The organism is Elusimicrobiota bacterium, from assembly GCA_016706425.1.
GTDB lineage: Bacteria > Elusimicrobiota > Elusimicrobia > FEN-1173 > FEN-1173 > JADJJR01.
The window spans coordinates 115,343-230,685 of the sequence record JADJJR010000001.1 but is presented as its reverse complement, the minus strand read 5'-3'; the positions used below and the strand labels follow the sequence as shown (position 1 = coordinate 230,685).

Sequence of the window (115,343 nt, the reverse complement as noted above, 5' to 3'; positions counted from 1 at the left end):
ACCCGTTCCCCCAAACGGGCCAGAGCGCCTTCCAAAGCCGCCGCGGCCAGGGAAGATTCGCCCTTGGACAAATAGACGCGCCCGATCTTGCTTTGCAGTCGAACGACGTCGTCCTCGTCGACCGCCGCGGCCAACGCCGCCGCGTAGGAGGACAACGCCCGTTCGTACAGGCCGATCATGCGCGAACTGTCGGCGACGGATTCCCACAGGCGCTTTTCCCAGGTCTTTTTCGCTTCGCTGGCGGGAACGTCCTCGAGGCGGGCGCGCGCCTGGTCAAAGAGGTCCAGGGCTTCCCGATGGGCGTGGCGGTCGGCCGCCAAGACCCCGGCCTGGATCCCGTAGGCCACGGCCGGCACGGTCAAGCCCGCGCGGCCGAAGTGATGGGCGAGGGCGATGACCTTTTCCGGGCCCGCGGCCTCGTTTTTCTCGATCGCGAGGGCCACCCAACGGTGAAGATCGGTCCGGGCCGCGGTCGGGATGGGCTCGAGAACGGTTTCTTGGATTTTGTCGTGGGTGAAGACGCAGGGTCCGCCGCCCGCCGGGCGGAGGATGATCCGCGCCGCGGCCAACGCCCCCAGAGCTTCATCGACCCGCCGGGCGGCGTCCGTTCCCGAAAGGGAGTCCCGGAGCGCCAACGCCGTGGCCAAATTGGCGAACCGAAACGTCCGCCCCTCGATGGCCGCCAAACGCAACACCTCCCGATCCCCGGGCGCGAGGCGGTCGACGCGCGCGCGCACCGATTGGCGCGCCCCGTCCGCAAACCGCCCCTCGGCCAGGGCCGCGGCGTCGGCCACGCGCCACCCCGCGTCGGTTTTCGCCAGGGCGCCCGTTTCCACGAGGGCGTGCATCAATTCGATGGCGTACAGGGGGCAACCCTCCGCCCGCGCGGCCACGGCCTCCGCGGCTTCGACCAAGGGGTGCCCCACCATCGACTCGACCAATCGTCCCGTGTCCTCCGCGCGCAGGGGTTCGATCGCCACCCGCGCCGGGGGAACAAAACGGGCGATCGATTCGACCAACTGGTCCAATCGGTTGCCGGGCGACCATTCCTCCCGGCGGAACGCCAACAGGAGAAGCACCGGAAGACGGCCGGCGGTTTGCGCCAAACGGGCAATGAACTCCAAACTGCCTTCGTCCGCCCATTGCAAATCGTCCAGAACCAAGACCAAGGGAGCTTCGGCGGTCGCCAGGGCGCGCGCCACGTCGACGCCCGCGCTCAAAAAACGCTCTTGCCGCTGTTCGGGGGACAGGGCCGACACGTCCATCGGCTCGCCCAACCAAGCGCGGAGTTCCGGCACCAACCGACCCAAATCCGCTCCGCGCGTGCCCCCAAGCGCCCGCAGACGGTCCGCGGTTTCGTTGGACAGCGGCTGTCCGGCCAATTCGCGGAACGCCTCGGCGATCACGCCGTACCCCGCCACATGGCCGTAGGAGCGGCCGCGGCCCCATAACACGACGCTCCGGGTCCATTGGCGCGCCGCTTCCCGCAGAAGCCGCGTTTTTCCGAATCCGGAGAACCCCGCGACGACCCCCACCCGCATTCCCCCCTCCCCCGCCTGGCGATGGAGGTCCAACAGAGCCTTCAATTCCGTTTCCCGGCCGATGAATCGCGGGGGGCGCAATCGGGGCGCGGACTCTTTGAGCCGGAGCTCAAAGGGTCCGCGGTCGCCCGCCCGCCACCGCTCCCGGAAGAGAGCAAGATCGGCCGCCAATTGGGCCGCGTTTTGGTAGCGCGCCACCGGGTCTTTTTGGACCAAGGCCGTCACGATCCGGGCGAGGCCCGGCGGCGTCTCCGGGGCAAGAACCGGCGCCACCGCCGCGTGGCTGTGGATAAGTTCCCGCAGGGCTTGGCCGGCGAAGGGATGCCGCCCATTAAGCAACTCCACCGCCAGAATGCCCAGGGAATACAGGTCGCTGCGTTCGTCCGCGGGTTGCGGAAGAATCCCCAGCTGTTCGGGAGACATGTAGAGGTAGGTGCCGAGGGTCTCCGACGCGGGGCGGGCGTCGCGCAGGCGGCTCAAGCCGAAATCCAAAATTTTGACCGCGCTCTCGAGCCCCTCCAGGCACACCATCACGTTGGAGGGTTTGATGTCGCGGTGCAGAATCCCCTGTTGGTGGGCGTGGTCCAATCCGCGGGCGATGTGCCAGAACAACTGCGCCGCCGTGCCCGCGTCGAGGATCTGGTGGCTCGCCAGGATCTGCGCGAGGGTCATCCCGCGCGCCAGCTCCATCACCAAGTAGAGTCGATCGCGGTGCACGCCAAACCGCTCGAGGCGCACGATGTTGTCGTGAGAAAGCCGGGAGAGGTTTTCCGCTTCCCGCTCGAACCGCACGCGGGTTTCAATATCGGCTTCGGTCCAAACAGCCTTGGTGACCTTCACGGCGTATTGGCGGCCGGGATCGTCGGTCAGGCAGGCCCGGTAAACCACAGCGCTCGCGCCCTCCCCCAGGCGCTCCAAGAGCCGGTAGGGCCCGATTTGTTCGTTCAATTCCATCATCGCGGGCCCTCCCCAACGCGGGTCGCCGCGTAGCGGCGCAGCACCGGTCGGATCCATTCCTCCACGGCGGGAAGGGCAATCCCCGCCGAGGACAACGCGGCGGAGGTTTGGGCGGTTTCGACGCCGAACCCCGCGGCCGCGGAGGAATCCATGTCCGACAGAAAGTCACGGAGCGCGCGCAGCAGGGGCCGGGACCGGAGCGGACCCCAACGGGCCATCCACGGGACCGCGCGGCGAAACACCGACCAGGGAATGCGGTGGGGCGGCGGCACCGCTTCCCCCGCCTCGGCGAAAAGCAGCGGCAGGCGTTCGGCGTATTGCGCGGCGGTCCACGCCCCGCCGACGCGCGAGCTCAGGTTCAGCGCCCGTCCCGCCCAGTCGGGTTGCCGGGCGGACGTTGCGACGACCCGGGCGACAAAATCCGCCGGCACCGCGTCCAGGGGCAGGGGGGGAAACCGCGGGATCCACCCTCGGGTGGAGCGACCCCCCAGGAGGTCCATCAGCTCGTAAAAGACCTGGAACCGACGGACGCGCCCCGTGCGCGAATCCCCGACAACGAACGTGGGCCGGTGCACGGTGACCGGCAACGAGGTGGACGCGGCCCAGACCAAATCTTCGGCTTCCGCCTTGGCCGCCTCGTAGGCGGTGTGAAAACACCGCGCCGCCCGCAGCGGGCCCTCCGGGAGGCGTCCCTTCCAATTACCGGCGATCCCCCAGGAACTGATGTACTCCAGTTTTTGGACCCGGGGGGCGTTTCGGGAAAATTCCAGAACCCCGCGCGTCGCGTCGACCAAATCGCGCCGGGCCTCCGCCGGGGTCAGGTTCACGCGCACGGGGCCCGCGGCGTGAACCACATGGGTCACGCCGCGCCGCAGCGCGTCGTGGTCGTTGGGCGCCAACCCCCAGCCCGCTTCGGCGGCGTCGCCCACGACGCCCCGAAGCCGCGCGATCGCCTCGGCGGGAATTCCCGAATCCCGCAAAAACGTTTTAAGTTCCTCGAGTCGTTGGGCGGTCGATCGCCCCGGGGCGGGGCGGATCAGGACCGACACCGGCCATGGCCCATCCAACAAGAATTCAGCGGCGATGGCGGCGCCCAACACCCCGGCGCCCAGGATCAAGACTTCGGCGGGGTTGGTGTCGCTCACGCGGGGGGAACGCATCGGGAACCGAGCGGCGGGCGACGGGATTCGAACACCGGGAGAGGGATCATCGACGTAAGTCTAGGGGCCCGATCGTCGGAGCGCAAGGGGCGTTTGGGCCCGGACCGGTCATCGGCTTCCCCGGCGAATGAACAATTCGGCGAACCCGGGAACCCCCGCGTCCTCCAGAAGCTCCCGCGGGGGACCGTTCGCGATCCAGCGTCCCGCGTCCAGCACCCCGACACGATCGCACCGCTCCGCCTCGTCCATATAGGCGGTGGCGATCAAGACGAGCAAGCCGCCGTCGCGTAATTCGTAGAGAAGGTTCCAAAAATCCCGGCGCGAGACGGGGTCGACCCCGTTGGTGGGCTCATCGAGGAGCAACACCTCGGGCGAAGCGATCAGGGCGCACATGAGCCCCAGTTTTTTGTACATCCCGCCGGACAACTGACCCGCGGGCCGATCCACAAAAGGGGCCAGGCGCGTCAAAGCCAGCAGACGGTCGCGCCGCGGACGGTAAGACCCCTCCGGCACGGCGTGGAGGTCCCGGAAAAATTCCAAATGCTCCCCCACGGACAGGTCGGCGTAAAGGCTTTGGGTCTGGGGCATGTAAGCCAAACGGGGGCGGACGTCGTCGAAAGGGACGGGTCGGCCGTCGCGGAGGTAATCGATCCGGCCGGCCGAAGGCCGGAGCAGTCCCGCCAAGAGGCGGAGAAAAGTGGTTTTCCCGGCGCCGTCGGGGCCGATCAGGCCGTGCAGGGTGCCCGGCGCGAAGGCCGCCGACAGGCCGTCCAGCGCGGGCCGGCCGGCGATCGTTTTGCGCAGGTCATCGACCCGGATCGACAGCACGGGGTTTCCATTCCACTTCGACCGACATGCCGGCCTTGAGCCGGCCGTCGGGGTTGGCGATGGCCACTTTGATCCCAAAAACGAGGCGCTCGCGTTCGGTGCGTGTTTGGACGTTCTTGGGGGTGAATTCCGCGTCGCTCCGAATGAAGACGATCCGCCCATCGAAGGATTGCCCCAGGTCGGGACAACGGACCGTGACCGGTTCCCCCAACGCCCGCCGCGCCATGACCGGGGCGGGCACGTAGACCACGACGAAGGGGGATGACACGTCGGCAACCGTGAGGATTTTTTGGCCGGGGACCACCCATTCGCCCGGTTCCCGATAACGTCGAATCACCGTGCCCGTCAGCGGGGCGACGATCGTCGCCCAGGAGAGGCGCACCGCGGTGTCGTCCCGCCGAAATTGCAGCCGGTCCAGGGCCTCTTCGGAGAGGGACCCCTTGACGTTGAGGGCGCGGCCGCGCCGGTAGTCTTTTTCGGCGTTGTCCGCCGCGAGTTTCAAGTCGGCCGCGTCCAAGCGGGCCACCACGTCCCCGGCTTTGACCGCGGCGCCCTCCGGAACGGGCAGGGTCGTGAGCGGAGCCGCCAAGCGGGCGGACAGGTGGACCTCGGCGACTTCGACCGTGCCCGCGTAGGCGAAGGCGTTGTGACGCCGGACCCGCCAGACGGCCAAGACAACCAGCGCCGCGATGGGAAAGACGAGAAGATATTTTCGTTTCATGGCACCTCCGGGGCGCTCCAGCGGTCGATCCAGGCCAACTGGGTCAGAATCTCGACGGTCAAGCGCGCGCTCTGCACCCGCGCGTTGAGAAAGGTGGTGTTGGCGCTTTCCACCTCCAAGTAGGACGCCCGTCCGGCTTTGTAGGAATCGTAAACCACTTCGGCGATTTCCCGGCGGCGATCCACCAGGCGGCGCTGGACGTCCTCCTCCTCGGTCAAGCTCGCCAGCCGCTCCCGCGCTTGGGCCCAGGCAAAGCGGCGGTCTTCCCCGGTTTGGTCGAGCCGGGCCGCGGCCGCCGTCGCGAGGGCGTCCTGTTCGGCCGCGTCCCGAAGGCTTCGCCCTCCCTCAAATATCGACCACCGGGCGGTGGCGCCCAGGGTGTTTTGCTGGACGACCTCCTTCACCGGGCCATTGGGGTAGTCACGGCTGGCGCGGGCCAGGAGTTGCACGCTGGGGCCGCGCCCCGCGCGGACCGACGCCGCGGCGTCCCGGGCCGCCCGCGCGGCGAAATCGGCGGCGCGGAGGTCGGGCGCCTCGGCGTTGAACGGGCGGCGGGCCGCGTCCACCAAACGGACGCGGAGGGCGGCGGGGTCGTCGCTTTCAAAAACGAACGTGGCGGCGGGAACGTCGGGCGGCCGACGTTCCGCCACATCCCGGGGCAGAGGTCGCCGCAGGTCCGGTGGGGGCGACCGGGTCAAAAGGAACAGCGCGCGGAGGGCCGCGCCCAGATCGGCCTGCGCTTCGCTGAATTCGCGACGTCGTCCCAGGGCCTCGGCGTCGGATTGCAGCCAATCCTGTCGGCTGGCGGCCCCGGCGTCGCGGCGCAGGCGGATGTCCTCCCGCTGGGCTTCGGCCAAACGAAGCACCTCGGCCACCGAGCGGACCCGTTCGGCGGCCCCCATGGCTTGAAAATAGGCGCGGCGGACACCCCATCGCAACTCGTTTTCGGCGGCGTCACGCTCGGCCGCGCGGGCGGCCGCTTGATGGGAAAGGCCGGCCGCGGCGCGACGGCGTTGGCCGGAATCCCACACCGACCATTGGGCCTGGGGACCGAAGGAATAATTGGTGTTGTCCCCCATTTCAACAGCGGGCGCGAAAGGGCTGGGTTTAAACGCCGGCACCACCGCGAGGTGACGCCATTGGGCGTCGACGGACAATTTGGGAACCCCCTGGGCGCGCATGCTGTCCGCCCGGGCTTCGGCGGCGGTCCGGACCGCGTCGGCGGCGACGAGGGCCGGGGAACGGGCCAGGGCCGCGGCGACGCACTCTTCCAAAGTCAGCGCCCGGGACGACCCGGCGATCGTCCCCGCGGCGCCGAGGAGGAAAAGCGCGCTCCATCGCCGCGCGTCACGCCCCACGGGACAGCCCCCGGATCAACAGTTGAATGCGTTCGGCCAGTCCGGCGTCGCCCGCGACCGCCTCCTCGAAAACGTTCCATGAAAACCCGAAGGGTTCCCGGGTCCCCGCCCGGCGCAGGGCTTCCAAAAGGATGAACGGCAGGCCCACGGTCCCCAGGACCGAAACAATCACGTTGGGCAGCGGCGTCGGGCGCAACCGCCCGGCCGCCTGCCCTTCGGCCAAGGCCTCGAGAATCAGCCGTCCGTGCCGAAGAAAGTGGGTGCGGATGAGGGCCAAGGTGTCGGCGTCCCCCGCGAGGGCGTCTTGAACCAACGCAAGGCCGAGGCCCCGGTGGTCGCGGATGAAGGTTCCCAAAAACGTCAGCGCGCGCCGCAAACGCAACACGGGGTCCCTTTCGTCCCCCAGGGCCCCGAGGAAATCCCGGAAGAAATCTTCGTAGAAGAGGGCGAACATGCGCTGTTTGAAAACGCGGCGGTTTTTGAAGTGGTAATGGAACATCCCGGGGTTGACCCGGGCGCGGGCGGAGACGGCCCGCACGGTGAGCGCGGAAAAGCCTTTGGCCTCCACCAATTGGCGGGCGGCGGTTAAAAGGCGTTGATCAAGAGCGCGGGACGGGCGCGGCATAATTGGTCACGTGTATAATTATACACGTGACCAATAAAAAATCAACACCGCCGCGCCCGCCCGCGATCCCGGTTAGGACTTGGGAGCGCACTCCTCTTTGCAGCAGGCGGTGTTGAGCTTGAAAAGGAAATACGCCGGGCAAAATTTAAAAAGACCGGTCAAGAGCGGCACCGCGCCGATCCAGCCCCAGGGGGTCTTGGGCCCCACGAACACCAGAGAAATCAACACCAAACCCGCCACGATCCGAATCGCTCGGTCCGCCCCGCCGACATTGCATTTCATAGAACACCTCCGTGAGTTTGACTGCTTTGTTTACAACGAAATTGATCCCAATAGGTTCCTGCGTTTATGGCCTATGCAATTTGAGTTGTTTTTTCAACATGTTCCTTCCTCGATGCAATCGGCTCTTCACCGCCGAAAGGCTCAAGGAGAGCGCCCCCGCGATGGTTTCGTTCTTCAATCCGCGCAGGTCGCTCAAAGCCACCACCATTCGATAGTCCACGGACAAGCGGGCCAGGGCCTCGCCCACGGCTCTTTGAATTTCCCGCTGACGCGCGGTTTCGGCGGGGTCATCCGGGGGCGACAACAGCCCCCGGGCCAAGTCCGGGGGCAACCCCTCCTCGCCCCCCAAAGAAACCGCCCGTCGGCGCCGGCGCAGGCGCGTCCAGCAAAGGTTCGAGGCGATGCGATAAAGCCAGGTGCCCAACCGCGAGGCGCCCCGGAATTTTTGGATTTCCTTGAACGCCGTGAGGAAGGTTTCCTGGAAAACGTCGTCGGCCTCCGCCGGGGCCTGGGCACAGACCCGTTGGGTGAGGGAAAAGATCTTGTGCCGGTAGAGGTCCATGAGGGCGGCGAAAGCCCGGCCGTCTCCCGACTGACAGCGCGAAATCAACGCCCGCTCGTCCGCGGGCAGGGGCCCGGCGTCGGGGGTCAGCGGACGTCCTCGGTCGAGAGGACGGGCCCCGCCGTCGTCGCGGGGGCCGTCGACGCCAGCGCCCAGGCCCGGAGCGTTTCCTTATCGGCGGCGCTCAAGCGGGCCTCCGGGTGAAGGGGGACATAAAACCAAAGGGGCATTTCCTCCTCCTCCACCTCGTGCCAGACGCGATGGCGAACACGGGACTCCACGGCGGCGTCGGCGAAATTCCAACGGGAAAAATTCAATTCTTCGCGCCCCTCCCCCACATCGTGCGCAACCAGGAGCGACACCGGGGCCACACGGCTGTACCAGGGCCAAACGGTTTCGTGGGAATGACAGTCGTAGCAGGCCCGGCGGAGGACGTCCCGAACCGCCGGCGGCGCGTCCACTTCTTTTTCCACCGGCGGGTTGGAACGATCCGCCGGCACGAATTGAAGGACGCCCAAAAGGAGGACGGTGGCCCCGATCCCGCGCTTTAGGATTTTTTTCTTGGTGGTGTTTTCCATGACTTCACTCCCCCGTATTTATAAACCCGCCGCCACACCTGCGTCCGGTAAAAGGGGCCCAGGTACCCCCGGACCCGAAGGTGTTTCCCATTGTCCAAAAGTCGCAAGCGCACCCGGTAGGTTTTTCCGTTTTCCGGGTCCAAGATCGTGCCGCCCGCCCAATCGTCGGTTTTCGCCGAACGGGTGACGTGGCGCAGAATCGGAAGACCCAGAACCGGCCGGCCCTTCCATTCCCCGGGGCAATCTTCGCACACAGCGTCGCGGTCCCGGGGGTCCGTGATCGCGACCACCCGCCCCGTGAGCACGCCCCGACGCGCTCCGATGCGCACCCGGCCGGTTTCCTTACCCGTTTTGTCATCCACGGTCGCCCATTCGCCGATCGGGGCGGGCCCGCCGGCCACCGCTTCTCCGCAAATTAAAAAACAGGCTGTGACGGCGGCAACCGCTCGCCTCAACGGGCCTCCGTCAGGAGCTTCTCCTCGACCAACCTCCGGACCACCGCCCGAGCGGCCGCTTTCATCGTCCGCCGGGGACCCGCGTCGGCGGGCACGCCCAGGGTGCCGTGGCCCGACCAGACGGCGCGGCCGGTTTTGAGATCAATCAACCACACGTGGCCGCCCACGTAGCGTCGGCCCCCGGGCACCGCGGCGGTCTCCACGGTGTTAAAGGTCAATCCATCGGCCCCCGCGCGGAAGACCGACCGCCAGTCGGCGTCCTCCTCACGGTGGACAAAGGGGTGGAGACCCAGGACGAGCAGGGAATCGTACCCCTGGCCCGCCAACTGGGCGGCCAGGTCCTCGGGGCCTTTAACCGACGGGACGGCGACGCGGGATTCCCCCGGCGCGGTTTGGTGCGCGGCGAGGGCGGCGCGGAAGGCCTCTTCCGCCCGGCGGCGTCCGTCCGACGTGGGCGCGGCGTAACAGACAGCCGTGCGCCGGTAGACCCCGGCGGGCCCCAGGGCCTGACCCTCCAACCGCACGGTGGCGCAACCCGTCAAGAAGAAACAGCCCAGAGCGGCCCAAAAGGCGACACGGGAAGAAGCGGGGGAAGATGGTTTCATGAATGACTCCTTTGGGTTATCTGAAATCATTCTACTACCTTTCAGGTTCCCCAAAAGAGGGCTGCATATAACTGGAAAAATCAATCCGGGGGGGGTAGGCTTAAAAGGGGAACAGGGGGGCGCGTCATGCGCAAACCGCGTCGATGGAGCGGCTTCACCCTCATCGAGTTGATGCTCGTGGTGGCGATCATCAGCTTGCTGGCCGCCATCGCCATCCCCAAATTCTCCAACCTCATCATCAAAGCCAAGGAAGCCTCGGTGAAAGCGAAATTGGGGGCCCTGCGGAGTGGATTGTCGATCTACTACGCCGACACCGAAGGAATCATTCCTGGCGGTTGGGAAAACCCCCTGGCCTCCAGCCTGGTTCCGAAATACATGGAGAAAATTCCTTACGCCCAAATACCCCAGACCAACGACCCCCCCACGCGCGCGGAGTGGGTGAGTGATAGCGCGAACCATTCCGTGCTTCATAACGGTGTTGGTGAGTTCGGCGAACCGGCGGTCTGGTGGTACGTCACCCACCCAACGTCGTTCCGTCCTTTGGGGTTAATCCATGTCAATTGCACCCACACCGACATCACCGGCCGCACCTGGAGCACGTGGTGAGGTTGTGGTCGAATGGTTTTCATTGACTGGAAAAACCGCCTGGGGGGGGTATACTTAAAAGAGGAACAGGGGGGCGCGTCATGCGCAAACCGCGTCGATGGAGCGGCTTCACCCTCATCGAGTTGATGCTCGTGGTGGCGATCATCAGCTTGCTGGCCGCCATCGCCATCCCCAAATTCTCCAACCTCATCATCAAAGCCAAAGAAGCCTCGGTGAAAGCAAAATTGGGGGCCCTGCGGAGTGGATTGTCGATCTACTACGCCGACACCGAGGGGATCCTTCCTAACAATGGGGCCAACCCCTTGGCCTCCAGCCTGGTTCCGAAATATTTGGACCAAATCCCTTACGGACAACTGCCCCGGACCGGGGATCGCCCCAGCGACGGAGTGCTTATGGCCCCCTTGGGCACAGATATGATGGCGCACCATTTTAATAATCCCCAGTGGACCCCGCCTTTTTGGTGGTACGTCACCGACCCTGGCACCGCGATGCCTCTGGGGCCAATTTATGTCAATTGCACCCACACCGACATCACCGGCCGCACTTGGAGCACGTGGTAGGAGTAATAAAAACGGAGGGAGAGGGATTCGAACCCCCGGTGCCCGTAAAGACACAGCGGTTTTCAAGACCGCCGCCTTAAACCACTCGGCCATCCCTCCAAAATTTAATGCCAAACATCCCCAAGAGGATGGCCTCCTTACACGACGGCCCCGCCGTTGTCGCAAGGGACTCCCCCATTCCATGCGACGGTCTTCGCCCGTCGCCGCGACCCGGTCAATGCTCTAAAAATCAAATCGCTAAAATGATGATACCATCCGCGCGACCCATCTCCCAAGAGGGGGACGTTCCCCTTCGAGCTATTGACCCCTGTATAAATAAAACCCTATTTGGCCGGTGCGCTTTCGGAGCGGCGAACGGCGAGACCAATAAATAAGAGTGAAGTGGAGGGGAGGCGGGTCTTGATCCAGCGGGTGGACACCTCGGGCAACGCGGGGCCACCCGCTCGTTCCCCCGTCCACCCGCTCCCGCCAAATTCGTCCACCGGGACAACCACGTCGGCCGTTGGAGTCCCGCAGGCCATCGTTAAACGACATGCCTTTTCGACGTTCTATTTTCGCGCTCCACCGATACCCATTAAAGCGCTCATCGGCATTTTTGTTACCATTCTCCAATGAAACAATGGGCGGTTGCAATTATTGCTGTTCTCTTTTTAAGCGGGTGCACCGCCCACCGTCTTTTCTACTTCCCCGATTCCAAATTGTATGTGGACCCCGATAAATTGGGCCTTTCCTATGAGGTGGTGACCTACCCCAGCTTGAACGGGAAAAAACTGGTGGGCGTCTATTTTAAGGCGCAGGGACCGACCGTGGGCACGGTGGTCCATTGCCACGGCAACGCCCACAACGTGTCGGATCATTTCCCCTTGGCCCTCTTTTTACGCAAAGGCGGATTCGACATTTTGTCTTTCGATTACCAGGGGTTCGGCGCCTCCGAAGGGTTGCCATCGCCGGAAGGGACGATCGAAGACGCCGTGGCCAGTGTGCGCTACGCCGTCTCGCGCCTGGCGCCGGGGGCCCGGGGGGTCGTGTTTTTCGGCCAATCGCTCGGGGTCGCCGTGGCCGTGGGCGCGGCGGCCCGGGAACCGGCGGTCAAGGCCCTCGCGCTGGAAGGGGGGTTCAACTCCTACCGGGTGATCACCCGGACCGTGTTGCGGCGCAGTTGGATTTTGTGGCCCATCTCAGCGCTCCTTCCCCCGATCCTCATCCGAAAAACCTGGGACCCGGAAAAAGTCGTGGCGGACCTGGCACCCCGGCCGTTGTTGGTCATTCACGGCACCGCCGACCGAGTGGTCCCCGCGGTGCTTTCGGAGCGCCTTTTCGCCCTGGCCCGGGAACCGAAGGAACTCTGGCTCATCGCCGGCGCGGGCCATTTGCAATGCCATCGCGTGGCGGGCGCGGCCTACGAAGAAAAAATCATCGGTTTTTTCCACCGCGCCCTGGGACTCACAGAAAAAAATTGAGAGTGGCCAATCCCTCCCTGTAAACGCCCGCGCGGGAAAATTCCGTGCGGAGGAGCCAACGGTCAAATAAGGACCAGCCCGCGACGACAGTCCAACGCGTGACCGTGTCGACCTGCCCCCAGGCGTAATGAATCGCCCCGCCCTCCGCCGATATTTTTAATCTCGGGGATGACGCCCACAAAATGCCCCCCGTTCCTCCGAGCCCCACCCGGGCGTTTTCCCGAAAAACCCCTCCCACCCCCAAATCAGCGTCCGCCCGGGCGTAAAAAATCGCGGGCCAACGGCCCGAGGTTTCCACCGAGAGCCCCGACCCGCCGTTTAAGGTGAAGTGGCTTCCCCCCGCGGGCCGTTTCAATCGGTCCCGGGCCCGGTCCCACCCCATGAAGAAACGCCAGGAGGGCAGGCGCGACCAGGAATCCCAAGGGGAGATCGAAACGATATCCACGAGGGTTCCCCGTTCCAGGGATGCCCGGTGGGTTTCGTTGAGGAAGCGCCCCTTAACCGTGAACATGCTGAGGCGGCTCCCCCGGGGAAACCCCGGCGACGGGTCCGTTAAGTCATGCAGGGAGGTTCGAAGTTCGATTTCTTCGAACCCTTGGCCGCCGCCGCGGCCACACCCCAATCCCACACGGCCAGTGGGGTGGCCAATCTCGGGCGGCTCCAGGGTCGCGAGGGCCGCGGCGGAAACGTCGGGCCCGGGCCCGGGCGCGCGACTGCGTTCCAACAGCAATTGCCGCTCCCTGGCCTCTTGGGCGGGCGGACCGTAGCGACGGAATTTGTGATGGAGACGGTTGTAATCGTACGCGGCCTCCCAAAGGAGCGCTCGGCGCTCCGGGGGAAAACCCGCGTCGCTGGGAAGGGGTCCGGAGCGGGACGTCCGCTTCACCCAACGTCGCTCGGCGGGTGTCAACAGGGCCCGTCGGGCTTGAATGAATTTCAGTTGAGCGGGCCGCCCCCGACGCGCCACCACGAAATCCGGCTCCGCCAGAACCCGCCGCAAGGTGTCCACAGGGATGGCTTTCCAGGAAAACCCGTCGCTCAACGCCCTGGTTGGGTCGGCGACTTCCAACAGGGGCAACAGTTGATAGGAACAATTCTCCGTCAAAAAGAAATATCGAAAGTAAGTGGGGCCCATTTCCCACAGATGGTCCAACAAACGACGCACTTGGGATGACGACAGGGCCAAGTCGTATTCCCAGAGATCCCGGTTTTCCATGTTGTTGTACTGTTGGATCTTCATGTAGTAGGGGTGGGTTGAGAATTTCCCCGGGTAGCCTCCGAGGAGACCCTTGACGGCGAAGGCGACGCCGCTGGTCTCCGCGGTTACGGCGGCGAAGTTGGCCGTGTAGTCCAGCAGGGGGTCGGCCCGGGACGTGCCCCGCTGATGAAGCCGCAGGAACGTATGGCCAAACATGGAGGCCGGGTTGTTTAAATAGGCAGTGGCGAACACCAGGGACACCCCGTCCACGTCAAGATTATTTCGCCATTTTTCCAGGCGGGGGCTTTGGATTTCCGGGAGGCGACGGCCGTCGAACCCGAGGGTTTCCTTCAAGTAAGCGTAGCGGGCAGGGAAGAGCGATTGGGGATGGAGGGTTTCCGTGCTGGCGGGCGGCGGCTCAAAGAACGCCGTCAGTGTGGCGTCCAACTCCGCCCCGGCGTCGGTTTTCCCAATAGGCGAGAGGAAAAAAGACCGGCCGTCCACCTGGCTCTCCCAGCGTCCACCCCATTTTTTTTTCATATGGAGCAAGACCCGCCAACGGGGATCATCGGCCAAGGCCTGGGACTGGGCCCGCTCCCGCAGCGACCGCAAATACCCGGTGTCCGCCGCCCGGGAGACCAGGGGCGCCAGGAACAAGAAGATCAACAGGAATCGTCGCACGGAAAAAAAGCGGCCCCCGCGGATCGCGCGGAGGCCGCTATAAAACCTAACCGAATCGCCTTAGCCGAGGAGGTCTGTCCGCCCGGCGAGCTTGTCCGCCAAAGCGTTCAACATGTCCACCGAGGTCGTGGCCTCCGAGGGAACCAGCGCGCCGTAGTTCGCTCGCACAAAGGCGCCGAATTCGGCCTGTTTTTCCTCTTTGACGCCCAAGAGGCGCGCGAAGGCGGAAAGGTATTCGCCTTGTCCATTCACCATATCACGGGAAAGATCCTTCATGTTGATCTCCGCGTAGATCTCAACCACTTTCACGAACTTCACCGCGCCGTCTTCGGTGCAACCGGAGGTCCCGGACGACATTCCAAATGTCTGGTTGGCCGAGGTGCCGTTAGTGGTCGCCGCAAAAATCTGCATCAACGGCTTGTTGTCGTTGTTACCGAACAGAACGTAACCCAGCCCGCAACCGGCCATGGGGTGGTTGCCACCTTTGGCGAGTGAAAGCGAAGGAATCATTGCCGCGACGAAACCGATTGCCAACAGTTTTTTCATATTGCCTCCTGGGAAAAAGACCGAGCCGAAGATCCTGAAAGTTTATATCAAACAAACCCGGGGAAATCAATGAACCCGGACTTTTCAATAGGCGCGAACACCGAGACGTAGGGGCCGCGGCTTTTTCGACGAAAAAAGTGGGGTCGATGGCCGTTCCCCTACGGCACTTCCGCTAGCGCGGTCACAGGGACATCGGACGAACTTTTTGAGGAAGAAAAAGTCCGGCCCCCTTCGTCGAATGCCGCGTCCTATTGCAAAATCCAGGTTGAAAGCGCGGAACAGGCCCGGGACGGCCTTGGCCCCGATGTTGTTTCGACAAGCCGGGATCCCGGCGGCCCGCAACCGACGAGCAAGGAAGCCCAACACCGGGGGAATAAGGGGCCTTCCCGAAGAGGGGTTGGGAGACAGGCTCCGAGACGGGTTTGACCGCTATGATTTCGGAAGGGTGGGGAGACGAAAAACATTAATGCGCCGGCGTTTTCCACCGAGCAGGCCCGCGTGAACGAGGGCAAGTTTTGCGACGCGCGGTCCGCGTTTGATTTGTGCCTCGCGCATCAAGGCGCTCGAGCGCGTGTGTCCTTTTTCGGCATAGACCAGGCGAACGGGTCGATGGGACCGGGTGTAGGCCGCGCCGTGGCCCGCGTTGTGCTGGCGGACCCGCCGATCCACGTCGGTGGTGACGCCGGTGTAAAGCGTCCCCCCCGCGCAGCGCAGGATGTAGACGCTCCAGCGGGCCTCGCCGCCGGGACGGAGGCCCCGGAGCATGCGCAGGTATTTTTCCTTCACGAGCGGGCCCACCCGGCGAGCGTCAGCTCGGTCGAACTTCGGATTTGCGCCTCTCCATGCCGGCGGCCAAATCGGTCAACCCCTGGACGCCAATGACCTTTTCGGCCAGGGGAAACAAGGCCGCCTCTTCCTTGGTGAAATGGGTCTCCAGAATGGTGCGCAGGGAAAGGACGCGGACCTCCCACTCTTCCCGGGGATCGGGGGGAGTGCCCCGCAGGAGCTCGAGGAGGCGGGCGATGTCGTTGTGTTCCTGGGTGATTTCTTGCCAGAAAAGTTCGGGAATGAGCGGCGACCCCTTCAACAACGGCATCAAGAATTCGTCCTCGAACCAAGCGTGCGCCAGGGTGACGCGCTGGAGGGTGGCCGCGATCTCCGCGACGCGGGGGTTATCGACCCGCAAATCGCCCAACAATTTGCGGATCATTTTGTGATCTTTCAGCAACTCCCCGGTGGCCGTGGCCACGGCGCCCTCACATCCTCTTCAGGCGTTCGGCCAGGGCGTCCCGCTCGGCGCGGAGCGCCGCGGGCAGCCGGTCGCCGAAGGGAGCGAAGAACTTGTCGATGTCCCCCAACTCTTTTTCCCACTCCGCGCGGTCGATGGACAAAAGGGCGTCCAGCGCGCCCGGCGCCAGGTGGTGCAGGCCCTGCAGATTGAGACCGTCCTTGGCCGGCAAATAACCGATGGGGCTTTCCACGGCCGCGCCGCGCCCCTGGGTGCGGTCCAAAATCCACAACAAGACGCGCAAGTTTTCCCCGTAGCCCGGCCAGAGGAATTTTCCCTCGTGGCCCTGGCGAAACCAGTTGGTGATGAAGATGGGGGGCGGCTTGGGGATCCGTTGGCCCATCGACAACCAATGGGCGAAATAGTCGGCCATGTTGTAACCGCAGAAGGGCAGCATGGCCATGGGGTCCCGCCGCACCACGCCGACGGCGCCGCCCTGTTGGGCCGCCGTGGTCTCGGAGGCGATGGTCGCCCCCATGAAAACCCCGTGCTGCCAGCTGAGGCTTTGGGTGACGAGGGGGGCCAAATGGGCCCGTCGGCCGCCGAAGATGACGGCATCGATGGGCACCCCCTGGGGCGACTCCCAATTGGGCGCGATGGACGGGCATTGGGCCGCGGGCGCCGTGAAACGGCTGTTGGGGTGGGCGGCCTTTTCCGTGGAATCGGGCGTCCAGGGCCGGCCCTTCCAATCCAGGGCCGCCTCCGGTGCCGGCTCGTCGTGGCCTTCCCACCAGGGCGTGCCGTCGGACCGCAGCGCCACGTTGGTGTAGATCGTGTTGGTGAGAATGGTGTCGACGGCGTTGGGATTGGACCGGGAATTGGTGCCCGGCACGACCCCGAAAAAACCGGCTTCGGGGTTGGAAGCCCACAGTCGGCCGTCCGGCCCGACCCGCAACCAGGCGATGTCGTCGCCCAGGGTCCACACCTTGTACCCCTGGTCTTCGAGGAAGTCGGGGGGCACCAACATGGCGAGGTTCGTTTTCCCGCAGGCGGAGGGGAACGCGGCCGTGACGTAACGGATTTCCCCCTGGGGGTTTTGAACCCCGAGGATCAGCATGTGTTCCGCGAGCCACCCCTCTTTTTGTCCGAGGGCGCTGGCGATGCGCAACGCCAGGCATTTCTTCCCCAGCAAAGCGTTCCCGCCGTAGCCCGACCCGACGGACCAGATGGTGTTGTCCTGGGGGAAGTGACAGATGAACCGACGCTGCTCGTTGACGTCCGCCTTCGAATGCAGACAACGGGTGAAGTTCGCCGATTCGCCCAGGGCCTTCCAGGCGATGGTCCCCATGCGGGTCATGATCCGCATGTTGAGGACGACGTAGCGGCTGTCGGTGATTTCCACCCCAATTTTGGAAAAGGGCGACCCGGCCGGGCCCATGATAAACGGGACGACGTAGAGCGTGCGGCCTTTCATGGCGCCGTCGTAGATCGCGCCGAGCTGGCGGTAGGCGTCCGCGGGGTCCATCCAGTTGTTGGTGGGGCCCGCTTCGGCCGGGGTCGGCGAGCAGATGAACGTCAACTGTTCGGTCCGGGCGACGTCGTTGGTCGCCGACCGGTGGAGGTAACAACCGGGATGCACCTCGGGGTTCAGGGCGATCAGCTCTCCGTCGACCAAACAGTCCTTGATCAACCGGTCCCGCTCCGCCTCCGAACCGTCGCACCATTGGATCCGGTCCGGCCGCAGCAGACGGGCGCAGTCGTCCACCCACTTCAAAACGGCTTGATTCTTTGTGGCTTGGTTTACCATGACGTCCGTGCTCATGAAGCCGTCTCCTTGATTTTCCCCTCGACCGGCGGTGTGTCGCACAACAAAATACAGTTTTTGCCGAGGCCCTTCGACCGCCGCAGGGCTTGATCGGCCAAATCCAGGTACCGAAGCACGTCCCCGTGTGATGGCACGGAGGCCACCACCCCCACGCTCACGGTCATGGGCACGCGGGTCCCGGCGTGGTCGGTCACTTCCAGCTTTTCCACGGACTGCCGGACGCGCTCGGCCGTGCGGAGGGCTTCGTGGGCCCCGGCGCGCGGCAACAGGACCAGGAATTCGTCCCCCCCGTAGCGTCCCACGACATCGCGCTCCCGCACCCCGGCGCGGATGGCCTGGGCGACGCGGCGGAGCACTTCATCGCCGATGACGTGCCCTTGGGATTCGTTGAAAATTTTAAAGTTGTCCACATCAATGAACAGGCTGGCGACGGACTCGCCCCGCGCGTCCGCCACGCGCAACTCTTCATCCAACTTTTCCAGGAGGTGGCGGCGGACGTACACCCCCGTCAGGCCGTCGGTGTTGGCCATGTCGCGCAGGCGGAGGGCCGCCCGTTCGAGCGCCGCCGCCCGGGTCCGCTGGGCGTCCGCCCCCCGGCCGCTCCACAACCCCCACAACGCCATGGCCAGGACAGTCCCGACGCCGGCGTAAATGTAGTACTCCCCGGACCCCCGCAATTCGCCGGCCAGCCAATGGTTCACCGAGGCGCGGTGTTCAACGTAATACCGGACCAACAAAAGCCCAAGGGGGGAACCCAGGCCCAGGAGGGCCCCCAGGTAAGCGTGTCGTCGGGAAAATGTTTTCCACCGGGCCCCGGGCGCGGGGGGGAGAGGGATCGTCTCGATGGGGGGCGTCGTGACCATGGGCGCGTTTTTTCGGACGGAGCCCGCGTTGCGGGGCGGCGTCCGGGTTTCATCTTACCCGAAATCGCGGGGCGCGTCTACGTCGGGCGGTTTGATTATTTTGTACAATCCCACTTCGGGCCCCTCCGGGCGCCCCAAGGAGAATCCCATGACGTCTTTTGAGAAAAAAATGGCCGGGCTTCTGGGTCTTCTGGTTTTTTCCGCCCTCTTTTACTTCATTTACGCGTCCATGAACCTCGCGCCGGACGCCCCGGAACCCGACGACGCGGCCTTCGGGGATTACGATTACACGATCGAAGGCGAGCCCGTCGCGGACGAGGCGGAGGCCGCTGTTAAAACACCAACGCCCCCCGCGCCCGTCGCCCCCCCTCCGTCTAAAAAATAGGTTTTCGCCGTGTCCGCCCCACGCCGCGGTTACAACCGATTGTGGGACGCCCTGCGTTCGAGCAAGGTGGTGCGTTTCCCCCGCCATCGCCTGGCGACTTTCGGGCGAAGCGAAATCCAATACCGGCTCGTCACCAGCGTGTCCGAGGCGCCGCCCCGGGCCACCCTGCGGTCCGGCCTCGTCATCGCCGAACGGCCGCAGATTCTCACCCCGGCGTCGTTCTCCCAAAGGTTCCAAGGGTTCGGGGAGGAATCCCCCGCTTTTGAGCGGTTCCTCAAAGACAACTTTTCCGACAGCTTCCGCGGCCTGGAATACAGTTTTCGCAACGTTCTCGAATCGACCGAACCCCACCACACCGACGCCCGGGAGTTGGCGCGGAACATCCGTCGCGACCTCGACGCCCGCGACGTGGCCCGCGCCGCCGTCATCGTGGGCCCGGAGAGCGGCTGGGGGTTCGCGCTGATGAAATTCATTCTCGAAGAAACGTCCCAGAGTTTCGCGGTCAACCTGCGGGAGTTGGACGAACGCGGTTTGTTCCATCCCGGCGACGCCGGGGACCGGCGCCGCCGGGAGGCCGAAGGGCTGTTTCGGCGGGCCGAGACCGATCCGACCCAGGTCCGGACCCTGGCGGACTTTCTCAACCGCCACGGCCTGTTCGACGATTTCCAGGACCGCTTTTTCACCCTGGTCAAGCGGACCGGCGCGTGAAAATCCTTCTCGCGCGGCCCCGGGGTTTTTGCGCCGGTGTGGTGCGCGCCATCGACATCGTTGACATCGCCCTTCAAAAATATTCCGCCCCGGTGTACGTCCGCAAAGAAATCGTCCACAACCAGGCGGTGGTGTCGGACTTCCAATCCCGGGGCGTCGTCTTTATCGACGACCTCGAAGAGGCCCCGGAGAAAAGCCTTGTGATTTTTTCCGCCCACGGGGTGTCCCCCGCGGTGCGGGATCGCGCGCGCGCGCGCGGACTGCGCGTCATCGACGCCACCTGCCCTTTGGTCACCAAGGTGCACCACGAGGTGCACCGGTTTTTGCGCGAAGGGCACACCCTGCTGTTGATCGGCCACCGATCGCACGACGAAGTCGAAGGCACGCTGGGGGAGGCCCCGGGCCAAATTCAATTGGTGGAATCGGAGAAAGACGTCGATCGTCTGGCCGTGCCCCCCGGGGCGCGGATCATGATCCTGACCCAAACCACGTTGAGCCTCGATGAGACGCGGGGCCTCGTGGCGGCCATTCGGCGTCGTTTCCCCGACGCTCAAACCCCGCCCAAGGACGACATTTGTTACGCCACCCAGAATCGGCAGGACGCGGTCAAAGAGCTCCTGCGCCGCGGGATCGATCTCCTTCTGGTGGTCGGGTCAAAAAACAGTTCGAACAGCCAGCGCCTCGTGGACGTCGCGCGGCAGGCGGGGTGCAAGGCGTATTTGATCGACCGCGCCGACGAAATCGACCCGGCGTGGCTTCCCGGTGTGCGCGCGGTCGGCCTCACCGCGGGGGCGTCCGCCCCCGAACATCTCGTCCGCGGCGTCGTGGATTCACTGCGCGGCCCCGGCGTGACCGTTGAGGAAGTGTTGGTCCGCGACGAGGACGTGCACTTTTCCCTCCCCAAAGAACTCACGGACGCGGTTTGAGATGCGCCGAACGGTGTTGGTGTTCCGGCACGTCCCCCACGAAGGGCTGGGCTCCATTGCGACAGCCCTCCGGCGCGCGCGTCTGGCGGTTCGCCTGGTCGACACTCCCCGAACCAAGCGCCTCCCCGACCCCCGCCGCTTCGCCGGTTTGATCGTGATGGGCGGCCCCCAGGCCGTTTACCAAAAAAACCAATTCCCCTTTTTAAAGAAGGAACTGTCGGCCCTGCGGGCGGCGATCCGCGGCGGGCAACCGGTTCTCGGCGTCTGCCTCGGCGCCCAATTGATCGCCCACGCCCTGGGCGCACGGGTTTTCCCCAACCATCACAAGGAAATCGGTTGGTTCCGCGCGCGCCGCACAAAGGCCGGTGGAGGGGACCCTTTGTACGGTCGCACGCCCGCCGCCCCGACGGTTTTCCAGTGGCACGGCGACACATTTGAATTGCCGCGGGGCGCGCGGCGTTTGGCCACAGCCCCCCTGTGCCGAAACCAGGCTTTCGCTTATGGGACCAACACCTACGCAATTCAATTCCATTTGGAAATCAACGCGGCCATGGTGGCCGAATGGCTTCGTCAGCCCGGCGCGGAGGCCGAGTTGGCCTTCCTTTCTCCCCGGGCGCGGCGGGACATCGGACGGGACCGGGGGGGGCGCTGCCGCCGCCTGGCCCGAACGGCGACCCCGTTTTTTGACGGTTTCGCCCGGTTGTGCGCGGGGCGGGTTCCCCCCCAAGTGAAAAAAGGATAAACTGCCCTACCACACCATGAACCCACCGGCGTCCCGCCCACCCCGTCCCCATCCGCACAACGATTTGGCCCGCGCGCTCACGTTGATGGGCGTCTGTCTCGTCTTGGCGGCCCTGGCCGCGGCTCGTTACGGCGCCGGGTTCGGGGGCGCCCTGCTCACGCCCCTCGGCGCTCTGGGCGGCACCGTCGCCATTGATGGCTGGGTGTATCGCAAGCGCGGAGAGTCTTTCCTCATCTCCCATCCGGGTCGCTTTGCTCTCACAGCCCTTTGGTCCGTGGGTTTTTGGGGTTTTTTTGAAGCGGTCAACTTCCGGCTCGACAACTGGCACTACGTCGGCGCCCCCGCCCAACCGATATTCCGTTGGGCGATCACGCTGTTCTCCTTTGCGACCGTCGTCCCTTTGCTTTTGGAAATCACCGACCTGCTGGACACCGCGGGCCTTCTAAAGTCCGTGAGCGTGTCGCCGTACCCGCGGACCGGTCGGGTGCTCCTGCCCGCGGCGGGAGCCGCTTGCCTGGGGCTTCCCCTGATGTGGCCCGATCCCTTCTTTCCTTTGGTTTGGGCGGTGCCGTTCCTGGCGCTGGAACCCGTCGCGGAAATTCTGGGCGCGCCCTCCCTCCTGTCCGATTGGAAAAGCGGGGTCGCGCGACGGTTCGCCTTGCTCGCCCTCGCCGGTTTGATCGCCGGCTTTATTTGGCAATTGTTGAACGTCCAGGCCGAGGCGCGCTGGGTGTTCTCGTTGCCCCACCTCGACCATTGGAAAATCTTGGAAATGCCGGTGTTGGGCTACCTGGGGTTTGTGCCCTTCGCCTTCAGCGTGCACACGGCGGGGGCCGTGGCCGCCCGCCTTTGGGACCGCGCCGGCGCCGGGACCCGGGCCCTTCTCGCCGTCGCCCTGATCCTCTGGGTCGGGGCCGTGGCCCTCGGCGTGGACCGATTCTCCCGCGTCCCATGACCCGGGGGGCCTACCTGGTCACGGGGGGCGCCGGGTTTCTGGGGTCCCACCTTTGCGACGCGCTCTTGGCGCGCGGCCACCGGGTGATCTGCGTCGATAATTTCCTGACCGGGTCCCCCGACAACATCGCCCACCTCGCCGGCCACGACCGGTTCAAGTTCATCAAACACGACGTCACCCAGGACCTCTACCTTCCGGGCCGGATCGACGGCGTCCTCCATTTCGCGAGCCCGGCTTCGCCCCGGGATTACCTGGAGTTCCCCATTCAAACCCTCAAAGTCGGGTCCCTGGGGACCCACAAGGCCCTGGGTCTGGCCAAGGCCAAGGGCGCGCGGTTCCTTTTGGCGTCCACTTCGGAAGTCTACGGCGATCCCCAGGTGCATCCGCAACGGGAGGACTACTGGGGCCACGTCAACCCGGTGGGGCCCCGGGGCGTTTACGACGAGGCCAAACGCTTCGCCGAGGCCATGGCCATGGCCTACCACCGCACCCACGGGGTCAAGGTCCGCATCGCCCGCATTTTCAACACCTACGGACCCCGCATGCGAAAAAACGACGGCCGTGCCGTGCCGGAGTTCATCGACGCGGCCCTGCGGCGCAAGCCCCTGCCCGTCTTCGGAACGGGGCGCCAAACCCGGAGCCTTTGCTACGTCGACGACGAAGTCCGGGGTTTGCTGGCGCTGCTTTTTTCCAACCACACGGGGCCCATGAACATCGGCAACCCCGCCGAAGTGACCGTTCTCGACATCGCCCGGATCATCAAAAAGCTCACCCACAGCCCCAGTCGCGTCGTCCACAAACCGCTCCCGGTGGACGACCCCAAAGTGCGCCAACCCGACATCGCTTTCGCGCGGCGCGCCTTGAAATGGCGGCCCTCGGTTCCTCTCGAGGATGGGTTGCGGCGGACCATCGACTGGTTCCGAAACCGATAGCGGCGGTCTCCGCGTGAGAAAAGACCACTTCAAACTGTTGGCCTGGAACCTGATCGCGGTGGCGATCGTGGCGTTGGTGCACGCCATGGGCCTTTTCGACCGGTTCGAGGAAGCGTCCGTGAAAGCGCGGTATTGGGCCCGGGGGCCGGTGGCTCCGGACCCGCGGATCGCCGTTGTCACCATCGACCAAAAGTCCGTCAACGAAATGGGCCCCTACCCCTGGACCCGGGACCGGCACGCGCAATTGATCAGCCTGCTGTCCCAACACGGCGCCAAAACCATCGCCTTCGACGTGTTGTTCCTGGAGCCGGACATCGACAACCCGGAAGACGATGAATTTCTCGCCGCGTCCGCCGCCAAGAGCGACCGGACGGTGTTCGGCATGCTGTTCAACAAAACGCGCAAGGGGGCGCCGGCGGAGCCGTTGTTCCCCATCCCGGCCCTGGAGCGCGTGACCGCCGATTTCGGATTCGTGAACGTTTACCCGGAACTGAGCGGCCTGGTGAGCAAGGCGCCGCTCTGGGTGGATTTCGAAGGCACCTTCGTGCCCTCCCTGGCGCTCGCGACGGTCGCCGCCTTCGAGGGGAAAACCCCCGAGACCCTGTCCAAGGAATTGCGCGCGGTCACCGAGAATCGCTGGCACGAAGCGCACCTCAATTACACGGGGTGGAACGCGCAATTGGATTGGCCCGAGTCCTCGCCGTTCCCGTTCCATTCGTTCGTCGACGTTCTGCGCGGGCGGACCGAAGAAGGCGCTTTTAAGGACAAAATCGTGATCGTGGGCGGCACGCTCCACGCCCTCTTTGATTACAAACCCACTGTCGTGTCCTCGGTGTTCCCCGGGTTGGAAATCCAGGCCAACGCGGTCAACAACTTGCTCAAGAACAACTTCCTCCGCCGGGTGGACACCCGTTGGTTGTTGCTGATCATGCTTCTCATCGGCGTCCTCTGGGGGTTCGGCATGGCCCGTGCGCCCGTTTGGGCCGGGGCCATCGCGGTGATATTTTCCATCCTGGGGTACACGTTTTTGACTTACTGGTTTTTCTCCCGGCACCTCCTTTTGATCAACTTCGCGACACCGCTCTTCGCTTTTTTCGCGGCGTTCCTGGCCACCCTCATTTTTCAATTGGACACATCGCACCGGGAACAAGAGGCCATCCGCAACCTTTTCGCCGAATACACGCCGCCCAAACTCATCGATCTCATGCTTAACGACCCGTCCAAGTTGAAATTGGGCGGTGAAGAACGGGACATCACGGTGTTTTTCTCGGACATCGCGGGCTTTACGGCCATTTCCGAATCCATGGACCCGGCCCGGGTGGTCGAACTGCTGAACGACTATCAGAAATCCATGACCGATGTGGTGTTCAAGTACGATGGGTATTTGGACAAGTACATCGGGGACGCGATCATGGCCTTTTGGAACGCGCCGCTTAATCAGCCCGACCACCCCCTGTTGGCCTGCCGCGCGGCCCTCGAACAAATCCACGCCCTGGCTGAATTCAATCGCCGCGTGTCGCTGCAAGGGATCGCCCCCGTCCGGGCGCGCATGGGGTTGCACACCGGCCGGGCCCTGGTCGGCCGCATGGGGCCCGACAGCCGCCGCACCTACACCGCCATCGGGGATTCCATCAACCTGGGATCGCGTTTGGAAGGGGCCAACAAATATTACGGCACCGGCGTCATCATCTCCGAGCCGACGCACAAAGCGGCGGCCGCCGAAATTGAGGCCCGGGAACTGGATCTGATCCGCGTGCAGGGGAAAACCCAGCCCATTCGCATTTTCGAATTGACGGCCATGAAAAACGGCCTCCCCCCCGAGACCAAGGCCGCCCACGGTCTCTTTTCCGACGGAATCCGGCTGTACCGGGCGCGGCGATTTGCGGACGCCATGGACCTTTTCGTTGCTGTCGATCGGGCCCTCCCCGGGGACCCCCCCACGGGAATTTACATCCAACGGTGTCGGCGGTTTTTGGAAGTTCCCCCTCCCCCCGATTGGGACGGCGTGCACGCCATGACGTCGAAATAGTGGCCCTCAAACCGCTCCGCTCCCTCGACCCGCTCCCCCGTTTCTCCCGCGCGCTCCTTGATGGGGGGCTGCGCCCTTCCGACAAAATCCTGGTGGCCTGCTCCGGCGGGCCGGATTCCATGGCGCTTTTGGATTTGGCCTCCCGATCCGGGCTGGACGTCGTTGTCGGACACGTGGACCACGGACTGCGCCCGTCTTCGGGGGCGGACGCCCGCTTCGTCCGCGCCCAGGCCGCGGCACGCGGCCGGCCGTGCTTTGTCGCCCACGCGCCCGTCCGGGCGCGGGCCGCGCGCCGGGGCCGGGGCCTGGAAGACGCCGCCCGGGAATTGCGCTACGCCGCCCTGGGCCGGATGGCCCGCCGCACCGGGTGCGTCGCCGTCCTCGCCGCGCACACGCTCGACGATCAGGCGGAAACGGTGGTGATGAATTTGTTGCGCGGCGCGGGGCCCGGGGGCCTGGCCGGCATGTCGCCCCGTTCGCCCCTGCCGGGGCGTCCCGATCTCGTCTTGGTCCGCCCTTTGCTGGATTTTCCCAAGCGGTCGCTGCGGACCCATCTACGGACCCGGGGCGTCCCCTTCCGGGTGGACGAAACCAACGCGCAACCTTTGTTTTTGCGCAACCGTCTACGACCGGTCCTCGCCCGCTGGGAGAAGGAGCGGCCGGGGTTTTTCGAGCGGGTCGCGCGGACGGCGCGCGTTCTTCGCGACGAAGAGGACTTTTGGCGCCGCCGCCTGGGGATGGATCGACGGAAACAACCGCCCCGTCGCCTTGATCGACGGGATTTTATGCGGTATCATATAGCGGAACAGCGTCGGCGGCTCCGGCTTTTGTTCGGTTTGACCCACTTTGAATCCCTGGAACGTGTCCGCCAATTCGCCGCCGACCGCGCCGCCGGCCCGCTGGACCTGCCGGAGGGGCGCGTGGCCAAGACCGCACGTTTTCTGATTTTCAAGCGAAAGATCGCAAGGGAGAACCCATGAAAGGCAACGGACGCAACGCGATTCTTTGGCTCCTGGTTTTTTCCGGGATCCTGTTTTTCATTCAGAGTCTGCGCGGGCCCCATTTCAGCGAGAAGGAAATCGATTACTCGACATTTAAGCGCCAGCTGAAGGCCGGCCGTGTGACCGAGGTTCGCGTGCGGGAAGGGTTGTTGCGGGGCAAATACAAAGAGGAAGGGAAAACCGTCGCTTTCCGCGCCATCCCCCTGCCCGACCCGAAACTCGTCGAAGAGTTGGAAGCCGTGGGCGTCGAAAAATTCCTCGGGGAGCCGGAGCGGGGTTGGATCAACGCGCTTCTCGGAAACCTCGTGTGGATCGGGGTGTTCATTTTCTTCTGGTGGTTCGTGATCATCCGCCAAATGCAGGGCGGCGGCAAACAGGCCATGGCCTTCGGCCGCTCCAAGGCGAAGCTCCAAACCAACCGGAAGAACCGCGTGACCTTCGCCGACGTGGCGGGGTGCGACGAGGCGAAAGAAGAATTGCAGGAGATCATCGAATTCCTTAAAGACCCGGCCAAATTCCAAAAATTGGGCGGCAAGATCCCCAAAGGCGTTTTATTGTTCGGTTCGCCGGGGACCGGCAAAACCCTGTTGGCCAAAGCGGTCGCGGGGGAGGCGGGCGTGCCGTTCTTCTCAAGCTCCGGATCGGATTTCGTTGAGATGTTCGTGGGCGTGGGCGCCAGCCGTGTCCGCGACCTCTTCGAGCAGGGCCGCAAAAGCGCTCCCTGCCTCCTCTTTGTCGATGAAATCGACGCCGTGGGTCGCCAGCGTTTCGCCGGCATCGGCGGCGGTCACGACGAGCGGGAACAAACTTTGAACCAATTGCTGGTCGAGATGGACGGGTTCGACACCAAGGAAGGTGTGATCCTCATCGCCGCCACCAACCGGCCCGACGTGCTGGACCCGGCGCTCCTGCGCCCCGGGCGGTTCGACCGCCAGGTGGCGGTCCCATCGCCGGACCTCAAGGGCCGCGAGCAGATCCTCAAAGTGCACGCCAAGGGCGTCAAGCTGGGGACCGACGTCGATCTCTCCGTTATCGCCCGACGGACCCCGGGTTTTGTCGGCGCCGATTTGGCCAACCTGGTGAACGAGGGCGCCCTGCTGGCGGCGCGACGAAGCAAAAAAGCCGTGGAGATGAAGGAGCTGGAGGAGGCCATCGACCGCGTCATCGCCGGGCCCGAACGCAAAAGCCGCATGATGAGCGAAAAGGAAAAACTCGTCATCGCCTACCACGAGTCGGGCCACACCCTGGTCGCCCACACCTTGGCGCCCCACGATCCCGTGCACAAGGTGTCGATCATCCCGCGGGGGCCCGCCCTGGGCTACACCCTGCAATTGCCCACCGAGGACCGCTATCTGACCAGCCGGTCGGACATGTTGAACCGCCTTTGCATCCTGCTGGGCGGCCGCACCGCCGAGGAAATCGTGTTCAAGGAAGTCACCACCGGCGCCCAGGACGACCTTTCGAAGGCGACCCAAATCGCCCATAAGATGGTCTGCGAGTTCGGCATGAGCGAAAAGTTGGGCCTGGTGACCTACAAAAAGAAATCCGAGGAATTGTTCCTGGGCCGGGAGCTCGGCGAAGGCCGGACCTATTCCGACCAGACCGCCCAGGACATCGACGAAGAGGTCAAACGGCTGATCGCCGAATCCCAACAGCGGGTGCGAATCATTCTCAACGAGGGCCGAACCGCTCTGGAGGCCCTGGCCAAGTCGCTCATGGAAAAAGAGGTGTTGAACGGCGACGAAATCGCCGCCCTCATCGCGGGGGGAACCCTCCCCGCGGCGCCCCCGACCTCCGCCGGCGACACGCCCGACGCGGCCGGGTCCGCCGCCGGCGGCCTGGCGCCGTCCCCCAGCCCGGCGTAATTCCCGGGCCGGACATCCCGGCGTGCCCACCCTCTTCACGCATCCCGCGGTTCCCCTCGCCGCGCGTCTCGCCCTGGGCGCCCGCCGCCTGCCGGGGCGATTGCTGGTCGCGGCCGTCGTTTTTTCCCTCCTGCCGGACCTGGATGTCCTCGCCTTTTCCTTCGGCCTGCCCTACGGGCATGTGTTCGGGCACCGGGGGTTTTTCCATTCTTTGACGTTCGCGGCGATGGCCGCGTTGGTGGTCGCGTGGGTCGGACGGGGTTTCGGCGCGGGTCGAAGGACCGCCTTCGCCGTTTTGTTCGCCACCATGGCTTCCCACGGCCTTTTGGACGCCATGACCGACGGCGGCAAGGGCATCGCGCTCCTCAGCCCGTTCACCAACACCCGCTATTTCCTGCCTTGGCGTTTCATCCCGGTGTCGCCCCTTGGCGTCGCGCGCTTTTTCAACGAGCGGGGCCTTCGGGTGTTGACCGGGGAGTTCGGGCGGCTGTGGGTCCCGCTGATGGCGGTGGCCGCCGCCCTGGCGATCGGGCGATGGATCGGCGAACGGGGAGGCCGTCGTGGCGGTCGTTGATGTTCTGAGCCCGCTGTCTTCGGGCCCGGGACCCCTGTTGATGGGGATTGTGAACGTCACCCCGGACTCTTTTTCCGACGGCGGTCGTTTCGCCGACCCCGACGCCGCCTTGGCCCGCGCCGAGGCCCTGGCCGAAGCGGGCGCGGTCTTGATCGATATCGGCGGTGAATCCACCCGGCCGGGCGCCGCCCCCGTGGACGCCGCGGAGGAAACGCGCCGTGTCGTGCCCGTGGTGGTCGCGGTCGCCCGGCGTCTGCCGGGGGTCTGGGTGTCGGTGGACACGTCCAAGGCCATCGTGGCGCGCCGCGCTTTGGAGGCGGGGGCCCGCCTCGTCAACGATGTCACCGCTCTGGGGGACCCGTCCATGGCGGAGGTCCTACGCGATCACAACGCCCCCGCCGTCCTGATGCACAAAAAAGGCGACCCCCGGACCATGCAGGCCAACCCCGTGTACGGCGACGTGGCGGCCGAGATCGCCGCCTTTTTCGAAGAACGGTTGGCTTACGCCGCCGCCCGGGGCTTGCCGCGGTCCCGTTTTCTGTTGGACCCCGGCCTGGGGTTCGGCAAAACGACGGACCACAACGTGGCGATTCTTCGCCGCATGGATGAATTTCATCGCTTCGGGCTCCCTCTGCTCATCGGCGCATCGCGCAAATCCTTCATCGGGCGCCTTCTGGGCGGGGAAGCGACCCCCTTGCCGCCGTCGGAGCGGGAGGAAGGGTCCCTGGCCGTGCACCTGTGGGCCGCGGCGCGGGGCGCGCGGGTGCTGCGCGTGCACGACGTTCGCGCCACGGCCCGCGCGTTGACGCTCTGGCGGGCCCTGGCCGGGTAGGGTAGAATCGATCCCGATGCCCAATACCCTCGCCAGCGATTTTTTGATCATCGGCTCCGGCATCGCCGGCCTTTCCCTGGCCCTCAAGGCGAGCGAGTTCGGCACCGTGCGGCTGGTGACAAAGCGCGCCCTGTCCGATTCCGCCACGGATTACGCCCAGGGCGGCCTGGCGGCGGTGTTCGCGGAAGGCGATTCCTTTGACGCCCACGTCCAGGACACGCTGGACGCCGGCGGCGGTCTTTGCGACGAGGCCGTGGTGCGCCGCGTGGTGGCGGAGGCGCCCGCGCGCATCGATGATTTGGTGCGGTGGGGCGTCCGTTTTTCGGCGGACGCGCCCCGCGCGACTGCCGGTCAGCGCTTCGAGTTGGGCCTGGAAGGCGGCCACTCCCGCCGGCGCATTCTGCACGTGGGCGACTACACCGGCCACGCCGTCGAACAGGCGCTGGTGGAACGCGCGCGCGAAAACCCCCGCATCACAATTCATGAACACCATTTCGCGGTGGATCTCATCACCCGCCGTCGGCTCGGCCGATCGGGCCCCGACGCCTGCGCCGGGGCCTACGTGTTGGACGTGGAACCGGGCGCCGTGCGCACTTTCTTGGCCCGGGCAACGGCCCTCGCCACCGGGGGCGCGGGCAAGGTGTATTTGTACACGTCCAACCCCGACATCGCCACCGGCGACGGCATGGCCATGGCGCACCGCGCCGGGGCGTTGTTGGCGAACCTCGAGTTCGTGCAGTTCCACCCGACCTGCCTGTTCCATCCCAAGGCCAAGAATTTCCTGGTCACGGAGGCCCTGCGGGGAGAAGGGGGCGTTCTCAAAAATCGCGCGGGGGAGCGGTTCGTGAAAAAGGCCGACCCCCGGGGCGAGCTCGCCCCCCGCGACATCGTCGCGCGGGCCATCGATGAGGAACTGAAGCGCACCGGTGAGGATTGTGTTTTCTTGGACATCACCTCCCGCGGGGCGGAGTTTTTAAGGCGCCGGTTCCCCAAGATCCACGAGCGCTGCCTGTCCTTCGGCATCGACATCACCACCCAGCCCATCCCCGTGGTGCCGGCCGCCCATTACTTTTGCGGCGGTGTTTGGACGGACCTTCATGGGACGACGACCATTCCCCGTTTGTCCGCCGTGGGCGAAGTCGCCTGCACCGGATTGCACGGGGCCAACCGCCTGGCGTCCAACTCCTTGCCGGAGGCCTTGGTCTTCGCCCACGCCGTCGCGCGCCACTGGGAGGGGCTCAAAACCGCCGAAGCCCCCCTCGCCGCGGAGGACGTCCCTCCCTGGAACCCCGGGCAGGCCCGGAATCCCGACGAACAGGTGGTGATCCGTCAGGTTTGGGAGGAAGTGCGGCGCTTTATGTGGAATTACGTCGGCATCGCGCGGACCACCAAACGGTTGGAACGGGCGCAGAGGCGAATCGCCTCCCTGCAGAAAGAAATCCACGAGTATTACTGGGATTTCCTGTTGACCCCGGACCTGCTGGAATTGCGCAACATCGCCGTGGTCGCGGACTTGGTCATTCGCTGTGGTTTGGCGCGGAAAGAATCCCGCGGGTTGCATTTCACGGCCGATGCGCCGCGCACCGACCCGGCCCTGGCGGGGAAACCGACGTTCATCGAGGGAGCGCGGACTTTCCTCGGCCCTGCTCCCGCGGGAACCGGACGATGACCAACGCAAGGAGACCGTCGTGAACCCCATGGAAGAGCGGTTGAGAACGCGGGTGCGGGCCCTGTGCGACGATTTTTACCCCCGGGACGCCGGCCATCCCGAGGTCTTGGCCCGGGCCGCCGACCATCTCGGGGCCGAGTTCCGGACCCTGGGGCTATCCTCCCGACGACAGGAATGGACCGCCGGGGAATCCCGCTACGCGAACGTGATCGCGGACGTCGGCCCGGCGTCCGAAGATCGGATCGTGATCGGCGCCCATTACGACACCGCCGGCGCCCAGCCCGGGGCCGACGACAACGCCTCCGGGGTCGCCGGCCTGTTCGAACTGGCGGCTCTGTTGGCGGCCCGCCCCCCGGCGCGCCGCGTGGAGCTGGTGGCCTATTGCCTGGAAGAGGCCCCCCATTGCCGCACCCCCCAAATGGGAAGCGCTGTGCACGCGGCGTCCCTTCGGGCGGAGCGGGCGCGCGTGCGGCTCATGGTGTCCTTGGAAATGATCGGCTATTTCCGGGACGCCCGGGGGACGCAACGCTACCCGCTGCCCGGCATGGGTTTCGTTTACCCTCGGCGGGGGCATTTCATCGCGGTGGTCGGCATCTTCGGCCAAAGTCGGGGCCAGCGCGCGATCGTTAAAGCCATGCGGGGGGCCACGCCCCTGCCGGTACGTTCCCTCGTGGCCACCCGCCAGGTGCCGGGTATTGAACGGTCGGACCACATGAATTATTGGAACGAAGGGTACGACGCCGTCATGGTCACGGACACGGCGGAATTCCGGAACCCCAACTACCACACCGCCGCGGACCTTCCCGAAACTTTGGATTATCACCGCATGGCCCAAGTGGTCCTGGGCGTGGAGGCCGCGGTCCGCCGTCTGGCGGACAACCCGTGAGCGCCGACGTTATCCGCGTGCGGGGCGCGCGGGAGCACAACCTCAAAAATCTCACCTTCGAAATTCCCCGGGACAAAATGGTGGTGGTCACGGGCCTCTCCGGTTCGGGCAAAAGCTCCCTGGCTTTCAACACCATTTACGCCGAAGGCCAACGCCGTTACGTTGAAAGCCTGTCCGCCTACGCCCGACAATTTCTGGAATTGATGGAAAAACCCGACGTGGACTTGATCGAAGGCCTGTCCCCGGCCATCGCCATCGAACAGCGGACCCCGTCCCACAACCCACGGTCCACCGTGGGCACGGTCACGGAAATTTACGATTATCTGCGCCTGCTCTACGCGCGGGTCGGCACCCCCCACTGCCCGGACTGCGGCCGGGAAATCCAGGCCCAATCCGCCAGCCAAATCATCGCCGAAGTCGCCAAGGCCTACGACGGTCAAAACATTCATCTTTTGGCCCCCCTGGTGCGGGGACGGACGGGCACCTATGAAGCGCTGTTTGAAAAACTCAAAAAGAGCGGCTATGTGCGCGTGCGGGTCAACGACCGGTTGCACGAGTTGGACCAAAAGATCCCCCTCGACCGGTACAAAAAGCATTCCATCGAAGTGGTGGTCGATCGGTTGACGGTTTCGGCCACCGGTCGGGACCGTCTGGCCGATTCCATTGAGACGACGCTGAAAGAGTCGCGGGGGTTGCTGCTGGTGTTAACGGACAAAACCGGCGCGGCCCCCCGTCTGTTTTCGGAGCACAACGCCTGCGCCCACTGCGGCACCAGTCTGCCCGAGGTGGAGCCTCGCCTCTTTTCCTTTAACAGCCCCTACGGGGCCTGCCCCGTCTGCGACGGGTTGGGGGTCAAGCTGGAAATCGCCGAGGACCTGGTGGTCCCGGACGACCGTTTGTCCATCGCCGACGGCGCCCTGGCCGCCTGGTCGGACCCGGTCACCACCCGCACCAACCGGTGGAAAAAATCCTGGTCCGGGTATTACAACGAAATTTTGGAAGAGGTGTGCCGACGCAATCGCATCCCGATGGACAGGCCCTGGGCCCAATTGTCCCGGGATCAGCGCCGGTCGATTTTACACGGAGGCATTGACCACAAATCCCCCTGGGGAAAGAACGTCAAAGAATTCGAAGGGGTCATCGGGAATCTGGGGCGTCGTTACAAGGAATCCGAATCGGCTTTCGTCAAAGAAGAAATCCAGGGGCGTTTTATGCGCAGCCGCCTTTGCCCCGACTGCCGGGGGGCGCGCCTCAAGCCGGAGGCCCTGGCGGTGTCGGTCGGCGGAAAGAGCATCGCGGAACTCGTGCGCTTATCGGTTTTGGACGCCAACGAATTTTTTAAAGACCTGCCCCTCTCCGAGCGCTCCCAATTCGTTGCGCGGCAAGTTTTAAAGGAAATCCGATCCCGCTTGAGCTTTTTGGTCGATGTGGGGCTGGATTACGTGACCCTGGACCGGGAATCCGCCACCCTGGCGGGCGGCGAGGCCCAAAGGATTCACCTGGCCACGCAAATCGGTTCCGGCTTGGTGGGCGTTCTTTACGTTCTGGACGAGCCAACCATCGGCCTCCACCCCCGGGACAACGAACGCCTTTTGACCACCCTTAAGCGTCTGCGAGATTTGGGCAACACCCTTCTGATCGTCGAGCACGACGAGGAGACCATTCGCGCCGCCGATTGGGTTCTGGACCTGGGCCCGGGGGCGGGGGTCCACGGGGGCCAATTGATCGCCCAGGGTCCGGTGGACGCCATTTTGAAATCCAAAGAATCGGTGACCGGCGCTTATCTTAGAGGGGAGCGGGGTGTTCCCGTTCCCCGTGAGCGCCGCCGACCCGGAGAGGCGGTGCTTGAAATTCAGGGCGCCCAGCAATTCAATTTAAAAAACATTGACGTTAAATTCCCTCTGGGGTTATTTGTGGCGGTGACGGGGGTGTCCGGCTCCGGCAAAAGCACTTTGGTGGGCGAAATTTTGCACAAGGCTCTGGCGAAAAAATTGAACGGGGCCAAGGAAGAACCGGGCCGCCATCGGGCTTTGGTCGGCATCGAACAGGTGGACAAGGTGGTGGACGTGGACCAAACGCCCATCGGGCGGACCCCCCGGTCCAACGCGGCGACCTACACGGGAGCCTTTGGGCCCATCCGCGATTTGTTCGCCCAACTGGCGGAAAGCCGCCGCCGGGGTTACAAACCCGGGCGCTTCTCTTTCAACGTCAAAGGCGGCCGTTGCGAAAATTGCGAGGGGGACGGCACCCTCAAGATATCCATGCAATTTCTTCCCGACGTCTACGTGCCCTGCGACGAATGCCACGGCGCGCGGTTCAACGCGGAAACTCTCGAAGTCAAATTCAAAGGGAAATCCATCGCCGATGTCCTCGCCATGCCGGCGGAGGAGGCGGCGGTGTTTTTCGAGAACGTACCGTCGATCGCGCGGATTCTCAAAACCCTCGTGGACGTGGGCATGGGGTACGCCGCCATCGGTCAACCGGCGACGACCCTGTCGGGCGGGGAGGCCCAACGAGTCAAACTCGCCTCGGAATTGTGCCGCCGTCCCACCGGGCACACTCTTTATATTTTGGATGAGCCCACCACGGGCCTGCATTTTGCGGACGTCGAGAAATTGTTGGGAGTGCTTCAACGCCTGGTGGACGGGGGGAACACCGTCGTGGTGATCGAACACAATTTGGACGTCATCAAAACGGCCGATTGGATCCTGGACATGGGGCCGGAAGGCGGGTCGGGGGGCGGACAATTGGTGGTGGCCGGCCCGCCGGAAGCCGTCGTTGCCTATAAAAAATCCCACACGGGGCGACACTTAAAAGCGTTGTTGAAATAGACGACGCGTTTCTCCGACGGAAAAGTTCGGCTTGACAAAAACAGCGGCATAAATCCTCCGGCGAAAAAAAGCCTGTTGTCGACGGAAAAACAGACTTTTAGCCGCGTGTAAATTTTTTCGCCAAACGCTTGACAGGCGCGCGGGGCTTCAACTATGATAGCCCCCGCTTCGTTATTCACAGCCCTTTTCCATCTCAACCAACTTGTGACGTTTTCCATTGCCGGCCCGGGCCGATATTTCGGCATTTTGTATAAAAGATGGTAAAAGATGGTTGAATATGGTTTATTAAGATAATTCACAATTGTTATAAACAGTTGTGTACAACTTTGTGCATAAGGTGGCCTTGTGCTTGCCAGTGAAACGGCTGAAAACATTTGGTCCGGCGTTCTTGAGCGTTTAAAACCGCAACTCAAAGACGAGATCTTCAATCTGTGGGTGAAACCGTTGAAGGCCCAACAATGGGACAGCGATTTGCTCACTTTGCAAGTTCCCAACCGCTTTTTCTCGGAATGGGTGAAGAAGAATTGTCAGCGCCAAATTGAAGACGCTTTAAAAGAAATTTTGGGCCGGGACGCAACCCTCGGATTCGAAACAGGCTTAGAAATAGAGCCGATTTTGGAGCGCGAGGAAGTTCGGGCTGAACCCATCGCCTCCCCGAAAACCGAAAATCACTTCACGGGTGAGCAATTTAACCCCAAATACACCTTTGAGAGCTTCGTGGTGGGGCCGTCCAATCGGTTCGCCCAGGCCGCGGCCATGGCCGTGGCCAAGGATCCAGGCCGGGCGTACAACCCTCTATTCCTTTACGGGGGCGTCGGCCTTGGTAAAACCCATATTTTGCACGCCACGGGCCACGCCATTCGGCAAAACAACCCGGGCGCGAAGGTTCTTTACATCACTTCGGAGCGGTTTATCAACGAGTTCATCGACGCCATCCGTTTCGACAAAATGAAGGATTTCCGGGAAAAGTACCGGAATCTCGATTGCCTTTTGATCGACGATATCCAATCCCTCATGGGCAAGGAGAATTCCCAGGAGGAGTTTTTCTACACCTTCAACTCCCTTTACGATTCGCGCAAACAAATCATCATCTCCTCCGACCGCACCCCCGGGGAAACGAAAGTGAGCGCCCGCCTGGTGTCCCGATTCGAATGGGGGGTGGTGGCGGACATCCAGGCCCCCGATTTAGAGACCCGCATCGCGATTTTGCGCAAAAAGGCGGCCACGGAAAACATCTTCGTTCCGGACGATGTGATCCTCTACATCGCCAGTCAAATCCGTTCCAACATCCGGGAATTGGAAGGCAGTTTGATCCGCATCGTCGCTTTTAGTTCTTTAACGGGGACGCCTTTGACGATCGATTCGGCCCGGGAAACACTCAAAGACATTGTGACGGCCAACGAAGCCTCCCGGCCCCTTCGGGTCGAGGACATCCAAGAGGTCGTGGCCAACCATTTCAATTTGGATTTGCGCGACATGAAGTCCAAGCGGCGGACGGACGCCATCGCGTTCCCCCGTCAAATCGCCATGTATTTGGCCCGCACGCTCACGGAATGTTCCACGACGGAACTGGGCGAACAGTTCGGCGGCAAAGACCACACGACGGTCATGCACGCGTGCAACAAAATCAAAGGCAAAATGACGTCGGACCCCTATTTCACCGCCCTGCTCAACAAGATCACCCAGCAAATCAAGAACCACGCCTCGCTGCAAGACATTCGCTCGCACCGCTGATTTTAAACAGATTTTGCCCGCCCGCCCCGCTCCGCGCGCGGGAGGTTGCGCGCGTATGCGCTTCGGGATGGTTTTGGTATAAAACCTGAGTAACCGGCTTCGGTTGTGGATGATCGGGATTTGTTCGAACAACAGGGACAACGCGAACGGCTTGTCAACAAATTGTCCCGAAGGGGGCGAAAGGGGAATTTTGTTTTGAGACAATCCCTTTCGGACGGTCAGAAAAATTATTAGACTTTTCCCGACGCTTGCTTCTACGACGACTAAATTTCTATATCTATTATAAGAGAGGCGAACCTTGAATAACTCAAGCACCGTTTTGCCCTCCTCAAAGAGTTCCACCATGATTGAGATCCACTGCCAGAAAGACGAACTCTTAAAAGGCGTGCAATTGGTCCAAAGCGCGATTTCGCCCCGCAGCACGCTGCCTGTGCTGTCAAACATTCTTTTTGAGGCGGATGGGGAAGGATTGCGTTTGTCCTCCACCGATTTGGAAGTGGGCGTCCGTTGCCTGGTAAAGGCGGATGTCAAATCCGGAGGTGCTTTAACTGTGCCGGCCCGACCTTTGAGCGAATTCCTCCGCACCCTGGACGACGGCCGAGAACTGTTGTTGAAAAGCGTCGACGGACAGAAAATCGAGATAAAATCCGGACGGGACCGTTGTTCCTTGGCCTGTTTGCCCAAGGACGATTATCCGGTTTTGCCCGAATTCAATTTGGAAAAGGCCGTGTCCTTGAACGCGTCCGTCCTGCGGGAAATGATCCGCAAGACGATTTTCGCGGTGTCCACCGATGAGACGCGTTACGTGCTGAACGGCGTGGATCTCGTGATTGAAAAAGGCAAAATGATCCTCGTCGCCACGGACGGCCGCCGTTTGGCTTTCGTCGAGAGGGAAACCGCGGATAAAAAAGCCACCGTGAGCGCCATCATCCCCACCAAAGCCGTCAACGAACTGGCTCGCGTGTTGGGAACCGACGACAAAACCGGCGAGTTGCAAATGGCTTTCACCGAGAATCAGGTCACGTTCAAACACAAGAACGTCATCATCATTTCCCGCTTGATCGAGGGCAATTTCCCCAATTACGAGCAGGTCATCCCCAAGGGCCACGACATCCAGCTTCGTTTAAAGGCCAAGCAGGTCTTGGCCGCCACTCAGCGGGCGGCGGTGGGCACCATGGAACGCGGCGGGTCCGTGCGCTACAGCCTGTCCGAAAACACACTGCAGATCTCCGCTTCGGCCCAAGGCCGGGTGGAAGTGGAATCCGAGCTCGAAATCGCTTACAAAGGCGAAGCCTTCGCCATCGCCTTCAACCCCGTGTATTTGATTGACGCGTTGAAAGCGCTGGAAACCGACGAGATTTTCCTCGAATTCTCCACCCCCCTGAACCCCGGTGTTGTGCGGCCCGTGGGCGACGACCACTACAAGTACGTCGTCATGCCCATGCAGGCCAATTGATCCGGGTTTGCGCCTCCTCAGCGTCGGCCTTCGTCAGTTCCGCAACCAAGCGCGGCTGGATTTTGTCCCCACGCCGGGTTTGAACGTCCTGATCGGCCCCAACGGGGCCGGCAAATCAAACCTCCTGGAAGCCATCGCGATCCTTTGCAGCGGCCAAAGCCACCGGGGCGCCGAGGTCCGTCAAATGATCCAGGACGGCCGGGACGAAATGGCGCTGGCGGCCGAAGCCGAGGGCGAGGAGCCCCTTTCCATCGATCTGCGCCAAAAACGCGGTCGGGCGCGCCAAATGAAGGTCAACAACCGGACGGTCGGGCGACTGCGGGAATGGATGGGCCGACTGCCCGTGGTGACGTTTTCACCCGAGGATTTGGATTTGGTCAAGGGCGAACCCGGCGGGCGGCGCCGCGCGGTCAACGGCGTCTTGATTCAGGTGGACCCCGACTACGCCGACGCCCTGGCGCGTTACCAACGGCTTTTGGAGGAACGCAACGCCGCCCTGCGGCAGATTCGCGACGGCGCCGCCAAACCCTCCGTTCTGGAGCCCTGGGACCTGTCTTTGCTGAAGGAAGGCGCTCTCCTCACCCTTTCGCGCCAAAAGTTCATGGACGCCTTCGGCCCCCGGGTGCAATCCCGCCAGCACGGGCTCTCCGGCGGTCGAGACCGGGGGGCTCTGGTCTACCGGCCTTCGTTCCATGTTCCCGCGGAGGACCCCCAAGCCGTGGCCGAGACCAACCGTCGGCGTCTGGCGGAATTACGGGAAGGCGAGATCGCCTTGGGGTCCACCTTGATCGGGCCCCACCGGGACGACGTGGAGTTCCGGCTGGACGATGAAATCGCCAAAGCCCGGGCCTCCCAGGGCCAAGCCCGCACCCTCGCCCTGGCCTGGAAATGGGAAGAACGCCTTTACATCAAAGAGCGCCTGGGCCGCGAACCCCTGTGCCTGTTGGACGACGTTTTTTCGGAGCTGGACCCGGACCGCCGGGGTCAGTTGACCGACCTCTTGACGGGCGGGGCCCAATGCTTCGTGACCGTGACCGACCTTTCGGCGTGGGGGGCGGCCGACACGACGTCGGCGGCGGTTTTCGAGATTCACCCGGCCGGGGAGAACGCGATCCGCCGGTGAGGAAGGTCCGGGACCCGAAACCGAAAAAACTCGCCCCCGCCCGCGACCTGGTGGCCGCGGTGCTGGCCAAAAGCGGTTTTCGCACGGGGGACTTCCCTATTTTTGAAGCCTGGGACCGCGCCCTGGGGCCCGACGCCGGCAAGGCCCGGGCCGTGGGGCTCAAGCAGGGCCGCCTTTACGTGGAGGTCGACAGCCCGGTTCGCCAACACGGTTTGACGCTCCGCAAGCGGGAACTGCTCAAAAAAATCAACGCCGCCTTTGGCGGATCGGCCCCCGTATCTGATATAATTTTCAGACCGGGCACCCCCGCTATTTCCGACGATAAGCATGCCTAAAAAGACACCCAAGACGCCTTCCAAAAAGGCTCACAACGCGGGGGGCAAAACGCCCGCGGCATCATCCAGGAGGGAACGCGTGGCCACAGAAGCGATGGAAAAACCCAAAAACAAATCCTACGACTCCTCGTCCATTCAGGTGCTGGAAGGGCTGGAGGCCGTCCGCCACCGCCCCGCCATGTACATCGGTTCCACGGGGCCCACGGGGCTCCACCACCTGGTCTACGAGGCCGTGGACAACTCCATCGACGAAGTGTTGGCGGGCGAGGCCAAGTCCGTCGACGTGACGATCCACGAGGACAACTCGGTCACCGTCCTCGACGACGGCCGCGGCATCCCGGTGGCGCCCAAAAACGACGTGTCCGACCCCAAGCTCAAGGGCAAATCGGCCTTGGAAATCGTCATGACCATCCTGCACGCCGGCGGCAAGTTCGAGCAGAACGCCTACAAATATTCCGGCGGCCTCCACGGGGTCGGCATTTCTTGCGTGAACGCCCTGTCCGATTGGATGAAGGTCGAAGTCTACCGCGACGGCAAGACTTACGCGCAAGGCTACAAGCGCGGGAAACCCGACCAGGACGTCAAAGCCACGGGCAAATCCGACGAGCGGGGGACCCGGGTGACCTTCCATCCCGACCCGGAGATCTTCGGCGACATCCAATACTCCTTCGACACCTTGTCCGCCCGCCTGCGGGAGCTGGCCTTCCTCAACCCCGGGGCGCGCATCACCATCCTCGACGAGCGGGACGACAAGCAGCACGCGTTCCATTACGAGGGTGGGATCAACGAATTCGTGAAGTTCATGAACGCCCACAAGAACCCGCTCCACCCCGAACCCATCACCCTCAAAAAAGAGCGGGACGAGGTGTTGGTGGAGGTGGCGATCCAATACAACGACAGCTACAACGAGCAGATTTATTCCTTCGTCAACAACATCAACACCAAGGACGGCGGCACCCACCTCTCCGGTTTCCGGTCGGCCATCACCCGCGTGATGAACGACTACATAAAAAAGCACGACTTGCTGAAGGGCAAGGATTTCTCGGTGACCGGCGACGACACCCGAGAAGGTTTGACCGCCGTCATTTCGATCAAGATGGCGTCCACGAAGCTCCAGTTCGAGGGTCAGACCAAGGGCAAGCTGGGCAACACCGAAATCGAGGGCCTGGTGAAATCCATCGTGGGCGACGCGCTGACGACCTTCTTCGAGGAAAACCCCAACACCGCCAAAAACATTTGTGAAAAGGCGATCCTATCCGCCGAGGCGCGCGAAGCCGCCCGCAAGGCGCGCGAGCTGACCCGCCGCAAGGGCGCCCTGGACGGGGCGTCCCTCCCCGGGAAACTTGCCGACTGCCAGGAGCGCGACCCCGCCAAATCCGAGATCTACCTCGTCGAAGGCGATTCCGCCGGCGGGTCGGCCAAGCAAGGCCGGGACCGGGCCTTCCAGGCGATCCTGCCCCTCAAGGGCAAAATCCTGAACGTCGAAAAGTCGCGGCTCACGAAAATGCTGGCCAACGATGAAATCCGAACCTTGATCACGGCTCTGGGCTGCGGCGTGGGTCAAAAAGAGGGCGAGGACGGCATCAACCTGGCGAAATTGCGGTATCACCGCGTGATCATCATGACCGACGCCGACGTGGACGGCGCCCACATCCGCACATTGCTCCTGACGTTCTTTTTCCGTCAGATGACGCCCCTCATCGAAAAGGGCTACATCTACATCGCGCAACCGCCTCTCTACAAGGTCAAAAAAAGCAAAAAAGAAATGTACGTCGACACCGACGAGAAGATGGACGAGTGGCTGTTGTCGGAGGGGCTGGAGCACGCCGACGTGTTGAACCTCGCCAAAGGAAAGAACGGCGCCAAGATCGACCCCGCGAAGCTCAAGGGGGCTTTTAAGGCCATGGCCGAGGTGGAAGCCCTGCGCAAACGCCTGCACAAGAAGGGCGTGGAATGGGCCGACTTCCTGGCCCTGCGAAAAAAAGGCGAGTTCCCCCTCTACCGGGTGGAAGAGGAAACCGGCCCCCGGTTCCTTCACAGCGAAAAAGAGGCCAAACAATGGCGCGAGGGGTTCATCGAAACGCGCAAGGCCAAACTGCAAAAGGAGCTCGCCGCCTCCGGCGAATCGTCCACGGGTTCCGCCGGCGTCGAAGAGGAGGACTTGAGCGCCTACATGAAGGAACTCTTGGAACTTAAAAAATTAAACACCCTGGCGGATAAACTGCAGGACGTGGGGTTCGACGTCACGCTCGAAGAGGCCGGCAAGCCGGAAGACACTGTCAAACCCCTCTACCGGGTCAGCATCAACGGGGAGGACAAGGACGTGTTGTCCGTGGCGGAGCTTCTGGAAGCCATCAAGGACGCCGGCCGCAAGGGCGCGACGATTCAGCGTTACAAGGGGTTGGGCGAAATGAACCCGCAACAGCTGTGGGAAACCACCATGGACCCGACCCACCGCAAACTCCTGCGGGTGAAGCTGGAGCCCAACAGCTCGGAAGCCGACGACGTCTTCACCGTGCTCATGGGCGACAAGGTGGAGCCGCGGCGGCAGTTCATTGAGTCCCACGCGGCGGACGTGCAGAACCTCGACATTTGAGCGACGATCGATTCAGCGGGCGAAAAACCGGGATTATTGAGGAGCGGGATTATGGCCGACACAAAAACGTCTGAGCAGGGCGATATGCTGGACCGGGTGCTGCCCCGGAACATCGAAGAGGAGATGAAGAACTCCTACATCAATTACGCCATGAGCGTGATCGTGGGACGGGCCCTGCCCGACGTGCGCGACGGGTTGAAACCCGTGCACCGGCGAATCCTCTTCACCATGGACGAGATGGGGCTGGCCCACAACAAACCTTACAAGAAAAGCGCCCGCGTGGTCGGCGACGTCATGGGCAAATACCACCCCCACGGCGACAGCGCCATTTACGACGCCGTCGTGCGCATGGTGCAGGATTTCTCGCTCCGACACCCCCTGGTGGACGGCCAGGGCAACTTCGGGTCCATCGACGCCGACCCGCCCGCCGCCATGCGGTACACCGAAGTCCGCCTCGCCACCATCGCCCAGGAGATGCTGGGCGACATCGACAAGAACACCGTGGACTTCGGCCCCAACTACGACGGTTCTTTGACGGAACCCCTCGTGCTGCCGGCCAAGCTCCCCAATTTGTTGATCAACGGCTCGTCCGGCATCGCGGTCGGCATGGCCACCAACATCCCCCCCCACAACCTGACGGAAGTCTGCGACGGGGCGGCCGCCTACATCGACAACGAGAACATCACCAACGCGGAGTTGCTGAAGATCATCAAAGGACCGGATTTTCCCACGGCCGCCATGATCACCGGCCGCGAGGGCATCAAGAACTATTTCGAAACGGGCCGCGGGTCCATCACCGTGCGCGCCAAGACCGACATCGAGGACATCAAGGGCGGCAAGCAGGCCATCATCATCAACGAGTTGCCCTACCAAGTCAACAAGGCCCAGTTGCTCGAAACCATCGCCGACCTCGTCCGCGACAAGAAAATCGAGGACATTTCCGACATCCGGGACGAGTCCGACCGGGACGGGATCCGCGTCGTCATTGAGGTCAAACGCGACGGCAACGCCCAGGTGGTGTTGAACCAACTTTACAAGTACACCCCCATGGAGACGTCCTTCGGCGTCATCATGCTGGCGTTGGTCAACGGCCGGCCCCGGGTCCTGTCCATGCGGGAAATGCTGAAGCACTACGTCGAGCACCGCCGGGAAGTGGTGATCCGGCGCACCAAATACGAGTTGAAGCGCGCCGAAGACCGCGCCCACATCCTCGAAGGCCTGCGCATCGCCATCGACAACCTGGACCGGGTGATCAAAATCATCCGCGAGTCCAAGAACGTCGAAGCCGCCCGCAACGCCTTGATGGAAAAATTCGAGCTCTCCAAGATCCAGGCCCAGGCCATCCTCGACATGCGCCTGCATCAATTGACCGCCCTGGAGCGCCAATCCCTGGAGGACGAATACAAGGAATTGATCAAAACCATCGCGCGCCTCAAGGGCCTTTTGGCCGACCCGCGCAAGATCCTTGGCCTCATCAAAGACGAATTGGTTGAGATCAAAGAAAAATACGGCGACAAGCGTCGCACCCAAATCACGGCGGCCGCCCAGGAAGTCGAAATCGAGGACCTGATCGCCCAGGAAGACGTGGTGGTCACCTTCTCCCACGCCGGTTACGTCAAACGCCTGCCCGCCGACACCTACCGCGCCCAAAAGCGCGGCGGCAGGGGCATCACCGGGATGACGACGAAGGAGGAGGATTTCGTCGAGCAATTGTTCGTCACGGACACCCACGCCCATTTGCTCCTTTTCACCACGCGTGGCCGGGCCTACGGCGTGCGCGTCTACGAGATCCCCGATGCGGGCCGGACCTCCCGAGGCAAGGCCGTGGTCAACCTGGTGGCCTTGAACCCGGATGAAAAAATCACTTCCGCCATTCCGGTCAAGTCCTTCGACCCGGCGGTGATCAAGGACATGAGTTTGATCCTCTGCACCCGCAACGGGCAGATCAAGCGGACGGCGCTTTCGGAATACGACGCCATCCGCAAGAGCGGCATCATCGCCGTCGGGCTCGACGAAGGCGACGTGTTGGTGGACGCCAAATTGACGGACGAAAAACGCGAGGTCTTGATCGGCACCAAGAACGGCATGTGCATTCGCTTCCCCGCCGAGCAGGTGCGGCTCATGGGCCGCGCGGCGGGCGGGGTGCGCGGCATCCGCCTCGACAAGGGCGATCAGGTGGTCGGCATGGAGATCACCACCCCCGGCCGCGCCGAGACGCTGGTGACGGGGTGCGAGTTCGGCTACGGCAAGCGCACCGAATTGTCGGAGTACCGCGACCAAAACCGCGGCGGCGGGGGGGTCATCACCATCAAGACCTCGGACCGGAACGGAACCGTCATCGGCATTAAGTTGGTCACCGACAATGACGATCTCATGCTGATGACCGAAAAGGGCATGGCCGTGCGCGTTCACACGAGAGACCTGTCCGTTATCGGGCGGAACACCCAGGGATACCGCTTTCTCCGTTTGGAGGAAGGCGACAAGCTGTCGATCATCGCCCCGGTGGTGGCGGAGGAAGACGCCGGGGAAAGCAAAGACCCGGTTTAAAATCGTTGGCCGGATGACACAAACCAGACCGGGAGGAACCTTGAAAAAAGCCGAATCAAGAGGACGTGGGTTCACATTGATCGAACTGATGATTGTCGTGGCCATCATCGGGCTTTTGGCCGCGATCGCCATTCCCAAATTCGGCGGTATGTTGGTCCGGTCCAAGGAAGCGAAGGCGAAAGCGCGACTGGGGTCCCTGCGGAGCGCGCTCAACATTTATTACTCGGATTGCGAGGGCATTTTCCCCGCAACGGTAACCGGCGTTGTTCCCCGCTACATCGAACAGGTCCCCGAAATTGAGATTCCCGCCCCGGTCAACCACGGCGGCAGCAACGTTGCCCGATCGACGTTGGACGATTGGGCGTCCAACGAAGCCTATGTCTACAACTCCGCCTCGGGCGTGTTGTTCATCAATTGCTCGCACGTCGATTCAAAGGGCAGCACCTGGTCGACGTTTTAATCCCTTTCCCCGCGGTGGGGCCCCGTCGTTGATTTGATAGAATCCCCCCATGTTGGATCTCAAATTTCTCCGGCAAAACACCGACGAAGCGCGGCGCGGCCTTTCCGGCCGATCGCCACGCTACGCCCAGGCGCTGGACGCGCTGTTGGCGGCGGACGCCGATTGGCGCGCCGCCCAGGCGGAGGTGGAACCCCTGCGGGCCCGCCGGAACAGGGCGGCGGACGAGGTGGGGCGGTTAAAACGCGAAAAGGGCGACGCGACGGCTCTGCTCAAGGAGATGGAGGAGCTGAAAGGACGCCTCAAAGCCGCGGAGGACAAGGTCGCCGCCCTGGAGCTGCGGGTGCAGGAACAGCTTTTGGAGATTCCGAACCTGCCGCATTCTTCCGTGCCGGCCGGAGCGGACGCGACGGCCAACCGGGAGATTCGTCGGGTCGGCGCGCCCCCCGCGTTTGATTTCAAACCCCGGGACCACCAAACGCTCGGGGAAACCCTGGGGCTTTTTGATTTCGCCCGCGCGGCCAAACTCTCCGGAGCGCGGTTCGCCCTGCTCACGGGCGTGGGCGCGAAATTGGAACGGGCGCTGATCAATTTCATGCTGGACCTCCACGCCGCGCACGGCTACACCGAAGTGTTCCCCCCCTTTCTGGTCACCCGCCAGACCATGACCGGCACCGGGCAGTTGCCCAAATTCGCCGAAGAGCTTTACGCCCTTCCGGCCGACGATTTGTTCCTGATCCCCACCGCCGAAGTGCCGTTGACCAACCTCTACCGGGACGAGGTCCTCGAGGCCGACCGCCTGCCCAAAGCGCTCTGCGCGCACACGGCCTGTTTCCGTCGCGAAGCCGGCAGTTACGGCAAAGACACCCGGGGCCTCATTCGGAACCATCAATTCAACAAAGTCGAGCTCGTCCGCTTTGTCCGGCCGGAGGACACCTTGTCGGAACTCGAAACGTTGACGGCCCACGCCGAAGCGGTTTTAAAAAAATTGGAACTTCCCTACCGGGTCATGGCGCTCTGCGCGGGGGACCTGGGTTTCTCCGCCGCCAAAACCTACGATCTCGAAGTGTGGTTGCCCGGGGAAGAAAACGGGCGCGGCGCCTACCGGGAGATTTCGTCTTGCTCCACGTTCACGGATTTTCAAGCGCGGCGCATCGGGGTCCGGTACAAAGCCGCCGACGGCGCGCGGGGGCTTGTCCACACGCTGAACGGGTCGGGCGTGGCGGTCGGGCGGACCGTGGCGGCGATTTTGGAAAATTATCAAAGGGCGGACGGCACCATCGACGTGCCCGCCGCTTTGCGGCCTTATCTCGGTCGGGACCGATTGGACGATTGTCCGGCCCTTTGACAGGAGGATTCCACATGTGGCCATCGTTGGTGAAGGGCGGGATCATGGGCGGGTTGGCGATGTTCCTGTGGGGCATGGTTTCCTGGACGTTGTTGCCGTGGCACGACGCCTCGTTTTTGCCGTTGAGTGACGAGAGCGCGGTGACCGCCGTTCTCGCCCAAAACGCCCCCCGCCGAGGCGTGTACGTGTTGCCGCGGGCGATGTTGAAGGATGGAAAGGGCGACGGTCCCCGGGCGTTTATCGCTTACGACGAACGGGCGCCCCAATCGATGGCGCGACCCATGGGGGGAAGCCTCCTCATCAATATTTTGGGCGCCCTGTGCTTGACTTGGCTCTTGATCCGAGTTCATTTGCCCTACGGTGGCCGGGTCTTGGCCGCCACGGCCGCGGGGGTATTTGCCGGGGTGGTGGCCGACCTGCCCGCTTGGAACTGGTGGGGGTTCTCGACGCCCTACACCATTGTTTCTTTTGTGGATCGCGTCCTCGGCGGTTTGGTGGCCGGTCTCGTCATCGCGTGGGTGATCGAAGACCGTCCCCTCGGCCGACCCCGGCCGTGAAGCGGGCGATCGCCTTTTTTCTGGCCGGCGGGCTGATGGTTTCGACGGCCGGGGCCGCCCCCCCCGATCGACGCCTGTCCGGATCCGATCGGCGCTACCTCTCCGGGGTTTACAAAGACACCTGGCGCTGTCTCGCCCATTTCGTCAGCCCCGCGACGGGGTTGCCCTACGATTCCAGCCGGCGACTTCCTTCCACTTCCACCACCAACATCGGTCTCTACATGGCCGCCGTCGCCGTGGCGGCCGAAACGCGCCTGATTCGTCGGGAGGAGGCCATCGAACGGTTGGAGCGCGCGCTCGCGGCCCTGGAGAAAATTGAAACCTTCCTCGGTGGTTTTCCGGTGACCTGGGTCCACGTCGACACGTTGCTCCCGACCGAGAATCAGTTTTCAACGGTCGACCACCTGTCCAATTTGTGCGGCGGGCTTTTGACGGTCAAGGGGCTTTTCCCCGAATTGGCCGCCCGGATCGACAAACGGCTTTTGCCCATGGAGTGGGGCCGGTTGTACGATGAAAACAAGGGGTGGTACCGGGGCGGTTGGCGGCGCGACGTCCAGGATTTTGATGTTCAGCAGAAAGGGTGGGAGTGGTATTACAGCTTCCTGGGGGCCGACACGCGCTTCGGGTATTTCCTCGGGACCGCGCGGCGTCTCGTCCCCGTCGAAGCCTGGATGGTGTTGAACGCGGGGCGGGAGACCCGGAACGGTCAGTCCTATTTCGTCCCCGGATGGCAAGGGGGCGGCCTTTTTATGCAGACGATTTCGGGGTTGTTCCTCGACGAGCGCGACACCGTTCTGGGACGGTCCGCCGCCGATTTTGCCTGGGCCCAAATCGTTCACGCGCGGAAAATCAAGGCCCCGGTGTGGGGGTGGTCGGCCTCGGAGAGCGCCGATGGAAGCGAATATTTGGGGTGGGACCGCATTTTGGACGCGGTGGTGACCCCGCACGCCGCGGGGTTGGCTTCGGTTTATTACCCGGCGCGGGCGGCCGCCAATCTGCGGGCCCTCGAGAAAATGGGGGGACGGTCTCCCTGGCGGGGCGACGGCGGTCGACGGGATTTCGGTTTCCGCGACAGCGTGAATTGGCGGACCAAGGAAGCGGCGCCGCACTATCTGTGCCTGGACCAGGCCCTGTTGTTTTTGTCCCTGGCCAATTTGCTGCACGACGGCGTTGTTTGGCGGGCCGTCGCCAGCGATGGGTTGGTTCAGCGCGGGCTCAAAGAAATCCCGTTTTACGCGGAACGGGACGGCGCGCACCTCAAAATGTACGCCGAACGCGACCGCGGCGGCGGACGCGATTGACAAGGCGTGTGCGAGCCGCTATAGTTTCTCCAATGATTGGTCACACCGGTCGTGGCCTGGCTCTTTTTAACACCCCCCGCTCCGTCGGCGTCACGCGCCGACCGGGCGGGTTTTTTTTATGAGCCGGCTTTTTTTTAAATCCACCCCGCGGGCGCAGCCCCGAACCCGGGCGCGTCCCGTCACGGTCTCGGCGGTCTTGGCGGGGGTCGGAATTTTGACGGGGCTGGCGGTGTGGCGTGGCCCGGTCGACGCGTCGTTGGAAACGCGTTTCATCGCCCACCGCGCCGATTTCGAACGGCTGCGCGACATGATTTTGGGCGAACCCGTCGTGACCTCCGTGGGCGTGGACAACGTGGGCGATTACTGGCTTTTCGACGGCCGGTGGGTGGCCGCCGGCAACCGGTTCACGACCTTCGATCAAAGCGAAATGCTGGAAGCGACCGGCCTTTCCGAGGAGCGGCACCGCGATTACCTGTCCGCGCTGTCGGCGGCGCGGGCTTACCGGGTGTTGCGAAAACCCGCGGTCGGAACGGGACGCTGGGGACGCGTGGTGTTGTTCCCCCCGGCCCAGGGGACTTTTCCCCGCCGTGGCCCCACTTTCGTTTTCGCGGAAAAACCGCCCGAACCCCTTTTGTCCATGGACAAAGCGTCGCGGGCCCACGGCACCGCCTACGCCCGGTTGGCGGAGGGTTGGTACGCCGAGTTTTCCAACCGTTAGACCCCCAAAAATTGGATAATACGGCCACTCCTATGACATTTCACAATCTTTCTCTGCACGCCGACTTGCTTCGCGCCGTTGACGCCCTGGGTTGGACGGAGCCCACGCCCATTCAGCGGCAAGCCATCCCTCCCATATTGGAAGGGCGGGACGTGTTGGGCGCCGCCCAAACGGGCAGCGGAAAGACGGGCGCTTTTGCCCTTCCGATTTTGGACCATCTTCTGAGGCGGCCCGGCCGGGGCCCCCGGGTGTTGGTTCTCGTCCCCACGCGGGAGTTGGCCACCCAAGTGGACCAAACGTTTGTGGAGGCCAGCCGGTTCACGCCTTTCAAAGTCGCCACCATCATGGGCGGCGTGGGTTACGACCAACAGCGGCGCGCCGTGTCCAACGGGGCCGAGGTCCTGGTGGCGACCCCCGGTCGTTTGTTGGACCACTTGGAAAACCGGGCTTTCACCCTGGACTCGGTCGATCACCTTGTTCTGGACGAGGCGGACCGCATGTTGGACATGGGCTTTCTCCCCGACATCAAAGCCATCGTCCACCGGGTTCCCAAAAATCGTCAAACGCTTTTGTTTTCCGCCACGTTGGTCCCCGAGGTGGAGCGCGTCGCCGCTTTCACGCTTGTCGATCCGGTCCGCGTGGAGGTGGCGCGTCCCGCCACGGTGGCCGAGGGCATCAGCCAAGTTCTTTACCCGATCGTGCAGGAACAGAAGGCGGATTTGCTCTTGGCCCTGTTGCGGACCACCGAAATGCGATCCGTTTTGGTTTTCACCCGCACCAAGGACCGCGCCGACCGCGTGGCGGCGAAACTGGAAGGGGAAGGTTTTCGGGCCGAGATCCTCCATTCCAACCGCACCCAATCCGAGCGCACCCAGGCCATGGAGAATTTCCGCCACGCGCGATCTCAAATCCTTGTGGCGACCGATATCGCCGCTCGGGGCATCGATATCAAGGGCATTTCCCACGTCATCAATTACGATGTGCCCCAACACCCCGAGGATTACGTCCACCGGGTGGGCCGCACCGCCCGGGCCTACGGCGTGGGCGACGCCATCACGCTCATGGACCCTCTGGAACAGATCCACGTAACGGACATTGAACGGTTCACCGGCCTGATTTTTCCGCGGGCCATGCTGCCCAATTTCGCCTATAAGGTGACTCCCAAACTCCAAGCCCCGACCGTCACACGGACGGCCTGGGACAGGGTCTGGAGCCGCGGCCACACCAGCGCCTTCCGGCGCCGTCGTTAAGGCCCCCTCCGAAATTCCCGGCCCGCGTCGCCTTTCCCTGGGCGCCGATGGCATGCGTTTTCGGCCCCCATCCGGACCCCCGGTATCCGGTCATTTCAAAGAGCGGCGTTTCGGCCCAACGCCGCAACCCCCTCAAACTATTGAAATCGCAAAACCCCGGGGTTATACTCAAACCGAGGAGCCGCCCCAAGAAGGGGCCCGCGACAAAGCCCCCCGCGGGAGGCCTTGTCGCAAGAGGAGACGACAACACTCTCATGGCACAACGCGCGTCCAGCAACCGGAAAACGATAAAAGACATCCTGGCCGGTCAGAATTTGATATCCCCCGTGGACATGGCCAAGGCCGAGGCCGAAGCGGAAAAAACAAAACGGCCCCTCCAGCAAGTGGTTGTGGATTTAGGTTTTGTGGACAAACTCAGCGTGTTGCAGGCCATCGCCGCCGAATGGGAAGTCCAGCCGGTTCTGTTTGACGATGTCGTGGTGGACGGCCGGGTCGCCAAGCTGATCAGCGACGCCATGGCGCGAAAACACAATGTTTTGCCTTTTTTGCGGGAGGACGGCATCATCCTTCTTGCCATGGCGGACCCCCGCGACCCCCTCCTTTTGGAAGACGTTCGGGCCAAGACCGGTGAGGAGGTCCGCCCCTTTTTGGCCATGCCCGGGGACATTGAAAAGGAACTGGACCGAATCTACGGCACGGCCCTCGACCACGACGAGGCGGGCGGCGGGGAAGGGGACGGCCACGACGCCGTGGAGCGGAAAACCCAGGAAATGTTGGGCGACCTCCTGGACGGTGTCGATGACATCGACGAGCTGACAAAGAAAACCGACCTCATGGAGGTCGACGCCTCCGCGCCCGAAGTCGAGCGCATCGTCAACGCCATCATCTTGGCCGCCATGCAAATCAAGGCGTCCGATATCCACATCGAACCCTTTGAAGATCCCGCCGGCAAAAAGAACCGCATCGTCGTCCGTTTCCGCGTGGATGGATTTTTGAAGGAGGCCCCTTTTCGGATCCCCTGGAGCTACCGGAACGCCATCATCGCCAAAATCAAGATATTGACCGCTTCGATGAACTTGACCGAACGGCGCATTCCCCAATCGGGACGGATCGAGGTGATGGCCAAGGGGCGGCCCATCGAATTCCGCGTTGAAACCATTCCGACCGTTTACGGGGAATCCGCCAGTTTGCGGCTTCTCGACCGCAAATCCGTTCAGGTGGACATTCACAAACTGGGTTTTTTGGACGACATCCTCGAACGCTTGCTGGACCAGCTCAAGGGCATCGGCGGGAAAAAGAACTACGGCATGATCCTGGTCACCGGACCGACGGGCTCGGGGAAAACCACCACCCTGTACGCCTGTTTGAACCACGTGAACCGGCCCGACATCCGGGTCATCACCGCCGAAAACCCCGTCGAGTACAACATCGACGGGATCATCCAAGTCGCGGTTAACCCGGACATCACGCTGGCCAAGGACCGGGTCTTCAATTTCGCCACGGCCCTGCGGTCTTTCCTGCGGTTGGACCCCGACGTCATCATGGTGGGCGAGGTGCGCGACAAAGAAACCGCGACCATCGCCATGGAGGCGGCCATGACCGGCCACTTGGTGCTGTCCACCATCCACACCAACGACGCGGCCTCGACGGTGTCGCGGTTGGCCGAAATGGGCCCCCCCGCCTACCTCGTGGCCAGCACGTTGAAATGTGTGTTGGCGCAACGCCTGTGCCGGCTGATTTGCCCGGATTGCAAGGCGCCCGCGCCGCTGACCGCCGATGAACGCGAGATTTTCCGGCTGAATGGATTTGAATTGACCGAGGAAACAACGATTTACAAGGGCGCCGGTTGCAAGGCGTGCAGCGGCACCGGCCTTCGGGGACGGCTCGGCATACACGAGCTTTTGATTATGGATGAAACCGTCCGCCGGGTGGCCCTGTCGGACCTGACGGCGGACAGTATTCGCAACGCCGCTATTTACCATTCGCCCCAACGCATGCGAACCATGGTGCAAGACGGTCTCATCAAGGTCCTTCAGGGCCTCACCACCATTAACGAGGTGTTGGGCGTGTCCACCGAAAAGGCCAGCTGAGGGCTTGTTTGACGCCCCCTTCCCTGCGGGGTATAATGGGGACCTTCCTATGAACGAATCCAACACAGGGATTCTGGTGGTCATTTCCGCGCCCTTGGGCGTCGGGAAGACCACCCTGTGCCGGGCCCTTTTGGACCGCCACCCCGAGGCCCAGTTGGGCGTTTCCTGCACCAGCCGTCCCCCCCGCCCCCGGGAAGTCGACGGCCACGATTTTTATTTCATTTCCGCGGAAGAGTTTCGCCGCCGGGCGCGCGCCGGGGATTTTTTGGAGTGGGTGAACATCGGCGGCCATCTTTTTGGCACGCCCAAGAAACCGGTCTTGGACCATCTCCAGACGGGGCGCGACGTGATTTTAAACCTCGATGTGCGCGGCGCGGCGTCGGTCAAGGAATCTTATCCGGAGGCCGTGAGCGTTTTCGTCTTTCCCCCGACCTGGTCCGCCCTGGCGGACCGCTTGTCCAAACAAGGGACCGGGTGGGACAACGGTCCGGTGGCGGAACACCTCAACGCGGCGCGGCGCGACGCCAAAGCCGCCGACAAGAGCGACTATTTTGTCGTCAACGAAGAAATGGTGAACGCCGCCGAGGATCTCTCCGCGATTCTCCGCGCCGAACGTCGGCGCGCGAACCACGCGCGCGGCGACCTCGCGCGGTTTCTCAAAAGTCCTTTCCCCACGGTTTGATGACATGACCGTCTTGAAATTCCTTTCCGAGACATCCCCTTTTAATGTTCTCCCCCCGGAGGCCCAGCAGGATTTGGTCGAATTGGGCCAGGTGCGGTCCGTTTCAAAAGGCGCGCGGGTTTACGCGGAGGGGGAGCTCGCGGGGCTGACCTATGTGGTGATGGCGGGCCAGGTGCAGATCACCCGGGCCTCCTCAGAGGGGAAACCGTTGACGATCGAGATCCTGAAGGCCGGGGAGATGTTCGGTTGCGTGGGCTGCGCGGCGGTCGGCCACTACCCTTGCGAAGCCGTGGCGGGTTCGGCGGCGGAGATCCTTGTGTTCCCCATGGGGCACATCCGCAATCTGTTGGAAAAGAATTTGGCTTTCGGGCGCGCCCTTTTTTATGACATGAGCCGGCGAATGCGGGAGGCGCAATCCTTTCGGACCCTCGGGGCGGAAACGGTGGAGAAGCGCATCGCCGGCGTGTTGCTCTGGCTGGTGGGGAAATTCGGGTCCGACCTGCCTTTCACCCGGCAATCGATCGCCGAAATGGCGAACACGACGCCCGAATCCGCCATCCGCACGCTCATCGATTTCCGTCGGCGGGGCCTCATCGTGACCGGATGGAAGCGGATCGCCATGCGCAATTCCAAAGGGTTGCGCGAATTGCTCGAAGGCGTCGCCGCCTAACCCTCTCCATGTATTCCGTCGTCCGCGAAATCCATTTTTCCTATGGCCACCGCTTGATGGACTACGCGGGACCCTGCCGCCACCCCCACGGCCACAACGGGCGGGTCGAGGTCGAGTTGTCGCGGGCGCGCCTCAACCGGCTCGGCATGGTCATGGATTTCGATGAGATAAAAAAACGGCTTCAAACGTGGGTTGACGGTCATCTGGACCACCGGATGATCTTGCGGCGCGATGACCCGCTGGTCGGTGTCTTAAAGGAAATGCACGAACCTCTTTATTTGTTGACGGAAAATCCGACGGCGGAAGCCATCGCCCGGGAAATATTCCGCGTGGCGGCCGCCCAGGGTTTGCCGGTGACGCGGGTCACCTTCTGGGAGACCGAGAGGTCCCAGGCGACCTACCGCGCCGCGGCGCGGTAGGTCGCCACCTCGGCAAGCCGGATCCCGGGAAGCGCCCGTTTGCGGGCTTTGACGCTGACGGCGCGCGCCGGCGTTCGTTCCAAAACCCAACGGGCCGTCTCTTCCGCGACGGCTTCGAGCGGGCGGCGGGTTTTCTTCGGGAGGGCGCGCCGCGGTCTCTCCACCACACCCGCGTCATCGATGGAACGCGTCAAATCCTCCGAGCGGCCGGCGGCGGCGAAATCCCCCTCCAGGCGGACGTCCAACTCCACCCGCTGGGGGAAGGCCCGTTCCGTCGCGGCGCAACCCACCTTGAGCCACACCTCCACGTCCACCACGTTAATCGCGTCAAGCGGAATCCTCCCGGCGAAATGTTTCCAAGAGTGTCTTGAGATCCGATGCCAGCGGCAAAGCCAGCGCGCGTGCCCGCCCTTCGGGGCTCATTTTTTTCCAGGTTTTCCGAAGGGCGCTTTCCATCTTGTCCCCGGGCAATTTGGCGCGCAAAACGTCCGGGGGGGTTTCCAAAAACAACAGACACAGAGCGTCCTCCAACGTGACCCCTTCGGGATCCCCCGCCCGGTGGGCGGCTTTGGTGATCAAATGGATAACGCGGCGCGCGTCTTCCTCGCTGTAGTCGTTTTCCCTCATGAGCCCCGAGACCCGGTCGGCGTGGAACCGTTTGAGGTTTTCGCGCCAGCGCAAATAACCGCCCCGGTCCCTGGGTTCGGAGTCGCGGGGCGAGAGCCAGCGTTCAATGTGTTGGCCCCGCGCGGCGATGCGCAACGTTTCGGACGCGTTCGGGGCCAGGCGGAGGGTCCAGGCGGACAAACGGTCCGCGTAGGCCAATTCCACCGGCCGTCCCTCCGGGTCACGGCGGGGATCCCGCGCGTTCGCCGCGTCGATGGCCGCGAGCACCCGGCCCAGGCGGTCCGTCGTCAAAGGAAGCGGACCCCCCGAACGACCACGCGGCCGCGGCCCCCTTGGTCGCCGCTTTTCTTCGACACAGCGAAATAGATCTGCCGGACCCGCTTCCAGTCCATTTTCGGATCGCCGCCCCACAAATACGTCAGGTCGGTCAGGGGCAGGTCCACCACCGTCAAGGCGGCGCGTCCGCTGGCGCGGGGCCAATCGATCCCGACGTTGGTTCCGTCGGAATCGACGATCTTGAGTTCGAACGTGTTGGCCCCGCCGTTGCCGTTAAAGACGAATTGAACCCGTTTGAATTTTGACAGGTCCTGCTTGAGGTCGACGAAAGATTGCACCCATTGACCTTCGGCCAGATCGTAATCCAGCCGCAGGGCGGCGTCCGACCCCGCGGGCGTCACGGCCGCCGTCAGACGGCCGTTGCGGTCCGCGAGCGTGCGGAATTTGAAGCCGGCGGAAAACAATTCAAACCGGGGCCCCTTCGGTTCGGCGACGGGGGCCGGTTTCTTGGAGTCCGGGAGCGGCGTCGGTTTTTTAGTGGGGGGCGGCGGAGGCGCCGGTGTTTCTTCCTCATCCTCCGGAAGAAACGGTTTTCCCGTTTCGGGCGCGGGGGCCGGTTCTTCGACCGGCGCGGGCGCTTCGTAAGGAGCGGGGATTTCGGCGCGCGGGGGTTCCGACACGCCCGGTAGGGCGGTCAAACGGCGCCACTGGAGGGTGGTGACGACCAAGGCCGCGATCCCTCCCGAAAAAAGGGCGACGTTCAGGACAAACGAAACGACGTCCCGTCGACGGCGGAACGACAGGAGGGTTCGCTTTCGGCGGGCCAAAAGGGGTTTCGGTGTGGGTGTGTCATCGGGCGTGAGTGTCATAAGGCGGTTCCTTTCTTTTGAATTGCCGGAGGGCGCCGCGCGGTTTCGGCTTCCTCCAAACGGTCCTGGGCTTCCAAGCACACGGCGGCGTTTTCCCGGGCCGCCCGGGCGGCGGGGTGGTCGGGGCCGAAAACGCGTTCGTGGGTGCGGACCAATTCCCCCAAAAGCCGATCGGCTTCGTCGTAAACCCCCCGGTCGTAATAGAGATGCGCCAAGCCGTTGAGCGCGCGCAAAAGGGCCGGCGCGTCCGGTCCGTGGCATCGGGCAAAAAGCGTTCGCGCTTTCTGGTAGGCCCGCTCCGCGTCCACAAAATGTTTCGCCGCGGCCCACCCGTCGGCCCGCGCGGCCCAGGATTCGGCCGCGTCCGGATGCTCCGGGCCCAGCGCGTTTTCGCGGATCGACACCGAGCGTTTGAAGGCGGCGTCGGCTTTTCGAAAGCGGCCTTCCTCCGCGTGGGCCCGCCCGATGAACAGCCAGTCGCGCCCGACGGAGAGCCCTCCCGAGCCTTCGGTTTTTTCATGGGCTTCGAGCGCTTGCCGATAGTAATCCAGCGCCGAACGAAAGCGGCCGGCCGCCCGTTCCAGATGACCGCGACGGGCCCAAACGTTTCCCCGTTCGCCGATGCCTTCCGGTCCTTTTTCCGCCAAACGGTCCGCGCGTTCGTAATGGTCGACGGCCGCCTCGGGGCGGCCCAGGGCCCACGCCGCCTCGCCCCACGCCAGCTGGAACCGGATTAGGGCGCTGTGGACGTCTCCGAACACAATGCGCGCGATTTTTTGCGAGCGCGCCAAGTGCGCTTCCCCCTCGGCCAATTTGTTTCGGACCGCCGCGATTTGGGCCAAGGCGACCAAATCCTGGGCGATCGCCACGCTGTTTTGAACGGCGTCCCTCTCGTGAATTTTGAGCGCCAACGTCCGCACCGCTTCGGCCTCCGCCAGGCGTCCCGTGATCTCGTAGGACCGCGCGAGCTCCGTCAACGGCAAAGCGAGCGTTTCGTGTTCCGGCCCGTAAATCTTTTCCTTGACGGACAGCGCCCGGACTTGCAGAGGCTCGGCTTCCCGATAACGCCCGCGCTGAATGTAAAACGACGCCAGGGATTCGAGCGCGTCCAAACGGCGGTGATTGAGCCGGCCCAGGCGTTCCGCGGCCTGAACGGCGTCTTTCAGCCGGGTTTCCACGGCGGCCGGCGTTTCGCTGGTGGATTTTGACATTTGAAAACTTTATTTTACCACACTTGCGCGGTCTCCGGGGTTTCTGATGACGGGTGGTGCCCGCGCGGGCGGCGAAGCCGCGGGCCGGTCCCCGCGTGATATAATACGGCGGCAAAACGCCATGGAAACCCCGTCTTTAATTGTTGTCGGCGGCGGCCACGCCGCCATTGAAGCCGCCCTCGCCGCCGCGCGGCGCGGGGTGGCCACGTTGATGATCACGCAAAACGCCGGGAAAATCGGCCAAATGTCGTGCAATCCCGCCATCGGCGGCGTCGCCAAAGGCCAGGTGGTGCGGGAGATCGACGCCCTCGGGGGCGAGATGGCGCGGACCACGGACCGCGCCGGTCTGCAGTTCAAAATGCTCAATCGGGGCAAGGGCCCCGCCGTGTGGAGTCCCCGCGCGCAGTGTGATCGTTCCCTTTACCGGGAGTCCATGATCGCCACGGTCCGCGCCCAGCCCCATCTGACGGTTTTGGAAGACGAGGTGGACGCGGTGTTGACGGAAAACGGGCGCGTGTCGGGCGTGCTCACAACCCGGGGCGCGCGGGTCGCGGCCCGCGCCGTGGTGATTGCCGCGGGAACTTTTTTGCGCGGCTTGTTGCACACGGGCCCTCGACGGACGGACGGTGGGCGCGCGGGAGAACCCCCGGCGGCGCGGTTGTCGTCCTCTTTGGGAGCGCTGGGCTTTGAAATCGGCCGGCTCAAGACCGGGACGCCTCCCCGGCTGGACGGGGCCACGTTGAATTACGCGCGTTGCGAAATCGCGCCGGGGGACGATCCCCCCATCCCCTTCTCCCACGCGACCCCGGCGCTGACGCAAAAAATGCTCCCCTGTTGGTTGACCCGAACCACCGAGCGCACGCATCAAATCATCCGCGACAACCTCCACCGCTCGCCCCTTTACGCCGGGGCCATCACGGCCACGGGGCCGCGGTATTGCCCGTCCATTGAGGACAAGGTGGTCAAATTCGCCCACCACGCCTCCCACCACGTTTTTGTCGAACCGGAGGGGTACGCGACGACCGAGATTTACCCCAACGGGATTTCCACGAGTTTGCCGGAGGACGTCCAAGACGCGGTGGTGCGTTCCATCCCCGGGTTCGAGAACGCGCGCATCGTTCGCTACGGTTACGCGGTCGAATACGATTACTGTCCCCCGACCCAATTGAAATTGTCCTTGGAAACCAAGGGCGTGGACGGGCTGTTCTTCGCCGGCCAGATCAACGGCACGACGGGTTACGAGGAGGCGGCGGGTCAGGGGTTGATCGCCGGCCTCAACGCCGTGGCGTCTCTGCACGGCGAAGCGCCCCTCACGCTCGGGCGCGACGAAGCCTACATCGGCGTGATGATCGACGATCTGGTGACCAAGGGGATCGACGAGCCCTACCGGTTGATGACCTCCCGCGCCGAGCACCGTTTGGGACTTCGCTGGGACAACGCCGACCTGCGGTTGATCGACCACGGCCGGCGTCGCGGTTTGGTTTCGGCTGAAACCTACGATCGTTTTTGCCGGTTCCGCGAACGACTCTGGACAACGGCGCGGGCGGCATTGCCCAAGGACGCGGAATCCCCCTATTTCTCGCCCGTGCCCGCGGCGGTGACCGGTGAAGCCAATCCGGTGGGTCCGATCCCGATCGGCCTTTGGGACGACGGTACGGTGTTGCGGCAGGTGGGCGTTGAAAAAACCTATTGGGGGTATTTGAAACGTCAACGCCAAGACATCGCCAAGTTCCGTCGGATGGAGAGCCGCCAAATCCCCCCGGACTTGGACTACGACCGATTGACGGGCCTGCTCACCGAGGCGCGGCAAAAACTCAAACGCGTCCGTCCGTCCAACCTGGGCCAGGCGGCCCGCATCCCGGGCGTGAACCCCTCGGACGTGGGGGTGTTGTTGGTTCATCTCGCGCGGCGCCGCGGAGAGCCCTTCGCCGCTTGAATTCCTCGGCTCCCTCCCGGTGGGACGCGCTCGCGGACACGCTGGGCGGGCTGTCCCTTCCCGCCGATTTTTTCCCCCGCGCCGATCTTTACCTGGACGCGTTGGCGGCCGCCAACGCCGGGGTCAATTTGGTGTCCTTCGATCCGCTTCGCGACGGCCCCGCCCACGTGGCGGATTCCCTCCAGGCCCTGCGCGGGCTGCCCGGTCGCATTCGCACCGGGATTGACGTCGGAACCGGCGGAGGATTTCCCGGGATCCCCCTGGCGCTGGCCCTCCCCGAATGCCGGGTCGTTCTGTTGGACGGGATCCGAAAGAAACAGGCCGCGGTGAGCGGCTTGGCGGTCGCCGCGGGAGCCGGCAATGTCTCCGCTCTTTGGGGTCGGGCAGAGGAATTGGCGCGGGAAGGCGAACAAAGGGAAACCCACGATGTGGCGTTTTGCCGCGCCGTGGGACGATTGCCCGTGGTGTTGGAATTGACCTTGCCTTTTGTTCGGGTGGGCGGTCTTTGCCTATTGCACCGCGGCCTGGAGGCCCCCGGGGAGCTGGAGGCCGCGATTACGCATTTGGGGGATTTGGGCGCCCGATCGGGGGGCCTGATTGGGTATCGACTTCCCGGGACCGACCACGATCGATTCATTGTTTGCATTGAAAAAACAGATCAAATTGAAGATCGTTATCCAAGAAGGCCGGGAATTCCGGCCAAGAGGCCCCTCTGGTGAAAAGACGGCGGATCGAGTTGAACATCACGGTAGCGGCCGGTTTCATCACAATGGTGACGGCGGGCCTCTGGTTTTGGCAGCGGTCCTTGCCTTGGAATCAAGCCCGTCGCGCGCTCGACCGAGGCGAAGCCGGGGAGGCGGTGGAGATTTTAAACACCGCAATCGAACGCAAAAACTTTTCCCGAGATCGAGAAGAAGTCCTCCTGGTCTTGCGCGCCCGGGCTTTGTTTCTGAAGGGCGCCATCGAATTGGCGGAAAAGGATTTCCGAAGGCTTCAATCGGAATTCCCAAAGAATTTCGACGGCGCCCTTGGAATGGGCGTTATCAATTTGTTGCGTGATCGCCGAGCTTTCGCCCGGGATGACCTGGAGGCGGCGCGGGCGATTTCCCCCCATGACATGCGGCCTTACTTGCTGCTCGCCGGTGTCTATCGAGGTCTAGGGAATCCGGAGGGCCTCCTTCAGATTTTAAAAGCCGGTTGGGCTCGTTTTCCCAACGATCGTAGGCTGGCCCGGTTGCAGGCTGATTTCGATTTCGATCAAGGCAAGTACGCCTCCGCCTTGAAATTTTACAACCTGCTGTTGGCGATCGCGCCCGAAGACCGGGACCTGCGAGCTCGGATCGCCTTAACGAACCTTCACGCGGGCCATCACCGACGGGCCATGGACCTTTTGACGGAGATACGTCCGGCGAACCGGTTCGATTACCCCTTGGAATTGGCCCTGGGCCAAATTTTGAAAATCCAAGGGCGCCGGGCCGAGGCCTCGGCGGCCTTCGAATCCCTTTTCAACCGCAACAACGCCCACGTCGAGGCGGGACTCCTGTGGACAGAATGTTTGGCCGAGTCCGGCCGTTGGGTCGAGGCCGAGTCCGCGTTGGATCGTTTGGCGCCGCAGGTGATTCCGCTGACCTCGGAACTTTTTCAATCCCCCGAAACCTTGGACTTGTCCGGCGTCGAGCGTTTGGCTCTTCTTCGGTTTGTTGCTCTTCAGCAAAACGTGGGGTTGGTGGTGGCCCGGGGAAAATTGGCCACGCGTCGCGGGAAACACCAGGAGGCCGAACGGGCCTTTCGTCAGGCGTTGAGTTTGGAAGGCGATTCCTTTGAGGGGATTTTGGGCATGATGGAATTGGCGCGGCGGCGGGAAGACCCGGACGATCGGTTGCGCTGGGCGGACCGGTTGGTCTCCGCGTACCGGGAACATCCGGCGGCTCTGCTGGCCCGGGCCGAAGTGTACCTGGATTTGGGGCGCAACCCCGACGCGGCCGTGGACGCCCGCTTGACGGCGGACGCTTACCCGGAATTGTCTCGGGCCCAGGCGGTGTTGTCGCGCGCTTGGTTGTTGACGGGGAACGTCGAGGAGGCGCTGCACTCGGCGGAACGCGCCGTGGCGCTAAACGGGGGCGATTCCCGGGCGCATTTTGCCATGGCCGAAGCCTTGGCAAAATCGGGGGATCGTCGCCGGGCCGAAATTTCATTTAGCCGGGCCCTCGGTCTAGACCCTTATTGGGTGGCCCCGCGCATCCGTTTTGCCCGTTTCTTAACCGCGCAAGGGCGGTTTACCGAGGCCAATCAGCAGTTGACGGAAGCCGAACGCATTGAACACCGGCCGATTAAGAGAGGACCATGATCCCCATCCGCGACAACGTGGTCAGCCGCACCTTCCCCATCGTCAACATTCTTTTGGTCCTGGGGAATATCGGGGTATTCGCTTTGGAACTGCGGCAACCTTCCCCCCAGGCCCTGGAGCGTTTCTTCGGTAACTGGGCCCTGATACCGGCAGTGCTATTCAACGACCCCTGGTCCCACGGGGTTCGAGTGGTGACGTCCATGTTTTTACACGGCGGGTGGTCCCATTTGATCGGGAATATGATGTATCTCTGGATCTTCGGCGATAACGTGGAAGACCGCGTGGGGCATTTTCGGTATTTGATTTTTTATCTGATCGTCGGGGTGGCGGCGGGTTTGGCCCAGGCCTTTCTATTCCCCTCAAGCGCGGTGCCCATGGTGGGAGCATCGGGAGCCATCGCCGGTATTATGGGGGCCTATTTTGTTCTCTATCCCGGGTCCCGGGTGACAGCCATTATCCCCATTTTTGTTTTTCTGAAATTCGTCGAAATTCCGGCCCTCGTTTTTCTCGGCCTTTGGTTTGTTGTCCAGGCTTTTCAGGGTTATGGAGCCCTGTTGCACACGGCGGCCGGCGGGGCCCTGGGGGGTGGCGTGGCCTGGTGGGCCCACAGCGGCGGATTCATCGCCGGTTTAGTTCTTATTTTTTTCTTCCGACGGCCCCGACGCTATTGATGCGATCTTTTCGGACGAATGGAATGTTTTGTATTGGGTGAGCATGTCCATGAATCGGGCGAAGCTGTGGGGGTCCAGGGACTGGTGGGGCGTGGACAGAAGAAGGGGGATGAGGTTTTTTTTCAGGGATTCCCCGCGGCACATCCACTGAAAATAGTGGCGGCCGCCGTGGTGATAGGGCCCGTAAATTTTTGATCCGGGGACACGGTCGAAGATCCAGCGCAACAATGTTTCGTGTCGCGCGTGCATGCGGAGGGTGATGTGTGCTTGTTTCCCGTCCCCGCCGAAATGTCCTTCGCCAATCAGCAGCCCCAGTATAAGACCCTTTTCAAAGTCCGATATGCCATTTTCGATAGTTTCGGCCACGTTTCCCCCTGTTTCACCGTAAAGTTTCACGTGAATCATTCTATTTATAAAGTTGTTTCACTGTCAAGTTTCACGTGAATCATTGGTGCGGTGCCTCAACGTTGTTGTCTATTGACAGATGAATTCTCTGAGTGTAGGATAATATTCATTCACTGGACGGTAAAATGGAAATCAATAATTTAAATTCTCAGCTCACCGATAACGAAAATGAAATCGATATCCTCATCCGTTCGCGATACCCCCTCCTCTATATAGTCAGTTGGGAAGAATCCCGGGTGGAGGCTTTTCTCCAGGGCCTGGCCCGTGCCCAGGGAAAGGTTCTTTTGTCTTGGTCGGCCACGCGGGGTCTCGCCGGTCTTTCCAGCGCCTCCGCCGGATCTTCCCTTGAGCCCATGGCCGCCCTGGAGGAAGTCGGGCGGTCGGGCCAGAAGGCGATCTTTGTTTTTCGAGATTTCCATCCCCATCTGCAGGACCCTAAGATCATTCGGCGTCTTCGCGACCTTGTGAATGACCTTAAATCCACCTATAAAACCATCGTCTTTCTGGGGCCCGTCTTAACGATTCCCGTGGAGTTGGAAAAAGACATCACGGTGATCGATTACGATCTGCCCGGAAAAAAAGAGCTCAGCCCCCTGGTGGACAGCGTGATCAGTTCCGTCATGGGCGGCCATTTTCATGTTGATTTTTCCCCCGCCGAGCGCGAGAAAATCGTTCAGGCGGCCCAGGGGTTGACCCTGGCGGAGGCGGAAAACGCCCTGGCCCGGGCCCTTGTCCACGACAAAACCCTGGGCGACGGGCGGTTGACTGTTGAGGAAGTTGAGGACACCTTGCTCGCCGAGACAAAACAGATCATCCGCAAATCCCGCCTGTTGGAATATTTTGAGGCCCAGGAGGCCTTTGGCCAAATCGGAGGGCTTGACCTTCTTAAGGAATGGCTTTCGAAAAGGGGTGAAGCGTTTACCGAAAAAGCGCGACAATTCGGTCTTCCGGAGCCCCGCGGTCTCCTGTTAATGGGGGTTCAGGGTTGTGGAAAATCGATGACCTGCAAAGCAATTAGTGCGCTTTGGAAAATGCCCCTGTTGCGGCTGGATATGGGGTCCATCTTTGGCCAATATGTCGGCCAATCGGAAGAAAACATGCGCCGGGCCATCAAGACCGCGGAATCCGTGGCGCCCTGCGTCCTCTGGCTGGATGAAATTGAAAAGGGCCTTTCGGGGTCCCAGTCCTCGGGTTCGGTGGACGCGGGAACCACGAGCCGGATATTTTCCACCTTCCTCACTTGGCTGCAGGAAAAAAAGAAACCCGTGTTCGTGGCCGCGACCGCGAACAACATCCACCAACTTCCCCCCGAACTGTTGAGGAAGGGGCGGCTGGACGAGATTTTCTTCATCGATCTGCCGACGGAAAAAGAGCGGTTGGACATCTTCGCCATCCATCTCCGTCGACGGAAGCGGGACGCCGCGGCCTTCGACGCCGGCCTTTTGGCGCGGATGGCGGAGGGGTTTTCCGGGGCGGAAATCGAACAGGCCGTCATCGAAGGCCTGCACAGCGCCTTCGCGGCCGGGCGGGACCTCTCGACGGAAGACCTGAAAAACGCCTTGGCCGAAACCGTCCCCCTTTCCACGACGATGGCCGACCAAATCGGCGACCTGCGAACCTGGGCGCGCACCCGGGCGCGCCCCGCCAGCGGGGCAACGCGGACCGCGTGACCCACGACCGGTTCGATCGCCTCGAGTCGGGCCCGCCGTCGGACAGCGCGGCGGTCCTGGCCCGTTGGACGCGATTTGAGCGCCTCGAAATCGCCGGCGTCGACGCGCCGGCTTCCGTCGAACCCGGACAAACGACCTGCGCCCATTGCGGTCGCGGCAACGAGCCCGTCCGCGACCACTGTTGGGCTTGCTTCAAACCCTTGACCCTCCCCCCCGGCCCCGCCCCGTCGGACGCGCCGATCAAAATCGTTTTGAACGGCGTGCCCCACCATTCCACGGACCCCCATTTGCCCGCCGACGTGCGGGACCTCATGGCCCGCGTTCGTCGCGAAGGCGCCACGCCGGCCGTCCTGGCCCGATGGTCCACCGAGCGCGCGGGCGGAGCTCCGGCGGGCGCGCGGGAAAACACGGCGCGGGTTTCCGTCCGGATCGACGGCCGCGTCTACCGCCGCGGCGACCCCGGCGCCCCGGCCCACGTGCGCGACTTGCTGGAGCATTTGCACCGCAACGACGTTTCCCCCGCCTTGCTCGAGGGGCTTCGCGCCAAAGGCGCCGTGGCCGTCCGCCCCGCGAACACGGCCCGTCCTTCCGACGGGGACATCGCCTTTTGGTCGGAATGGGGAAAAATGGGCGGCGCCGGGCCGACATCCTTTTTGACGGTGGGACGGATCCGGTTTTTCGTCGGGGTTCTGGTTATTCTATACTGTCTCCGTTGGCTATTTCGATGACCCCGCTCCGGATTCCCTTTCTCCTCGTCGCCGCCCTGTTGGCCGGGCCCGGCGCGCTTCGCGCCGGCGGCCGCCCCGCGCCCTGGCCGGAAGATCGCTTTTCGGCCGGGGTCGACGGACGGTTTCTCACGAACCTTCCCCTGCGCCGCATCGAGGGAACCCCCAGCGTTTCTTTGCAAACGGTTCGGCGGCTTTTCGGCGGGCGCATCCAATGGCGGGGAGTGTCCCGGCGCGTCAGCTACCATCGAGAGGGCGGAGTGGTTCAATTCGATTTGGACAGTTCCACCGCCCAGGTGCTTGGGAAACCCGTGCGCCTGGAAGCCCCCGTACAGGTGTGGGGCAGCGCGGCCTACATCCCCGTCTCTTTTTTGACGACCCCCGAATTTCAAAGCCTCGCCGCGGCCCGGGTGGACTGGTCCGCCGAACGCAAAAGCCTCACCGTCGATCCCACCCCGTCCGTTTCGTCGCCGCGCTATTTTTCCTATCCCGACCGCAGCCGGGTGGTCGTGGAATTGGGGCCCCGTGTGGAATACCGTCTGCTGGCGCGCCGCGGGACCACCCTCGTGGTCCGGTTTTACAACGGCCAAGCCCGGGACTGGGAGAAAGTCTCGGTCGACGACGGCCTGATCGAATCGGTGGAGATCTCCCCCCAGGGCCGGCTCACCGATTTCACCGTCGCTCTCACGTCCCACGCCGCGCCGCCGGAAATCCGCCTGGACCCCATGCCTCGGGCGCTGATCATCGAAGCCCACCGACGCGGGGAAGGGGCGATCGACCCGGGGCTCGGTGATGAACCCCCGTCCGCTTCCGGGCACGCCGGCCGCGCCGCCCTGCCCGCGCCGCGTCGGTCCTCGCCCCGCGCGGACCTCGACGCGGCGACGCTCACCCTTTCGCCGCTCCGCACCATCGTGATCGACGCGGGCCACGGCGGCAAAGACGTGGGCGCGGTGGGCCCCCACGGCACCTACGAGAAGGACGTGAACCTGCAGGTGGCGCGGGGCTTGGCCGATCTGCTCAACGCGGAAGGGCGGTTCCGGGTGATTCTGACCCGCTCCGATGACCGCTTTCTCACCCTGCAGGAACGATCGTCCATCGCCAACAAAGCCAAGGCCGACCTGTTCATTTCCGTCCACTGCAACGCCGGCCTCAACGCGGCGTCGAGCGGATTTGAAATTTATTTCCTATCGGAAAAGGCCACCGACGACGAAGCCGCCGCCGTCGCCCGCCGCGAAAACGCGGTGATCGAATTGGAGGGGTTGGGGGGGAAAGCCCGGGGAAAAGTGGAGGAACTGCTGTGGGCCCTGGCCCGCAACGAACACATCAACGAATCCTCGACGGTGGCCGCCCACATCGCCCGCCAGGCGGACAAACGATTGGGGTCCCTCAACCGGGGGGTGAAACAGGCCGGCTTCTACGTCCTGCGCGGGACCGCCATGCCGGCGGTGCTTGTGGAAACCGCGTTCATCACGAACCCCAAGGAAGAAGGTTTGCTGCGGTCCGCGCGCCATCAACAACGCATCATCGACGCCGTCTACGCGGGCCTGCTGGACTACGAAAAGCGAAAAATTCAGGCGCGCCTGGCCCACTCGGCGACTTCCGGGGGGGGCGGATGACCGCGGCGGGACAACCCATCGGGGTGTTTGATTCCGGCGTGGGCGGGTTGACGGTCCTGCGCGCCCTCGCCGCTCTTTTGCCCCGGGAAGATTTTGTTTACGTGGGCGACACGGCCCGCGTGCCCTACGGTTCCAAATCCCCGGAGGCGGTGCGGCGGTTTTCCCTGGAGATCGCCCGGTTCTTCAAACGGCAAAACGTGAAAATGATGGTCACCGCCTGCAACACCGTGTCCGCCCTGGCGCTCCGGGATTTGCGCGCCTTCCTGCCGTTGCCCGTCCTCGGGGTGATCGAGCCCGGGGCCCGCGCCGCTCTGGCGGCCACCCGCTCCGGCCGCGTCGGGATTATCGGCACGGAAGCCACCGTCCGCAGCCGCGCCTACGAAGACGCCATCCAACGGTTGGACCCGTCCGTCAAAACCTTCGCCCGCGCGTGCCCGCTGTTTGTTCCCTTGGCGGAGGAGGGCTGGGTGTCGCACCCCGTGACCCGCGCCGTGGCCCGACTGTATTTGGCGCCCCTCCTCGCCAAAAAAATAGACACCCTCGTCCTGGGCTGCACCCATTACCCGCTCTTGAAACCCACCCTTCGCCGGGCGGCCGGGCGGGTGGAATTGATCGATTCCGCCGACGAAACCGCCAAGGCCGTGCGCAGCCGCCTGGAACAGGATGGCCTGTTGCGGCCCGGACGGGGAAAGGGCCGCGTCGTTTTCTATTCTTCGGACGACCCGGGCAAATTCGCCCACACCGCCCAACGGCTCTTCGGTTGGGCCCTTCCCGATGTCCGCCGCATCGCGTTGGAAGGCGTCGACGCCCCGCCCGCCAAAGCGGCTCTGCCGCCCCAGGTGCCGCGAGCTCTGCGAGCGGCCGCCCGTCGCTGATGCCACCGCGCGCGGTTGTTTTGCTGTCGGGTGGACTCGATTCGGCCACGGCCCTTTGGTGGGCGCGGCGCGTCAAAAAATGGCGGTGCCGCGCCCTCGCTTTTGATTACGGCCAACGTCACCGCAAAGAACTAACGTCGGCGCGCGCCCTGGCGCGAGCGGCGGGATGCCCCCTCGATGTCATCAAAATCCGCCTGCCGTGGGGGGGGTCGAGTCTGCTCGACGGCCGAGCGCCATTGCCCGAGGTGCCCTCGGCCCGCATCGGCCGTGGGCCGCTGCCCTCGACCTACGTGCCGGCGCGCAACACGATTTTTTTATCCTTCGCCCTTTCCTGCGCCGACGCGATCGACGCGGACCACGTGGTCATCGGCGCCAACGCGCTCGACTATTCGGGTTACCCCGATTGCCGGCCCCGCTACTTGGCCGCCATGGCCCGCGCCGGACAGTTGGGAACCCGGAGGGGGGAAGAAACCCGGCGCCCCATCCGCGTTCAGGCCCCGCTCCTGCGCTTGACGAAAGCCGGCATCGTGCGTTTGGGCCAAAAACTCAAAGTGCCCTGGGCCCTCACCTGGTCCTGTTACCGGGGCGGCCGCCGTCCTTGTGGACGGTGCGATTCCTGCCGTTTGCGCGAGCGCGGTTTCGCCGACGCCGGCCGTCCGGACCCGACGCGGCGGTGAACCCCGCTCCCGCCGCGCCCGTCGCGGAAATCTTTTCCAGCCTGCAGGGGGAGGGCCTGCGTCTCGGCGAACGCCAGATTTTCATTCGCTTCGCCGGATGCCCGTGGCGGTGCGTGTATTGCGATACCCCGGGGAGCCTGGACGACGCCGGTCATCCCCGGCGGACGGCGGCAGAGATCCTGGCCCGTGTGGACGAATTGCAAGCGGAACGGCGGCATTCCGGCGTCAGCCTCACGGGCGGGGAACCCGTCCTGCGGGCGGATTTCTTGGCGGCGCTCATTCCCGAATTGAAAACCCGGGGCCTGGAAATCCATTTGGAAACCAGCGCCACGCACCCCGTCCCCTTTCGCAAAATCGCCGCGTTGTGCGACGTCGTGGCCGCGGACGTCAAATTGCCCTCCGCCGTCGGGCGGCCCTTTTGGGAGGAACACCGGGCGTTTTTCGAACTGGCCGGGGCCAAGGCCTTCGCCAAAGTGGTCCTGACGTCCCGCACGACCGAGGCGGAGATGGAGCGCGCGGTGGATCTGCTGGCCGGGTTGAACCCCGCGCCGCCGCTCATCCTTCAGCCGGTGACCGTTCTTCCGAGTTTGGAAAACCGGTTGTCGGGCGCGTCCGCGCCGTTCATCGAATTTGTCCGTCCGCCCGCCGCCGACCGGGTGGCGGTTTTCTACAAGGCCGCAAAGGCCCGCCTGCCGCGGGTCGCGGTGATTCCGCAAATGCATCCCATCTGGGGGGTTCCATGAAGAAACGAGTCGGTCCACCGCGAAAATCGAAACGCGCTCCATCCCTGTCGCCTCTCCTGACGACGGCGTCGGCCCCGGCCGCGCCGGGGGAACTCCCCACGGTCAAACTCCGTCCCCAGGAGGACCGGCGCCTCCGTCGCGGCCACCTGTGGGTGTTTTCGAACGAGATCGCCGAAGCCCCGGTGGGAACGACGCCGGGGGCCCTCGCCCGTTTTGTCACCGCGCGGGATGAATACCTCGGCCTGGGGTTTTACAACCCCCAATCCCTCATCGCGGGGCGCCTGCTGGACCGCCGCGACCGCGCCCTGCCGGCGGATTTTTTCCCGCAACGGCTGGCCGCGGCCCGGGCCCTGCGGGAAGCCCTTTTCACGGACAACGCTTACCGGTGGGTCTTCGGGGAGTCGGACGATTTGCCCGGCCTCGTCATCGATCGGTTCGGGGACGCCCTGGTGGTGGAATCCTTCGCCGCGGGAATGGACGTTTTGCTGCCCGAGCTGCTCGCGGCGCTGCGGGCCGCGGGCCCCTGGGCCGCCATCGTCCTCAAGAACGACAACGCCGCCCGGCGGCTGGAGCGGTTGCCCGAGGAGGTGCGCGTGCTCGACGGCGCGCCCGGGACGCCCCATTGGTTCTCGTCGGACGGCATCGCCCTCGCGGCGGACCTCACCCAAGGGCAGAAAACCGGCTACTTTTTTGACCAACGGGACAACCGCCGCGCCGTGGCGGCGTTGGCCGCGGGGAAAAATGTTTTGGACGTGTTCTGCCACACGGGGGGGTTTTCGCATTATTGCGCCCGGGCGGGTGCGCGTCGGGTGGTCGGGGTGGACGCCTCGGCCGCGGCCGTGTCCCTGGCCCGCGTCATCGCCGAGAAAAACGGTTGGGCCGACCGCGCGGTCTTCGAGGAAGAGGACGCCTTCGCCCACCTGGGGCGGGTGAAGGACACCTTCGAAATCGTGGTGTTGGATCCCCCGCGTTTCGCCCCCTCCAAAAAGAACGTGCCCGCCGCGGTGGAGGCGTACATCCGGTTGAATGCCCTGGGGCTCAAACGCGTGGCCGGGGGCGGGTTTTTGGCGACGGCGAGTTGCTCCCAGCACATCGACCGCGACACCTTCCGGCAAATCATCGCCCGGGCGGCCCACGTCGCCGGACGAAAAGTCAAAATCATCCACCAGGGCGGGGCGGGTCCCGACCATCCCGTGCGCCCGACCATGCCGGAAACCGAGTACTTGAAGTTCGCCCTCCTCCATGTGGCTTGACCCTCGGCCGGGCCGTCTTGGGGGAACGCTCCGATTTCGGTAAAGTAGGCCGATGTTCAAGCGCATCCAACACATCCATTTCGTGGGCATCGGTGGGTCCGGCATGAGCGGAATCGCCGAGGTGTTGATCACCCTCGGCTACAAGGTCTCGGGGTCCGACGCGAAAGCCTCGGACACCACGCGTCGGCTCGAACAATTGGGCGCGGCGGTGGCCCTGGGGCACCGCGCCGAAAACATCGCGGGGGCCCACGTCGTCGTCACCTCGACGGCGGTCGCCGCGAACAACCCCGAGGTGGTCGAAGCCCACCGGCGAAACATTCCCGTGATCCCCCGCATCGAGATGTTGGCCGAGCTGGCCCGCCTCAAATACACGGTCGCCGTCGCCGGCACCCACGGCAAAACCACCACCACGTCCTTGATCTCGCTGGTCCTGCAATCGGGCGGGCTCGACCCCACGGTGGTCGTCGGCGGACGCATGCACAACATCGGCACGGGCGCCCGCGTCGGCCGCGGCGACTACCTGGTGGCCGAAGCCGACGAATCCGACGGCTCGTTTTTGAAGCTCACGCCCACCCTGGCCGTGGTCACCAACATCGACGACGACCACCTGGACTATTGGGGCTCCGTGGACAAACTGACCGACGGCTTCGACGCCTTCGCCAACAAAGTGCCTTTCTACGGAACCGTGTTTTTGGGCATCGACGACCCGGGGTCCCGCCGCCTTTTGCCGCGCGTTCGACGGCCCGTGGTGACCTACGGGTTCGCGGGGGACGCCGAAATCCGGGCCGAAGACCTCCGGGCCGGGCCGACGGAAACAGTCTTCAGCGTGTCGCGGGCGGGTCGGGCGATGGGAACCGTCCGTTGGCCCGTCATGGGCCGGCACAACGTCGCCAACGCCCTCGCCGCGGTGGGGGCCGGCTTGGAATTGGGGTTGTCTTTTGAGGCCATCGCCGACGCCTTGGCGCGCTTTGAGGGCGTGGGCCGCCGCTTGGAAAAAAAGGGGGACGCCGGCGGGGTCACGGTGATGGATGATTACGGCCACCACCCGACGGAGATCCGCGCCACCCTGGCGGCCCTGCGCCAACGCTGGCCGGACCGCCGGTTGGTCACGCTTTTCCAGCCCCACCGCTACAGCCGCACCCGGTTGCTGGGGGCGGAGTTCGCCGCCTGTTTTGAAAAAACCGACGTGCTCGGTCTCTTGGACATTTACGCCGCCGGGGAATCGCCGATTCCGGGCGTTTCGAGCGACGCCCTGGCGGAGCGGCTCGCCGCCCACGGACGGGCGGCGGTGCGCCTTCCGGCCGCCAATGGCCCCGAGCAACTCCGCGGCCTGGTGCGTCCCGGCGACGTCGTCCTCACGTTGGGCGCCGGCGACGTCTGGAAGTGGGGGGAACGCCTCCTCAAAGATCTGGCGTGACGATCCCGGCCCGCGCCCTCGCCGATCTCCAAGAGAATTTCCCGGGCGTCCGCCCCGCGGAACCCCTCGCCCGCCACACCACCTGGGGCATCGGCGGTCCCGCGGACTTTTTTGTCGAAATCGGCTCTCGAAATGATCTCGCCGCCCTGCGCCGCTGGGGCCATGTCCACGGCGTCCCTCTCATGCCCATCGGCCAGGGGTCGAACCTTTTGGTCGGGGACGGGGGCGTGCGCGGGGGGGTGGTTCGTCTTCGGGGGGAATTCGAAGAGGTTCGCTTTCAGGGGGACGCCGCCCACGTCGGCGCGGGCGTTCTGTTGCCGCGCTTCGCCCGCCAGGCCGCCGAGCGGGGGCTGACGGGGGCGGAACCCCTCTGCGGCATTCCCGGGACCCTGGGCGGCGGGCTGCGAACCAACGCCGGCACGCCCGAGGGGGATTTGGGCGCGCTGGTCGAATCCGTCGATTTGATGGACGGGGAAGGGCGCGTTCGGACCGTGCCCCGGGCCGAATTGTTGTTCGGCTACCGCCGCGCGGACCTGGGCGACGGCTGGGCTCTCTCCGCCCAACTCAAATTGCGGCGAGGGGACAGAAATGATATCCTCTCTTCCGTCGATAAACAGCTCGCGCGGCGGACCGAGCGTCAGCCCCTGGGCACCAAAAATTGCGGTTCGGTTTTCAAGAACCCGCCCGGCGATTTCGCCGCGCGGTTGATCGAGGCGGCCGGGCTCAAAGGCCGCCGGATCGGCGGCGCCCGGCTGTCGCCCAAACACGCCAATTTCATTGAAAACGTGGACAACGCCTCGGCGGCGGACGTGCGCCAACTCATCGCGCTCATACAGAACACCGTGCGGGACCGGTTCGGCACGGCTCTCGAACTCGAAGTCTGGACGGTGGGGGAATGACCTCTCTTTCGATCGCGCCCGCGGATATTCAACGGGAACGGACCTTGTTGCGCCGCCGCCGTTTGGCGGTTCTGGCGGGGGGATGGTCCGCCGAGCGGCCGATCGCCTTGAAAAGCGGCCGGGCCGTGGCCGCCGCCCTGCGGCGCTGGGCCCTGCCCCACGTGTTCATCGACGTGTCCCCGAACATCGACCGGGATTTGCGCCGCCACCGCGTCAACCTGGCTTTCCTGACGACCCACGGGTCTTTCGGGGAGGACGGCCGGTTGCAGGGTCTTTTGGACCTCCGGGGCGTCGCCTACACGGGCAGCGGGGTGCGGGCCAGCGCTCTGGCGATGCACAAACCCACCGCCAAAACGATTTTTGAAAACGCGGGACTCGCCGTTCCGCCGGGACGGGCGGTGGACGCGCGCGCGCTGCCCGCCGACCCGGCGCGGGGCGTGCCCGGCCCCTGGGTCGTCAAGCCCGCGAGCCAAGGTTCGGCCGTCGGTGTGGAGCTCGTGGACCGGGCGTCGGATTTGGCCCGCGCCGTCCGCCGCGTCGCCCGCTGGGAACGCGAGGTGTTGATCGAGCGGCGGGTGACCGGGACCGAGGTTACCGTCGGTGTTTTGGGAGAGACGGCCCTCCCCGTGGTGGAGATCATTCCCCGGCACGCTTTTTATGATTACCATTCGAAATACGCGCCCGGCGGATCGCGGCACGTGGTCCCGGCCCGGATCCCCGCGGCGAGCGCCCGCGCCGCCCAGGCCGCGGCGGTGGCCGCCCACCGGGCCCTGGGATGCCGTCATGTCAGCCGCGTGGACTTCATTGTGGACCGCCGGGGTCGGCCGTGGCTCTTGGAGGTCAACACCCTGCCCGGTTTGACGGATGTCTCGTTGTTGCCCGACGCCGCGCGCGCGGCGGGATTGGATTTTGACGGGCTGGTGCTGCGGTTGCTGGCCCTGGCGCGGCGGGATGGCCCGATGGGCGTTTTAAGGCACAAGGGTCAATATGCGTCGTAACCCCGTCCGACGCCGGTTGAAAGTTTCTATGCGGAGGAGCCACATGGCCTATCAATGGCGGTCGCTCGCCGAAGGGGTGTGGCTCTGGGTCAAAATCGCTCTTTTCCTGGTGTCGGCGGGGGCCGCCGCTTGGGGCGTCGCCCACGGGGTGGGGGCCTCCACGCGGTGGCGGATCGACCGGGTTGCCTACGAAGGACCGGTGCCGGCGGAGTTGCTCGAGAACCCGCCGCTGAAGGCGGGCGACGGGCTGTTTCGGTTTTCGTCCCGGCGGATCGAAAAACGCCTGCTCGCGGAATTCCCCCAACTGGAAAAAGCGAGCGTGCGGCGCGGTTGGAACCGGGTTGTGACCGTGCGGATGTCGGCCCGTCGCGCCGTGGCCCGCCGGTTGGAAGGCGACCGTTGGCACGGGATTGACGTCGACGGCCGGGTGTTCCCCCTGGAAACGGTGGGGGACGGACTGGTGATCCTGTCGCCGGGGACTGTCGGGGACTCCCCCCTGGGCGCTTTGATGTTTCTGGAACGGATCAACGCGACCCGCGAGGCCTGGACGGAACGCCTCTACAAGATTAAAATGTCCCCCGACGGGGAGGCGGTGCTTTATCTGTCGGAGGACCTGCCGGTGCATTGGGGGCCGGTGGCGCTCGACCCCGCCGTGGTCGTCGCGAAGGCCCGGCGCCTGGGGCGGGTGTTGTCCGCCCCGGAAGCCCGGGACGGCGTCGTCTACGCGCGCTTTGTGGACGATCAGCGCATCGTCATCAAACCGAAAAATTTGGAAAAGGAACCGAATGCCCAAACCGGACGTCATCACGGGGCTTGACATCGGCAGCGGCCAGGTGGTCGCCGTCGTCGCCAAGCTGGACCCGGACACGGAAACCCCGGAAGCCGTCGGCGCGGCCCGTCAGGCCTGTCCCGGCCTCAAAGGCGGGGTCGTGATCAACATCGACGAAACGGCCCGGTCCATCACCCGCGCGGTGGAGGCCGCCGAGGAAATGGCCGGCCTCACGGGCGCCACCCGGGGCGTTTTGATCGGCGTGCGCGGCGGCCACATCCAGACCTTCAACCACCACGGCGCCATGAACATCGCCCGGACCGACAAGGAAATCACGCTCGCGGACCGCGACCAGGTGGTGGAAAGCACGAAGGCCGTGCCCATTTCCCCCGACCGGGAAATCGTCCATGTCATTCCCCAGGATTTTATCTTGGACCGCCAAAGCGGCGTGCCCAACCCCGTCGGCATGGAGGCGACCCTCCTCGAAACCGACGTCCACATCGTCACCGCGAGCCAGAGCCACCTGAACAACGTGTGGAAGGCCATCGCCCGCGCCGGGTTCGACGTGGAAGAACCCATTTACGGTTTGCTGGCGGTGGGCGACGCCGTGGTCACGGCCGAGGAAAAAGGCTTGGGTTGTTTGTTGATCGACGTGGGCGGCCAGACGACGGGGCTCGCCGTCTACGCCGAGGGCAGCGTGCGGTTCACCAAGGAGTTGCCCATCGGCTCCGACGCCATCAGCCACGATTTGTCGCACGCGTTGCGCACCTCGCTCCTCCAGGCGCAAAAGGTGAAGGAAAAACACGGCGCCGCCAGCCGCCCCTTGGCCGAGGGCAATATCGACGAGGACATCGAATACACAAGCGTGGACGGCCGCACCCCGCGGCACATCAAGCGCTCCACCCTTTTCGATTACATCGCGCCGCGCGTGGAGGAAATCTTTACCCTGGTGTCCGAGGAATTGCAGCGCTCCAACTACGCCGACCACGTGGCCGGGGGCGGCGTGGTGTTGACGGGGGGCGGCGCCCAGTTGCAGGGCTTGTCGGCCGCCGTCGAGCAAATATTGGATTTGCCGGTGCGGCTGGGCCTGCCCCAAAACCTGACGGGCGCGCCGGAAATCCTGGCCAACCCGGGCTACGCCACCGCCCTGGGCGTCGTCACCTACCGACATTTGGGCGACTGGTCCCGCAGCCGACGGGCCGTGCGGCGCGTCGGGTTGGGCCAAAAACTGCGCGGTCTTGTGGAGGACCTCTTTTAAAATGGTGCAGATCAAGTTCAGCGAAGATTTTAACGAGCAACCGGCGCTCATCAAGGTCATCGGCCTGGGCGGGGCGGGGGGAAACGCCGTCAACCGCATGATCGAAAGCGGCCTCTCCCACGTCGAGTTCATCGCCGCCAACACCGACAGCCAGGCCCTCCGCCGGAACCGCGCGCCCGTGCGGCTCCAGTTGGGCGAACGCATCACCAAAGGCCTGGGCGTCGGCGGCAACCCAATTTTGGGCCGCCAAGCGACCGAGGAGAGCCGTGACCGCATCCGCGAGGTTTTGACCGGGGCGGACATGGTTTTCATCACGGCGGGCATGGGCGGGGGCACCGGCACGGGCTCGGCGCCCGTCGTCGCCCAGATCGCCCGGGAGTTGGACCCCAAACCCCTGGTGGTGGCCGTCGTCACGCGGCCCTTCGATTTCGAAGGCCAGGTCCGAAAAAACCAGGGCGACCAGGGCATCGAGGAACTGCGCCCGCATGTCGACACCATGCTGGCGATTCCCAACGACCGCCTTTTCGATATCATCGACGAATCGACCACCTCCCTCGAAGCGTTCCGCACGGCCGACAACGTGCTCCGCCAGGCGGTGCAAGCCATCACGGACGTCATCACGCGGCACGGGCTCATCAACGTGGATTTCGCCGACGTGCGCAGCATCATGTCCGGCGCGGGGGAGGCCCTGATGGGCATGGGGGAATCCCACGGCGAAGGGCGGGCCCTGAGCGCGGCCAAAATGGCGGTCCAGTCGCCGCTCCTGGAAAACCTCACGATCGACGGGGCCAAGGGCCTCCTGGTCAACATCAGCGGCAACAAATCGATCACGCTGTTTGAAGTGAAGACAGCCATGGATTTCATCAAGAACGCGGCCAGCGCGGACGCGCACGTGTTTTACGGCCAAGTATTCGACGATGCCCTGGAGGAACGCTTTTTGGTGACCGTCATCGCCACGGGATTCCCGCCGGCGCGGCGCGCTTCGGCGCGACGGACCGGCGCGCGCCCGACGGCCACCCCCGAATCCGTCCGGGCCGTGGCGTTCCGGGCCCCCGCCGGGGACGCGCCTTTGCTGGACGACGATTTGCGCCGCCCCGCGTATTTGCGGCGCAAAGTGCGAAAACTGACCTGACAACGAGAGAAACCATGGACGCCCGACAAATCCTTCAAACGCTGCTCAAAGAAGTGGACGAACGCAAAGCCTCCGATCTGCACGTCGGACCGGGGTTCATCCCCATGCTCCGCCTGCACGGCGACCTCGAACCGTCGAAAATCGGACAACCCTTGACCGCGGAGGAAACGCGCAACCTCGCCTATTTCATCATGGGGGAAAAAGTGCGCGCGCGCTTCGAACAAAAAAACGAAGTGGACTTGGCGTTCTCCGTGTCCGGTGGCCCGCGTTTTCGCGTCAACATCTACACGCAGCGGGGCCTGGTCAACCTGGCCCTGCGGGCGATCCCGAGCCAAATCCCGACCATCCGGTCGCTGGGGCTGCCGTCGTCCGTCGAAAAGATGGCCGACAACCGCCGCGGCCTCATCCTGGTCAGCGGCACCACGGGATCCGGCAAGTCGACCACGCTCGCGGCCATCGTCGACCAGATCAACGTCACGCGCAAGGCCCACATCTTGACGATCGAGGACCCGATCGAATTCGTCCACAAGAACAAAAAATCCATCGTGAACCAGCGCGAACTCGGCCTCGACACCTCCAACTACGCCGACGCGTTGCGCTCGGCCATGCGGGAGGACCCGAACGTGATCCTGGTGGGCGAAATGCGGGATCTGGAAACCGTCTCCGCCGCCATCACCGCCGCTCAAACGGGCCACTTGGTGCTGTCGACCATCCACACGACCAACACCATCCAGATCATCAGCCGCATTTTGGACCTTTACCCGCCCCACCAGCAGGCCCAGGTGCGGCTGCAACTGGCCGAGACGTTGAAAGGCGCCATCGCACAACGCCTCCTGCCCTTGGCGGACGGCAGCGGCCGCGTCGCGGCCCAGGAAATAATGGTGGTGACACCCCACATTCAAAAGGCGATCGAGGAAAACAGTCTCATGGATGTTTACAACGCGATCCGCACCGGCAAATTTTACGGCATGCAAACCTTCAACCAGGCCATGGTGCTGCTCTACAACCAGGGAAAGATCAAGTTGGAGGAGGGTATGGCGGCCGCCTCCAACCCCGAGGAGTTCATGCTCGCCGTGCGCGGGATCGAGGCCGGGGCGAACACGCCCGGATTCGTTCCCGAGTGACGGGGGGGTGGCGCTGGCGGGGCGGCTGGTCGGTTTTGACCGGCTGGGAGACCCGTTGGGGCGTGACCGCGCGGGTGACCGGCGCCGCGCGCGGGGACATGAGAGCGCCGGCCGATTTTGAACGCGCGTTGCGCGACGCCGGGCTCGCGCCCGCTCGGTGGGCGGGGGGACGGCAAACCCACGGGGTGCGCGTGGGCGTCGTGCGGCGGCCGACGGCACCGCGGGAACGGCCGGACACCGACGCCCTGTGGACGGATCGGCCGGGGGTGTCGTTGCGTGTGCTGACCGCGGACTGCGCCCCGGTGTTTCTTTTGGACGTCAAAGGCCGCCGCGCGGGCTTGATCCACGCCGGCCGCCGCGGCACGGCGGCGGGCATTTTGACGCGCGCGATCGAAACGGCGCGACAGCGGTGGGGACTCCGGCCGACGGACCTCCGCCTGGCCATCGGGCCGCACATCCGCGCCTGCTGTTACGAAGTGGGCGAGGAGGTCGCGCGGGATTTCGCCGCCGCGCCGGGGGCGGTGGTCCGGGCGCGCGACGGCCGCGCCCGGCTGGATTTGTCCCGCGCCCTGCGGCGCCAAGCGCGGCGGTTCGGGGTCCGGGCCGTGACGGTGGCCCCCTGGTGCACCGCCTGCGACCGGCGGTTTCATTCCCACCGGCGGGAAGCCACGGCGCGCCGGCAGGCCGCGATCTTGTGTCTGAACGAGGAAACGACATGACGAAGAAAAACAAACGCCTCGCGGCGCTGCGCCGCCAAGTGGACGGCCTGGACGACGGGCTGTTGAAAACCCTGATCCAACGGGCCCGCGTCGTCCAGAAAATCGGCCGCGTGAAAGCCGAACACGGACAGGACGTTGTCGCGGCGGGCCGCGAACGCGAGATCCTGGAACGCCTGACGACGGCGAACCCGGGGCCCCTGCCCAACGAGGCCGTTGAGGACATTTTCAACGCCATCATCGCCAACTGCCGTCTGTTGCAGAAGCGGATCCGCGTCTCCTATTTCGGCCCCGAAGCCACCTACACGCACCAGGCCGCCCTCAAGCATTTCGGCCGGGGCGCCGAGTTCTTGCCCGAGAAATCCATCGCCGACGTTTTCGACGACGTCGAAAGCGGCCGCGCCGATTACGGCGTGGTGCCGATTGAAAACTCCACGGAAGGCGTGGTCAACCACACTCTCGACATGTTCATGGAATCCGACCTGGTGATTTGCGCCGAACGCCAGGACCCCATCGCCCACTGTCTCATGACGGCCCCCGGTGGAAAAAAGATCAAGGCGATCCATTCGCACCCCCAGGCCCTGGCCCAGTGCCGCAAATGGTTGGAAAGCCATCTCGCCGGGGTGCCGGTCCACCCGGCGGCTTCGACGGCGGACGCCGCGGCCCAGGCGGCCCTCCACGAGGGCGTGGCCGCTGTGGCCAGCCCCCTGGCGGCCGAATTGTACCGCTTGACGATTCGCGCCCAGGCCATTCAAGACGTCAAGGAAAACCGCACGCGTTTTCTCGTCATCGGCAAGCGCCTGGCCGCGCCCTCGGGCTCCGGGCGGGACAAGACGTCGCTCCTCGTGTCCTTGAGGGACCGGGTCGGGGCCCTGCACGACCTGCTCGGCGTTTTCAAGGACGCCCGGCTGAATCTGACCAAAATCGAATCCCGGCCGACCAAACGGAAGGCGTGGCAATACGTTTTCTTCATTGATTGCCTGGGGCACATTTCCGATGAAAAGGTGCAGAAAGTGATGGAGAAACTGAAAGCCAACTGCCTCGTCGTCAAGCTTTTGGGCAGTTACCCCCGGGCGGACTACTGATGCCTGGGAAAATAATGGGTGAAAACGACCTCATCGCGCCCCGGCGGGAGATCGCCCAATTCACGCCCTACGTGCCCGGACGGGACATGGACACCGTCAAGAAGATGTACGGCTTGAAACGGGTGGTCAAACTCGCGTCCAACGAGAACGCGCTCGGCCCATCGCCCAAGGCCGTCGCGGCTCTCCGCGCCGCCGCCCGGCGGGTGAACCTCTACCCGGACGGTTTCAGCACGGAGCTTCGCCGCGCGCTCGCCGGTCACTTGAAAGTCAAACCCGCCCAGGTCACGGTGGGCGCGGGTTCCGATGAGCTCATTGAAATACTCGCCAAGGCCTACCTCACATCGGAAGACGACATCGTCGTGTCCGATCACGCGTTTATCCGCTACAAAATGGCGGGCGACTTGATGGGCAGCCGGGTCATCACCGTGCCGATGCGCGGCCTGACCCACGATCTGGAAGCCATGGCGGCGGCGGTGACGCCCCGGACCAAATTTGTGTTCATCGCCAACCCCAACAACCCGACGGGGACCCACAACTCCAAGACGGAACTGGAGGAGTTTTTGATCACCCTGCCCGCGCGGGTTGTGGCGGTGGTGGACGAGGCCTATTACGAGTTCGCCCGCGCCGCGGGCGACTACCCGAGCGCCCTCGATTTCTTCAAAGCCGGCCGCAATTTGGTCGTGCTGCGGACCTTTTCCAAGGCCTACGGTCTGGCCGGCGTTCGTTTGGGATACGGCGTCGGCCCGGAATCGCTCATTGAAACCCTGGAACGGGTCCGGCCGCCTTTCAACATCTCCATCCCGGCCCAGGCCGCCGGGGTTGCCGCCCTGTCGGACACCGCCCACCTGAAACGGAGTGTCGCGCTGGTCGCCCGGGAAAAGGCCAAGGTCCAAAAGGCCCTTGAAAAAATGGGATTCCCCTGCGTGCCGTCCACCACCAATTTTTTACTCGTTCGGGTGTCGCCCCGCCGCGGCGCGGCGGTCTTTGAGGCCCTGCTGCGCAAGGGCGTCATCGTCCGCGCCATGGACGAATACGGCTTTCCCGAACACATCCGCGTCACCATCGGCCGCCCCGAGGAGAATCGTTTGTTCCTGTCGGCCCTTAATCAAGTCAAGTGAGGAAGCTTCCATGATCGTCACGCTCAAAAGCGGCGCCACCAAAAAACAGGTCAAAGAAGTCATCGACCGCATTAAAATATTGGGATTCACGCCGCAAATTTCCCAGGGCGCCGAACGCCTCGTCATCGGGGTGATCGGCGAGGGCAACAAGGCCATCGCCCACAAAGACCTGTTCCAATCCATGGAACAGGTGGAGGTGGTGACCCCGATCTCGAAGCCCTACAAGACCGTCAGCCGGGTGTTCAAGAAAACCGACACCGTCATTTCCGTCGGCAACGTCAAGATCGGCGGCAAAGAAGTCGTCATCATGGCCGGGCCCTGTTCGGTGGACACTAAAGAGAACCTGATGGCCACGGCCAAGGAATTGAAAAAAGCCGGTGTCCAGATCCTGCGGGGCGGGGCGTTCAAGCCGCGCACCTCGCCCTACGCTTTCCAGGGACTCGGGGAAGAAGCGCTCAAAATGTTGGTTGAAGCGCGCAAGGCCACGGGCTTGCCCGTCATCACCGAAGTCATGGACACCCGCCAGGTGGAACTGATCGAGGCGTACGCCGACATTATTCAAATCGGCGCCCGGAACGCCCAGAACTACGACTTGCTCCGCGAAGTGGGCCGCACGCGCAAGCCCGTCATGCTCAAGCGCGGCATGGCCACCACGATCGAGGAATGGCTCATGGCCGCCGAATACATCGTCGCGAAAGGCAACGCCAACGTCATGCTTTGCGAACGCGGCATTCGAACCTTTGAAACCGCCACACGGTTCACGTTGGATTTGAACGCGGTGCCGGTGCTGAAACACCTCTCCCACCTGCCGGTCATCGTGGACCCGTCGCACGGCGTGGGCGTCCGTGATTTCATCGTGCCCATGGCGAAAGCCGCCATCGCGGCGGGGGCCGACGGGGTCATCATCGAGTGCCACCCGAACCCGGCCACGGCGCTCTCGGACGGCCATCAAGCGCTCCTGCCCTCCCAACTGCACGACATCGCCAAGGAACTGCGCAAGGTCGCCGAGGCGGTCGGGCGCACCCTTTAGACGTTCCATGCGGCGCGCCGTCATCGCGGGGGTCGGCCTCATGGGCGGTTCGCTCGGCTTGGCCCTGCGCCGCCGGGGTTGGCGCGTCGTCGGCCTGGGCCGCGACGCCGCGCGGTTGGCGAAGGCCCGCCGCCGGGGAGCCGTCGACCAAACCACCACCGATCCGGCCCGGGCGCTGCCCGGCGCCGACGTGCTCGTGCTCTGCGCGCCCGTGGACCAATTGGCCGACCAGGCCCGGCGTCTGCGGCCCTTCGTCGAAAATAAAACCCTCGTCATGGACGTGGGGAGCGTCAAGGGCGCGGTCCTCCGCGCGATGGCGCCTCTGTTCCCGCCCGGCGGGCCGGTGTTCGTGGGGGCGCACCCCATGACGGGATCCGAGAAAACCGGGGTGGAAAACGCCCGGGCCGATCTTTACCGGGGCGCGCCTTGCGTGGTGACGCCCGCCCCCGGAACCCCGGTCCGGGTCACGGCCCGGGCCGAAAAATTTTGGCGGGACCTCGGCGCGCGGGTGGTGCGCCTGACCCCCGACGCCCACGACCGCGCCGTCGCCGTGGTGAGCCATTTGCCCCACCTGATCGCGGACGCCCTCATGCTGACGGCGGGCGACGCGGGCGCGGGACCGCTTTTCCGTCTGGCGGCGGGCAGTTTCCGCGACGCCACCCGCGTGGCGGGCGCCGACCCCGCCCTCTGGCGGGCGATTTTCACCCAGAACGACGCCGCGCTGCGCCGCGCGCTGGACGTCTTCGAAGGCGCCCTGGGCCGCCTCGCCAAGGGTTGGCCCCTGCCGGCGCTGCGCCGGGCGCGGGCGCTCAACGATCGATTTCGAAAGGACCGACCATGACCACGTCCATGTTAAGCCGCGTGGTGGTGCCGGGCGGCGCCCTGCGGGGCGAACTCCGACCGCCCCCGGACAAATCCATCACCCACCGCGCGGTGTTCCTCTCGGCCCTGGCCCAGGGAACGTCCCGCATCACCCACCCGCTCGCCGCCGACGACTGCGAACGGTCGGCCGAGGCTTTCCGCGCCCTCGGCATCAGCATTGAATCCGACGCCCGGGGGCAATGGGTGGTCGTGGGCCACGGTCTGTACGGACTGCGCGAACCCGCCGCGGATCACATTTATTGCGGGAACTCCGGAACCACAATGCGCCTGATCACGGGGGTCCTCGCCGGCCAGCCGTTCGCGACGAAACTCATGGGCGACAAAAGTTTGTCGGGCCGCCCCATGGGCCGCGTGGTGGAACCGCTCCAAAAAATGGGGGCCGAGATCGCGGCGCGGGACGGCAAGTTCGCGCCGCTGCGGGTGCACGGCCGACGGCCCCTGCGGGCGATTCATTGGAAGAGCCCCGTGCCCAGCGCCCAGGTGAAATCTTCCGTTCTGCTCGCGGGCCTCTACGCCGACGGGACCACCACCGTGGAAGAGCCCCAGCGATCCCGCGACCATTCGGAACGGATGCTGGCCGCGGCCGGCGTAAAACTCACGATCGACGAACGCGGCGTGTCCATCGGGGGGGGGCAATCGTTGAAACCCCGGGATTGGGTCGTACCCTCCGACATTTCAAGCGCGGCGTTTTTCTTGGTCGCCGCCTCCATCGCTCCGGGTTCCGAACTCATGCTGCGCAACGTCAACACCAACCCCACCCGGGACGGGGTGTTGGAAGTGCTGTCGCGCATGGGGGCGAACATCAAGCGGGAAAACGAAACCGTGATCGGGGGCGAACCCGTGACCGACCTGTTGGTCCGCTCCGCGCCGTTGCGGGCGGCTTCTTTCGGTGGGGACATCGTGCCCCGGTTGGTGGATGAGATTCCCGTCTTGGCGCTGGCAGCCACCCAGGCCGAGGGCGTGACGGAAATTCGGGGCGCCCAGGAATTGCGGGTCAAAGAGTCCGATCGCTTGGCGCAAATCGCGAAAGGTTTATCGGCCCTTGGGGCCCAGGTGCAGGAACTGCCGGACGGCCTGCGCATCGAGGGGCCCACGCCCCTGGTCGGGGCGACCCTCGACGCGGCGGGCGACCACCGGTTGTCCATGACCTACGCCGTCGCGGGCCTCGTCGCGCGCGGCGAAACCCGCATCCAGGACGCCGAATGCGTCGATATTTCGTTCCCGACGTTTTGGACGGATTTCGAGCGGGTGCGCGTCCAAACCCAGGGATGAAACGGCCGCTGACCATCGCGGTGGACGGCCCCGCCGGGGCGGGGAAATCCTCGGCGGCCCGGGGCCTGGCGGGCGCGCTTCGCTACCGACATATCGACACCGGCGCCATGTACCGGGCGGCGGCGTGGGGGGCTTGGAGGGCCGGCCTGCCCCTGGACGACGCGGTGTCCCTGTTGCGCGGGGTGCGCGCCCAAAAGTACGCGTTCAAGGAAACGAAAGACGGGGTCCGGGTCTTTTTAAACGGGGAGGACGTGACTTCCCATCTGCGATCCCCGGAGGCCGGGCAAGCGGCGAGTCGGCTCTCGACCCACCCCGCGGTGCGGCGGGTGCTCGTGGACCGTCAACGGCGGCTGGCCCGGGGCGGCGGCGTGGTGATGGAAGGCCGCGACATCGGCACCGTGGTCCTCCCCCGGGCCGACGTGAAATTCTTTCTCGACGCGACCCCCGAGGAGCGGGGCCGCCGACGTTGGAAGGAGCTCCGGGCGAAAGGCCAACGGGCGTCCTTGCGTAAAATCATCGAGGACATTCGCGCGCGCGACCACCGCGACCGCACCCGCGCCGCCTCCCCGCTGAGGGCGGCCGACGACGCCGTGGTCATCGACACCACGGGGTTCTCCCTCCCGGAAGTGCAAAAGGTCCTGCGGGCGTGGGTCCGACGGAAAACGCGATGACCCCCCTGCCCGAAGGACCCACGTCCACGCCGCTGGGCCGGGTGTTTTATTGGATCGGCAAGACCGGCTCCAACCTGTTGTTCACGCTGTTTTCCCGGGTTCGCGTGCGGGGGCGCGAAAACGTGCCCCGCGCGGGCGCCCTGATCATCGCGCCCAATCACGCCTCCTTCGCCGACCCCCCCTTGGTGGGTTCCCAACTGCCGCGGACGCTTTTTTATATGGGGAAAGAGGAGCTGTTCCGAATCCCCGTTTTCGGCTGGATCCTCCGCCAGGTGAACGCCTTTCCCATCCGTCGCAAGGAAGGCGATATCGCCGCCATCAAGGCCGCCGAACGGATCTTGAACGCGGGGGGAGCGCTGATCGTGTTCCCCGAGGGCCGCCGCCAGCGGACCGGCCAATTGGCCCCCCCGAAACGCGGGGTGGGGTTGCTCGCCGTCCGAACCGGTGTGCCGGTCCTGCCCGTTTACGTTCACAACGCGCACCGGATTCTTCGACTGGCGCGAATCACCCTTGTTTTCGGCCGACCGATATCGCCGGACGTCGGCGAGACGGCGGAGGTTTTCTCACAACGCGTCATGGACGCGATACGACAATTGAAGGAGACGCACTTTGGAACCCCATCTTAAATCCCTGCTGCACACCCTGGTGGCCACGGCGATGTATCTGCTCCTGTTTTTGATTGTGTTGCCGCCCTTGATGGAATTGTTGGAGCGGCCGTTGGGACGGGTCCTCTACGGGGCGCTGGTCGCCGGCGGGGTGGCCTTCGGTTTCCGCCTGCGCGCCCTGGTCAAAAAACTGTGAAACCCGACCCCCGTCCGCTCGCCCTCCGGTTTCAACGGACGGTGGCGGACGCGGTTTTGTCCTTGGTCAACGGCTTCTTTGATCGGTACACCGGAGGGCGACGGCGGCCCGCGTTTTTCGACGTGGCCGCCACCGTTCCGCCGCTCAAGGCCCTCACCGATCGTTGGCGGGACATCCAAGCGGAAGTCGACGCCTTGCTGGCGGACGGCGCGCAGTTCCCCCGTTATCACGAACTCGACCCCCACATCGCCCGCATCTCCCAAAACGACGATCCGTCCAAAAGCTGGCGGGTCTTCCTCCTGTACGCCATGGGGGAAATTCCCGAAGACGCGCGCCGTCGCGCGCCGCGGACCCTGGGCCTTCTTGAGGGGCTCCCCGGTCTTTACCAGGCTTTTTTTTCCGTGTTGGCGCCGGGAACCTCCGTGCCCGCGCACGAGGGGCCCTATCGCGGCTATCTTCGCTACCACCTTGGGTTGCGCGTGCCCAAAGACAACCCGCCCTTTATTCGTGTTTTGGATCGAAACCATGTATGGAAGGAAGGCGAAGACGTGCTGTTCGACGATTCCTGGGACCACGAGGTGGTCAATTCGTCCAAGGAAAGACGCGTGGTTTTGATTGTGGATGTGTTGCGGCCGTTGCCCGCGTTCCCCGCCGCCGTGAACCGCTGGTTCGTCCGGCGGGTGATCCACCCGCTCTACGCCCGGCAACTGATCCGAAATTTACGCTGAGACCGTTCTTTCCCGGACCCGCGCCCACACGCCGTCCCGCGGGCGCAGACTGACCAAGGCTTCCGGGCGCGCGGTCCCCGTCCCCGCGGGTTCCCAGTCGAAGCGCCGGACGTAATGGTGGAGCAGGTTCGTCATTTCCATCATGGCGAACCCTTCCCCCAAGCAAGACCGCGGGCCGGCCCCGAAAGGCAGGAAGGCGTAGGGGGACGGAGCGTCCGAACCGCCGGGCAAAAACCGTTCCGGGCGGAATTCCATCGGGTCGCGGAAATGCGCCGGATCCCAATTGAGCACATGCGGAAAGATGACCACGTGCGCGCCCGCCGGGACGACCGCGCCGGAGGGCAGTCGGTCGGTCTCTTGGGCGCGCCGCCCCAAACACCAGACGGGCGGCCTGAGCCGCATGCCTTCCAACAAACACGCTTCCGCGTAAAGGGGGGGTGTTTCCGAAGCGCGGGATTCGTCGACCAATCGCCGCCAGGCGGCGGGATGACGGAACAGCAAATCAAACGTCCAGCCCATCGCCCCTCCGGTCGTTTCGTGCCCGGCCCCGAGAAAAGTGATGATTTCATCACGAAGGAGTTTTCGGTCCAAGGAACGCCCCGCGTCGTCCCGGGCGGTCAACAACGCGTCCAAAAAATCCGACCGCGCGGCGCCCCGTTCGGCGCAGGTCAAAACATGTTCCCCCTCGGCGACGATGCGGGCCGTGGCCCGGCGAAAGGCCGAGCGCCGACGCCAGCGGTTCCATCCGGGCCAAAAGCTGAAAGCCCCGCCCGCCAGATACCGTTGACCGTCCAGGTAAGCGTCGGCGATGGACGGGGCCCGGTCGAAAAGATCCATTCCGAAAAGCGCGCGCCCCACCACACCGATGGCGATGCGGGCCGTTTCCCGGCTGACGTCCAGGGGACCGCGCGCGGGTCCGTCGTGAATCACCCGTTCGGCCTCGACCCGCACTAAACCGGGAAGGTCCGACCATTTGGAACGTTGGAAGAGGGAGCCCAGTCGGCGGCGTTGTTGATCGTGATGAACCCCGTTGCTTGTGACGAGGCCCTGGCCCAGGGTGTCCCGGGTGAACTCAAAATTGCCGCCCTTGTGGTAATTGGGTTGTCGGGTGGCCAAGACGTGCTGGATATCGCGGGGATCGCTCAAGGCCAAAACGGGGCGCCGGCCGGGCAACCGATACACCGGGCCGCGTTCACGCCGCCACGCGGCCAGGGTGACCAAGGGATCCCGCCGCAGGGACGGCCAGTCCCGCAGGGCGCGGCCCCAGGTGACGCGCGGAACGGCTCGATCAAGAACGGACGGGGGCATGGGTCCAGTGTAGAATTCAACCCCGGCACCGTCAATGACGCCGGTCCTATATGTTAAACTTCCCCTTATGTCCGGCGGACGTCGTTTCCTCCTCGTGTACCCCCGGTTTGAGCCCACCATGTGGGGTCTGCAATACACCCTGCCGTTGATCGGGAAAAAATCCCTGCTGCCCCCTCTGGGCTTGATGACCGTGGCGGCTTTGACCCCGCCGGAATACGAGCTGCGGCTGGTGGACATGAACGTCCGCCCGTTGACCGATGCGGATTTGGATTGGGCCGACGCGGTTCTCTTTTCGGCTATGCTGCCGCAACGGGAAGCGCTTTTCGCGGCGGCGGCGCGGGCCAAGGCCCGGGGCAAATACATTGTATTTGGCGGGCCCTTCCCCACCTCCTGCGCCGAGGACTGCCGTGATCACGCGGACACTTTGGTCATTAATGAGGCGGAGCTTACCTGGCCGCGATTTCTGGCGGATTGGACGACCGGCCGCCCCCAACCCACCTACGCGTCCGAAGAAAAGGCCGACATGACGAAATCCCCCGCGCCGCGTTTGGATCTGGTGGACCTCGCCGCCTACACCTCGGTCCCGCTCCAGTTTTCGCGGGGGTGCCCCTTCCAATGCGAATTTTGCGACATCATCGTCATGCTGGGCCGTGTGCCGCGGCTGAAAAACATCGATCAGTTTTTAAGCGAACTCCAATCCGTATACGATCGAGGCTACCGGGGCCAAGTCAGCGTGGTCGATGACAACCTCATCGGCAACGGCCGGGAGGCGCGCCGGCTTTTGGAGGCGCTGCGGGTGTGGAACGAATCCCACGGGAACCCCTTTTATTATTTTTGCCAGGCTTCCACGAACTTGGCGGATGACCCCGCGCTTTTGAAAGCCCTGGTGGACGCGCGGTTTGTTTTGGTTTTCGTGGGCATCGAGACCCCTTCGCTCGAAAGCCTGCGAGAGACGAAAAAATTCCAGAACACCCGGGGGTCCCTCTTGGACCGTGTTCAAACCCTCCAAAAGGCCGGATTGCATGTGATGGGGGGGTTTATCGTCGGGTTCGACAACGACGGGCCGGACATATTTGAAAAACAAAAAGCTTTCATCGCGGCGGCCGCGATCCCCAACGTTTACATCAGCCCATTGGTGGCCCTCCCCGGAACGCCGCTCTACGATCGGATGGGCCGGGAAGGGCGTTTAATCCCGGGGGAGGAAAAGAACCACACATTTATTTCCGGCTACACAAACATACGATTCCCTTGGCCGATGGGCCCCTTCTTGGACAATCATCGCGAATTGTTGTCCACGGTCTACGGGGCCAAGGCGTATTTTCAGCGATCTTTTGAATCGTTGCGTCGGTTGCCCCGGTCGCGGAACCCCTGGCACCGGTGGAAAACCTGGCGCGCGGAAATGCGGGTGTTTTTCAGCGTCGTCCCCGGCGTGCGGGCCGCCCGTTTGCAGCGACGAAGTCCCTGGGCCGCGTGGCGGGGCCTGGTGGCCACGGCCCGGGGGTTTTTCGGCGGCATGGACCCCACCTTCCGCTGGGCCGCCCTCCGATTTGTGGTCCGGGTCGCGTTTTTCCTCCCCGAACGTTTGCCCTGGGTGTTCCATTTCATTTGCATGGGTTACCACTTCAACCGGATGACCCGGGAACGGCTATTGCCCGAACTGGACCGCCGCCGCGCCGCTCTCGAGGTCGCCGCTTAAGGGGGAGGACATGTCCACGGTTCGTTTGCATCGAGTCCTGCGGGCCGCGCCGGACAAAATTTACCGGGCCTTTTTGGATCCCGGGGCGATGTGCAAATGGCTTCCCCCGCACGGGTTCACCGGCCGGGTGCACCATCTCGACGCCCGGGTGGGGGGCACCTACAAGATGTCCTTTACCAACTTTTCGACGCAAAACAGCCATTCCTTCGGGGGGACTTACTTGGAATTGGTCCCCGGCCAACGGATTGTGCGCATCGACGCCTTCGAGGCCCCGGGCTTGCCCGGCGAAATGAAAACCACCATTGAATTAAAGAAGGTTCGCTGCGGAACCGAGGTTCGGATCACCCAGGAGGGCATCTCCCCGGTCATTCCCTTGGAGGCCTGTTATTTGGGCTGGCAAGAATCCCTGACTTTGCTGACCCCATTGGTGGAACCGGACATCCCCGACGCCTGACCGACGCGCCCGGGGCCGGGAATCGAAAACCGCTTTACTTCCATGGTCTCCGACGGTATAATGAACCCCTCGCCGGTCGACCTTTGACATCCATGGGCCCGTACGATGAGTCGCAGGAAGGGACTCCGCCCTCGACGCTCCCCCGCGTGGCGGAGGGGAAGGCCCCCGGATTTAGCGGATGACGAAAGTCATCCGCTTCCGCGCAAGGCGGAGGCATGTTGGAAATTTGACACACGAAAATGGCCCGTTCGTCTAGCGGCCTAGGACGCCGCCCTCTCAAGGCGGAGATCACGGGTTCGAATCCCGTACGGGCCATTTTCGTGTGTTGATTTGAATGTGGGAAGTGTTAGAATCGAACCGAGGCCTTTCTGGGAGGGGCGGCCTTTAAGATCAATCGTTTCAGGGGGCTTCATCGACGTATGGCGCGGGTCATTTTAAAAAACCTCTCCAAGACCATCGGCGAACACTCCATCGTCCGTCAGATCAACCTCGACATCCCGGACAAGGAGTTTTTCATCCTCGTGGGGCCCTCGGGTTGCGGCAAGTCCACCACCCTGCGCATGATCGCCGGCCTGGAGGAAATCACGGCCGGCGAAATCCACATCAACGACCGGATCGTCAACCACGTCCGCCCGAAAGACCGGGACATCGCCATGGTGTTCCAAAATTACGCCCTCTACCCGCACATGACGGTTTACCAGAACATGGCCTTTGGATTGAAACTGCGCGGGTACACCCGCCGCGAAATCGACCAGCGGGTGCGCGAGGCCGCGGAGGTCTTGAACCTGGGCGCCTTGATGGACCGCACCCCCAAGTCGCTCTCCGGCGGCCAGCGCCAGCGCGTGGCCCTCGGCCGCGCCATCGTGCGCAAGCCGCAGGTCTTCCTGTTCGACGAACCCCTTTCCAACCTCGACGCCAAGCTGCGTGTGCAAATGCGTCTTGAACTGTCGAAGCTCCACCAACGCCTTCAAGCCACCATCATTTACGTCACCCACGATCAGGTCGAGGCCATGACCATGGGCGACCGGATCTGTGTCATGAAGGACGGCGAAGTCCAGCAGGTGGCCCCGCCCCTGGAACTTTACGAGCGCCCCGCCAATAAATTCGTCGCGGGGTTCATCGGGAACCCGCCCATGAACTTTTTCCCGGTCATGGTCGACGGTGGCAAAAAAGACATCCTGTTGCGCCACGCCTCCTTCAGCCTGACGGTGCCCAAGGCCCTGGCCGAGGCCGTCCGACCGCACGTGGGAAAAGAGGTGGATTTCGGCATCCGCCCCGAAGATCTTTACGACCGTCTCTTTTACAACTACCCCATCCCGGAGGGCACCAGCGTCAAGACGGTCGTCGATGTCGTTGAGCCCATGGGGTCGGAAATTTACATTTATGCGAAAGCCGGCACCGTGGACCTGGTGGTGCGGGTCCCGGCCTACGTCAAGGCGGCGGCGGGGAAAAAGATGGAGTTGGTGTTCAATTTGGAACGCATGCACCTGTTTGATCGCGTGACCGGTGTGGCCCTGCTCAAAACCCCGCGCTCCAGCCCGCCCATCACCGCGCCGGTCCCCGCCGCCCCATTGTAAATGCTTTACAAATTTCTGGCCGACAGCGTGTTGATTTTCCACGCTCTCAACGTCGCCTACATCGTCGGCGGCCCGATTTTCGCCTGGCGATATCGGTGGTTCCGCGTCGTGCACTTGATCAGTCTGTGGTGGGCTTTTTTTGTGTTCGCCGGCGGTTTTTACTGCCCCATGACCAATTTTGAAAACGCCCTCCGCTTCCATTATGATCCGACCACCACGTACAGCACGGGCTTCATCGTTCGCTACATCGGGCCCATGCTGTGGTGGGACTTGACCCAGAAACACGTGGTTTGGGGGATGACGGCGTGGACCTTGTTTTGGACCGCCGTCTATATCTATTGGTGGGTCCGGGAAAAAGCGCGATCGAAAGCCGCTTGAACCGACTCCGCCGAACGGTCGGCGCGGCGGCGCTTCTCTTGGCCGCGGGGTCGGCCTGGGCGGTGTCCCCGGGTCCTTCCTTTTACAACCTTTACGATTTCAACGCCGAGTACGCCTTGGACCGCTTGTCCAACGCCTGGGACCCCGACGACCGCGCCGATTTCCGGGCGGTCGGCACCGGCCTTCGCGTCACCGGCGGCTCCCTCAACATCCGGCATCTTCAGGTCCGCGAGGACATCAAACTCCGTGTCCCTTTCGGGGCCCGATGGACGGCTCGGTTTCGTCGAGAACGCGATCTGGGGCTGTCGGGCAAGGAAGAGCGCAGCCTCCTGGAGATTGAACACCGATTGGCCGGGCCTTGGGCCGTCGGGGTGGTGGGGGCTCCCGCCTTCCACAAGGCCGAGGCCTCCCTCGGGTTTTCGACCGCGTGGCGTCGGCGGGAGGATCGGTTTGTTCGCGCGTCCATTCTTTGGCCGGGTTTTGACACAAATTACGCCTACAAAAACACCTCCGTGACCGAGGACCACCGCCGCGCCTATCGAACCTTTCCCCGGGAAGGCCGGGTGGAAGCGGTTTGGCAATCGGACCGCCTCTGGTTCGGGTTGGACGGTCGGTGGGCGCGCCGATGGGAATTGGAACACGAAGACTTCGCTCCGGGGGCTGAAAAATACGTGGAAACCGGGGAACGACGGGCGCTGTCCATGGACGCGTCCGGGCGATTCGGGGAGTGGACGGGCGGTGGTGAATGGGAATACAGCCGCCACGCGGGATCCGTGGTGTACGATCCCGCCCGGCCCGGTGAAGACCGCTCTGTGAGCGAAGAGTCTTTTCGGTCGATCTTTCACCTGGAGAAACATCTGTCCAACGCGGCGATTCGGCTGACGGCCGCGCCGGCCGTTTTTCGGGGGCGCCAAACGTTTGCAGGCTCCCCCGGGTTGAATGAGTTTTTTGTCCTCCGCGACCGTATTGTGGGTGTGTCCTATTTGCCCCGGTTTGGAAGCGGGTGGAGCGGTGAAGCGTCCTATTGGTTAGACAGCCAATCGGGGCGAATTCGGCGGGGCGGGAGTGAGGATTTGCGCCCGCGCACACAAAACCGCGCCTTGGTCGCGCTTCGCTGGAAGAAAGCGCCGGGGAACTGTTTTGTCGTGGCCGCCAATGTGGAAATGGACAACGACGAAGCCGAAAAAATATTTTCTTTCGATGGGGGGGTCGTCCAATTCCAAACCGTGTTGCCTTAACCTTGTTGGCGGTGTCCCTGGTTGCCCCCGCGGCGGCGGAAGAACGGTTTGGCCATCGACGCTATGCCGAAGCCTCCCCCGAGGGCCTCGCCGCTGCGGGGCTCTATCGCTCCACCGGTCGCGTGGTTCAATTGCGGGCCTCGGCGGCCACAGCCTTTCAAGCCATGGTCGCGGCGGCCGGGGCGGAGGGTCTGTCTTTGATCCCCATTTCCGGGTTTCGTCCCCTGGTTTATCAGCGGGGCCTTTTTAAACGAGCGGTTCGGCGGTACGGTTCGGAACGGAAGGCCGCCCGCTGGGTGGCGCCCCCGGGCCATTCGGAACACCACACCGGCTGGACCCTGGACCTGGGGGACGGGGACCGGCCCGCCACGGACATCGATACCGCTTTTGAAAACACCCCCGTCTTTGCCTGGTTGGTGAAAAACGCCGCCGCCCACGGTTTTGAACTTTCGTTTCCCAAGGGCAACCCCCAGGGGGTGAATTACGAACCCTGGCATTGGCGCTTTGTGGGCGACGCCGACGCCCGGGGCGCCTTTCACCCCGACTGACCTGATATAATAGTCTCTTTGATTCCCTAAGCGAGGCACCCATGGCCGGCGAATATATCTACACCCTGGAAGACCTATCCAAATCCTTCGGACCCAAAAAATTGTTCGAGGGCATTTACCTGTCGTTTTACCATAAGGCGAAAATCGGCATTGTGGGCGAAAACGGTTCCGGCAAATCGACCTTGTTGCGCATCATGGCGGGGGAGGAAAAGGATTTTATGGGCAAAGCCGAGCTCAAGAAAGGCGCCACCCTCGGCTACCTGCCTCAGGAACCCCGCCTCGACAACAACAAAACGGTCCGCGAAGAAGTCGAGGAAGCCTTCGCCGACGTGAAGTCCCTTCTGGCCGAATACGACAAGGTGTCCGAAAGCATGTCGGGCGAGCTCTCGGCCGAGGAGATGGAAAAGGCACTCGAGCGCATGGGTAAACTTCAAGAAAGAATCGAAGCCGTCGACGGTTGGAACCTGAAGCGCCACGTCGACGTGGCCATGGACGCCCTGGTGTTGCCCCCCGACGACACGCCCTGCCGGGTGCTCTCGGGCGGCGAGGCGCGGCGGGTGGCCCTCTGCAAACTGCTTTTGAAAAAGCCCGACATGTTGCTTTTGGACGAGCCCACCAACCACCTCGACGCCGAAACCGTCGCTTGGTTGGAGCAGACGCTGAAAGAGTATCCGGGCAACGTCATCGTCGTGACCCACGACCGATACTTTCTCGACAACATCACCCAATGGATTTTGGAATTGGACCACGGCAAAGGCATCCCCTTTGAAGGGAACTACGCCAAGTGGCTGGAGGCCAAAGCCAAACGCGGCGCCGTCGAGGACAAGCGCGCTTCGGCGATGCAAAAACACCTGCAAAAGGAATTGGAATGGCTGCGCCAAACGCCCTCGGGTCGGCGGACCAAGAACAAAGCCCGCGTGACCGCCTACGAGAGTTTGGCCGCCCAGAAGCACGAAATCCACGCCGACAGCCTCGACATCGAAGTGGTGCCCGGCCCGGCCCTGGGCACGAAGGTCATCCGCGCCGCCGGGTTGTCCAAGGGGTACGGCGAAATCCAGCTCCTCGCCAACGTCTCCTTCGATGTGCCCCGGGGGGCCATCGTCGGATTGGTCGGCCCCAACGGGGTGGGCAAAACGACCCTGTTCCGCATGATCACCGGCCAGGAAAAGCCCGACGCGGGCCAACTGGAGGTCGGCGAGTCGGTCGTCTTTTCCTACGTCGATCAAAAACGGGAAACCCTGACCCCCACGAACAACGTCTTCCAGGAAATCTCCGGCGGGGTTGACGTTTTGAACATCGGCGGCAAACAAGTCCCCGCCCGGGTCTACCTGACGCGCTTCAATTTCCGCGGGGTGGACCAACAAAAAAAGGTGGGCAGCCTCTCCGGCGGAGAACGCAACCGCCTCCATCTGGCCAAACAAATGTTGACGGGCGGCAACGTGCTTTTGCTCGACGAACCCACCAACGACCTCGACGTCGACACGATCCGCGCGCTGGAGGACGCCCTGCTGGATTTCTCGGGTTGCGTGCTGGTGATCAGCCACGACCGGTTTTTCCTGGACCGGGTGTGCACCCATCTCCTGGTTTTCGAAGGCGACGGCAAACTGCGCTGGTTCGACGGCAACTTCGAGGAGTACCACGCGAAGCATATCGAAGAAACCGGAGGCCAGGAATTGAACCGGCGGTCGAAATACAAAAAGTTGTCCCTCCGCTGATGGCCCCCGCCCGCGCGCGGCCCCGGGGCATCCCGGAACTCTTCGCCAACAACCGGGCCTGGGCGGAGGACACCGTTCGTCGGGACCCCCATTTTTTTTCCCGGCTCACGCGCCAGCAAAACCCCCGCTATTTTTGGATTGGTTGCTCGGACAGCCGTGTCCCCGCCAACGAAATCGTCGGCCTCCTGCCGGGGGAACTTTTCGTCCACCGCAACGTGGCCAACGTCGTGGTCCACACCGACCTCAATTGTCTCTCGACGCTCCAATACGCCGTGGATGTTTTGAAGGTCAAGCACGTGATTGTTTGCGGGCACTACGGGTGCGGGGGCATCGCCGCCGCGCTCAAAAACCGACGCCAAGGCCTCATCGACAATTGGTTGCGCCACGTCCAAGACGTTGGCGAACGTTACGCCGGACGGCTCGCCCGGTCGAGGCGACCCTGGGACACCCTCTGCGAACTCAATGTCATTGAGCAGGTGAACAACGTTTGTCAAACCACCATCGTCCAGGACGCCCGCCGGCGCGGCCAATCGCTCACCGTGCACGGATTGATTTACGATCTGCGCGACGGTTTGCTTCGCGCGCTCGCGGACGTTCCCCGGCGTTCCTGATCCCATGAACGGTCCGTTGTTGCGCGCGCGGGGACTCCGGAAAACTTACCCCACCGCGCGCGGACCCTTGGACGTCCTGGCCGGACTCGACATCGACATCGCCTCCGGCGAATTCGTCGCGATTTTGGGCGCCTCCGGCTCCGGGAAGTCCACCCTGTTGTCCCTGCTGGCCGGTTTGGATCGTCCCACCGGGGGGGAAATCCTGTTGGACGGGGAGCGGTTGGACGGGCGCCCGGAACGGGAAATGGCGCGGATCCGACGGGAAAAAATCGGGTTTGTTTTCCAGGCGTTCCATCTGGTGCCCAGTCTGACGGTCCTGGAGAATGTGTTCCTGCCGAGCGCGTTCCGCGACGGGCGGGGAAACGAGGGGCCGGCCCGGGCCCTGCTTGAAAAACTCGGGCTGAGCGACCGGGCGGAGCATTTTCCCGATCAGCTGTCCGGCGGGGAAAAACAGCGCGCCGCCCTGGCGCGCGCCCTCGTCAATCAACCGAAAATTGTTTTCGCCGATGAGCCCACGGGCAACTTGGACGCCGCCAACGCCCGCCGGGGTCTGGATCTCCTGGAGGCCAACGCCCGGGCGGACGGGCGCGCCCTGGTGCTCGTCACCCACGACGTCGACATCGCGGCCCGGGCCGACCGCCGATTGCTGCTGAAAAACGGCGCCCTTTCCTCCCTTTGACCCCCTTTCGGTTCGCCCTGCGTGAGATCCGCCACCGTCCGATCCACGCGGCGCTCTTCGCGTTGAGTGTCGCGCTGGGTTCGGGGGTGCTGTTGGGATTGGCGGGGTTTTCCGCCGCTGTGGAGCGGGGCGTCCGCCAGCAGGCCCGGGAACTTTGGGCGGCGGACGTGACGGTGGAGGGGACCCCGGGGTTATTGGACGAAATCGAAACCTGGGCCCGCGGCCGTTGGCCGGGGCTGCGCGCCGCGCGCAGCGTTGACGCCGTGTCCATGGTTCGGGCGGGGGAACGGGTCGGGCAAGCGACGCTGTCGGGGATCACGCCGGATTATCCCCTGTACGGCCAAATCCGCACCGGGTCCGGCCGCCCCACCGCCGATCGGCTAAAAGACGGAGTGATCGTGGCGCCGAAAATCCTCGCCCAGTGGAACGTCGCCGTCGGGGATCGGTTGCTCATCAACGGGTTCCCGCTGCCGATCGTCGACACCTTGGACGGCCGCACCGACGCGCCCGCGTCTTTTTTTGAATTCGCCCCGACCGTGCTTCTGGCGCTCGAGCGGCTCCAGGCCACGGGCCTCCTGGCCCCGGGCAGCCGCAGTCTCAACCGTCTTTACCTCAACGCCCCGGCGGGAGGTTCAGTCGAAACCCTTTACCGCGAGACCCGCCGACGCGCCGCCGCCGAAGGCGCCGAGGTGCGTACCTGGACCACCGACAACCCCGGGGTATTTCGGTTCATCCAAAACTCGCTCTTGTATTTGGGCTTTTTGGCGCTTCTCACCCTCACCCTGGGGGGGATCGGGGTGGCGAGCGCGCTGCAATCCGCGCTGGGCGCGGCGATGCGATCGACGGGCATGCTGTTGGCCCTGGGAGCGCCCCGGGGGTTTCTTCTCCGCCTGTGGGCCTGTTGGGGCGGTTTGTTGCTCGCCCTTGGCCTGGTCGGCGGCCTGGTCCTCGGGCGGGCGGTGTCGTTGCTTTTGGCCGCCCTTTACGGCGACATGATTCCCGTCAATGTGTTCTTGGGATTCCCCGGGGCGGCCCTGTTCCAGGCGGCCCTGGTGGCGGGTGTGTCGACCGCCCTGTTCGCGGTGTTGCCGTTGTCCCGCCTCTTTGACGTTTCGCCCAACGCGGTGTTGGCGTGGGACCCGCCCGCCCTGGCGCCGCGCCCCCGGCGCGTGGTCTTGTTCGCCGTCGCCGCGGCGCCGGTGTTCGCGCTTTTGGTTTGGTTCCAAACGGGCCGCCTGGGTTTGTCCGTGGCCTATGTCGCGGCCCTGGCCGCCCTCGGGGCGTTGGCGACCGCTTTCGTCCAGGGGTTTCTGTTCCTGCTCCGCCGCGCCCCGGTGCCCGCGTCGCTCACGGCGCGTCTGGCCCAGCGGGGGCTGGCCCGTCGGGGCGCCTTTCAAACCGCCTCCGCCGTGGCCCTCGGTTTGGCTTTCGCGGCCGTGTTGGCGCTGGGGTTGATACAAAAGAACCTGATGGACCAGCTGGTGAAATCTTTTCCCGAAAACATGCCGAACGTGTTTTTCATCAACCTTCAAAAGCAGCAGCGGGACGCTTTTCGGGCGCTTGTGGGGGTGCCCATCCGCCTTTTTCCCTTGGTGCGCGGGCGGGTGGTGGCCGTGAACGGACGGCCCGTCGCGGAGATCGCGGGGCGCCGGGGCGGCGACGGCGACCGGATCACCCGGGAGTTCGGCCTCACTTTTGGCGAGGATTTGCTGCCCACGGACACGGTGGTCCGGGGGAAAGCCCTGTGGGACGATGAGGTGGCGGGGCCGCAGGTCTCGGGATTCATCGAGCACCATGAGCGTTTCGGTTTCAACGTCGGGGACAAAATCGAATTTAGCGTTCTGGGGCGTCGCGTCGCCGCCACGTTGGTGTCCCTCCGGGCGATCGATCAAACGGTGCGTCAGCCGTTTTTTTATTTTTATTTCCGTCCGGGGGCGATCGACGCCGCGCCCCACACCCACATGGGCGGCGTCCATTTGCCGCCGGAGCGGATCCCCCCGCTCCAGCAAAAGCTCGCGCGGGACATGCCCAACGTCACGGCCATCGACGTGACCGAAGTGACGCGCTTGACGGGCCGCGTGCTGGGGCGGTTGGCCCGGGTGGTGAACGCCGTCGGGGTGTTCGCGTTCGGGGCGGGGTTGTTGCTGCTCGTGTCGAGCCTGCTCGCGGCGTTGCCCGAACGGCGCCGGGAGGCGGTGCTTTACCGCACCCTTGGGGCCACCGGCCCCCGCGTGGCGGCCGTGTTTTTCGTGGAGTTCCTTTGGCGGGGCGCCGCCGCCTCCGTCACCGCCCTGGCCGCGGGGTCACTCGCCGCCGGGGCGGTGGTCCACGGCGTCATGGATCTGCCGTTTCAAACGCCCTGGGCCGCCGTGTTCGTCGGCTTGACGGCCGCGACGCTGTTTTTGGGACTCTTTTCGCTCGCCGTGTCCCTTCCGGCCCTGCGCACGCCCCCCATGGAGGTTTTGCGTTATGAATAAGGCCCTGGGCGTCGCGTCGCTTTTTTTCCTTTTCGCCTGCCGCCCGCCCGCGCCGCCCCCCGCGCCGCCGGCGGCCCTCCACGTCCTTTGCTTCGGGGACAGTCTCACCGCCGGCAAGGACCTCCTCGATCCCGATCGCCAGTCCTACCCGGCCGTGTTGGAACGGCGGTTGAAAGAAAAAGGCCACAGCGTCCGCGTCACGAACGCCGGTCAATCGGGGGACACCAGTTTCGACGCCCGCGCCCGGTTGGATTACAGCCTCACGGATCGGCCGGATTTGGTGGTGATCTGCCTGGGCTCCAACGACATGTTCCAGGGAAAACGGTTGGAGGACCTGGAGGCGAATTTGACGGACATCGCGCGCCGCTGTCGGACGGCCGGCGCCCGGGCGGTCATCTGCCGCATGCGGATTTTTGTGAATTTTGGTTTCGGTTGGACCGCCCGTTATGAGAGAATATTCCCGCGGGCCGCGCGCGCGGCCGGGGCGGCCCTGGCCCCGTTCCCGTTGGAGGGGGTGGCGGCCCAGCCGTCGATGAATCTCCCCGACGGCATTCACCCGAACCCCGCCGGCTACGAGAAGTTCGTGGACAATATTTTCGAAACGGTTGAAGAGGAAATCAAAGCGATCCAAAGAAAAAAACGATGAGCGAACCCAAGACCAAAACCGTTGCGGTCATCGGCGCCGGCGGCGATCCCGCCCGGTACGCGAACAAATCCGTCCGCGCGCACCTTAAAGCCGGTTACACGGTCTATCCCGTCCACCCCCGCGAAACCATCGTCGAGGGTCTGCGGGTTTTTCGCTCCATCCGGGATGTTCCCGAACCCCTGGACCGGGTGACCGTTTACATTCCCCCCGGCGCACTGTTGGCGATTTTGCCCGACATCGCCGCGAAGAAGCCCCGGGAGGTTTTTTTAAATCCCGGGACCGAAAGCCCCGCCGTTGTGGACGCCGCCCAAAAATTGGGGCTTAACGCGATTCAAGCCTGCAGCATCGTCGATCTCGGGTATGCGGCCCCTTCTCTTTAGCCTGGCGGTGTTGACGGCCGCGGGACTGCGCGCCCAACGCGACCCCCGGGCCTTCCACGCCGACCGCGAGGAGATCCGCGTTCTGGCGGTCGAACGCGTTCGCCAGGCCCCCAACGATTACCAGCGGGTTTTGGCGACCGCGGAAAATCGGTTGTCGGTTTTGCATGAAAATTATCAGGTCGCGGGCGGAACCCCGCCCACCCGCCTCAACGGGGACATCGCGGACCTTCGCGGCCGCTGCCAGGACGTGTGGCGCCGCCGCTCGGCGGGGCGGCCCGTGGACCTCGAGCCCGCCGCCGCGCCGGCCATCGAACGCCGCTGGAAATCCCATCAAGGCGCGTTCGACCGGCTCTTGGAGGAGATCGAAACCCTGGCCCGGGACAAAACGCCGGAAAGCCAAATTTATTGGCGCGCGCTCAAAGGGTTCGAGCGCCTGGGACGGGAAACAGAGCGCGCTCTGATGTTCAACACACCGCCGGAGGGGGCGAACCTCGCCAAGGCCCTGGAGGACCAGGAGGCGGCGCTTTTGAAAGCCTGCGAACGAACCCCGCGCCGCACCCGCCGCGCCAACGCCCGCGTGATTGTCCCCGCCCAATACGCCTTCGCCTCGGAAATCAACGTCCAGGCGTTTTATCGTTTTCTGGACAAAGTGACCCAGACCCCCGCCAAAAAGTCCGGCGCGTTCGCGGTGCCCGTGGGCGCCCGGACGGTCACCCAACGGGAAAACGGACTGCGGCTGGTGGTCCGCCCCGTGCGGGGCAACGGGGTGGCGTACATCGGCACGACGGAACAGGAATTGGGTTACGACTATTTGACGTTTCCGGCGGACACCGCCTACTATTTTGAAAACACCGGCACGACGCCTCTCGAAATCGAGTACGTCGGCCTGGAGGACCAATGAAGCACCGACGCTTTCACCGTTCGAAACAAAACACGCCGACGTCCCGGCCCGGCGCCCGCGCGCCGCGTCCGACGGCTCCCACGGCGAAAGCCGCTTCCGGACCCGCGGCGGTCGCCGCGCCGGTCGTTGAGGGCGTTTTGCAACGAAAGCCCCGTTTCGGTTTTGTGCTTTCGGAAACCCCGGGCCGACCGGACCTGTTCGTTGCCGGGCCCTCCCTGAACCTCGCCATGAACGGCGACCGCGTGCGGGCGCGGGTGACGCGGGCGGGCGGGCGCCCCGAGGGGGAGATCCTGCTGGTGCTTGAGCGCGCCCACAGCACGGTCGTGGGGACCTACCAACCCGCCCGGGGCGCCGGACGGCCCTTGTTGCGTCCGGAGGACAACGGCGCGCCCGTGGAAGTCACGGACCTCAACGGGCTCGCGCCCGCCGACGACGACCTCTGCGTCGTCAAGATCACCCGTTGGCCCGCCGCGGGCACCGCGCCCGCCGGCACGCTGTTGGAGATCCTGGGGCGTCGCGACGACCCCGCGGCCGACCTCAAATTCCTTTTGCGCAAACACGGCATCGCCGACGTCTTTCCTTCCGAGGTGGAACGGGAAGCGGCCTCGTTCGGGGACGACGTGCCCCCGGACGCCTGGGCGGGGCGTCGTTCGTTTTTTGACGTCCCCGTGTTCACGATCGACGGCGCGGACGCCAAGGATTTCGACGACGCCGTGTCCCTCGAAAAACGGCCCCAGGGGTGGCGTCTGGGCGTGCACATCGCGGACGTGTCCCATTACGTCCGGGAGGGCCGTCCCCTGGACGAGGAAGCCCGCCGGCGCAGCACCAGCGTCTACCTGTCCGGCGCGGTGGTCCCCATGCTGCCCTTCCCCTTGTCCGACAACCTGTGCTCCCTGCGGCCCCACGTGCCCCGTCTGACGCTGACCTGCCTGATGGATTTGGACGAGCAGGGACGCGTGGTCCACCACGAACTGCACGAAAGCGTGATCCGCAGCGCCCGCCGGTTCACCTACGAAGAGATCGAGACGTTGCTGCAGGGCCAGGCCGCCATCGACGTCTCGGGGCCCGTGCGCGGGGCGGTCCTGGAAATGGGCCGCCTGGCCCGTACGCTCCGTGAGCGCCGCGCGGCCCGCGGGTCCTTGGACTTCGATTTTCCCGAACCCTACATCGTCGTTGACGACCGCGGCTGGCCCGTGGACGCCCGCCGCCGCGAACGCGGCGAAAGCCACCGCCTGATCGAGGAATTCATGCTGTTGGCGAACGAGACGGTGGCCCAATCCATGTCGAGCGCGCCGTTCCTCTACCGCGTCCACGAAAAACCGGATCCGGCAAAAATGGAGGCCCTGGAGAAAACCCTGCGCGCCGTGGGCGTGGTCGTGCCGACGGGCCTGCACGACGGCAAGCCCGACGCGCTCCAAAAAGTGTTGGCCATGGTGAAGGGGAAACCCGTGGAACCCGTCGTGAACATGATGATATTGAGGAGTCTCAAACAGGCGGTTTACGCGCCCAAAAACGCCGGGCATTTCGGATTGGCCTCCCGCGCCTACACGCATTTCACATCGCCCATTCGCCGGTATCCGGATTTGCTGGTTCACCGGCTCGTCAAGGAACGGTTGGGCGGCGACCTCAACCCCGGCCGGCAAGAGGTGTGGAAAGCGCGGCTCGGGGCCTGGACGGCCGACGCGTCGGCCCGCGAGCGGGTGGCGGTGGAGGCGGAGCGGGAGTTTTTGGATTTGAAACGGGCGCAGCTCATGACCCGCCGTGTGGGGGAAACCTTCGACGCGGTCATCACGGGGGTCACCAGTTTCGGTATGTTCGTCCAACCCACGGAAGTGTTTGTGGAAGGTTTGGTGCCGGTGGCCGGTCTGGCGGACGATTATTACATCTACGACGAATTGCGGTCCCAGTTGCGGGGCCGGCGCACCGGTCAAACCTACCGCCTGGGCCAAAAGGTGCGCGTGCGTTTGGCGGCGGCCAACACCGAAAAGCGCCAGCTCGATTTCGCCTTGGAAACGCCGCCGCGGGGGCCGTTAAAGAAACGGTGACCCGTCCCCCGAAGGGGGGCGGTCCTTGCGCATCGCCAAAAGCCCGAGGAAGAACCCCGTGAACACCGTTTGGGTCCCCAGCAGGATTGCCATCCCCGACGGGATGATGAAGCGGAGCGTGCGGGCCGGATCGAGGTTCCCGTAGCCGGTCGCGCGCCAATCCAGCACCGCGATCACGGAGCCCGTCAACCCGGCCGCCAACAAAACCAGCCCCAGGGCAAGGCCCGATTCCGGCGTTAGCCAGCGCCCCACGCGCCCCAGCCATTTCTCCGATGGAATCAAACCCTCCTGAAACGCGTAGATTTTCGCGAACACCCCGAAGAGAAAGGCCTGCGCCCCGGCGGTGACGAACACCGCGCCGTAGAAGTAGGTGTGGATGTCCAACACCAGGCCGCGGAATTGGCGGGGGCCGCCGGCCAGTGCCGCCAGCAACAGCGCGCCGAAAGCGACCATCACCAACGCCGGAAACCAAAACACCCAACCCGGGCTGTAAAGCAGATAAAAACGCAGGTTGCGCCAGCCGTCGCGCCAGGTGCGCAGATGCGGCGGCCGCCCGCGACCGTCTTTGTGCAGGGTTATCGGAATCTCCGCGAACCGTCGGCCGGCCAGGGCGGATTTGAGAAGCATTTCGCTGGCCCATTCCATGCCGGTCGTTCGCAAGCGCAAATCCAGAACGCCCTGCCGACGAAAGGCCCGCAGCCCGCACTGAACATCGCCCACGGGCACGCGGAAGAAAAAACGGCTCAACGCGCTCAGAAGCGGGGTGCCGAAATAACGGTGGAGGGGCGGCATGGCGCCCGGGGCGATGCCGCCGCGGAACCGGTTGCCCATCACAACGTCGGCCCCGGCGCGCAGCGGCTCGAGGAACCCGCCCAAGTTGGAAAAATCGTAACTGTCGTCGGCGTCGCCCATGATGACCCACGCGCCCCGCGCGGCCTCGACGCCGCCCATCAGGGCCGCGCCGTAGCCTTTGCGGGCGACCGGGACAACCCGGGCGCCGGCGGCCGCCGCGATGTCTTGCGAACCGTCCGTGCTGCCGTTGTCCGCGACGATCACCTCCCCGCGCAGTCCCTGCGCCGACAGGAACCCCGCGGCCTTTTTCACGCAAAGGCCCACGGTGCGGGCTTCGTTGAGGCAGGGCATGACGATCGACAATTGCAACGGGGTTTCGGGGGCACTCACAAACACGCTCCTTCGTTTTCTATGATGTGGTCCTAATCATGGCAAAAAACCAAAACCCGGGGAATCCATGGGACGCCGTTCCACGCCCGCGATAAGTCGCGCGGCGCCGTCGGTTCCGCGCGCGACGGTTGTCGCCGGAGCGATCGCCGTCGGTTGGGCGGCGTTGATCCTGGGACTCCATTTTAAAAAGTATTCGTTCCAAGGGCTGGCCCTTTCGGAAATCATCGACCGGGTGTCCTTCGCGCGTTGGGGCGGCCTGCCCGCGGCGGCCTCGGCCGTGGTCCTGGGCGCGGGGGTTCTGTTCGCGGCGTGGGGATTGGGCCACTCGCTTTTGCGCCGCTGGAAAATACCTTGGCACAGTCCCTTGGAGGAGGCCGTCTTCGGGTGGGGCCTGGGCCAGGGGGTTTTGGCCTACGTCTTGCTCGCCGTGGGGGCGCTTCAGGGGTATCGCCCCGCCGTCCTGTGGGGGCTCTATCTGTCGGCGCTGGCCTGGGCTTTTTACCAGTGGCGCGTCGGCGGACTCCGTCGTCTGTGCCGGGACGCCTGGACGCAGGCGCGCGCCCGCCCGGACGGCGCGCGGGGGGACGGCCTGTTGCGCGTTCTTTTGTGGTCGGCCTTCGCCCTCAACGGCGTGATGTGTTTTGTCCCGGAGGTGTTTTACGACGCGCTGGTCTACCACCTGGGCGTGCCCCGTTGGTATCTGTTGGAGGGCGGGATTCGGTATTACCCCGCCTACCACGCGCAGTTTCCGTTGACCCGACAGATGATCAATCTGTTCGGGCTGGCCCTGCAGGGGGAATCGCTGGCCAAACTGCTCCATTTCGCCACAAGCGTTCAAATCCACTGCACTTTTTTGGCTCTGGCGGACCGGTTCGGTCGCCGCCGCGCCGGGTTGTTGGCGTCCCTCGCGTTTTTCACCGTTCCCATGGTGGCCATGAACCTATGGACCACGGGGGTGGACGTCGCCATGGCCGCCGTGTCCCTCTTGGCTCTGGCGGCCGGTTTGATATCGTTGACGGACGCGGCCGGGCGGGCCTGGGTGGTCCTCACCGGGGTGTTTTTGGGATTGACCGTTTCGACCAAATACCCCGGCGGCATCGACGCGGCGGTCTGGGGTTGCGTTTTCTTCTTCCACCGCTTTTTCGTCGGGAAAAATCCCCGGGCGGCTTTCCGGGATTTGGGAATTACGGCCGGGGTGGCGTTCTTGGTTTTCCTGCCCTGGCTTGTGAAAAACGCGGTTCTGACGGGCAACCCCGTTTATCCGTACCTGCACGCGGTGTTCGGTGGGCGGGACCTGCTGATAGAAAAACTCGCCATTTTCAACGCCGACATCGCTCAGGGGGCGGCGCGGACCTTATTGGATCTGATCAAGGCGCCCTGGCGCTTAACGTTTGCGGTGCCCAGTTCGGCCTCCGCTCCCGGGTTGTTTCCCCTGGGGCTCCTGGGGGCGGTCGCCTGGGGTGTCCTTCGCCGGAAAAACCGGGGGGTGTTCGTCCGCCCCCTCGCCGTCTATGCGGCGCTCTATTTCGTCGTGATGTTTGTCCTCACCAGCCAAACACGCTACGCCATATCGGGCCTGGCGGCTTACGCGTTCCTGATCGGGGAGGCCATCGACGCCCTGGGCCGGGTCGCGGGGCTGGCCGCCCGATTTTGTTTGACGGCCGTGGTCGCTCTCTCGGCCCTGACCGGACTGGATGTGTCGTTCCTCATCGCCACCCGGGCCTACGCCCCCTGGTCCCTTTTGACCGGTGGCGAGGACCGCCGCGCTTACCAATATTATTCCCACCCCGGCCTCAATCCCGGCCCGGCCGCCGAAGGGTACGATTACCTGAAGGAAAAAGGGGCGGGGGACGCGCGGGTTCTTATCCTCGGGGATGAAAAAGTATTCCCCTGCGCGGTGCCTTTCCGCGCCAGCGGTATTTTCAACGAGCAGTTGATCACGCGGTGGGCCCGGGAAGCGGGCACTTCGGAAAAGCTTTGGGACATATTGACGGCGCGCGAAAAAATCACCCACGCGCTGATCAATTTGCCGTCGAACTATCGCTTGTTGTCCTACAACCCCTATGTCTGGGACCCCGCCACGCTGGGGTTGGTCTGTGAATTTTGGGATCGCCACGTTCGGTTGGTCCACCGCGCCGCCGCCCAAGAGAAAATCGATCCACGTTTCGTGAATGAAACCCTCGTTTATGTCCTGGCGCCGGAGGGCGCCTTGCCGGGGGTGCCGCCCCCGGAAAACGCGCTGCTGCTTGTCGAAGAGGAACGCGTTGGTCCCTGGGGGTCGCCCGGATGGCGCGAAAAACGGTTGGCCCTCCTGGACGCCATCCGGGCGGCCCGGGGACCGATCCCTTCCGTCGAAAAACGCCGCCGCGAGCTTCTGAACCCGGCGTAAAAGGACCCCGTGGCCGACACCAAGACCCACTTCAAGGATTTTCAGGAACTCATCGACATCGAGCGCGACGCCGAAAAAGAAGAGAACAAGCGTGAGCTCGACCGTTGGCCCATCGAGATGCGCGAGCAGCTGGGCAAAACCGTTTCGCGGCTGGTGATTGAACGGCAGGACGTGGGGGTCGGGGGGTTGCCGTTGTTGGTGCTGTCCCGGCCGGTCCAGGGCGAGGCCCTGGCCCCCTTTCACGCCATGGACGCGGGGGACGTCGTCCGCGTCACTTTCGTGAACGACAACTTCAGTCGCGAGGGCACCCTGTACGCCGTGGACGAATACCGCGCGACAGTGGCCCTGAAGGAGGAATTGCGTGAACCCCCGGTGGGCAAATGCCGCATCGATCTGCTGGGGTCGGACGCGACCCACAAACGCATGCGCCGCGCCCTGGACATCGCGGCCCGGGCCGCGGGTCGGCTGGCGGAACTCCGCGACGTCCTCCTGGGCCATGTCCCGGCGGCGGGCGAAGCCGCGGCGGACCTTTCCTATCACAACCTTGATTTGAACGAATTTCAACAAAACGCGGTGCGGACCGCCCTGGGCGCCAAGGACGTGGCCTTGATCCACGGCCCCCCGGGCACGGGCAAAACCACGGTGTTAATCGAATTGATCCGCCAAGCGGTGGACCGGGGCCAGTGGGTTCTGGCCACGGCCCCCTCCAACATCGCGGTGGACAACATGTTGGAAAAACTCCTGGAGGCCGGATTGCGGGTGGTGCGGCTCGGCCACCCGGCCCGGACCCTGGAATCCCTGCGCCACGCCACGCTGATGGCTCAGCTCGACGAACACCCGGACCAAAAGGTGATTCGCATCATGGAGGAGGACAGGGAAAGATTGGCTTTCAAACGGTTTCGCCAGCGCGACCGCCTGTCGCCCGAAGAGGATCGCGCCATGAAACGGGAGATCAAGGCCCTCTGGAAAGAGGCGGAAGCGATGGAAAAGTCCCTTTCAAAACGCATCATTCAAAAAGCCCAGGTGGTCCTGGCGACCCACGGCGGCATCGGTCCCCTGTTGGCCTCCGAGCGGTTCGATATGGTGTGTTTGGACGAAGCCAGCCAATCCACGGAGCCCCTTTCCTGGGTGCCCTTGCTCCTCGCTAAAAAAGCGGTTCTCGCGGGGGACCCCCTGCAATTGCCGCCGACCCTGTATTCCCGGGACGCGGCGGACCGGGGGCTGAAAGTGACCCTGATGGAGCGGCTTCAAAAACAGCTCCCGGGTGAGTTTCAAACCTTGCTGCGCGTGCAGTACCGCATGAACGAAACGATCATGGGCTTCTCCTCGACGCGGTTTTACGACGGTAAGCTGATCGCCCACGACCGCGTGAAGGACCACAGCCTCTTGGATTGCCCGGACATCGCCCCCACGCCCCTCACCAGCGCCAAGCTGGTGTTCGTCGACACCGCGGGCACCGGGTTCAACGAAACCTGGAACGAGCTCCTGGACAGCCGCGAGAACACGGGGGAGGCCGATCTGATTTGGAAGTTGTGGGAGGAACTGGCCGCCGCCGGGGTGGAGCCCTGGGAGGCCGCCTTGATCACTCCCTACGGGGCGCAGGCGCGTTTGCTCCGCCGCAGCGCCCCCGCGGGTCTGGAGGTGGGCACGGTGGATGGGTTCCAGGGGCGGGAAAAAGAGGTCATTCTTTTGTCCTTGGTTCGCTCGAATGACGCCGGGGAGGTGGGGTTTTTATCGGACACACGGCGCATGAATGTGGCCATGACCCGGGCGAGACGTTTGTTGGTTGTGGTTGGCGATTCGGCCACCATCGGTCGACATTCATTTTACAGCGCTTTTTTGGACTATGTCCAAGCCAACGGGGAGCACCGCAGCGCCTGGGAATGGGCAAAAAAATAATTGGCCGTCCCGTTGCCAGAAAAGCCATTCGTCCATCAACTATTCTGTTACATAAGATTTACAAGAAATTAAGGCCGCCTTCCGCCTTCCCATGTTTAATTGTAACGCGGGCATGGCGCGGGATGCGAGGGAAGGCCGCGCGGGGAGACGCATGAACGTTTCGCAGGTCACTAACACGCCGAAAAAAATAACCGCCGGGGTTTTGGCGGGCGTCCTCATTTTTACGACGGTCGGCGAATCCCTGGCGCAATCCAATTTCTGGTCCGATCGGCAGGCCGCCCGCGGCGCCGCGGCCGCCGGCGGATTCTCCGATGAAAATCAACGGCAACTCCGGTCCATCCCCTGGCCCAAAGATTCCTTGAACCCGGTGTTGGGCGCCTACCGCTTGCCCGCGGCTCTGGGCGCCGTGGTCGAAACCCGCCCCGCGGCCCGGCCCGAGGGGCCCCTGGTCCTCCACATCCAAGACGCTCACGGGCTTTACGGAGCCCAACTCAACGCGTCAAAAATTTTGGAGGGATTACGAAAAGTCGGCTGGAACGGCCGGGACGCCCTCACGGTTTTTCAGGAAGGCGGCGCCGGCGAAGCCCCGGTGGAGTGGCTCGCCGCCTTCCCCGACCCCGAAATCAAAGAAAGGGTGGCCCGCGCCTATTTGCGCCGGGGGGATATCACCGGCGAGGAATACCGCGCCGTGGTCGCCTCGTCGGGCGCGTTTCGCCTCATCGGCGCCGAGACCAACGACCTTTACAAACGCAACCTGGCCGCCCGGCATGACACCGCGGCGGCCCGGGCCGCCGCGGACCGATCCATCGCGGGGTTCCAGGCGAGGCTCGCGACCCTTAAGCAACGTCTCTTTCCGGCGCCCCTTCTGGCCATCGACAAGGCGGTGGACGGCTACACCAACCAACGACACTCCTTTATTGAATACATGGCGGCCCTTGAAAAGGCCGCGCCCAAGGATGTTCACTGGGAAAAATACCCCAATTTGGACCGCCTGCACCGGATCACCGCGCTGGAAAGCCAGATGGACCTGCGCGCCGTCGCCGACGAACGGGATTTGGTCGTCCGCAAAATGGCCGCGCGCATCGGCCCCGACGACCTGCGGCGGCTCGCCGACCGCGCCGTGGAAGTCCGCGGCGGGGTGCTGACCCCGGCCCGTTTCTACGAAGAATTTTTGACCCTGGCCGACCAACTGCGCCGCAAAGGCTCGGACATGCCGACCCAGGCCCTGCGCAATTATGTCGGCTACCTGAAACTATCGGAAACCCTGAAGCACGATGAACTGATGGCGGAAGCCGAACAATTGCGCGCCCGCCTCTTGGACCGCTATTCCGCCAACGACCGCCTGTGGCGGATCGTTCAAACAGACCGACGGGTTTCCCTGGAGCGGCTTCTGTGGAAACAGGAAATGTCCCCGGACCAATACGCGGCGTTCCGGCAGGACGGCCCCCTGGAATGGCCCGATGTGGATCGTTATCTGGCCGCCCTGGAAACGTCGCTCCGGCTTCCACCGGGTTCCGCGGGGGACTTGGCCTGGGCCGACTCCCTGCCCGCTGTCCGCGCTTTCTATGAACTGGCCCTGGATCGGGACATCGCCCTCGTTCAAAACACGCTGACGGACTTGAAAAACCGGGGGGAATCGCGCGGGGTCCTGATTGCCGGCGGTTTTCACACCCCCGGCTTGACCCGCGTGTTGCGCCAATCGGGTGCGGGGTATGTGGTTGTCCAGCCGCGCTTTGAAGCCGATGAACCCCGCCGCGCCGAAGACTTAAAAATCTCCAGGGACCTGGCCGCCCTCGGGGCCGCGACAGCCCGCGAAATGAACAATTTGGGCCGGGGCACCAGCGAACTCCCCTTGCAACGCAACCTACCGGCGCAGATCGGCGCGGCGGCGGCGGGGGTCGCCATGACCAACGCCCTCTCTTTGGGCGAAAGGAGCCGGGCGTATTTAGAAGGGTTGCGCGACTGGCTGAAGGGTCCGGCTTCCCGCATGGGCCTGGAAATTTACTCCGCCCACCAGTTGAATATCCCGGAAGCCAAAGACCTTATTGTTTTGTACGGCCGCGCGCGGGGCGAGAACTTCGTTTTTGCCTTCCGGGAAGGCGACGCCGAGCGGGGCGACCGCGTGTCCCTTATGATCGGGGAACGCGAACTGGATGGAACCGATCAGATCAATCTCGCCAAGCGCCTGCCCGGCGTGGTGGAAAGCCGGGGTCTTTTGCAGTGGATGCGCGACACCCTGGGCCAAATCAAGGGCCGCACCGACACGGCCGGCATCCAACAGACCATCCGAAGCAACGCCCCTTCTTATCTGACGGACGTCATGGCCTTGGTTTCCACCGCCGCGACGGCGACGAACCGCCCGATTTTGGAAAACAGCCGGGAAGGTCAGGACATCCTGAACGCCGCCGTAAAAGCGGTGGGCGCGGCCACACAGCGGGCCCCCACACGGGTCTCCGGATTGGTTTCCACCTGGGTCCGACGCACCGGGACCTGGGTCTCCGCCGTTGCGCGGCGGACGGGAGGGATTGCGGTTAAGGCCCTATTGGTTCTTATTGGGACTACGGGAACCGCCGCGGCAAGCCAAGGGGTTGTTGTCACTGGATTCACCGCGGCCGCGCCGGTCGCGTTAACGCTGGCGGGTCTTGTGGCCATCGCCGCGGTGGTCTACGGCGTTCCGCGCCTGCGGGCCCTGTCGGCCCGCCCCGCTCCGGCGACCGTGCCCCCGGCACCCGCCGAACCGGCCACCGCCGAAGCCACTCCCCCCGCGCCCACGCGATCGTTCTCGTTGGGGGCGTTTTGGATCCCCATGGCCGTCACGGTGGCGACCTACGCGGGCCTGGTGGCCTTTGGATTCCCGGCCGCCACCGAGCTCCTTCAATCGTTCATCGCCTCCCCCGCCCTGCCCGGCGTGACCAAACTGATGCTCGACGTGTTGGTCTACGGCACCGAGTTTGTTAGCCAAGTGACTTTGTTGTTGACGGGCCTCGTCATCGCCGCACGGGCGGTGGGGCCGACGGCGGGCGGGGTTTTCGGCCGGGCGGTGCGCGCCCTGCGGCCCAATATGGAGGGGCTTGATTCAACCAAAGGATTGTTGGCCCAAACCGGCGAGCGGTCGGCGGTTAACCGTCAAACGGTCCGGGAGATCGTCCGAGCCCGGGGTCTTGCGGCCGGCTTTACGGCGGCCTTTTGGCGCGCGGCGGCCTTTGTTGTCGGCGATGTGTGGCGGACGTTTTATGGTTTTGCGTTCCAAAAAAGCGACAACCTCTATTTGATCTGGTCCGGGCGGGGAGAATCGGTTCGCGGACCGCCGTCCCTGTTGGAGGAATCCTTCGTCAACACCGACGCCCTTCTTCAAAAATGGGGCGCCCGCCCCGCCTTCCGACGCACCGCCACCCTTCTTTTGCTGCCTATATACGCGACCCTGGGCATTTTCGGTAAACGCCTCGCGGTCCTCGCCTACAGCACGCTCGGCCAGTACGCCTTGATGACGACATTGAGCTGGACGCTCGCCGCCGCCGTCGTTCCCGGAGGAAAAATGGTTTTGGTTGCGGGTCTCGCGGTGTTGGGCGCCGCGGCGTTCCTGCGTCCCGGCGGCACCGACCTTCCCACGCGCGCTCGGTGGACCCAACGGGCCGTCCGGTCGATGATTTTCCTTTTGCCGGCCGCCGCGATCGCTTTCTTGGTTCCCGCGGGCGGAGACGCGCTGGGCTTGACCGCCGCGGTGGTCAATTTCAACCCCCTGGATTTGTTGATGGGAACGGGCTGGTCCGCGGGTTTTGGGCACACCGGGGTGGCCGCCGCCGCCGTGGCCTTGGCGGCGCCTTTTGTGATGGCCAGTTCCTACGCGACCTCGGCGGTGATGCGATGGGTGAGCGGGGCCCAGGCGCTTAACTTAACCACGTTGGCGGAACGGGAGAACCTCACCCAAACGAAAGCGTCTCGGGGCGTTCGAGCGCTGGGGTGGGTTCGGTACATGAAGGCCTCTTTGTTTGAGCCTGTCCACGCCTTGCCATACCAAGACGCCGACGGACAGCCGGTGCGCGGGTCTCTGTGGCGGGCGGCGTTCCACACGGCCTTTGCCCCGCGCACTCTGGGTTTTGGCGGGCTCCACACCGTCGGCTTGGAGATCGAGACGGCCAAATGGGTCGCCCACCTCCTGGGTAATTCCCTCGGTGGGGTGGGACGCCTTTTTGAGCATCTGATCGTCAAGACCGAAGGGGACGGCGAGCGCGCCAGCGTGCTCGCGGCGGGCGGGCAATTGCTCGACCGGGCGGGGGCGGGGGCCAGCCTGGCCGAGGCGGCCGCCGATTTGCTGATGCCTTCGGCTCAGGCCGCGGAACCTCCCGCGACGGGCGAGACCGTCGAGACCTCCGTCTCCGAACCGGTCGCCCAAGAGGCCGTTCCCGCGGGGGCACCTGTGTTGGATGTGGCCCAGGTGGCCACCCGGGGCTCGTCGCTCAATATGCGGGAATCGCCCGGGCGGGACGCTCCCCGCGTCGGTTCCCTGCAACCCAACCAAAGTCCGGTCATGATTTACGAGTACGCCGCCGTCACCGGCGCCGCCGGAACGGAACAATGGGCCCGCGTCGGGGTCGATCAATGGGTCGACGCCCGGTACTTGAAAATCGCCCCCCGGGCCGCGGAAGGGGTTGTTGATTACGCCACGGTCCAAACCCAAACGCGGCCGCTGACCGTTCGCTCCGCCCCCGGCGTCGACAAGTCGGCTGTGGACGCCCTGCCCAAGGGCAGTCCCGTGGGGGTGCTGCAATACGCCTCTGTGATGACGGAGCGCGGGGAAGAAAAGTGGGCCAAAATCGGCGCCAACCATTGGGTGAACGCTCAATATCTTGCGGTTCACAGCCCGGGCCCCGCCGCGACGCCGGCCGCAGCGCCGGTCGCGACGCCCTCTCCGGCCCCCGCCGCGCCCGCACTGGAAAACTTGGCTCAAAAGGCGGCCGAACTCCTTCCCTCTTTGGCCGCCGTGCCGGACCCGAGCTTGACCGTGGCTCTGCCGATGGAAAGCGGTGTCGATCGACCGGTTTCAGAGCCGGCCCCCGCCGCCGAAACCCCCTCGACGGCCGCGGCCGCCCCGGGTGCCCTTACCCAATGGGCCGAACGGGCCGCGTCGGTCTTTGCCCCGATGGGCGCCGCCGTCCATCATTGGATCGCCGGATTTTCCCTGGCGGAGTGGGCCATGCCCGTGTTTACGTCTTTTGGCGTGTTCGGCGCTCTCCATTTCTGGCGCCGCAACCCCACCCCCCGGGACTTCTCGAACTGGGCCGCGGGCGTCGCCGACCGAATGCTTCACGAACTCAAGCAAGGCCCTCGGACCTACCCCAAAACCTGGGGGGCCGCTTTCATGCGTTGGCGGCGCAACCAATTGAGCCCCGTCGACCAGACCCGCGTGGACGCGGCCCCGGCCTGGCGGCGGTGGTTCCTGCGCAGCGCGCTCCTGCTCCAGCGCGGCCAAGTGCCGCGCTACAACACCTACGGGTCCCACGGCCGTTTCATTTCTTTTATCGGATTGGCCGACGTTAAGAAGAGCGTCACGCGGCTTGAAAACGGCGACCCGGAGCTCCAATCCCTGTTGGGACAATTGGCCGACGTGAATCGCCGGGTGGGGCGCCTGGTCTATGATCGGAAAACAGTGGACGACGCCGCGAAGCGGGCCGAAATTGCCGATTTAAACCGGCGTCGGGACGAGCTGGACAGGAAAATCATCGATCGGCGGTTGGCGCTCCAAAACCAGTTCATGGGTCCCCTTCGCCAGGCCTTGGCCCAACGTCGGGACGAAGCCCTGGGGGACACCGCCGATGCGATGCGCGAACAGCGCGAGGTGATGTGGCGCACCTTTGAAAACACCTACACCTTTTACGGTGAACGACTGATCCCGGAGGGGTTCCGGCTCCAATTCCGATCCCGCCTGTTCCTTTCCCTGGCGGTCGTGGGACGGCTCACGTTCACCGGGCTTTTCCTCTCCCAGGTTTTCTTCTTCCCGGCGCCGATTTTGACCGCCGCGTCCTGGGTGGTCCTGGGACCGCTCCTTTTCAATATTTCCCGGTCCTTTGTGGATCCGCTTTTGGTCATGGTCTTCATGATGTTCGGACCTCCGCCCAAGGGCCACGCCCGCCGGGATTTCCTCGAGGTCGTTCGCGAACACGCCAAAACCCACGGCCGTCCCTACGTGTTTTCCGTGGAAGTCCCGAAAATGTCGGGGAACCCCCTGGACGGGTTCCTCAAAACCGACATCGCGGAGGATTTCCTGAAACCCTCCGAAGCGGAGAAAAAAGGCATTGCCACCAAGTTCGATCTGACGCCGGGAGCCCCGCGGGCGGAACTGCGCCTGCCTCGGATCCTGTCCGACGACGAGCAAAAACAATTTGAAGAATTCGCCCGCGCGCGTTTGTGGGACGGATTCCGTCTGGACGTGGCGATCGAGTTTGAACCCGTGTTGGAAAAAGAGCAGTTGGTGGGTACCCGGGTCATATTCCGCCCATCTCCGGGGGCCGGCGGTCGGTTCCTTTCTCGGGTGGGCGACATCTTCGCCCAGGCCAAGGGACCGACCCAGCGTTTGGCTCCCGAGGGAATCCGCGTTCGCAACGACGAATGGATCGAAATTGAGTCGCTCGAAGAGTATGTCAGCCCCTTGGGCCCGGGCATGTACCCGGCCGAAACGGAGGGCGTGACCACGACGGAAGAAAAAACCTGGTCGAAGTTGGGTCGGATGATCGAGGGCGAATACGGTTTGCCGATTTCCCTCTATTTCGACCAAACCCCCAACGTCTCCGTCCGCTTCGACAACATTGATGGTCAAGTGGTGCGGCGGGTCACCTACCGGTTTTCCGTTCCCCGGCAAAACCGGCCCGAAATCGCCCAAAACCTCGACACCACCACGCGCTTCTTCGACACGATCCATCTCGAAGCCGACGTGTGGGCGGCTTATCGCCGGGTGGACATTGAAAATATCCGCCAGACCCTGCGCGACACCACGGCCCAAGAATTCGCGCTGTCCTTCGCCATGCCGTCCAACACGGGCAACCCCCAGATGATCCAGTACGAGTTGGAGAACTTGCAAAAGCTTCAATCGGAGCTCGACGCGGAATTCCCCGGCCGGGTAAGCTTCGTCTACTTTAACCAGGCGATCGAATGGGCTTCCGGTCTG

At 64.1% G+C, this 115,343-nt stretch carries 102 protein-coding genes and 2 tRNA genes (2 of these 104 running past the window's edge); 79 read left to right on the top strand and 25 right to left on the bottom strand.

Annotation, left to right across the window (positions count from 1 at the left end; genetic code table 11):
• From IPI56_00935 to IPI56_00885, 11 genes are all read right to left on the bottom strand, one after another.
• Window positions 1-2,498, bottom strand: partial view of a diguanylate cyclase gene (locus IPI56_00935; protein ID MBK7544306.1) — the beginning only. 2,713 nt of this gene lie to the left of the window's left edge; the window shows 2,498 of its 5,211 coding nt (coding positions 1-2,498); it begins with the start codon at window positions 2,496-2,498; the stop codon falls past the left edge of the window.
• A complete protein-coding gene (locus tag IPI56_00930) occupies window positions 2,495-3,643 on the bottom strand; it encodes an SDR family oxidoreductase (protein MBK7544305.1) in 1,149 nt (382 codons plus the stop codon). The genes IPI56_00935 and IPI56_00930 overlap by 4 nt, the downstream gene beginning before the upstream one ends.
• 123 nt (window positions 3,644-3,766) lie before the next feature.
• Entirely contained in the window at window positions 3,767-4,486 is a 720-nt protein-coding gene (locus tag IPI56_00925) for an ABC transporter ATP-binding protein (protein ID MBK7544304.1), read from the bottom strand.
• Entirely contained in the window at window positions 4,464-5,207 is a 744-nt protein-coding gene (locus tag IPI56_00920) for an efflux RND transporter periplasmic adaptor subunit (protein MBK7544303.1), read from the bottom strand. Before IPI56_00920 ends, IPI56_00925 begins: the two co-directional genes overlap by 23 nt.
• Window positions 5,204-6,565, bottom strand: coding sequence for a TolC family protein (locus IPI56_00915; GenBank protein ID MBK7544302.1), 1,362 nt, complete (start codon window positions 6,563-6,565; stop codon window positions 5,204-5,206). Before IPI56_00915 ends, IPI56_00920 begins: the two co-directional genes overlap by 4 nt.
• The gene (locus IPI56_00910) at window positions 6,555-7,190 is read right to left on the bottom strand and encodes a TetR/AcrR family transcriptional regulator (GenBank protein ID MBK7544301.1); all 636 of its coding nucleotides are present in this window, start codon (window positions 7,188-7,190) and stop codon (window positions 6,555-6,557) included. The genes IPI56_00915 and IPI56_00910 overlap by 11 nt, the downstream gene beginning before the upstream one ends.
• A gap of 72 nt (window positions 7,191-7,262) precedes the next feature.
• A complete protein-coding gene (locus IPI56_00905; protein ID MBK7544300.1) occupies window positions 7,263-7,472 on the bottom strand; it encodes a DUF2892 domain-containing protein in 210 nt (69 codons plus the stop codon).
• Between the two features lie 64 nt (window positions 7,473-7,536).
• Window positions 7,537-8,082 (bottom strand): sigma-70 family RNA polymerase sigma factor, encoded by a 546-nt coding sequence (locus IPI56_00900; GenBank protein ID MBK7544299.1) that lies wholly within the window; start codon window positions 8,080-8,082, stop codon window positions 7,537-7,539.
• Window positions 8,083-8,120: 38 nt separating this feature from the next.
• A complete protein-coding gene (locus IPI56_00895; protein ID MBK7544298.1) occupies window positions 8,121-8,612 on the bottom strand; it encodes a heme-binding domain-containing protein in 492 nt (163 codons plus the stop codon).
• Window positions 8,582-9,028, bottom strand: coding sequence for a DUF2147 domain-containing protein (locus tag IPI56_00890; protein ID MBK7544297.1), 447 nt, complete (start codon window positions 9,026-9,028; stop codon window positions 8,582-8,584). Before IPI56_00890 ends, IPI56_00895 begins: the two co-directional genes overlap by 31 nt.
• Window positions 9,029-9,063: 35 nt before the next feature.
• Entirely contained in the window at window positions 9,064-9,672 is a 609-nt protein-coding gene (locus tag IPI56_00885) for a hypothetical protein (GenBank protein ID MBK7544296.1), read from the bottom strand.
• Between the two features lie 126 nt (window positions 9,673-9,798).
• Here IPI56_00885 and IPI56_00880 point away from each other — a divergent pair, with 126 nt between their 5' ends.
• Window positions 9,799-10,278, top strand: a complete 480-nt coding sequence (locus IPI56_00880) for a prepilin-type N-terminal cleavage/methylation domain-containing protein (protein ID MBK7544295.1) — start codon at window positions 9,799-9,801, stop codon at window positions 10,276-10,278.
• A gap of 80 nt (window positions 10,279-10,358) precedes the next feature.
• A complete protein-coding gene (locus IPI56_00875; protein ID MBK7544294.1) occupies window positions 10,359-10,838 on the top strand; it encodes a prepilin-type N-terminal cleavage/methylation domain-containing protein in 480 nt (159 codons plus the stop codon).
• A 12-nt stretch (window positions 10,839-10,850) separates the two neighbouring features.
• Here the strand turns inward: IPI56_00875 and IPI56_00870 are convergent.
• Window positions 10,851-10,937, bottom strand: a tRNA-Ser gene (locus IPI56_00870).
• Window positions 10,938-11,449: 512 nt separating this feature from the next.
• Here IPI56_00870 and IPI56_00865 point away from each other — a divergent pair.
• Window positions 11,450-12,298: an alpha/beta hydrolase gene (locus IPI56_00865; protein ID MBK7544293.1), complete on the top strand. Its 849-nt coding sequence runs from the start codon at window positions 11,450-11,452 to the stop codon at window positions 12,296-12,298.
• Here the strand turns inward: IPI56_00865 and IPI56_00860 are convergent.
• From IPI56_00860 to IPI56_00835, 6 genes are all read right to left on the bottom strand, one after another.
• Window positions 12,282-14,177 (bottom strand): DUF4105 domain-containing protein, encoded by a 1,896-nt coding sequence (locus tag IPI56_00860; protein MBK7544292.1) that lies wholly within the window; start codon window positions 14,175-14,177, stop codon window positions 12,282-12,284. The genes IPI56_00865 and IPI56_00860 overlap by 17 nt on opposite strands.
• A gap of 60 nt (window positions 14,178-14,237) precedes the next feature.
• Window positions 14,238-14,723 carry a DUF3015 domain-containing protein gene (locus tag IPI56_00855; GenBank protein ID MBK7544291.1) on the bottom strand — a complete coding sequence of 162 codons (486 nt, stop codon included), beginning with the start codon at window positions 14,721-14,723 and terminating at the stop codon, window positions 14,238-14,240.
• Between the two features lie 429 nt (window positions 14,724-15,152).
• Window positions 15,153-15,488, bottom strand: a complete 336-nt coding sequence (locus IPI56_00850; GenBank protein ID MBK7544290.1) for a GIY-YIG nuclease family protein — start codon at window positions 15,486-15,488, stop codon at window positions 15,153-15,155.
• 43 nt (window positions 15,489-15,531) lie between these two features.
• Window positions 15,532-15,972 carry a hemerythrin domain-containing protein gene (locus IPI56_00845; protein ID MBK7544289.1) on the bottom strand — a complete coding sequence of 147 codons (441 nt, stop codon included), beginning with the start codon at window positions 15,970-15,972 and terminating at the stop codon, window positions 15,532-15,534.
• A gap of 7 nt (window positions 15,973-15,979) precedes the next feature.
• Window positions 15,980-17,773: a phosphoenolpyruvate carboxykinase (GTP) gene (locus IPI56_00840; GenBank protein ID MBK7544288.1), complete on the bottom strand. Its 1,794-nt coding sequence runs from the start codon at window positions 17,771-17,773 to the stop codon at window positions 15,980-15,982.
• The gene (locus tag IPI56_00835) at window positions 17,770-18,639 is read right to left on the bottom strand and encodes a GGDEF domain-containing protein (protein ID MBK7544287.1); all 870 of its coding nucleotides are present in this window, start codon (window positions 18,637-18,639) and stop codon (window positions 17,770-17,772) included. The genes IPI56_00840 and IPI56_00835 overlap by 4 nt, the downstream gene beginning before the upstream one ends.
• A gap of 148 nt (window positions 18,640-18,787) precedes the next feature.
• On the opposite strand from IPI56_00835, the gene IPI56_00830 reads away from it, so the two are divergent.
• The 30 genes from IPI56_00830 to IPI56_00685 all read left to right on the top strand — a co-directional run bounded on the left by IPI56_00830 (window position 18,788) and on the right by IPI56_00685 (window position 54,257).
• Entirely contained in the window at window positions 18,788-19,024 is a 237-nt protein-coding gene (locus IPI56_00830; GenBank protein ID MBK7544286.1) for a hypothetical protein, read from the top strand.
• Window positions 19,025-19,033: 9 nt separating this feature from the next.
• Window positions 19,034-19,732: a hypothetical protein gene (locus tag IPI56_00825; protein ID MBK7544285.1), complete on the top strand. Its 699-nt coding sequence runs from the start codon at window positions 19,034-19,036 to the stop codon at window positions 19,730-19,732.
• Window positions 19,729-20,658 carry a 4-hydroxy-3-methylbut-2-enyl diphosphate reductase gene (gene ispH / locus IPI56_00820; GenBank protein MBK7544284.1) on the top strand — a complete coding sequence of 310 codons (930 nt, stop codon included), beginning with the start codon at window positions 19,729-19,731 and terminating at the stop codon, window positions 20,656-20,658. The genes IPI56_00825 and ispH overlap by 4 nt, the downstream gene beginning before the upstream one ends.
• Window position 20,659: 1 nt before the next feature.
• Window positions 20,660-21,400 (top strand): type 1 glutamine amidotransferase, encoded by a 741-nt coding sequence (locus IPI56_00815; protein MBK7544283.1) that lies wholly within the window; start codon window positions 20,660-20,662, stop codon window positions 21,398-21,400.
• 16 nt (window positions 21,401-21,416) lie between these two features.
• Window positions 21,417-22,355 (top strand): hypothetical protein, encoded by a 939-nt coding sequence (locus IPI56_00810; GenBank protein ID MBK7544282.1) that lies wholly within the window; start codon window positions 21,417-21,419, stop codon window positions 22,353-22,355.
• Window positions 22,352-23,287 carry an SDR family oxidoreductase gene (locus IPI56_00805; protein ID MBK7544281.1) on the top strand — a complete coding sequence of 312 codons (936 nt, stop codon included), beginning with the start codon at window positions 22,352-22,354 and terminating at the stop codon, window positions 23,285-23,287. The genes IPI56_00810 and IPI56_00805 overlap by 4 nt, the downstream gene beginning before the upstream one ends.
• Before the next feature lie 13 nt (window positions 23,288-23,300).
• On the top strand, window positions 23,301-25,316 hold the full coding sequence (locus IPI56_00800) for an adenylate/guanylate cyclase domain-containing protein (protein ID MBK7544280.1): 2,016 nt from the start codon (window positions 23,301-23,303) through the stop codon (window positions 25,314-25,316).
• Window positions 25,316-26,296, top strand: a complete 981-nt coding sequence (tilS, locus tag IPI56_00795) for a tRNA lysidine(34) synthetase TilS (GenBank protein MBK7544279.1) — start codon at window positions 25,316-25,318, stop codon at window positions 26,294-26,296. Before IPI56_00800 ends, tilS begins: the two co-directional genes overlap by 1 nt.
• Entirely contained in the window at window positions 26,293-28,182 is a 1,890-nt protein-coding gene (ftsH, locus tag IPI56_00790) for an ATP-dependent zinc metalloprotease FtsH (protein ID MBK7544278.1), read from the top strand. Before tilS ends, ftsH begins: the two co-directional genes overlap by 4 nt.
• A gap of 22 nt (window positions 28,183-28,204) precedes the next feature.
• Window positions 28,205-28,756, top strand: coding sequence for a metal-dependent hydrolase (locus IPI56_00785; protein MBK7544277.1), 552 nt, complete (start codon window positions 28,205-28,207; stop codon window positions 28,754-28,756).
• A gap of 40 nt (window positions 28,757-28,796) precedes the next feature.
• The gene (gene folP, locus IPI56_00780) at window positions 28,797-29,588 is read left to right on the top strand and encodes a dihydropteroate synthase (protein MBK7544276.1); all 792 of its coding nucleotides are present in this window, start codon (window positions 28,797-28,799) and stop codon (window positions 29,586-29,588) included.
• Between the two features lie 16 nt (window positions 29,589-29,604).
• Window positions 29,605-31,257, top strand: a complete 1,653-nt coding sequence (nadB, locus tag IPI56_00775) for an L-aspartate oxidase (protein ID MBK7544275.1) — start codon at window positions 29,605-29,607, stop codon at window positions 31,255-31,257.
• A 19-nt stretch (window positions 31,258-31,276) separates the two neighbouring features.
• A complete protein-coding gene (locus IPI56_00770) occupies window positions 31,277-32,143 on the top strand; it encodes a M28 family peptidase (GenBank protein ID MBK7544274.1) in 867 nt (288 codons plus the stop codon).
• Window positions 32,140-34,974, top strand: a complete 2,835-nt coding sequence (gene uvrA, locus IPI56_00765) for an excinuclease ABC subunit UvrA (protein ID MBK7544273.1) — start codon at window positions 32,140-32,142, stop codon at window positions 34,972-34,974. The genes IPI56_00770 and uvrA overlap by 4 nt, the downstream gene beginning before the upstream one ends.
• A gap of 372 nt (window positions 34,975-35,346) precedes the next feature.
• Window positions 35,347-36,708: a chromosomal replication initiator protein DnaA gene (dnaA, locus tag IPI56_00760; protein ID MBK7544272.1), complete on the top strand. Its 1,362-nt coding sequence runs from the start codon at window positions 35,347-35,349 to the stop codon at window positions 36,706-36,708.
• Between the two features lie 343 nt (window positions 36,709-37,051).
• Window positions 37,052-38,164 (top strand): DNA polymerase III subunit beta, encoded by a 1,113-nt coding sequence (dnaN, locus tag IPI56_00755; GenBank protein MBK7544271.1) that lies wholly within the window; start codon window positions 37,052-37,054, stop codon window positions 38,162-38,164.
• A 7-nt stretch (window positions 38,165-38,171) separates the two neighbouring features.
• Window positions 38,172-39,287, top strand: coding sequence for a DNA replication and repair protein RecF (recF, locus tag IPI56_00750; protein ID MBK7544270.1), 1,116 nt, complete (start codon window positions 38,172-38,174; stop codon window positions 39,285-39,287).
• Entirely contained in the window at window positions 39,284-39,622 is a 339-nt protein-coding gene (locus tag IPI56_00745) for a DUF721 domain-containing protein (GenBank protein MBK7544269.1), read from the top strand. The genes recF and IPI56_00745 overlap by 4 nt, the downstream gene beginning before the upstream one ends.
• A 94-nt stretch (window positions 39,623-39,716) precedes the next feature.
• Window positions 39,717-42,218: a DNA topoisomerase (ATP-hydrolyzing) subunit B gene (gene gyrB, locus IPI56_00740; protein MBK7544268.1), complete on the top strand. Its 2,502-nt coding sequence runs from the start codon at window positions 39,717-39,719 to the stop codon at window positions 42,216-42,218.
• Between the two features lie 84 nt (window positions 42,219-42,302).
• Window positions 42,303-44,765, top strand: coding sequence for a DNA gyrase subunit A (gene gyrA / locus IPI56_00735; protein ID MBK7544267.1), 2,463 nt, complete (start codon window positions 42,303-42,305; stop codon window positions 44,763-44,765).
• 13 nt (window positions 44,766-44,778) lie between these two features.
• Complete coding sequence (locus IPI56_00730) at window positions 44,779-45,225, top strand: prepilin-type N-terminal cleavage/methylation domain-containing protein (GenBank protein MBK7544266.1); 447 nt, start codon at window positions 44,779-44,781, stop codon at window positions 45,223-45,225.
• 49 nt (window positions 45,226-45,274) lie between these two features.
• The gene (gene serS, locus IPI56_00725; protein ID MBK7544265.1) at window positions 45,275-46,570 is read left to right on the top strand and encodes a serine--tRNA ligase; all 1,296 of its coding nucleotides are present in this window, start codon (window positions 45,275-45,277) and stop codon (window positions 46,568-46,570) included.
• A 14-nt stretch (window positions 46,571-46,584) separates the two neighbouring features.
• Window positions 46,585-47,127 (top strand): hypothetical protein, encoded by a 543-nt coding sequence (locus IPI56_00720; GenBank protein ID MBK7544264.1) that lies wholly within the window; start codon window positions 46,585-46,587, stop codon window positions 47,125-47,127.
• A complete protein-coding gene (locus IPI56_00715) occupies window positions 47,124-48,428 on the top strand; it encodes a DUF3131 domain-containing protein (GenBank protein ID MBK7544263.1) in 1,305 nt (434 codons plus the stop codon). The genes IPI56_00720 and IPI56_00715 overlap by 4 nt, the downstream gene beginning before the upstream one ends.
• A 118-nt stretch (window positions 48,429-48,546) precedes the next feature.
• Complete coding sequence (locus tag IPI56_00710; GenBank protein ID MBK7544262.1) at window positions 48,547-49,146, top strand: hypothetical protein; 600 nt, start codon at window positions 48,547-48,549, stop codon at window positions 49,144-49,146.
• Between the two features lie 32 nt (window positions 49,147-49,178).
• Window positions 49,179-50,396 (top strand): DEAD/DEAH box helicase, encoded by a 1,218-nt coding sequence (locus IPI56_00705; protein MBK7544261.1) that lies wholly within the window; start codon window positions 49,179-49,181, stop codon window positions 50,394-50,396.
• Window positions 50,397-50,650: 254 nt separating this feature from the next.
• The gene (tadA, locus tag IPI56_00700; GenBank protein MBK7544260.1) at window positions 50,651-52,486 is read left to right on the top strand and encodes a Flp pilus assembly complex ATPase component TadA; all 1,836 of its coding nucleotides are present in this window, start codon (window positions 50,651-50,653) and stop codon (window positions 52,484-52,486) included.
• 49 nt (window positions 52,487-52,535) lie between these two features.
• The gene (gene gmk, locus IPI56_00695) at window positions 52,536-53,168 is read left to right on the top strand and encodes a guanylate kinase (GenBank protein MBK7544259.1); all 633 of its coding nucleotides are present in this window, start codon (window positions 52,536-52,538) and stop codon (window positions 53,166-53,168) included.
• Between the two features lie 4 nt (window positions 53,169-53,172).
• Complete coding sequence (locus IPI56_00690) at window positions 53,173-53,838, top strand: Crp/Fnr family transcriptional regulator (protein ID MBK7544258.1); 666 nt, start codon at window positions 53,173-53,175, stop codon at window positions 53,836-53,838.
• An 8-nt stretch (window positions 53,839-53,846) separates the two neighbouring features.
• On the top strand, window positions 53,847-54,257 hold the full coding sequence (locus tag IPI56_00685; protein ID MBK7544257.1) for a 6-carboxytetrahydropterin synthase: 411 nt from the start codon (window positions 53,847-53,849) through the stop codon (window positions 54,255-54,257).
• On the opposite strand, the gene IPI56_00680 is transcribed toward IPI56_00685, so the two are convergent.
• The 4 genes from IPI56_00680 to IPI56_00665 are packed head-to-tail and all read right to left on the bottom strand — an operon-like array spanning window position 54,236 to window position 57,240.
• Window positions 54,236-54,574: a dihydroneopterin aldolase gene (locus tag IPI56_00680; protein MBK7544256.1), complete on the bottom strand. Its 339-nt coding sequence runs from the start codon at window positions 54,572-54,574 to the stop codon at window positions 54,236-54,238. The two genes, IPI56_00685 and IPI56_00680, sit on opposite strands and share 22 nt — an antisense overlap.
• Before the next feature lie 10 nt (window positions 54,575-54,584).
• On the bottom strand, window positions 54,585-55,175 hold the full coding sequence (locus IPI56_00675; GenBank protein MBK7544255.1) for a DUF4202 domain-containing protein: 591 nt from the start codon (window positions 55,173-55,175) through the stop codon (window positions 54,585-54,587).
• Window positions 55,172-56,029 (bottom strand): hypothetical protein, encoded by an 858-nt coding sequence (locus IPI56_00670; protein MBK7544254.1) that lies wholly within the window; start codon window positions 56,027-56,029, stop codon window positions 55,172-55,174. The genes IPI56_00675 and IPI56_00670 overlap by 4 nt, the downstream gene beginning before the upstream one ends.
• Window positions 56,026-57,240, bottom strand: coding sequence for a tetratricopeptide repeat protein (locus IPI56_00665; protein ID MBK7544253.1), 1,215 nt, complete (start codon window positions 57,238-57,240; stop codon window positions 56,026-56,028). Before IPI56_00665 ends, IPI56_00670 begins: the two co-directional genes overlap by 4 nt.
• A 121-nt stretch (window positions 57,241-57,361) precedes the next feature.
• Between IPI56_00665 and mnmG the strand changes: the two genes are divergently transcribed.
• The 4 genes from mnmG to IPI56_00645 are packed head-to-tail and all read left to right on the top strand — an operon-like array spanning window position 57,362 to window position 62,194.
• Window positions 57,362-59,176 carry a tRNA uridine-5-carboxymethylaminomethyl(34) synthesis enzyme MnmG gene (mnmG, locus tag IPI56_00660; protein MBK7544252.1) on the top strand — a complete coding sequence of 605 codons (1,815 nt, stop codon included), beginning with the start codon at window positions 57,362-57,364 and terminating at the stop codon, window positions 59,174-59,176.
• Window positions 59,173-59,895, top strand: a complete 723-nt coding sequence (locus IPI56_00655) for a 16S rRNA (guanine(527)-N(7))-methyltransferase RsmG (protein MBK7544251.1) — start codon at window positions 59,173-59,175, stop codon at window positions 59,893-59,895. The genes mnmG and IPI56_00655 overlap by 4 nt, the downstream gene beginning before the upstream one ends.
• Window positions 59,892-61,523 (top strand): tetratricopeptide repeat protein, encoded by a 1,632-nt coding sequence (locus IPI56_00650; GenBank protein ID MBK7544250.1) that lies wholly within the window; start codon window positions 59,892-59,894, stop codon window positions 61,521-61,523. Before IPI56_00655 ends, IPI56_00650 begins: the two co-directional genes overlap by 4 nt.
• Window positions 61,520-62,194, top strand: coding sequence for a rhomboid family intramembrane serine protease (locus IPI56_00645; protein MBK7544249.1), 675 nt, complete (start codon window positions 61,520-61,522; stop codon window positions 62,192-62,194). The genes IPI56_00650 and IPI56_00645 overlap by 4 nt, the downstream gene beginning before the upstream one ends.
• Here IPI56_00645 and IPI56_00640 read toward each other — a convergent pair.
• Entirely contained in the window at window positions 62,153-62,536 is a 384-nt protein-coding gene (locus IPI56_00640; protein MBK7544248.1) for a hypothetical protein, read from the bottom strand. The genes IPI56_00645 and IPI56_00640 overlap by 42 nt on opposite strands.
• 188 nt (window positions 62,537-62,724) lie before the next feature.
• Here IPI56_00640 and IPI56_00635 point away from each other — a divergent pair, with 188 nt between their 5' ends.
• The 24 genes from IPI56_00635 to IPI56_00520 are packed head-to-tail and all read left to right on the top strand — an operon-like array spanning window position 62,725 to window position 86,058.
• Entirely contained in the window at window positions 62,725-64,269 is a 1,545-nt protein-coding gene (locus tag IPI56_00635) for an AAA family ATPase (GenBank protein ID MBK7544247.1), read from the top strand.
• Window positions 64,266-64,997 carry a hypothetical protein gene (locus IPI56_00630; protein MBK7544246.1) on the top strand — a complete coding sequence of 244 codons (732 nt, stop codon included), beginning with the start codon at window positions 64,266-64,268 and terminating at the stop codon, window positions 64,995-64,997. Before IPI56_00635 ends, IPI56_00630 begins: the two co-directional genes overlap by 4 nt.
• Window positions 64,994-66,610, top strand: coding sequence for an N-acetylmuramoyl-L-alanine amidase (locus IPI56_00625; GenBank protein MBK7544245.1), 1,617 nt, complete (start codon window positions 64,994-64,996; stop codon window positions 66,608-66,610). The genes IPI56_00630 and IPI56_00625 overlap by 4 nt, the downstream gene beginning before the upstream one ends.
• The gene (locus tag IPI56_00620; GenBank protein ID MBK7544244.1) at window positions 66,607-67,485 is read left to right on the top strand and encodes a glutamate racemase; all 879 of its coding nucleotides are present in this window, start codon (window positions 66,607-66,609) and stop codon (window positions 67,483-67,485) included. The genes IPI56_00625 and IPI56_00620 overlap by 4 nt, the downstream gene beginning before the upstream one ends.
• Window positions 67,485-68,162, top strand: coding sequence for a 7-cyano-7-deazaguanine synthase QueC (gene queC, locus IPI56_00615; GenBank protein ID MBK7544243.1), 678 nt, complete (start codon window positions 67,485-67,487; stop codon window positions 68,160-68,162). The genes IPI56_00620 and queC overlap by 1 nt, the downstream gene beginning before the upstream one ends.
• Window positions 68,159-68,905 (top strand): 7-carboxy-7-deazaguanine synthase QueE, encoded by a 747-nt coding sequence (locus tag IPI56_00610; protein MBK7544242.1) that lies wholly within the window; start codon window positions 68,159-68,161, stop codon window positions 68,903-68,905. Before queC ends, IPI56_00610 begins: the two co-directional genes overlap by 4 nt.
• On the top strand, window positions 68,902-70,158 hold the full coding sequence (locus tag IPI56_00605) for a class I SAM-dependent rRNA methyltransferase (protein MBK7544241.1): 1,257 nt from the start codon (window positions 68,902-68,904) through the stop codon (window positions 70,156-70,158). Before IPI56_00610 ends, IPI56_00605 begins: the two co-directional genes overlap by 4 nt.
• A 52-nt stretch (window positions 70,159-70,210) precedes the next feature.
• Window positions 70,211-71,575, top strand: coding sequence for a UDP-N-acetylmuramate--L-alanine ligase (locus IPI56_00600; protein ID MBK7544240.1), 1,365 nt, complete (start codon window positions 70,211-70,213; stop codon window positions 71,573-71,575).
• Window positions 71,572-72,474, top strand: coding sequence for a UDP-N-acetylmuramate dehydrogenase (gene murB / locus IPI56_00595; protein ID MBK7544239.1), 903 nt, complete (start codon window positions 71,572-71,574; stop codon window positions 72,472-72,474). The genes IPI56_00600 and murB overlap by 4 nt, the downstream gene beginning before the upstream one ends.
• Entirely contained in the window at window positions 72,471-73,472 is a 1,002-nt protein-coding gene (locus IPI56_00590; protein MBK7544238.1) for a D-alanine--D-alanine ligase, read from the top strand. The genes murB and IPI56_00590 overlap by 4 nt, the downstream gene beginning before the upstream one ends.
• Before the next feature lie 43 nt (window positions 73,473-73,515).
• Complete coding sequence (locus IPI56_00585; GenBank protein ID MBK7544237.1) at window positions 73,516-74,289, top strand: hypothetical protein; 774 nt, start codon at window positions 73,516-73,518, stop codon at window positions 74,287-74,289.
• Window positions 74,258-75,499 carry a cell division protein FtsA gene (ftsA, locus tag IPI56_00580; protein MBK7544236.1) on the top strand — a complete coding sequence of 414 codons (1,242 nt, stop codon included), beginning with the start codon at window positions 74,258-74,260 and terminating at the stop codon, window positions 75,497-75,499. The genes IPI56_00585 and ftsA overlap by 32 nt, the downstream gene beginning before the upstream one ends.
• Before the next feature lies 1 nt (window position 75,500).
• Complete coding sequence (gene ftsZ, locus IPI56_00575; GenBank protein ID MBK7544235.1) at window positions 75,501-76,631, top strand: cell division protein FtsZ; 1,131 nt, start codon at window positions 75,501-75,503, stop codon at window positions 76,629-76,631.
• 14 nt (window positions 76,632-76,645) lie between these two features.
• Window positions 76,646-77,755 carry a type IV pilus twitching motility protein PilT gene (locus IPI56_00570; GenBank protein MBK7544234.1) on the top strand — a complete coding sequence of 370 codons (1,110 nt, stop codon included), beginning with the start codon at window positions 76,646-76,648 and terminating at the stop codon, window positions 77,753-77,755.
• Window positions 77,752-78,474, top strand: a complete 723-nt coding sequence (locus IPI56_00565) for a polyphenol oxidase family protein (protein MBK7544233.1) — start codon at window positions 77,752-77,754, stop codon at window positions 78,472-78,474. Before IPI56_00570 ends, IPI56_00565 begins: the two co-directional genes overlap by 4 nt.
• Window positions 78,471-79,556 carry a prephenate dehydratase gene (gene pheA, locus IPI56_00560; protein ID MBK7544232.1) on the top strand — a complete coding sequence of 362 codons (1,086 nt, stop codon included), beginning with the start codon at window positions 78,471-78,473 and terminating at the stop codon, window positions 79,554-79,556. Before IPI56_00565 ends, pheA begins: the two co-directional genes overlap by 4 nt.
• A 14-nt stretch (window positions 79,557-79,570) precedes the next feature.
• Window positions 79,571-80,674 carry a histidinol-phosphate transaminase gene (locus tag IPI56_00555; protein MBK7544231.1) on the top strand — a complete coding sequence of 368 codons (1,104 nt, stop codon included), beginning with the start codon at window positions 79,571-79,573 and terminating at the stop codon, window positions 80,672-80,674.
• A gap of 10 nt (window positions 80,675-80,684) precedes the next feature.
• Window positions 80,685-81,704, top strand: a complete 1,020-nt coding sequence (aroF, locus tag IPI56_00550) for a 3-deoxy-7-phosphoheptulonate synthase (protein MBK7544230.1) — start codon at window positions 80,685-80,687, stop codon at window positions 81,702-81,704.
• Window positions 81,705-81,711: 7 nt separating this feature from the next.
• The gene (locus IPI56_00545; protein ID MBK7544229.1) at window positions 81,712-82,545 is read left to right on the top strand and encodes a prephenate dehydrogenase; all 834 of its coding nucleotides are present in this window, start codon (window positions 81,712-81,714) and stop codon (window positions 82,543-82,545) included.
• 8 nt (window positions 82,546-82,553) lie between these two features.
• Window positions 82,554-83,858, top strand: a complete 1,305-nt coding sequence (gene aroA / locus IPI56_00540) for a 3-phosphoshikimate 1-carboxyvinyltransferase (protein ID MBK7544228.1) — start codon at window positions 82,554-82,556, stop codon at window positions 83,856-83,858.
• Window positions 83,855-84,529, top strand: coding sequence for a (d)CMP kinase (locus IPI56_00535; GenBank protein MBK7544227.1), 675 nt, complete (start codon window positions 83,855-83,857; stop codon window positions 84,527-84,529). Before aroA ends, IPI56_00535 begins: the two co-directional genes overlap by 4 nt.
• The gene (locus tag IPI56_00530; GenBank protein MBK7544226.1) at window positions 84,526-85,155 is read left to right on the top strand and encodes a 1-acyl-sn-glycerol-3-phosphate acyltransferase; all 630 of its coding nucleotides are present in this window, start codon (window positions 84,526-84,528) and stop codon (window positions 85,153-85,155) included. Before IPI56_00535 ends, IPI56_00530 begins: the two co-directional genes overlap by 4 nt.
• Window positions 85,139-85,330 carry a hypothetical protein gene (locus IPI56_00525; GenBank protein ID MBK7544225.1) on the top strand — a complete coding sequence of 64 codons (192 nt, stop codon included), beginning with the start codon at window positions 85,139-85,141 and terminating at the stop codon, window positions 85,328-85,330. Before IPI56_00530 ends, IPI56_00525 begins: the two co-directional genes overlap by 17 nt.
• Window positions 85,327-86,058: an aspartyl/asparaginyl beta-hydroxylase domain-containing protein gene (locus IPI56_00520; protein MBK7544224.1), complete on the top strand. Its 732-nt coding sequence runs from the start codon at window positions 85,327-85,329 to the stop codon at window positions 86,056-86,058. The genes IPI56_00525 and IPI56_00520 overlap by 4 nt, the downstream gene beginning before the upstream one ends.
• On the opposite strand, the gene IPI56_00515 is transcribed toward IPI56_00520, so the two are convergent.
• Window positions 86,050-87,366: a cytochrome P450 gene (locus IPI56_00515; GenBank protein ID MBK7544223.1), complete on the bottom strand. Its 1,317-nt coding sequence runs from the start codon at window positions 87,364-87,366 to the stop codon at window positions 86,050-86,052. The genes IPI56_00520 and IPI56_00515 overlap by 9 nt on opposite strands.
• Window positions 87,367-87,433: 67 nt before the next feature.
• Between IPI56_00515 and IPI56_00510 the strand changes: the two genes are divergently transcribed.
• From IPI56_00510 to rnr, 15 genes are all read left to right on the top strand, one after another.
• Entirely contained in the window at window positions 87,434-89,062 is a 1,629-nt protein-coding gene (locus IPI56_00510) for a DUF4070 domain-containing protein (protein ID MBK7544222.1), read from the top strand.
• 10 nt (window positions 89,063-89,072) lie between these two features.
• On the top strand, window positions 89,073-89,516 hold the full coding sequence (locus tag IPI56_00505; protein MBK7544221.1) for an SRPBCC family protein: 444 nt from the start codon (window positions 89,073-89,075) through the stop codon (window positions 89,514-89,516).
• Between the two features lie 241 nt (window positions 89,517-89,757).
• Window positions 89,758-89,831, top strand: a tRNA-Glu gene (locus IPI56_00500).
• Window positions 89,832-89,935: 104 nt separating this feature from the next.
• Window positions 89,936-91,093 (top strand): sn-glycerol-3-phosphate ABC transporter ATP-binding protein UgpC, encoded by a 1,158-nt coding sequence (gene ugpC, locus IPI56_00495; protein ID MBK7544220.1) that lies wholly within the window; start codon window positions 89,936-89,938, stop codon window positions 91,091-91,093.
• Window positions 91,094-91,471 (top strand): DUF2784 domain-containing protein, encoded by a 378-nt coding sequence (locus tag IPI56_00490; protein ID MBK7544219.1) that lies wholly within the window; start codon window positions 91,094-91,096, stop codon window positions 91,469-91,471.
• Complete coding sequence (locus IPI56_00485; protein MBK7544218.1) at window positions 91,468-92,709, top strand: hypothetical protein; 1,242 nt, start codon at window positions 91,468-91,470, stop codon at window positions 92,707-92,709. Before IPI56_00490 ends, IPI56_00485 begins: the two co-directional genes overlap by 4 nt.
• 164 nt (window positions 92,710-92,873) lie before the next feature.
• Window positions 92,874-93,257, top strand: a complete 384-nt coding sequence (locus tag IPI56_00480; protein ID MBK7544217.1) for a D-alanyl-D-alanine carboxypeptidase family protein — start codon at window positions 92,874-92,876, stop codon at window positions 93,255-93,257.
• Between the two features lie 41 nt (window positions 93,258-93,298).
• Window positions 93,299-94,972, top strand: coding sequence for an energy-dependent translational throttle protein EttA (ettA, locus tag IPI56_00475; protein ID MBK7544216.1), 1,674 nt, complete (start codon window positions 93,299-93,301; stop codon window positions 94,970-94,972).
• Window positions 94,972-95,583, top strand: coding sequence for a carbonate dehydratase (gene can / locus IPI56_00470; protein ID MBK7544215.1), 612 nt, complete (start codon window positions 94,972-94,974; stop codon window positions 95,581-95,583). The genes ettA and can overlap by 1 nt, the downstream gene beginning before the upstream one ends.
• A 4-nt stretch (window positions 95,584-95,587) precedes the next feature.
• Window positions 95,588-96,262 carry an ABC transporter ATP-binding protein gene (locus IPI56_00465; protein MBK7544214.1) on the top strand — a complete coding sequence of 225 codons (675 nt, stop codon included), beginning with the start codon at window positions 95,588-95,590 and terminating at the stop codon, window positions 96,260-96,262.
• Window positions 96,259-98,739 (top strand): ABC transporter permease, encoded by a 2,481-nt coding sequence (locus tag IPI56_00460; GenBank protein ID MBK7544213.1) that lies wholly within the window; start codon window positions 96,259-96,261, stop codon window positions 98,737-98,739. The genes IPI56_00465 and IPI56_00460 overlap by 4 nt, the downstream gene beginning before the upstream one ends.
• Window positions 98,732-99,385 (top strand): arylesterase, encoded by a 654-nt coding sequence (locus tag IPI56_00455; protein MBK7544212.1) that lies wholly within the window; start codon window positions 98,732-98,734, stop codon window positions 99,383-99,385. Before IPI56_00460 ends, IPI56_00455 begins: the two co-directional genes overlap by 8 nt.
• On the top strand, window positions 99,382-99,765 hold the full coding sequence (locus IPI56_00450; GenBank protein MBK7544211.1) for a CoA-binding protein: 384 nt from the start codon (window positions 99,382-99,384) through the stop codon (window positions 99,763-99,765). Before IPI56_00455 ends, IPI56_00450 begins: the two co-directional genes overlap by 4 nt.
• Window positions 99,746-100,666, top strand: a complete 921-nt coding sequence (locus IPI56_00445) for a hypothetical protein (protein MBK7544210.1) — start codon at window positions 99,746-99,748, stop codon at window positions 100,664-100,666. The genes IPI56_00450 and IPI56_00445 overlap by 20 nt, the downstream gene beginning before the upstream one ends.
• Window positions 100,663-102,711, top strand: a complete 2,049-nt coding sequence (gene rnr / locus IPI56_00440; GenBank protein ID MBK7544209.1) for a ribonuclease R — start codon at window positions 100,663-100,665, stop codon at window positions 102,709-102,711. Before IPI56_00445 ends, rnr begins: the two co-directional genes overlap by 4 nt.
• Here rnr and IPI56_00435 read toward each other — a convergent pair.
• Window positions 102,697-103,854, bottom strand: a complete 1,158-nt coding sequence (locus IPI56_00435; GenBank protein ID MBK7544208.1) for a glycosyltransferase family 2 protein — start codon at window positions 103,852-103,854, stop codon at window positions 102,697-102,699. The two genes, rnr and IPI56_00435, sit on opposite strands and share 15 nt — an antisense overlap.
• A 106-nt stretch (window positions 103,855-103,960) precedes the next feature.
• On the opposite strand from IPI56_00435, the gene IPI56_00430 reads away from it, so the two are divergent.
• The 3 genes from IPI56_00430 to IPI56_00420 form a co-directional block, all read left to right on the top strand.
• Window positions 103,961-106,282, top strand: a complete 2,322-nt coding sequence (locus IPI56_00430) for a hypothetical protein (GenBank protein MBK7544207.1) — start codon at window positions 103,961-103,963, stop codon at window positions 106,280-106,282.
• Window positions 106,283-106,291: 9 nt separating this feature from the next.
• On the top strand, window positions 106,292-108,181 hold the full coding sequence (locus IPI56_00425; protein ID MBK7544206.1) for an AAA family ATPase: 1,890 nt from the start codon (window positions 106,292-106,294) through the stop codon (window positions 108,179-108,181).
• A gap of 151 nt (window positions 108,182-108,332) precedes the next feature.
• A protein-coding gene (locus IPI56_00420) for a hypothetical protein (GenBank protein MBK7544205.1) crosses the window boundary here: on the top strand, window positions 108,333-115,343 show its 5' portion. 11,970 nt of this gene lie beyond the right edge of the window; the window shows 7,011 of its 18,981 coding nt (coding positions 1-7,011); its start codon is at window positions 108,333-108,335; its stop codon lies off the right edge, out of view.

Excerpts from the sequence above, each read along its gene's own strand:
- IPI56_00920 (MBK7544303.1), bottom strand. The coding sequence starts at position 5,207 with ATGAAACGAAAATATCTTCTCGTCTTTCCCATCGCGGCGCTGGTTGTC.
- IPI56_00910 (MBK7544301.1), bottom strand. The coding sequence starts at position 7,190 with ATGCCGCGCCCGTCCCGCGCTCTTGATCAACGCCTTTTAACCGCCGCC.
- IPI56_00905 (MBK7544300.1), bottom strand. The coding sequence starts at position 7,472 with ATGAAATGCAATGTCGGCGGGGCGGACCGAGCGATTCGGATCGTGGCG.
- IPI56_00895 (MBK7544298.1), bottom strand. The coding sequence starts at position 8,612 with ATGGAAAACACCACCAAGAAAAAAATCCTAAAGCGCGGGATCGGGGCC.
- IPI56_00885 (MBK7544296.1), bottom strand. The coding sequence starts at position 9,672 with ATGAAACCATCTTCCCCCGCTTCTTCCCGTGTCGCCTTTTGGGCCGCT.
- IPI56_00880 (MBK7544295.1), top strand. The coding sequence starts at position 9,799 with ATGCGCAAACCGCGTCGATGGAGCGGCTTCACCCTCATCGAGTTGATG.
- IPI56_00875 (MBK7544294.1), top strand. The coding sequence starts at position 10,359 with ATGCGCAAACCGCGTCGATGGAGCGGCTTCACCCTCATCGAGTTGATG.
- IPI56_00865 (MBK7544293.1), top strand. The coding sequence starts at position 11,450 with ATGAAACAATGGGCGGTTGCAATTATTGCTGTTCTCTTTTTAAGCGGG.
- IPI56_00855 (MBK7544291.1), bottom strand. The coding sequence starts at position 14,723 with ATGAAAAAACTGTTGGCAATCGGTTTCGTCGCGGCAATGATTCCTTCG.
- IPI56_00850 (MBK7544290.1), bottom strand. The coding sequence starts at position 15,488 with ATGCTCCGGGGCCTCCGTCCCGGCGGCGAGGCCCGCTGGAGCGTCTAC.
- IPI56_00840 (MBK7544288.1), bottom strand. The coding sequence starts at position 17,773 with ATGAGCACGGACGTCATGGTAAACCAAGCCACAAAGAATCAAGCCGTT.
- IPI56_00835 (MBK7544287.1), bottom strand. The coding sequence starts at position 18,639 with ATGGTCACGACGCCCCCCATCGAGACGATCCCTCTCCCCCCCGCGCCC.
- IPI56_00830 (MBK7544286.1), top strand. The coding sequence starts at position 18,788 with ATGACGTCTTTTGAGAAAAAAATGGCCGGGCTTCTGGGTCTTCTGGTT.
- IPI56_00815 (MBK7544283.1), top strand. The coding sequence starts at position 20,660 with ATGCGCCGAACGGTGTTGGTGTTCCGGCACGTCCCCCACGAAGGGCTG.
- IPI56_00810 (MBK7544282.1), top strand. The coding sequence starts at position 21,417 with ATGAACCCACCGGCGTCCCGCCCACCCCGTCCCCATCCGCACAACGAT.
- IPI56_00805 (MBK7544281.1), top strand. The coding sequence starts at position 22,352 with ATGACCCGGGGGGCCTACCTGGTCACGGGGGGCGCCGGGTTTCTGGGG.
- ftsH (MBK7544278.1), top strand. The coding sequence starts at position 26,293 with ATGAAAGGCAACGGACGCAACGCGATTCTTTGGCTCCTGGTTTTTTCC.
- folP (MBK7544276.1), top strand. The coding sequence starts at position 28,797 with ATGGGGATTGTGAACGTCACCCCGGACTCTTTTTCCGACGGCGGTCGT.
- nadB (MBK7544275.1), top strand. The coding sequence starts at position 29,605 with ATGCCCAATACCCTCGCCAGCGATTTTTTGATCATCGGCTCCGGCATC.
- dnaN (MBK7544271.1), top strand. The coding sequence starts at position 37,052 with ATGATTGAGATCCACTGCCAGAAAGACGAACTCTTAAAAGGCGTGCAA.
- gyrB (MBK7544268.1), top strand. The coding sequence starts at position 39,717 with ATGGAAAAACCCAAAAACAAATCCTACGACTCCTCGTCCATTCAGGTG.
- gyrA (MBK7544267.1), top strand. The coding sequence starts at position 42,303 with ATGCTGGACCGGGTGCTGCCCCGGAACATCGAAGAGGAGATGAAGAAC.
- IPI56_00730 (MBK7544266.1), top strand. The coding sequence starts at position 44,779 with ATGACACAAACCAGACCGGGAGGAACCTTGAAAAAAGCCGAATCAAGA.
- serS (MBK7544265.1), top strand. The coding sequence starts at position 45,275 with ATGTTGGATCTCAAATTTCTCCGGCAAAACACCGACGAAGCGCGGCGC.
- IPI56_00720 (MBK7544264.1), top strand. The coding sequence starts at position 46,585 with ATGTGGCCATCGTTGGTGAAGGGCGGGATCATGGGCGGGTTGGCGATG.
- IPI56_00710 (MBK7544262.1), top strand. The coding sequence starts at position 48,547 with ATGAGCCGGCTTTTTTTTAAATCCACCCCGCGGGCGCAGCCCCGAACC.
- IPI56_00705 (MBK7544261.1), top strand. The coding sequence starts at position 49,179 with ATGACATTTCACAATCTTTCTCTGCACGCCGACTTGCTTCGCGCCGTT.
- tadA (MBK7544260.1), top strand. The coding sequence starts at position 50,651 with ATGGCACAACGCGCGTCCAGCAACCGGAAAACGATAAAAGACATCCTG.
- gmk (MBK7544259.1), top strand. The coding sequence starts at position 52,536 with ATGAACGAATCCAACACAGGGATTCTGGTGGTCATTTCCGCGCCCTTG.
- IPI56_00690 (MBK7544258.1), top strand. The coding sequence starts at position 53,173 with ATGACCGTCTTGAAATTCCTTTCCGAGACATCCCCTTTTAATGTTCTC.
- IPI56_00685 (MBK7544257.1), top strand. The coding sequence starts at position 53,847 with ATGTATTCCGTCGTCCGCGAAATCCATTTTTCCTATGGCCACCGCTTG.
- IPI56_00670 (MBK7544254.1), bottom strand. The coding sequence starts at position 56,029 with ATGACACTCACGCCCGATGACACACCCACACCGAAACCCCTTTTGGCC.
- IPI56_00665 (MBK7544253.1), bottom strand. The coding sequence starts at position 57,240 with ATGTCAAAATCCACCAGCGAAACGCCGGCCGCCGTGGAAACCCGGCTG.
- mnmG (MBK7544252.1), top strand. The coding sequence starts at position 57,362 with ATGGAAACCCCGTCTTTAATTGTTGTCGGCGGCGGCCACGCCGCCATT.
- IPI56_00645 (MBK7544249.1), top strand. The coding sequence starts at position 61,520 with ATGATCCCCATCCGCGACAACGTGGTCAGCCGCACCTTCCCCATCGTC.
- IPI56_00635 (MBK7544247.1), top strand. The coding sequence starts at position 62,725 with ATGGAAATCAATAATTTAAATTCTCAGCTCACCGATAACGAAAATGAA.
- IPI56_00625 (MBK7544245.1), top strand. The coding sequence starts at position 64,994 with ATGACCCCGCTCCGGATTCCCTTTCTCCTCGTCGCCGCCCTGTTGGCC.
- IPI56_00620 (MBK7544244.1), top strand. The coding sequence starts at position 66,607 with ATGACCGCGGCGGGACAACCCATCGGGGTGTTTGATTCCGGCGTGGGC.
- queC (MBK7544243.1), top strand. The coding sequence starts at position 67,485 with ATGCCACCGCGCGCGGTTGTTTTGCTGTCGGGTGGACTCGATTCGGCC.
- IPI56_00605 (MBK7544241.1), top strand. The coding sequence starts at position 68,902 with ATGAAGAAACGAGTCGGTCCACCGCGAAAATCGAAACGCGCTCCATCC.
- IPI56_00600 (MBK7544240.1), top strand. The coding sequence starts at position 70,211 with ATGTTCAAGCGCATCCAACACATCCATTTCGTGGGCATCGGTGGGTCC.
- IPI56_00590 (MBK7544238.1), top strand. The coding sequence starts at position 72,471 with ATGACCTCTCTTTCGATCGCGCCCGCGGATATTCAACGGGAACGGACC.
- IPI56_00585 (MBK7544237.1), top strand. The coding sequence starts at position 73,516 with ATGGCCTATCAATGGCGGTCGCTCGCCGAAGGGGTGTGGCTCTGGGTC.
- ftsA (MBK7544236.1), top strand. The coding sequence starts at position 74,258 with ATGCCCAAACCGGACGTCATCACGGGGCTTGACATCGGCAGCGGCCAG.
- ftsZ (MBK7544235.1), top strand. The coding sequence starts at position 75,501 with ATGGTGCAGATCAAGTTCAGCGAAGATTTTAACGAGCAACCGGCGCTC.
- IPI56_00570 (MBK7544234.1), top strand. The coding sequence starts at position 76,646 with ATGGACGCCCGACAAATCCTTCAAACGCTGCTCAAAGAAGTGGACGAA.
- pheA (MBK7544232.1), top strand. The coding sequence starts at position 78,471 with ATGACGAAGAAAAACAAACGCCTCGCGGCGCTGCGCCGCCAAGTGGAC.
- IPI56_00555 (MBK7544231.1), top strand. The coding sequence starts at position 79,571 with ATGGGTGAAAACGACCTCATCGCGCCCCGGCGGGAGATCGCCCAATTC.
- aroF (MBK7544230.1), top strand. The coding sequence starts at position 80,685 with ATGATCGTCACGCTCAAAAGCGGCGCCACCAAAAAACAGGTCAAAGAA.
- IPI56_00545 (MBK7544229.1), top strand. The coding sequence starts at position 81,712 with ATGCGGCGCGCCGTCATCGCGGGGGTCGGCCTCATGGGCGGTTCGCTC.
- aroA (MBK7544228.1), top strand. The coding sequence starts at position 82,554 with ATGTTAAGCCGCGTGGTGGTGCCGGGCGGCGCCCTGCGGGGCGAACTC.
- IPI56_00535 (MBK7544227.1), top strand. The coding sequence starts at position 83,855 with ATGAAACGGCCGCTGACCATCGCGGTGGACGGCCCCGCCGGGGCGGGG.
- IPI56_00530 (MBK7544226.1), top strand. The coding sequence starts at position 84,526 with ATGACCCCCCTGCCCGAAGGACCCACGTCCACGCCGCTGGGCCGGGTG.
- IPI56_00515 (MBK7544223.1), bottom strand. The coding sequence starts at position 87,366 with ATGCCCCCGTCCGTTCTTGATCGAGCCGTTCCGCGCGTCACCTGGGGC.
- IPI56_00510 (MBK7544222.1), top strand. The coding sequence starts at position 87,434 with ATGTCCGGCGGACGTCGTTTCCTCCTCGTGTACCCCCGGTTTGAGCCC.
- IPI56_00505 (MBK7544221.1), top strand. The coding sequence starts at position 89,073 with ATGTCCACGGTTCGTTTGCATCGAGTCCTGCGGGCCGCGCCGGACAAA.
- ugpC (MBK7544220.1), top strand. The coding sequence starts at position 89,936 with ATGGCGCGGGTCATTTTAAAAAACCTCTCCAAGACCATCGGCGAACAC.
- IPI56_00490 (MBK7544219.1), top strand. The coding sequence starts at position 91,094 with ATGCTTTACAAATTTCTGGCCGACAGCGTGTTGATTTTCCACGCTCTC.
- IPI56_00480 (MBK7544217.1), top strand. The coding sequence starts at position 92,874 with ATGGTCGCGGCGGCCGGGGCGGAGGGTCTGTCTTTGATCCCCATTTCC.
- ettA (MBK7544216.1), top strand. The coding sequence starts at position 93,299 with ATGGCCGGCGAATATATCTACACCCTGGAAGACCTATCCAAATCCTTC.
- can (MBK7544215.1), top strand. The coding sequence starts at position 94,972 with ATGGCCCCCGCCCGCGCGCGGCCCCGGGGCATCCCGGAACTCTTCGCC.
- IPI56_00465 (MBK7544214.1), top strand. The coding sequence starts at position 95,588 with ATGAACGGTCCGTTGTTGCGCGCGCGGGGACTCCGGAAAACTTACCCC.
- IPI56_00455 (MBK7544212.1), top strand. The coding sequence starts at position 98,732 with ATGAATAAGGCCCTGGGCGTCGCGTCGCTTTTTTTCCTTTTCGCCTGC.
- IPI56_00450 (MBK7544211.1), top strand. The coding sequence starts at position 99,382 with ATGAGCGAACCCAAGACCAAAACCGTTGCGGTCATCGGCGCCGGCGGC.
- IPI56_00445 (MBK7544210.1), top strand. The coding sequence starts at position 99,746 with ATGCGGCCCCTTCTCTTTAGCCTGGCGGTGTTGACGGCCGCGGGACTG.
- rnr (MBK7544209.1), top strand. The coding sequence starts at position 100,663 with ATGAAGCACCGACGCTTTCACCGTTCGAAACAAAACACGCCGACGTCC.
- IPI56_00435 (MBK7544208.1), bottom strand. The coding sequence starts at position 103,854 with ATGCCCTGCCTCAACGAAGCCCGCACCGTGGGCCTTTGCGTGAAAAAG.
- IPI56_00430 (MBK7544207.1), top strand. The coding sequence starts at position 103,961 with ATGGGACGCCGTTCCACGCCCGCGATAAGTCGCGCGGCGCCGTCGGTT.